This window comes from Streptomyces sp. NPDC085460 (assembly GCF_044541975.1).
In the GTDB taxonomy this organism is placed as follows: domain Bacteria; phylum Actinomycetota; class Actinomycetes; order Streptomycetales; family Streptomycetaceae; genus Streptomyces.
The window spans coordinates 391994-505257 of the sequence record NZ_JBITTO010000003.1 but is presented as its reverse complement, the minus strand read 5'-3'; the positions used below and the strand labels follow the sequence as shown (position 1 = coordinate 505257).

The window sequence follows — 113264 nt, the reverse complement described above, 5'->3', positions numbered from 1 at the left end:
TCGGTCTCCCTAGGTAGGCAGGCTCTCCTCCGCTTCCGCCCGGACCGCCGTTCTCCACGGCCGGTCCCGGCCCACCGAGCATCGGGGGATGCACATGAACGTGGCTCCGCACCTGCTGACCGAGGACCGCGCCGAGTACGAGCGCGTCCTCGACGACGCACTGCGCACCGCGCCCGAACGGCCGGAACTCGCCGGAGCGGGCGCGCGGCTGACGGCCGCCCAGCTCCGGGTGATGGCACTGAACGCGACAGCGCTCATCACCGCCGCGGCGGCGAGCGAGTACGAGCACTTCGTCAAGGTGCGCGAGCAGCACCGCGCCGCGTCCAACCGGCCGCGGACCCCCGCCCCCGACGAGTCGCCGGGCGCCGTCGCGGTCCTCACGACCCTGGTCCCGGTCCTCGCCGGAACGGCCGCCGTGATCTTCCTCCTGGTCGGCGCGGTGGTCCATCTGGTCGCCCCGACAGCCGCCCTCGGCGCCACCCTGCTCACCGCGGGCCTGGTCTTCGGCACCCTCGCCGCCGCCGGCCTCCTCTGCGCGGGCGCCGGGCTCCTGCTCACCGCGCTCCGCAACAGCCCCGCCGAGGCACACGCCCCCGACGACGAACTCACCCGGGCCCGCGCCGCCTGGCGCCACGCCCTTCTGGAACGGGGCGTCGTCCCCTTCCTCCGGGCCGCCCTCACCGCTCCCGTACCGACCCCAGCGCCCACACCGGCACCAGCTCCCACTCCAGCCCCAGCGCCAACACCGGCACCGGCACCGGCACCGGCCACCGCCCCCGATCCGCCTCCCCCGGCCCCGTGACGCGGACCGGCCCGCGGTCCCCCCGTGGACCGCGGGCCGGGGATCAGGACGGACGAGCAGGCGGCTACTCGGCCAGGGGCAGGTAGACGCGGTTGCCGGCGGCGGCGAACTCGGCGGACTTCTCCGCCATGCCGGCCTCGATCTCCTCCTGGGTACCGCCGTGCTCACGGCGGATGTCCTGCGAGATCTTCATCGAGCAGAACTTCGGGCCGCACATCGAGCAGAAGTGGGCCGTCTTCGCGGGCTCCGCCGGCAGCGTCTCGTCGTGGAACTCCCGGGCGGTGTCCGGGTCGAGGGCCAGGTTGAACTGGTCCTCCCAGCGGAACTCGAAACGCGCGTCGGACAGCGCGTCGTCCCACTCCTGGGCGCCCGGGTGGCCCTTGGCCAGGTCCGCCGCGTGCGCCGCGATCTTGTACGTGATGACGCCGGTCTTCACGTCGTCGCGGTTCGGCAGGCCCAGGTGCTCCTTGGGCGTGACGTAGCAGAGCATCGCCGTGCCCCACCAGGCGATCATCGCGGCGCCGATGCCGGAGGTGATGTGGTCGTACGCGGGCGCGACGTCCGTGGTCAGCGGGCCGAGCGTGTAGAACGGCGCCTCCTCGCAGATCTCCTGCTGGAGGTCGATGTTCTCCTTGATCTTGTGCATCGGGACGTGGCCCGGGCCCTCGATCATCGTCTGCACGTTGTGCCGCTTGGCGATCGTGTTGAGCTCGCCGAGCGTCTTCAGCTCCGCGAACTGCGCCGCGTCGTTGGCGTCCGCGATCGAGCCGGGGCGCAGGCCGTCGCCGAGCGAGTAGGTGACGTCGTACGCCGCCAGGATCTCGCAGAGCTCCTCGAAGTTCGTGTAGAGGAAGTTCTCCTTGTGGTGCGCGAGGCACCAGGCGGCCATGATCGAACCGCCGCGCGAGACGATGCCGGTCTTGCGGCGCGCGGTGAGCGGCACGTACGGCAGGAGCACGCCGGCGTGCACGGTCATGTAGTCCACGCCCTGCTCGGCCTGCTCGATGACCGTGTCCTTATAGATCTCCCAGGTCAGGTCCTCGGCCCTGCCGTCGACCTTCTCCAGCGCCTGGTAGAGCGGCACGGTGCCGATCGGCACGGGGGAGTTGCGCAGCACCCACTCGCGGGTGGTGTGGATGTTGCGTCCGGTGGACAGGTCCATGACCGTGTCGGCGCCCCAGCGGGTCGCCCAGGTCATCTTCTCCACCTCCTCCTCGATGGAGGAGGTGACGGCGGAGTTGCCGATGTTGGCGTTGACCTTCACCAGGAACCGCTTGCCGATGATCATCGGCTCGATCTCCGGGTGGTTGACGTTGGCCGGCAGCACCGCGCGGCCCGCCGCGATCTCCTCGCGGACGACCTCGGGGGAGACGTTCTCCCGGATCGCCACGTACTCCATCTCCGGGGTGATCTCGCCCCGGCGGGCGTACGCGAGCTGGGTCACGGCCTGCCCGGAGCGGCCCCGGCGGGGCAGCCGCGGACGGCCGGGGAACACCGCGTCGAGGTTCTTCAGCCCGCCGCCGCGCGGCGAGGTGTGCTTGATGCCGTCGTCCTCGGGGCGGACCGGGCGGCCCGCGTACTCCTCGGTGTCGCCGCGCGCGATGATCCAGTTCTCGCGCAGCGGCAGGAGGCCCCGGCGGACGTCGGTGTCGACGGCGGGGTCGGTGTACGGGCCGGACGTGTCGTACAGCGTCACGTCCTTGCCGTTGGTGAGGTGGACCTGGCGGACCGGCACCCGGATGTCGGGGCGCGAGCCCTCGACGTACCCCTTGTGCCAGCCGGGCGTGCGCTCGCCGTTCGAGTCGTTCTGCTCGTTCTGGTCGGAGGCAGGCGTGCGTGCGTCCTGAATGGTCATGAGACCGAATCTCCCTACGCCGGCATTACCCGGTAACAGGTTCGGCGGTCGGCGCAGCCTCCTCCCGTACGCGTCCGCGTACGGTGATCAGCGCCCTCTCAGCCCGGTGCTCCGAGCTCCCGCGTGTGCAAAGGTGCCACCACGCTAGCGCCCTCCCGGGCGTGCTGAACAGTGGGCCCCCTCCGTTCTTGCGATGATCGGTCGGTGACTTCCTCGCAGCAGACCCCCGATCCGCACGGCCACGACCGCGGCCACGACCACGGGAACGAGCACGGAAGCGGCACCGGCCCAGGCGGTGTTCCGGGCGGTGGCCCAGGCGGTGGGCCAGTGGGTGGTCCGGCCGGAGGCTCCGGCTCCGGCCACGGCTCCAACCCTGGCAACGGGCACGGGCACGGCTCCGGCCACGGCTCCGGCCATGGGCACGGCCACGGCCACGGCCACGGCCACGGCCACAGTCACGGGCCCGCCGCGCCCGTCTCCCGCCATCTGCGCAGGGTCATCGCGGCCGTCCTCATCCCCTTCGCCACCGCCGTGGCCGTCGGTCTGGTGGTGCTCTGGCCCGGCGGCACGCCGGCGCACGAGCGGACCGGGGTCGGCTTCGACCGGCAGACCGAGCAGGGCAGGGTCGTCGCGGTCGAGCAGGTGGACTGCAAGGACGTGAACGCGGCGCAGGTGCCGCCCACCGGCGACACGACCACCCCGCAGGGCCGCGAGGCGGTCAACGGGCAACAGGGTCAGTGCGAGAAGGCGACGATCGAGGTCACCAGCGGCACGGACAAGGGGCGGCAGTTCACCGAGATCGTGCAGCCGGACGCTCCGCGCCAACTCGACGAGGGCCAGGGCGTGGTGGTCGCCTACGCCCCCGACGCCCCGAAGGACCTGCAGTACTCGGTGACGGACGTGAACCGGAAGGTGCCGATGGCGGTCCTCGCCGGCATCTTCGCCCTCGCGGTCGTGCTCGTCGGCCGGCTGCGGGGCGTGATGGCGCTGATCGCGCTCGCGGTGAGCTTCCTGGTGCTCACGCTCTTCATCCTGCCCGCGATCCTGGAGGGGTCGAACCCGCTGATCGTGGCGGTGGTCGGATCGAGCGCGATCATGCTGCTCGCGCTCTATCTGTGCCACGGCCTGTCGGCCCGCACCTCGGTCGCCGTCCTGGGCACGCTGATCTCGCTGCTGCTGATCGGACTGCTCGGGTCCTTCTTCATCGGCTGGGCCTCGCTCAGCGGCAACACCGACGACTACACCGGGCTCATCCACGGCCTCTACCCGGAGATCGACATGTCCGGCCTGCTCCTGGCCGGTGTGATCATCGGTTCGCTCGGTGTGCTGGACGACGTGACCGTCACCCAGACCTCGGCGGTCTGGGAACTGCACCAGGCCGACCCGGGGATGGGACCGCGCGCGCTCTACCGGGCCGGCATCCGGATCGGACGCGACCACATCGCCTCGGTGGTCAACACCCTGGTCCTGGCCTACGCCGGTGCCGCGCTGCCGCTGCTCCTGCTCTTCACCATCGCGCAGAGCAGCATGGGGACGGTGGCCAACAGCGAGCTGGTGGCGGAGGAGATCGTCCGGACCCTCGTCGGATCGATCGGTCTGGTCGCCTCGGTGCCGGTCACGACGGCGCTCGCCGCGCTGGTGGTGTCGGCCGACCGCCCGGCGGAGGAGGCCGGCGGCCGGACGCCGGGCCGCGGCGGACGGCGGCGCCGCGCGAAGTGACGCGCGCGCGGCGGCCGTACGGGCCCGCGCCTCGTCGACAGCCGTACGGATCGGGGTACCGGTGCCAGGCGTACGGATCGGAGCGTCGGTGCCGGCCGTACGGATGGGGGGACCGGTCTCAGGCGTGCGGAACGGAGCGCCGGTCTCATGCGCACGGGTCGGAGCGTCGGTCTCAGGCGTACGCGACGGGCGCCGGTGTCAGGCGTGCACGACCGACGGGCGCCGGTGTCAGGCGTACGGAACGGGCGCGCCCGTGCCGGCCGTACGCGACGGGCGCCGGTCAGGCCGGGCCCGCGCTCTCCTCGGCGAGGATCCGGCCGAGCGCGGCCTCCAGGCTGTCCTCGAAGTCGCCCAGCGTCTGCTCCTGACCGAGCGGGACGAGCTTGTCCGTGCGGTCGAGGAAGGCGACGAGCGGCGGGGCGCTGGCGCGGAACAGCGCGCGGTCACCGCCCACCTGGAGCCTGATGGAGACGTCCGACAGACCCTCGGGGTCGGTCGGGGCGATGTGGACGTCGCCGTCGCCGCTCGGGCGGTTGATCCCGTCGAGCAGCAGCTCCCTGCCGAACGCCCAGGTCACAGGAGCGTCCCCGGGAAGGTGGAAGGTCATCCGCACCGCGTAGGGATCCCGGGTCTCGTATCGCAGTTCGACCGGGATCTTGAAGGAGAGCTCCTCCGAGACGAGGAAGCTCATCAGGACCTCGGCCTGAACCGACTCTCGCATCATGTACCCCGCAGTAGATGGAGCAGTTGTGTAAACACAGCTGCTGAAAGCTGTGACCGAAACGGCCAGGAATGATCCCCCGTGGCCCTCTTGACGCAATCGTGCTGTACGCGCTAGCGGATCACAAGGAGTGATTTTTCAGATACTGATAGAGAAGGCGAGCGAACTGAAGAGGCTTCCGATCTCCGTGCGTAGCCGCTCGACTGCTGGGAGCAACCGTTCTGCCTGGTGAAGCGGTAGCGAAATGGCCAGAGTGGCCGCCGTGGAGCCCGCAGTGATGGGGATGGCCGCGCAGACCGTGCCCAGCGCATATTCCTGATGCTCCACCAGGGGCTCCATTCGCCCCAAACCGCCCAAACGCTCCAAAAGTATCCGCTGATTACGCACCGTGTACGGAGTGATCGCTTCCACCGGATGGCGATCGAGGTGGTCTTGACGAGTTTTCAGATCGAGTTGACTGAGCAGACATTGACCGATGGCGTGCGCGTGACCGGTCTCCCGGAAGTCGGCCCATTCCTCGACCGCGGGGGAGTTCGGGGTATCCGCGACGGAGACGAGTTCGATCTCGCCCTCGCGATAGAGGGCGAAGTAGACCGGCACACCGATCTCGTCCCGCCAGTGGGCAAGGGAGTCCTCGATCTTGGTGCGACGATTCTGCACAGCCCCGCCGCCGGCCAGACGGGCGGCTGCCTCGCCCAGATAGAACGCACCCTTGTCGCGGAGCAGATAGCCCTCGTGCGTCAGGGTGCGGAGAAGGTGGTACGTCGTGGGCAGCGGCAGGCCCGTCTCCCGGGCGAGCTGCTTGGCGGGGGCACCGTCCGCGTGGGAGGCCACGGCCTCCAGAAGTCTCAGCGCCCGCTGCACCGAGCCGATCAGCGTCGGCCCAGTTGTCTGCGTAGCCATGGCCAAAGGTCACCCCCAGGCGTGACAACGGATGCACTGCACCCGCTCGCGGGGGCCGCCCCCGCGCACCCGCCGGGCCTGGGACACCGATGGGGTCCGTTGGGCCGGACCCCTCAGGGACGAGCGGGAAACCGCTGGTCTGCCGGAGATCTACGCCCGTAGTCCCCGACTCGGCGGAGATCTGCCACTCTAGTGGCTCGTCCTCGCCCCCCACCCTGTTTCCACCAGCGCGTTCCCCCTGCCGGGCTAACGCCCGGCAGTCACCGAATACCGATGAGTAGCTTGTGCTACCAGTCGCGGTCCGTCTTCGACGAGGATCCGAACTTCCGCACGGCGTAGATGAGTCCGGCCACGAGCGCGACGAACAGCAGCACCTTGAACAGCAGACCGATCACGAAGGTGAGGACGCTGGTGATGAATCCGCCGAAGACAAGCAGGACCAGGGCGGGTATCGCGATCCACTTCACCCACCACGGCAGTCCCGCGAGAATCTCCTGTACGGCCATGGTTCTCTCCCTCGCTCTCGACATCCCACCCGGAACCCTCCGTCCCGGACACCTCAAGGCTAGGCGGACACCCCGCGCCGCAGGGCCCTCCGGGGCCCCGGCTCTCCCCTGATCCGCCCCCTAGGGGGACCCGGGGTCCCGGCCCCGAGAACCCGCGCCTCGCCCCCGTCACACGGAGCGCGCCTCCCGCGCCCTCACGCCTCGGGCGGCGAGAACACCACCAGGACGCGCAGGTCCTCGCTGATGTGGTGGAAGCGGTGCGGCACCCCGGCCGGCACATAGACCACGCTGCCCCGCGCCACCTGGGTCGTCTCGTCCCCGACCGTGATCGCCGCCCGGCCGGACACCACGAAGTACACCTCGTCCTGCCCGTGCGGCGACTGCGGGTCCAGTTCGCCCGCGTCGAGCGCGTACAGACCCACCGACATGTTCCGTTCGCGCAGGAACTGGAGGTACGCCCCCTGGTTGGCGACGCGCTCCGCCTCCAGATCGTCCAGCCGGAATGCCTTCACTGCCGTTCGCCCCTGCCCTTGGCCCGATCGTCTCTGCCACGATCAGACACATGAAGAATTTCGTAGTCAAGACGCTCGCCAACGCGGGCGCCCTGGCGGTCGCCATCTGGCTTCTCCAGGACATCACCCTGACCGGTGAGAGCACGGGCAAGAAGGTCGTCACCCTGTTGCTCGTCGCCCTCGTCTTCGGCCTCGTCAACTTCCTGGTCAAGCCGATCGTGAAGCTGCTGACGCTGCCCCTTTTCATTCTGACCCTCGGCCTGATCACCCTGGTGGTCAACGCTCTGATGCTGCTCCTCACCTCGTGGCTGGCCGACCAGTTCGACCTCAGTTTCCACGTGGAGGGCTTCTGGACCGCCGTCCTCGGCGGCCTGATCATCTCCGTCGTCTCGTGGGCGCTCAACGTGGTGCTCCCCGACGGGGACTGAGTGGCCGCCATGACCTACCGCGTCTGCTTCGTCTGCACCGGCAACATCTGCCGCTCCCCGATGGCCGAGCACGTCTTCCGCGCGCGCGTGGAGGAGGCCGGCCTCGGCGGTGCGGTCGAGGTGGACAGCGCGGGCACCGGCGGCTGGCACGAGGGCGACGGGGCGGACCCGCGTACCGTCGCGGTCCTGGAGGAGCACGGCTACACCTCCGCCCACACCGCCCGGCAGTTCCGCGCCTCCTGGTTCCCGGCCCTCGACCTGGTGATCGCGCTCGACGAGGGCCACCTCCGGGAGCTCCGCCGCCTCGCCCGCACCCCCGAGGAGGCGGCGAAGGTCCGGCTGCTCCGCTCGTACGACCCCGCCGCCGGGGACGCGCTCGACGTCCCCGACCCGTACTACGGCGGGCGGGAGGGCTTCGAGGAGTGCCTGGAGATGACCGAGGCCGCGAGCGAGGGACTCCTCGCCGAGGTCCGGGCCGGCCTCGGGGAGATCCACGGGAGCAGCGGCCAGGGACGGCCCCGGGAGAGCCCGGGGAGGACCGAGGCCGACCCCTGGGACAGTCCGGGGAGGACCGAGGCCGACCCCTGGGACAGTCCGGGGAGGACCGAGGGCGACCCCCGGGACAGTCCGGGCAGGGCCGAGGGGGACACTGCGGGGGAGACTTCGGGGGACGAGATCGAGGAAAGGACCCGGTGAACCCGTGAGCCCCCAGGAACAGCACCACCGCGGCGAGGGCCCCGGCGACGGGACCCTCGCCGTGCGGGCCGGACTGCCCGAGCCCGTCAAGCACGAGCCGACCCTGCCGGGACCGGTGTTCGCCGCCCACTTCCACCTCCCGGGCGAGCCCACCGGCCCGTACACCTACGGCCGCGACGAGAATCCGACCTGGACCCACCTGGAACAGGCCGTCAGCACCCTGGAGGCGCCCGGCGAGTCCGGCGTCGAGACCGTGGTCTTCGCCTCCGGCATGGCCGCCATCTCCGCCGTGCTGCTCTCGCAGCTCTCCACGGGCGACGCCGTCGTCCTGCCGGCCGACGGCTACCAGGCCCTGCCGCTCCTCCACGAGCAGCTGCGCGCGTACGGGATCGAGGTACGCACCGCCCCCACCGGCGGCGACGCTCAGCTCGACGTCCTCGACGGCGCCAAGCTGCTGTGGATCGAGACCCCGTCCAACCCGGGGCTCGACGTCTGCGACATCCGCCGGCTGGTGGCCGCGGCGCACGCCGGCGGCGCGCTCGTCGCCGTCGACAACACCCTCGCCACCCCGCTGGGCCAGCGGCCGCTGGAGCTCGGCGCCGACTTCTCGGTGGCCAGCGACACCAAGGGCATGACCGGCCACGGCGACGTCCTGCTCGGCCACGTCAGCTGCCGCGACCCCCGGCGGGCCGCGGAGGTGCGGCGCTGGCGCAAGATCGTCGGCGCCATCCCGGGCCCCATGGAGGCATGGCTCGCCCACCGCTCCCTGGCCACGCTCCAGCTGCGGATCGACCGCCAGTGCGCCACCGCCCTGGAACTCGCGCGGGTCCTGGCCGACCACCCCGACGTGACCGGGCTGCGCCACCCCGGGCTCCCCGACGACCCCTCGCACACGGTCGCGGCGCGGCAGATGCGCCGCTTCGGCTCGGTGATCTCCTTCGAGCTCGCCGACCGCGCCCGAGCCGAACGCTTCCTGGACGAGCTGCGGCTGGTCGACGACGCCACCAGCTTCGGCGGGGTGCGCTCCTCGGCGGAGCGGCGCGGGCGCTGGGGCGGGGACGCCGTCGCGGAGGGCTTCATCCGCTTCTCGGTCGGCGCCGAGGACCCGGAGGACCTGGTCGCCGACGTGCTGCGGGCGCTCGACGCGGCGCGGAAGGCGGGCTGAAGGCCGGCGGAAAGCGGACCGGAGGCGAGCTGGAGGCGAGCTGGAGGCGAGCTGGAGGCGAGCTGGAGGCGGGCCGGAGGCGGGGGGAAGGGCTCGGGCCGGGGGCGCTCCGAGCCTCCCCCCTCGTGGCTCGGAACGCCCCTGGTCCTCACGCGGAACCCGCCCGGACAAGGCTAGTTGACTGTGCGTCAGTGTCCAATCACGGTAGCGACAGCGGCCTATCGGCATATTTATAGTTGGACGATCCTGCGATGACGGGCGACCGGCCGGGGAGGGGCGCACATGGACCTGGCCCTGCTGCGCACGTTCGTCACGGTGCACCGGGCCGGTTCCTTCACCCGCGCCGCCGCGCTCCTCGGCCTCTCCCAGCCCGCCGTCACCAGCCAGATCCGCACCCTGGAGCGACAGCTCGGCCGGCCCCTGTTCCTGCGGCAGGCCCGCGGCGTGACCCCGACCACCATCGGCGACGAACTGGCCCACCGCGCCGCCCCGCACCTGGACGCGCTCGTCGAGATCGCCGAGACCGGGCTCGACGTGGAACGCGGGGTCCGTACGCTCCACGTCGCCGGTCCCCCGGAGTTCACCTCCCTGCGCGCCCTGCCCGCGCTCGCCCCGCTCGCCGCCCAGGGCCTCGCCCTGCGCGCCTCCTTCGCCGCCGGTACGGAGGAGCTGCTCGACGGACTCGCGGCCGGCCACCACGACCTCGCCCTCGCCACCGCACGACCGCGCGGCGGGCTGCTCACCGCCACCCCCCTCTGCGACGAGGAACTCGTCCTGGTCGCCGCCCCGCGCTGGGCCTCCCGGCTCTCCCCCGAGGTGCTGCTCGCCACCGGAGCGGTCGTCCTGGAGCAGCTCCCGATGGTCGAGGTGCACGAATCGCTGCCCTTCGCCGCCCGCTACTGGGCCGCCGTGTTCGAATCCGCGCCCGCCGCGGCGGCCACCGTCATCGCCCCCGACCTGCGGGCCGTCCGGGAGGCCGCGGCGGCCGGAGCCGGGCTCGCGGTGCTGCCCCGCTACCTCTGCGAGGAGGCGCTGGAGCGGGGGCGGCTCGTGGCGCTGCTCGACCCTCCCGTGCCGCCGCTGCGGACGTACTTCCTGGTGGCCAGGACCGGCACCCTCTCACTGACCCACATCGCGCGGGCGCACGAGGAACTGGTGCGGGCCGCGGGGGAGTGGTGAGTTTCAGCCCGGCGGGAACGGGCCATTTTCTTCCCATGACCGAACGGCCCGTGGTCAAGCGCACCGCACGCGCCATCCTGCTCGACGGAACCGACCTCATCCTCATCAAGCGCACCAAACCGGGGATGGATCCGTACTGGCTCACGCCCGGTGGCGGCGTCGAGCCCTCCGACTCCACCGTCGTCGAGGCCCTCCACCGCGAGGTGCACGAGGAACTCGGCGCCAAGATCGTCGATGTGGTCCCCTGTTTCGTCGACACCGTCGAGCACATCGTCGACGGCGGGGTCTCCGGCGTGAAGGTCCAGCACTTCTTCGTCTGCCGGCTGGAGTCGATGGACCTCCGGCTGCGGCACGGCCCCGAGGTCGACGAACCCGTCGGCGAGTACGAGGTCGTCCGGGTGCCGTTCAGCCGGGTCGGAATCGCCGCAGTCCACCTGGTGCCGCTCTCACTGCGCCACTACCTCGACGGGAACATCGAGGGCGTCCGCGCCATGCACGCCCCCGACCTGGGCTGAACCGGCCCCCACCGAGGCGAGCTCCGCCAGGAAGTCGTGGCGGATCCGCTCGGAGGGGACCCCCGAGCCCCGCAGTACGTCGATGCCCTCGCGGACCATGCCGAGGGGGCCCGAGAGGTAGGCGTCCCGCTCGTTCCAGGGGCCCGCCTCCCGGACCGCCTCCGGCAGCGGGCACTGGGCCTCGGTGACGGGGTGGACGGCCAGCCAGGGGAAGGTCTTCTGGAGCCGCAGCAGGGTGTCCATGTCGTAGAGGTCGTGGCCCCTGCGCGCCCCGTAGAACACGTCGACCGGCCGCCGGTCGCCGTGCTCGGCGACGTCCTCCACCAGCGCCTTGATCGGCGCGATGCCGGTGCCGCCGCCGAGGCAGAGCAGTCCGGTGTCGGTGGCGTGGTCGACCGTCATGGAACCGGCCGGCGGACCCAGCCGGAGCACGTCCCCCGGCCGTGCCCGGTGGACAAGGGCCTGGGAGACCCAGCCGGCCGGGACGGACTTGACGTGCAGGGTGAGCAGCCCGTCGGGGCGGGGCGCGGAGGCGAAGGAGTAGTGCCGCCACACGCGCGGCCACCAGGGCGTCTCCAGCGTCGTGTACTGCCCGGCGAGGAACGGGTAGGGCGCGTCCGGCCGCAGGGTGATCACCGCGATGTCGGGGGTCCGCAGATCGTGCGAGACCACCTCGGCCTGCCACCAGGCCGGGGCCTTCACCTCGTCCTCGGAGGCGGCGTCGATCATGATCTGCGAGATCGCCGTGTACGCCCGGACCCAGGCCGCTTCGGTCTCCGCGTCCCAGGTCCGCTCCGCGTACCGGACGAGCGCGCCGATCAGCGCCTCCCCGACCGCCGGGTAGTGGGCCGCCTCGACCCCGTACTTGCGGTGTCCCCGGCCGAGATGGCCCAGGTAGTCGCCGAGGAAGTCACTGTCGTCCATCCGCTCGGCGACCGTGAGCAGGGCCTTGAGCAGGCGGTCCCGCTGCGTGTCCATCGCGGCCGGGAAGAGCTCGCGCAGGGCCGGGTTGCCGATGAAGAGCAGCGCGTAGAAGTACGACGTCACCTTGTCGGCGACCGGGGCGATCTCCTCCAGGGTGCGGCGGACGAGCACCGCATCGGGCGAGGGCTCCGTTATTCGGGCTCCCGTCCCGGCGGTCGTGCTGGTCGGACCATCCATCATGTGCCTCGCCTCACGCAGCCGGCTTCCGTGCTCGCAGCATGGCGGCGGCCGGCAGCGCTCCGGGCGGAAAGCGGCGTTCTCGGGCCAAAGGGCCGGGTTGCGGACTAGGCTCCACTCTTTCGGCGCGCTCCGAAACCCCGGAGGGTCCGGCGAAACCCGGAGGGTCCGCCGGAGGCGCGGAGCGTTTCACGTGAAACATCACCTGAAAACCCCTGGACGGAAGATCACCCCGTCGGAGAGCCTGGCCGTCATGCCGATCTCCCCCACAGACCTCGCACAGCTCCCCGTCCGGCGTCTCGGCCCCACCGACCTCCTGGCCTGCGCCGACCTCTCCGAGAACCGCGGCTGGCTCCGCGAGGAACACAAGTGGGGCCTGCTGCTCACCGCGGGTACGGGGTACGGCATCGACGACCCCGACGGCGACGGCCTGCTCGCCTGCTGCGTGGTCACCTCCTACGGCCCCGAGCTCGCGGCCATCGGCATGGTGCTCGTCGCCGAGCGCTACGCCCGCAAGGGCGTCGGGCGCCGGCTGATGCGGTACGTCCTGGCGGAGGCCGGGGAGACCCCGCTGACGCTCTACGCCACGGCGAACGGGCAACCGCTCTACGAGGGGCTCGGCTTCACGGAGATCGGGCGCGCCGAGATGCTGAAGGGCCGCTTCTCGGCCGCCGCGTCCGCCCCGCGCATCCCGGTCCGCCCGGCCACCGCCGACGACCTCCAGGAGATCCTCCGGCTGGACCAGGAGATCTTCGGTCTGGACCGCACTCCGCTCATCACCCGCCTGCCGGCCTTCGCCGATCATCTGCGGGTCGCCGTCGAGGACGGCGCGATCACCGGCTTCGCCGCGGCCTGGCCCAACATGGACACCCATGTCGTCGGCCCGCTGATCGCCCGCGACACCGCCACCGCCCAGGCGCTGGTGGCCTCCCTGGCCGCCGCCACGGACCGCCCGCTGCGGACGGACGTCGACCTCCGGCACACCGGACTTCTGACCTGGCTCAAGGAGAACGGGCTGGCCCCGGTCATCACCAACGCGATGATGGTCCGCTCCGCCCCCGACCTCCCCGGTGACGCCGACCGCCGCTTCGCCCCTCTCACCGTCGCCGCGGGCTGACACCACCCCCATCCGAAATACTTGCAGACGCGCACTATTGCGGCACATCGACTACCCTGGACCGCGAGCAGCCCACCATCGGCGAGGAACAGGGACGAGGAGAGAACATGACCGCGACGGACCCTGCCCTCACCGCGCTCGCACAGCGCTGGTGCGCCCTCTCCCTGCTGCACGGCCGCATCGAGTCCCACATCGAACGCGCCCTGGAGTCGGGGCACGGTCTGAGCGCCCGCGAGTACTCGCTCCTCGACGTTCTCAGCCGCCAGCACGACGGCCCCGGCGGGCACCTCCAGATGAAGCAGGTCGCCGACGCCGTCGTGCTCAGCCAGAGCGCCACCACCCGGCTGGTCACCCGCCTTGAGGACCGGGGCCTGCTCACCCGCTACCTCTGCGCGACGGACCGGCGCGGCATCTACACCGACGTGACCGAGGCCGGCCGACAGCTCCTCGCCGAGGCCCGCCCCACCAACGACCGGGCCCTGCGCGAGGCGCTGGACGAGGCCGCGAAGAACCCGGAGCTGGCCCCGCTGGTCCGGGTCCTCGAAGGCGACCCCGTCACCGTCTGACCCACCGGCCCGCCGAGCCCCCGGCCGGGAGCCGTACGCTGCGGGCATGAGCGATCTTGAGATCCGTCCCGCCACCGCGGAGGACGTGCCCGCGATCGTCGCGATGCTCGCCGACGACCCCCTCGGCGCCCAGCGGGAGTCCCCGGACGACCCGGCGCCGTACCTCACCGCCTTCGCCCGGCTCGCGGACGACCCGAACCAGCACCTCGTCGTCGCCGCACGCGCCGGGAAGGTCGTGGGCACCCTTCAGCTGACGGTCGTCCCCGGGCTGTCCCGGCGCGGCGCCACCCGCTCGATCATCGAGGGGGTGCGCATCCACTCCGAGGAGCGCGGCAGCGGTCTGGGGACCCTGCTCATCGAGTGGGCCGTCGAGGAGTCCCGGCGCCTGGAGTGTGTACTGGTCCAGCTGACCTCCGACGCCACCCGCACCGACGCCCACCGCTTCTACGAGCGCCTCGGTTTCGAGGCGAGCCACGTGGGGTTCAAGCGGGCCCTCTGACGCCCTCCCTTTGCCGGCGAGCCTTGTACGCGAGCGCCCGTGTTTCACGTGAAACACGGGCGCTCGGTCAGCCGGAACGGGTCACCGCCCGGTCAGAGCCCCCGCCAGCCCTTCTCGTCCACCCCGCCCGGGACCGCGTCCCCGGGCTCGTACGGCTCCCGCGTGAAGACGAAGGAACCCAGGTCGAGATGGCTGACGCCGCCGTCGGGGCCGCGTACCACCCGGAGCGTCTCCCCGGCGTAGTACCCGTCCAGACCGATCCAGCCACCGTCGGGAAGCGCGCGGAACCTGGCGCTGCGGCCGGCACCCCGCAGGGGTTCCAGCACCACCCCGCGCTCCGCGCCGAGCCGCAGGCAGAACGAGTACGTCCCCCAGTACCAGGGGCCGGTGAGCGCCAGGAGCTCCTGGTCCACCTCGGACGCGGGCAGCGGGCGCCACGGCTCGGGAAGCCGCGGCTCGGCCTCCGCCACGATCCGTACGAGCTCGGCGGCGACGACCCCGGGCTGGGGGCCGCTCGTCGCGTTCGCGAGGGCCACACCGACCAGGCCCTCAGAGACGTCCACCCAGAGACCGGCGACGAAGCCGGGCAGCGAGCCGCCGTGGCCGATGAGCGTGCCGCTCTCCCCGTGGGCGAGCTGAAGCCCGAGGCCGTACCCCATCTGCACGTCACCGGCGGCCGGCGGCGCGGCGGGAACCCTCATCTCGGCGACGGTCGCCGCTCCCAGCACGCGGTCGTCGCCCTCCGCGAGGAAGACGCCGAACCGGCAGAGGTCCGCGGCGGTCGACCACAGCTGCCCGGCCGGGGCCATCACGCCCAGGTCCTCGGAGGGCTCGGGCAGCATCACATCGGCCCAGGGGTGCACCGCCCAGCCCCCGGCGTGCGGGGCGACGGGCTCCCCCGTCGTCCGGCGCATGCCGAGCGGCTCCAGGATCTCCGTGCGCAGCGCCTCCTCCCAGGAGACCCCGCGCACCGCCTCGACCAGGGAGCCGAGCAGGGTGTAGCCGGGGTTGGAGTAGTGGAAGCTCCGGCCCGTCGGGTGGAGCGCGGGCGTCTCCCCCAGGACGTCGGAGAGCTCGGGGCGCGTGGTTCCCGGCGTCCGCTCCCACCAGGGCGACGGCGTCTCCGCGGCGAGCCCCGCGGTGTGTCCGAGGAGCTGAGCCACGGTCACCTCGCCCACCCCCGTGCCGGGCAGGTGCTTCTCCAGGGGGTCGTCGAGACCGATCAGCCCTTCGTCGCGCAGCCGCAGGACGAGGACGGCGGTGAAGACCTTGGTGATCGATCCGATCCGGTACTGCGTGTCGGCGTCCGGGGCATGCCCGTCGACACAGGTACGGGAACCGCTCCAGACCATCGCTCCTCCGCGCGCGACGGCGCCCACGAAGGAAGGCGCGCGGCCCTCGCTCTGGGCGCGGGCCACGCGGTGCAGCAGGGAACGCTCGGTGGTGGGCAGCAGGGCTTCGAAGGCTGAGGTCATGCGACCGATCATGCCCCGCCGCACCACCCCGGCACGATCAGGTTTGTGCCATGTCCACGAAGCGCGAGTAGTGGCCCTGGAAGGCGACGGTGATCGTGGCCGTCGGACCGTTACGGTGCTTGCCGACGATGATGTCGGCCTCGCCGGCGCGCGGGGACTCCTTCTCGTACGCGTCCTCGCGGTGGAGCAGGATGACCATGTCGGCGTCCTGCTCGATGGAGCCGGACTCACGCAGGTCGGAGACCATCGGCTTCTTGTCGGTGCGCTGCTCGGGGCCACGGTTCAGCTGGGAGAGCGCGATCACCGGGAGTTCCAGCTCCTTGGCGAGGAGCTTCAGGTTTCGCGACATGTCGGAGACCTCCTGCTGACGGCTCTCCTGCCGCTTGGAGCCGCCGGACTGCATCAGCTGGAGGTAGTCGATGATGACGAGCTTGAGGCCGTTGCGCTGCTTGAGCCGGCGGCACTTGGCGCGGATCTCCATCATCGACAGGTTCGGGGAGTCGTCGATGTAGAGCGGGGCCTGGGAGACGTCCGGCATGCGGCGGGCGAGCCGGGTCCAGTCCTCGTCGGTCATGGTGCCGGAGCGCATGTGGTGCAGGGCGACCCGGGCCTCGGCCGACAGCAGGCGCATCGCGATCTCGTTGCGGCCCATTTCGAGCGAGAAGATGACGCTGGGCAGGTTGTGCTTGATCGACGCGGCCCGGGCGAAGTCCAGGGCGAGCGTCGACTTACCCATGGCGGGACGGGCCGCGATGATGATCATCTGACCGGGGTGGAGTCCGTTGGTGAGCGAGTCGAGATCGCTGAAGCCGGTGGGCACACCGGTCATCTCGCCGCTGCGGGAGCCGATCGCCTCGATCTCGTCGAGCGCGCCCTCCATGATGTCGCCGAGCGGCAGGTAGTCCTCGGTGGTCCGCTGCTCGGTGACCTTGTAGATCTCGGCCTGGGCGGAGTTCACGATCTCGTCGACGTCTCCGTCGGCCGCGTATCCCATCTGCGTGATCTTGGTGCCGGCCTCGACGAGCCGCCGCAGCACGGCCCGCTCGTGCACGATCTCCGCGTAGTACGAGGCGTTCGCCGCCGTCGGCACCGACTGGACCAGGGTGTGCAGGTACGAGGCGCCGCCGACGCGGTTGATCTCGCCGCGCTTGGTGAGCTCGGCGCCGACCGTGATGGGGTCGGCGGGCTCGCCCTTGGCGTACAGGTCGAGGATCGCGCCGAAGACCGTCTCGTGCGCGGGCTTGTAGAAGTCGTGGCCCTTGATGATCTCCACGACGTCGGCGATGGCGTCCTTGGAGAGCAGCATGCCGCCGAGCACGGACTGCTCGGCGTCGAGGTCCTGAGGGGGGACCCGCTCGAAACCGGAGAGTCCGCCGTCCCAGGGCCCGTCGCTGCCGCGCTCGTGCTGCTCGTCGCGGCCCCGGCCGCGCCCGCGACCCTCGCCACGGCCTTCGCCGCGCCCATCTCCGCGGCCTTCGCCCCGGGTGCGGACGGGCAGCCGGTCACTCGGTCCGCCGTCTGCCCAGGGGTCGTCCATGGGCTCGGGAACGCTCACCAGCCACCTCTTCCCGTCCGCTCCGCGGACCTCGCCGTGCCACTCCTTCTTACGCCACGGCCTTGATCAAAGAGTGGCTTTGCGTCCGCTTCTGGCGCGTCGGGCGCCGGTCCACGGTAGGCCCGCGCGGGGCATCAGCCAATCTGGTTATCCACAGGCTCTGTGGGTGAAGGCCCCAATGCTGTGGATAAGCTGCCGGATCCTGTGCACGGACCGGGGGACAGCCATGTGGACAAACTCATAGCCCCCACCCCGTCACCCCTCTGACCTGCACCTTTTCCATCCACGGGCTGTGGGGGAGAAAAACTTTTCACCCTGGACCACGATCAGAACAAACAGCCCACACCCGAAGCCCCGATCCCCTCAAGAGTAAGGATCACAAGTCCATTGCATCTGTTACCTGTGGACGATTAGATTGACCCCATGACCCAGGCCCCCACGAGCTCCAAGGCCGCACTGCGCCGGCACGACCGCGAGATCCTCTCACTCGCCCTGCCGGCCTTCGGCGCACTCGTCGCCGAACCGCTCTTCCTGATGGTGGACAGCGCCATCGTGGGACACCTCGGCACCCCCCAGCTCGCGGGCCTCGCCATCGCCGGCGCCCTGCTCTCCACCGCCGTCAGCATCTTCGTCTTCCTCGCCTACGCCACTACGGCCGCCGTCGCCCGACGCGTCGGCGCCGGCGATCTGCCCGCGGCCCTCCGGCAGGGCATCGACGGCATCTGGCTCGCCCTCCTCCTCGGCCTCGCCGTCGTCGCCGTCACCCTCCCCACGGCCCCGTGGCTGGTCCAGGTCTTCGGCGCCTCCGACACAGCCGCCCCCTACGCGACCACCTACCTGAGGGTCTCGATCCTGGGCATCCCCGCGATGCTCATCGTCCTGGCGGCCACCGGTGTCCTGCGCGGCCTCCAGGACACCCGGACCCCGCTCTACGTGGCCATCGGCGGCTTCGCGGTCAACGGCGCCCTCAACATCGGACTGGTCTACGGCGCCGGACTCGGCATCGCGGGCTCCGCCTGGGGCACTGTCATCGCCCAGTGCGGCATGGCCGCCGCGTACCTCGTCGTGGTCGTCCGGGGCGCACGGCGCCACGGCGCCTCGCTCCGGCCCGACGCCGGCGGCATCCGGGCCTCCGCCCAGGCCGGCGTACCGCTCCTGGTCCGTACGCTCTCCCTGCGCGCCGTCCTGATGATCGCCACCGCCGTCGCCGCCCGCCTGGGCGACACCGACGTCGCGGCCCACCAGATCATCCTCTCCCTGTGGAGCCTGATGGCCTTCGCCCTGGACGCCATCGCCATCGCCGGCCAAGCGATCATCGGCCGCTACCTCGGCGCCGACGACGCCGACGGCGCTCGCCAGGTCTGCCGCCGGATGGTCCAGTGGGGCGTGGTCTCCGGCGTGGTCCTCGGCCTGCTGCTCGTCCTGGCCCGCCCGCTCTTCATCCCGCTCTTCACCGGTGACCCCGCCGTGCAGTCCACGCTGCTCCCGGCTCTGCTCGTCGTGGCGCTCTCCCAGCCGATTTCCGGGGTCGTCTTCGTCCTCGACGGCGTCCTCATGGGCGCGGGTGACGGCCCCTACCTCGCCTGGGCCATGCTGATCACACTGGCGGTGTTCGCCCCCGTCGCACTGCTGGTACCGGTGTTCGGCGGTGGGCTGACCGCGCTCTGGTGGGCCATGACGCTGATGATGACGGTCCGGATGGGCACGCTCTGGTTCCGGATGCGCTCCGGCCGCTGGATCGTCACCGGGGCCACCCGCTGACCAAGGCCGTCGTTTCACGTGAAACATCGCAAACGACCGCAATCGCATGTTTCACGTGAAACAGCGGAAGGGCCGCGCTCCGTGAGGAGTGCGGCCCTTCCTTCTGCGCCGGAGCGCAGAACTGCTGGGAGCAGCGTTACGCGGCAACGACCTCGATGCCGAGCTTCGCGGCGACCTCGGGGTGCAGACGCACGAGCACCTGGTGCGAGCCCAGGGTCTTGATCGGCGAACCGAGCTCGACGCGACGCTTGTCGACCTCGGGGCCACCGGCGGACTTGATCGCCGAAGCGACGTCGGCCGGGGTCACGGAGCCGAAGAGACGGCCGGCGTCGCCGGAGCGAACGGCCAGGCGCACCTTCGTGCCCTCGAGCTTGGCCTTGACCTCGTTGGCCTGCTCGATGGTCGCGATCTCGTGGATCTTGCGGGCGCGGCGGATCTGCGCCACGTCCTTCTCGCCACCCTTGGTCCAGCGGATCGCGAAACCACGCGGGACCAGGTAGTTGCGAGCGTAGCCGTCCTTGACCTCGACGACGTCGCCGGCCGCACCGAGGCCGGAGACTTCCTGGGTGAGGATGATCTTCATTTTTCGGTCACCCTTCCCTTATCGCGCGGTGGACGTGTAGGGCAGCAGCGCCATCTCACGGCTGTTCTTGACGGCCGTGGCGACGTCACGCTGGTGCTGCGTGCAGTTGCCGGTCACGCGGCGGGCACGGATCTTGCCGCGGTCGGAAATGAACTTCCGCAGCATGTTCGTGTCCTTGTAGTCCACGTACGCGGTCTTGTCCTTGCAGAACGCGCAGACCTTCTTCTTAGGCTTGCGCACAGGCGGCTTCGCCATGGTGTTTCTCCTGTGTGATCAAGAAGTGTGGGGTACGAGCTGCCCCCGGGGGCCGCTTCCGGACGGACCGGAAGGAGGTCCCTAGAAGGGGGGCTCGTCCGAGTAGCCGCCGCCGGAGTTGCCACCCCAGCCGCCACCGCCGCCGCCGCCGGCCTGCTGGCCGCCGCCGGAGGAGGAGCCACCAGTGGCCCACGGGTCGTCGGCGGGAGCACCGCCGCCGCCCTGCTGGCCGCCGCCGGAGTTGCCACCCCAGCCGCCGCCACCCTGCTGGCCACCGCCGCCGCCGAATCCGCCGCCGCCACCCTGACCACCGCGGCCGGTGGTCTTGGTGACCTTGGCCGTGGCATTGCGCAGGCTGGGGCCGACTTCCTCGACGTCCAGCTCGAAGACCGTGCGCTTGACGCCCTGGTTGTCCTCGTAGGACCGCTGCTTCAGCCGGCCCTGCACGACGACGCGCATGCCGCGCTGAAGGGACTCGGCGACGTTCTCCGCCGCCTGACGCCAGACCGAGCAGGTCAGGAACAGGCTCTCGCCGTCCTTCCACTCGTTGGTCTGACGGTCGAAGGTGCGGGGAGTGGACGCGACGCGGAACTTCGCGACCGCCGCACCGGACGGGGTGAAGCGCAGCTCGGGGTCGTCGACGAGATTGCCGACGACCGTGATGACGGTCTCGCCTGCCATGGGTGAACCTCTCGGCGGGATTGCTTCTGGCTGCTTGCTGCTACTCGGACCCGATTACCTCTGAGCGAAAGCTCAGTGGGTCTCGGGACGGAGGACCTTGGTCCGGAGGACCGACTCGTTCAGGTTCATCTGGCGGTCGAGCTCCTTGACGACCGCAGGCTCGGCCTGCAGGTCGATGACCGAGTAGATGCCCTCGGGCTTCTTCTTGATCTCGTAGGCGAGACGACGACGGCCCCAGGTGTCGACCTTCTCGACCTTTCCGTTGCCCTCACGGACGACGGAGAGGAAGTTCTCGATCAGCGGGGAGACAGCGCGCTCCTCGAGATCGGGGTCGAGGATGACCATCACCTCGTAGTGACGCATGTGGAACCCACCTCCTTTGGACTCAGCGGCCACGGTCGTTCCGTGGCAGGAGGGTCGTGATGCGTGATGCGACGGCGTCCCAGCTGGGAGTACCAGGGCAGACACCGGCGCAGACCGTACAGAGTACCTGCACATCGCCTTGCGGTTGAAATCCGGCGGGGAGGGGACGCAATCTGTACACATCGGACGTCGGCGGCGCTAAGATGCGCCGCCCTCCGCACGGCACGCCAGGAGGTGCCCCATGGCACAGGCAATGCGACCCGACCCCGGCCACTCCCTCTTCGCCACGGACGGCAAGCCGCACCCGCTCGTGGACACGCTGCTCGCCGTCACCCTGGTGCTGGGCATCCTGTCCTTCGTCACGGCGCAGTTCCACAACCTGCACCTGCTGAGCTCGTGGTCGGGCCTGATCGGCATCCTGACCGGGGCCTACGGGCAGTTCATCTCCGTCACCACCCGCGAGCGCTTCTTCCTGATCATCGGTCTCGGCGCCTCGGCCGTGGGTTTCTTCCTCGGCATGGCGCACGGAGGACTGTTCGGCGGCGTGATCAGCTGACCTGACGACCGACGCCGAGCACGTCAGGGCCACCGCGGCCCTCCGGGGCGCTCCTCGGTCGCAGTAGGCTTCGGCGCGAGAGCCGGAGCCCCTGACCGATGGGGACACACCTGCCGAGGAGCGCCCCGCATGAGCCTGACCCTGAGGACCATCAGCCGAGAGCAGCATCTGGCGTACATCCAGACCCTGCCCGGCGCGAGCCACTGCCAGGTCCCGGCGTGGGCGGACGTGAAGACCGAGTGGCGCTCGGAGAACCTCGGCTGGTTCGACAAGAACGGCGAGCTCGTCGGCGTCGGCCTGGTGCTCTACCGGCAGCTGCCCAAGCTCAAGCGCTACCTGGCCTACCTCCCCGAGGGCCCGGTCATCAACTGGCACGCCCCCAACCTCGACGAGTGGCTCCAGCCGATGCTGGCCCACCTCAAGCAGCAGGGCGCCTTCTCCGTGAAGATGGGCCCGCCGGTCGTCATCCGCCGCTGGGACGCGGCCGCGATCAAGTCCGGCATCCAGGACCCGGACGTCAAGCGCCTCAAGGACGTCCAGGCCACGGTCGTCGAGCCGCGCGCCTTCGAGGTCGCCGACCGGCTGCGCCGGATGGGCTGGCAGCAGGCCGAGGACGGCGGCGCCGGCTTCGGCGACGTGCAGCCCCGCTACGTCTTCCAGGTCCCGCTGGCCAACCGCTCCCTGGACGACGTCCTCAAGGGCTTCAACCAGCTGTGGCGCCGCAACATCAAGAAGGCCGAGAAGGCCGGCGTCGAGGTCGTCCAGGGCGGCTACGAGGACCTCGCCGAGTGGCAGCGCCTGTACGAGATCACCGCGGTCCGCGACAAGTTCCGGCCGCGCCCGCTCTCGTACTTCCAGCGCATGTGGAACGTCCTCAACAGCGAGGACCCCAACCGGATGCGCCTCTACTTCGCCCGCCACAACGGCGTGAACCTCTCCGCGGCGACGATGCTCGTCGTCGGCGGGCACGTCTGGTACTCGTACGGCGCCTCCGACAACATCGGCCGCGAGGTCCGCCCGTCCAACGCCATGCAGTGGCGGATGCTCCGCGACGCGTACGCGATGGGCGCGACCGTCTACGACCTGCGCGGCATCTCCGACTCGCTCGACGAGACCGACCACCTCTTCGGCCTGATCCAGTTCAAGGTCGGCACGGGCGGCGAGGCCGTGGAGTACGTCGGCGAATGGGACTTCCCGCTGAACAAGCTCCTGCACAAGGCGCTCGACATCTACATGTCGCGCCGCTGACGCTCCCCGCGGGGCTTGCGTACCCTCGTAGTTCCGCGGGTTTCGTACACATCTCCGACACCCCACCGCAGCCATCAGAAAGGTTCCGGGCCGGCCATGGCGCTCTCCCTCTACGTCGACACCGCTCGCTGGCGGGCGCACCAGAAGACCGTGATCGACCAGTTCCCCGGTCTGATCCCGGTCTGCAAGGGCAACGGCTACGGCTTCGGCCACGAGCGGCTCGCCGAGGAGGCGGCCCGGTTCGGAGCCGACATGCTCGCGGTGGGGACCACGTACGAAGCCGCGAAGATCAAGGACTGGTTCGGCGGTGACCTGCTGGTCCTGACGCCGTTCCGGCGCGGCGAGGAGCCGGTGCCGCTGCCCGACCGGGTGATCCGCTCCGTCTCCTCCGTGGACGGCGTGCACGCCCTGGTCGGCGCGCGTGTCGTCATCGAGGTCATGAGCTCCATGAAGCGGCACGGCGTCCGCGAGGAGGAACTCGCGCTGCTCGCCTCCGCGATCGAGGACGTGCGTCTGGAGGGCTTCGCCCTGCACCTGCCGCTCGACCGCCCGGACGGCACGGACGCCGTCGAGGAGGTCATCTCCTGGATGGACCGGCTGCGGGCCGCCCGGCTGCCGCTGCACACCATGTTCGTGAGCCATCTGCGGGCCGAGGAGCAGGCCCGGCTCCAGCAGCAGTTCCCGCAGACCCGCTTCCGCGCCCGGATCGGCACCCGGCTCTGGCTGGGCGACCACGAGGCCACCGAGTACCGCGGTTCGGTCCTCGACGTCACCCGGGTCGCCAAGGGCGACCGCTTCGGCTACCGCCAGCAGAAGGCCGCCTCGGACGGCTGGCTGGTCGTCGTCGCCGGCGGCACCTCGCACGGCGTGGGCCTGGAGGCCCCGAAGGCGATGCACGGCGTGATGCCGCGCGCCAAGGGCGTGGCCCGGGCCGGTCTGGCCACGGTGAACCGCAATCTGTCGCCGTTCGTGTGGGCGGGCAAGCAGCGCTGGTTCGCCGAGCCGCCGCACATGCAGGTCTCGATCCTCTTCGTGCCGGCCGACGCGCAGGAGCCTCAGGTCGGCGACGAGCTGACCGCGCACCTGCGCCACACCACGACGCAGTACGACCGGATCGTCGAGCGCTGAGGCGACGGGCCGGCCGTACGGTCACACGCCGTACGGCCGCGCGCCGCGGTCACCCCCGGGAGCCCTGGGCCCCGGGGGTTCCCCATGTCACCAGCATCTCCTGAGCGCCGGTCTCCGGCGTCGGGGCCGCGTGCCGGGCCGGATGCGCCGCCCTGCCCGCGACGAAGACGTCCGGGGTGCCGTCCAGGACGCCGCCCGAGGGGTCGTCCGAGCCGTCGCGCCGGACCGGGTCTTTCTCGGGCGCCAGAACGTCCCGCACGACCATGACGCAGAGGTACAGCGTGCCCAGCAGGTGCAGGACGACCACGAAGTGGTAGCCGTCGAGAGGCAGCCCCTGCTTGCTGCCGCTGCCGGTGAACGCGAGGTACATCCAGATCCCGAGGAAGTACAGCACCTCGCAGGACTGCCAGATCAGGAAGTCACGCCAGCGTGGCCGGGCGAGGGCGGCGAGCGGCACCAGCCACAGCACGTACTGCGGTGAATAGACCTTGTTCGTGAGGACGAACGCGGCGACCATCAGGAACGCCAGCTGGGCGAGCCGGGGCCGGCGCGGCGCGGCGAAGGCCAGCCAGGCGAGGCCGCCGGCGGCGAGCACCAGGAGCAGCAGCGCGTACAGGTTGGCCCGGTCGGGCGGAATGGCCGTGCCGCCGCGCTGGCTGACGAGCAGCCAGATGGAGCCGAAGTCCACGTTCCGGTCACGGCTGAAGAGGTAGAACTGCTTCCAGCCGTCGGACGCGAGGAGCATCACCGGCAGGTTCACCACGAGCCAGGACCCCACCGCCCCGAGCAGCGCGGCGCCGAAGGCGCGCAACCGCCCCGCCCGTACGCAGAGCAGCAGCAGGGGCCACAGGAGGAGCACCGGGTAGAACTTGGCGGCGACGGCGAGACCGAGCAGGATGCCGGCCGCGAGCGGCCGGGAGCGGGACCACATGAGGATCGAGGCGGCGGTGAGGGCCACGGCCAGCAGATCCCAGTTGATCGTGGCGGTGAGGGCCACGGAGGGCGCCAGGGCGACCAGCAGGCCGTCCCAGGGGCGGTGCCGGTGCGTCCGGGCCACACAGACGGCGAGGACGGCCGCGCAGACCATCAGCAGGCCGGCGTTGACCAGCCAGTACGCCTGCTCCTGGCCCTGGAGCTCGCCGCCGGGCGTCAGCCAGGACGCGACCTCCATGAAGAGCCCGGTCAGGACGGGGTACTCCAGGAACGGTATGTCGCCGGGGAGCCGGTCGAAGTACGGGATCAGGCCCTCGGCGAAGCCGCGCCCGGCGAACAGGTGCGGGATGTCCGAGTAGCAGGCGTGGGTGTACTGGGAGGTGGTGCCCCGGAACCAGGCCCAGTTGTAGCAGGGCAGTTTCTGCACCATGCCGAGGGCGAACATGCCGATGGCCACCAGGGCGATCACGCGCACCGGAGTGAACTGCCCGCCCGCGGGGCCGCTGCCCGGCAGGGAGTGACGCCCGTAGCGGCCGCCGATGAGTTCGCTGCCCGCGGCGGCCACCTCGTCGCGCCGGGTGGGGGCGACGGTCGGGGGCTTCTCCCCGTGCGCTCCGTCCGGCGCCGCGGGCCCGTCCAGGGGGCCGCTCGTCTTCTTCAGGCTCGGCATGGGTGACATCCTGCCGTACGCCCCTGGGAATCCGGCCCCACGACCGGTACGGGAAACGCGGGAACGGCGGCGGGCCCCCTTGTTTCACGTGAAACGCGAGGGCCACGGCCCGTCGGGGCCCGCATGTTTCACGTGAAACGGCCGAGGGCCGCCGCGGTCCGCTTCGCACGTGCTGTACGAAGCGGGCCGTGGCGGCCCTCGCCGCGCCGGTGTACCGCCCTCGGGTCGGGACACCGGCCACCTCAGTCGAAGATGCTTCCGCCTCCGGTGGTTTCCTCGGTGGGCTCTCCGCCGGTGTCGCCGCCGTTGCCGCCGCCGCCGCTGTTGTTGCCGCCGCCGTTGTTACCGCCGTTGGAGTCGCCGCCGCTGTCGGAGCCTCCCGGGCCGGTCGTCGTACCCGACGGTGTCGGAGCCGTGGTGCCGGTCGGTGTCGGTTCGGTCGTCCCGCCGGTGCCGCCGCCGTTGTTGTTGCCGCCGCCCGAGTCCTCGCAGTTCCAGCTGTCCCAGATGCTGCAGGTGGTCTTGCCGGGCGTGGGCTTCGTGGTGGTCGGACGGCCCGTGTCGGTGGGCGTCGGCGGGGGAGTCGTCGTCGGAGCGGTGGTGGCCGTCTCGGTCGGCGTCGCCGTCTCGGTCGGGGTCGGGGTCGGGGTCGGCTTGGGCGTGGCGCCACCGCCGTATACCGCCTGGGCGTCCGCCAGCTTCTCCGGCTCCGGGAACTCCTCGACGGGCAGGTCCGCGACGGCGTCCGTCATGTAGTCGTTCCAGATCTGGGACGGGAAGGACGAGCCGTGGATCGAGTCCTGGCCACCCGTGCCGTACATCTCCAGGAACTCGCGGCCCTTCTTCGACTCGTCGTCGTCGAAGCGGAACATGTCGATCGCCGTCGAGAGCTGCGGGGTGTAGCCGACGAACCAGGCCGACTTGTTCTTGTCGGTGGTACCGGTCTTGCCAGCCACGTGACGCCCCGGGATGGCGGCGTTCTTGCCGGTGCCGCCCTTGTCCTCGACCACGCTGCGGAGCACGTCGGTGATGTTGGAGGAGATGGCCGAGGAGAACGCCTGCTTCGGGGCCGCCTCGTGCTGGTAGATGACCTGGCCCTGCTTGAGCACCTTGGTCACGGAGTACGGCTCGTTGCGCTCGCCCTGGTTGGCGAAGGTGGCGTAGGAGCCGGCCATGCGGATCGCGCTGGGGCTGGAGATGCCGAGCGAGAAGGACGGGACCTCGCCCTTCACCAGGGAGTCGGGCCGCAGACCGGCGGAGATGGCCATGTCACGCACCTTGTCGATGCCGACGTCCATGCCGAGCTGCACGAAGGGGGAGTTGGCGGAGACGACCATGGCCTTGCGCAGGCTGATGTTGCCGTAGCTGGTGTCACCCTCGTTGTTCTGCTTCCACTCCTCTCCTTCCTCGTTGTGCCAGATCTCACCCCTGTAGTCGCGGACCTTGAGGTCGTCCTTGCCGTTGTAGCGGCTCTTGTCGGGGTCGACCAGGGTGCGCGTGGAGGCGTCCTGCTCCGCGCCTCCCTCCGGGTCACGCACGCCGTCCTTCATGGCGGCGGCGAGGACGAAGGGCTTGAACGTCGAGCCCACCTGGGCGCCGGTCTCGTCGGCGTTGTTGGTGTAGTGCTTGGTCGCGTCCTGACCGCCGTACAGCGCGACGATCTTCCCGGTCTTGACGTCGACGGAGGCACCGCCGAACTCGACGTGGGTGTCGTCCTCCGGACGCTTCTTCTCGTCGATGTACTCGTCGTAGATCTTCTTGACCGAGTCCTCCATCGCCTTCACCTTCTTCTTGTCGAAGGTGGTGTGGATCTCGTATCCGCCCAGATCCAGGGCCTCGGCGCTGATGTCGTACTTGCTGCGGAAGTTGGCCTTCGCGGTGGCGACCAGGTAACCGATCTGGCCGCTCAGCTGGGCGTCCTGCTTCGGCTTCTGGATCTTCGGAAGGGTCGTGTACTTCGCCCGCTCCTCGGCCGGAATCTTCCCGTCCTTGACCATCTCGTCGAGGATCCAGCTCCAGCGCTCGGTGAGACGCGCCAGGTTGTTCGCGGGGGTGGCGTTGGGGTCGACCTCGGGGTAGCCGGCGGGGTCGAAGTACGTGGCGCCCTTGAGGACGGAGGCGAGCACCGCCGACTCGCTGGCGTTGAGGTGCTTGGCGTCCTTGTTGAAGTACGCCCGGGACGCGGCCTGGATGCCGTAGGCACCGCGGCCGTAGTACGCGGTGTTGAGGTAGCCCACCAGGATGTCGGGCTTCTCGACCTCGTTGCCGACCTTGATGGAGATGAAGAGTTCCTTCATCTTCCGGGAGAGGGTCTGCGACTGGTCGGCGAGCAGACCGTTCTTCACGTACTGCTGGGTGATGGTCGAGCCGCCTTGGGTCTCCCCGCCCTTCGCCATGTTCCACACGGCGCGGCCGATGCCCATCGGGTCGACGCCCCAGTCCGTGCGGAACGTCTTGTTCTCGGCCGAGATCACGGCTTCCTGCATGACCTTCGGAATCTGGTCGATGCCGACGATCTGGCGGTTCTGCCCGGCGCCGGTGGCGACCATGCGGCTGCCGTCGGCCCAGTAGTAGATGTTGTTCTGCGAAGTGGCGGTCGCGTCCACCTTGGGGATGACGACCTGCGAGTACGCGAAGACCGCGCCGCCCATGAGGAGCGCGCAGAAGAACAGGAACGTACCCGTCACGAGCCTCCAGGACGGCATCCAGCGACGCCAGCCGTCCTTGTCGTGGCGCGGGTAGTCGATCAGCCGCTTCTTGCCCGGCGGACGGCCACCGGGACCGCCGCCCCGTCCGCCACCGCCACCGCCGCCACCACGACGGCCACCGCCGCCACCAGGGCCGTTTGGTCCACCGGGACCGGGCGCGGGCGCGCGTCGGCGACCGCCCCGCTGTGCGGCGCGCCGGGCCTCCGCGCGGCCGCCGTACGGCCGCGCTTCCTCCCCGTGGGAGGACGACGAGGCCCCCCCGTACGCGCCGGACGCCCCGTAGGGGGCCGGCGATCCGTACGGGGGCGTCCCCGTACCGGTGTCATGGGCCGGGGCCGACCTGCGGCCCGTCGGCTGCTGGGCGGCGCGTCGTGCCGCCGCACGGCCGCCCGTCGGCGGCTCCTGCGACGGCATCCTGCGACGATGCTCGCTCATCGAACGACTACTCCTCGGGCAGGCGTGTACGCCTGGAAGCGGCAGTTGAGTTCCGGTCCCCCCGAAATGCGCACGACCGGAGCCCATGGAAGGCCCCTTTCGTATCGCAGCCGGTCACCCGCTGCACTGACGCCCCAGCGCTGCGCCTGGTTCCCGGTGGTGTGCATGCCGCACAGACTACGCACGGCCAAAACCCCTCTTGCGCCGGAGTTCACCCCAAATCAGGCAAGTCGCACGCTGTGAATTGACGATGTGACGCCGGTCACGGCACCCCTACTTGTCGGACCTCTCGGGCCGTTCTATCGTCATGATGTATCGAGTCGATACATCAGCACGGCATAAAGGTTTCCGAGAGCGGACCGCGGGACGGAGGAGGCGACGAATGAGCAGACGCTCGGGCATCCTCGAATTCGCCGTTCTCGGCCTGCTGCGCGAGGCCCCCATGCACGGCTACGAGCTGCGCAAGCGCCTCAACACCTCGCTCGGCATCTTCCGGGCGTTCAGCTACGGCACGCTCTACCCGTGCCTCAAGACGCTGGTCGCCAACGGCTGGTTGATCGAGGAGCCGGGCAGCGCCCCCGAGGAGGCCCTCGCCTCGTCACTCGCAGGGCGCCGGGCCAAGATCGTCTACCGGTTGACGCCGGAAGGTAAGGAGCACTTCGAGGAGCTCCTCTCCCACACCGGCCCCGACGCCTGGGAGGACGAGCACTTCGCCGCCCGCTTCGCGTTCTTCGGCCAGACCGAGCGCGAGGTGCGGATGCGCGTCCTCGAAGGCCGCCGCAGCCGGCTGGAGGAGCGCCTGGAGAAGATGCGCGCCTCCCTCGCCCGGACGCGCGAGCGCCTCGACGACTACACGCTTGAGCTCCAGCGCCACGGAATGGAGTCCGTGGAGCGCGAAGTGCGCTGGCTGAACGAGCTCATCGAGAGCGAACGGGCGGGGCGCGACCAGCGCCCCGGCCCCGACGCTCCGCACGACAACGATTCTGGAGAGACGGGCGGCCTGCCCCGGCACGGGGGCAGTACCCGGCCGGATCCGTCCGATGACACCACCAAGTGAAACCCTGCGCCAGCAGGGCTTCCACGATCACACAGGGAGCAACCGGAATGGGTTCGGTTCGCGTAGCCATCGTCGGCGTGGGCAACTGCGCCGCGTCGCTGGTGCAGGGCGTCGAGTACTACAAGGACGCCGACCCGGCGACCAAGGTGCCCGGCCTGATGCACGTCCAGTTCGGCGACTACCACGTCGGTGACGTCGACTTCGTCGCCGCCTTCGACGTCGACGCGAAGAAGGTCGGCCTCGACCTCTCCGACGCCATCGGCGCCAGCGAGAACAACACCATCAAGATCTGCGACGTCCCGAACACGGGCGTCACGGTCCAGCGCGGCCACACGCTCGACGGTCTCGGCAAGTACTACCGCCAGACCATCGAGGAGTCCGCCGAGGAGCCGGTCGACGTCGTCCAGATCCTCAAGGACCGCCAGGTCGACGTCCTCGTCTGCTACCTGCCCGTCGGTTCCGAGGACGCGGCGAAGTTCTACGCCCAGTGCGCCATCGACGCCAAGGTCGCCTTCGTCAACGCCCTCCCGGTCTTCATCGCCGGCACCAAGGAGTGGGCGGACAAGTTCACCGAGGCCGGTGTCCCGATCGTCGGCGACGACATCAAGTCGCAGGTCGGCGCGACCATCACGCACCGCGTGATGGCCAAGCTGTTCGAGGACCGCGGTGTCCGTCTTGAGCGCACCATGCAGCTCAACGTCGGCGGCAACATGGACTTCAAGAACATGCTGGAGCGCGACCGCCTGGAGTCCAAGAAGATCTCCAAGACGCAGGCCGTCACCTCGCAGATCCCGGACCGCGAGCTGGGCGAGAAGAACGTCCACATCGGCCCGTCGGACTACGTGGCCTGGCTGGACGACCGCAAGTGGGCGTACGTGCGCCTCGAAGGCCGCGCCTTCGGCGACGTCCCGCTCAACCTGGAGTACAAGCTCGAGGTCTGGGACTCCCCGAACTCGGCCGGCGTCATCATCGACGCCCTGCGTGCCGCGAAGATCGCCAAGGACCGCGGCATCGGCGGCCCGATCCTCTCCGCGTCCTCGTACTTCATGAAGTCCCCGCCGGTGCAGTACTTCGACGACGAGGCCCTGGCCAACGTCGAGAAGTTCATCAAGGGCGAGGTCGAGCGCTGACCCTTCGAGGTCCGATGCGTTTCACCTGACGAGGGTCCCCGCGGCACTGCCCGGGGACCCTCGCCGTATGTGAGTCTTGCTGCCATGTCCGTCGTACGTGATCTGCGCGTACTGCTGCGCCTGCGCGACTTCCGCCGCCTGCTCGCCGTCCGGCTGCTCTCCCAGTGCGCCGACGGCGTCTACCAGGTGGCCCTGGCCACGTACGTCGTCTTCTCCCCCGAGAAACAGGCGTCCGCCGCCGCCATCGCCTCCGCCATGGCCGTCCTCCTGCTCCCGTACTCCCTCGTCGGCCCCTTCGCGGGAGTCCTCCTCGACCGCTGGCCGCGCCGCCAGGTCTTCCTCTACGGGAACCTCCTCCGCGCCCTGCTCGCCGCCGGCACCGCCGTACTGATCCTCGCCTCCGTCCCGGACTGGATCTTCTACGCCTCGGCGCTCTCCGTCACGGCCGTCAACCGCTTCGTCCTCGCGGGACTCTCCGCCGCGCTGCCCCGGGTGGTCGACGAGGAACGGCTCGTCGTGGCCAACTCGCTCTCCCCCACCGCCGGCACCCTCGCCGCCACCGTCGGCGGCGGACTCGCCTTCGGCATCCGGCTTCTCGCCGACGAGTCCGACGCGGCCGTGGTCGCCTTCGGCGCCGTCCTCTACCTCTGCGCCGCGCTCGCCTCGCTGCGGATCCCCCGCGCGCTGCTCGGCCCCGACCCGGACCAGGTGCCGCCCCGGCTCGCCACGGCGCTCGTCAGCACGGCCCGGGGCCTCGCCGCCGGGCTCCGCCATCTCTCCGAACGCCGCCCGGCCGCCCGCGCGCTCACCACCGTCGGGCTGATGCGCTTCTGCTACGGCGCGCTGCTCGTGACCGTCCTCATGCTCAGCCGGTACGCCTGGAGCACCACCGAGTCCGAGGGGCTGGGTCTGCTGGGCATCGCCGTCGCCGCCTCCGGCGCCGGCTTCTTCGCCGCCGCGGTCCTCTCGCCCTGGGCGGTGGGACGGTTCGGGCCCTTCGGCTGGATGACCCTGTGCGCGGGCGCCGCCGCCGTCCTCGTACCGGCGCTCGCGCTGCCCTTCGCGCCCGCGCCCTTCCTCGTCGCCGCCTTCGTCCTGGGGCTCATCACCCAGGGAGCGAAGATCGCGACCGACACCGTGGTGCAGACGAGCGTGGACGACGCCTTCCGGGGGCGGGTCTTCTCCCTCTACGACGTGCTCTTCAACGTCGCCTTCGTGGCCGCGGCCGGGGTCGCCGCCCTGATGCTGCCGCCGGACGGGCGCTCCCCGCTGCTGATCGGACTGGTGGCGGCCGGCTACGCGGCCATCGCGCTGCTGCTGCGCGGGGAACGCGCCCGGAGGTGATGTTTCACGTGAAACACCGGCGGAGCCGTCACGGCGCTCCCGTCCCGGTGTTTCACGTGAAACACGGGCGCGTCAGTCGCGCGCGGCCCACCACTCCTTGAGCGCGGCCACGGCCTGCTCGTACTCCATCGGACCGTTCTCCAGGCGCAGCTCCAGCAGGAACTTGTACGCCTGCCCGACGGCGGGCCCCGGCTTGATCTCCAGGATCTGCTGGATCTGGTTGCCGTCGAGGTCGGGACGGATCGAGTCCAGCTCCTCCTGCTCCTGGAGCTGGGCGATGCGGTCCTCCAGGCCGTCGTAGGCGCGGGAGAGCGCGGACGCCTTGCGCTTGTTGCGCGTGGTGCAGTCCGAGCGGGTCAGCTTGTGGAGACGGGAGAGGAGCGGGCCGCCGTCGCGGACGTAGCGGCGTACGGCCGAGTCGGTCCATTCGCCCGTCCCGTAGCCGTGGAAGCGCAGGTGCAGCTCCACGAGCCGCGAGACGTCCTTGACCAGCTCGTTGGAGTACTTCAGCGCGGTCATGCGCTTCTTGGTCATCTTGGCGCCGACCACCTCGTGGTGGTGGAAGGAGACCCGGCCGTCCTTCTCGAAGCGGCGGGTACGCGGCTTGCCGATGTCGTGGAGGAGCGCGGCGAGGCGCAGCACCAGGTCCGGGCCGTCCTCCTCCAGGTCGATCGCCTGGTCCAGCACGGTCAGGGAGTGCTCGTACACGTCCTTGTGCCGGTGGTGCTCGTCGCTCTCCAGCCGCAGCGCGGGCAGCTCGGGGAGGACGTGCGCGGCGAGACCGGTGTCGACGAGCAGGCCGAGGCCCTTCCGCGGGTGGGCGGCGAGCAGCAGCTTGTTCAGCTCGTCCCGGACGCGCTCGGCGGAGACGATCTCGATCCGGTCCGCCATCTCCGTCATCGCCGTGACGACCTCGGGGGCGACCTCGAAGTCGAGCTGGGCGGCGAAGCGGGCCGCCCGCATCATGCGCAGGGGGTCGTCCGAGAAGGACTCCTCGGGCGTGCCGGGGGTGCGCAGCACGCGGGCCGCGAGATCCTCCAGGCCGCCGTACGGGTCGACGAACTCCTTCTCGGGGAGCGCCACGGCCATCGCGTTGACGGTGAAGTCACGCCGGACGAGGTCCTCGTCGATGGAGTCGCCGTAGGAGACCTCGGGCTTGCGGGAGGTGCGGTCGTACGCCTCGGAGCGGTACGTCGTGACCTCGATCTGGTAGCCGTCCTTCTGCGAGCCGACCGTCCCGAAGGCGATCCCGACCTCCCAGACGGCGTCGGCCCAGGGGCGGACGATCTTCAGGACGTCCTCGGGGCGGGCGTCCGTGGTGAAGTCCAGATCGTTGCCGAGCCGGCCGAGGAGGGCGTCCCGTACCGAGCCGCCGACCAGGGCGAGGCGGAATCCGGCCTCCTGGAAACGGCGTGCGAGGTCGTCGGCGACAGGGGACACGCGCAGCAGTTCGCTGACGGCGCGGCGCTGTACCTGGCTCAGTTCGGTCGAGGTGTCTTCGTTGGCGTTCGGCACAACAGAAAAGGGTACGTGCACCGCTCCGCCCCGACGCCCCCGTTTTCCCGGCGGCCCCTCCGCTCCGGGCCCGGCGCACCTGTGGGCTTCCTGTGAAAACGGGCCTCTCCGGCGTCATCGGCTGGAGGAGTCCCCGGCACTCGGTCCCGCTGTGCCTCGTTACCATGCCTGGACACAGCAACCGGGCACCACTGGCATCACGGGCACCACCGACAACGACGAGGACGGGCGAACGCGTGGCTGAGGCGGCAGCTTTCCAGGGAACCGGTCCCTCACCTGCCCGCCGATGGCTGCGGCGCACCCTCACCATCGCCGTCGGAGCGCCCCTCCTCGCCGGGCTCCTCCAGACCCCCCCGGCGTCGGCCCAGCCCGCCGAGGAGGGCCCGGTCTCCCGGACCGTCGATGTGTCCATCGACACGCTCGCCCCGAGCGCCCCGGTCGAGGGGGACACCGTCACCGTCACCGGGACGCTGACCAACCGCGGCAAGCGGGCCATCACGGACGCCACGGTCAACCTGCGGGTCGGCCCGCGGATGGACAGCCGCAGCGAGATCGACCAGGTCGCCCGCAGGAAGGGCTTCCGCTCCGACAGCGATCCGCGGCCGCTGGACGCCGTCCCCGAGATCGACATCCCCCGGCTCGACGTCGGTGTCACCCGCGACTTCCGGATCTCCGTGCCGGTCGCCAAGCTGGACCTCGACGAGGAGGGCGGCGTCTACCAGCTGGGCGTCTCCCTCACCGGGCAGACCTCGGACCGGCAGTACGACCGCGTCCTCGGCATCGAGCGGACCTTCCTTCCCTACCAGCCCGAGCCGACCGACAAGCGCACCCAGCTCACGTACCTCTGGCCGCTGATGTCCTCGGCCCACATCTCGGCCGACACCGCCTCGGACGACCAGCAGACCCCCGTCTTCCAGGACGACGAACTGGCCGAGGAGCTCCGTCCCGGCGGTCGGCTCGACGAGCTGGTCACCCTGGGCCAGGGCCTCCCGGTCACCTGGGTGATCGACCCGGACCTGCTGGCCTCCGTCGACGCCATGGCCAACGGCTACCGCGTCAAGGACGGCACCGGGCACACCGCGGGCACCGAGGCGAACCGGAAGCTGGCGGAGCGCTGGCTCGGCATGCTGGAGAAGGCGGTCCAGGGCCGCAAGGTCGTCGCGCTGCCCTTCGCCGACCCCGACCTCGCCTCCCTCGCCCACCACGGCAAGGCCGTCCCCGGCTCGCTGCAGCACCTCCAGTCGGCGACGCAGCTGGCCGAGTCGACCGTCGAGACGATCCTCCACGTCCAGCCGGCCACCGACTTCGCCTGGCCCGTCGAAGGCGCCGTCGACCCCTCGATCATGGCGGTCTCGACCTCGGCGGGCGCCCGCAAGGTGATCGCCCGCAGCGACAGCATCCAGGACGACGACCTCCCCTACACGCCGACCGCGGCCCGCCCCCTCGGCGGCGGGACCACGGCGGTGGTGAGCGACGCCGAGCTGTCGACCGCCTTCCAGGGCGACATGGTCCGGGCCGAGACCTCGACGCTGGCCGTCCAGGAGTTCCTGGCCCAGACGCTCGCGATCACCCTGGAGCAGCCGCAGGACCAGCGCAGCGTCGTGGTCGCCCCGCAGCGCCGCCCGAGCGTGGCCCAGGCCCAGGCGATGGCCGCCGCCGTGCGCGGCCTCGGCGCCAAGCGCTGGACCCAGCCGCTCGACCTGGTCGCCGCGGCCGCCGTCAAGCCCGATCCGGACGCCTCCACGACGGTTCCGCGCGCCTCGCAGTACCCGAAGAAGCTCCGCGACAGCGAGCTGCCGGTGCAGGCGTTCCGGGACATGAAGACCACGCGCGACGAGCTGGACGACTTCAAGGTCATCCTCACGGACGCCACCCGGGTCGTCCCCCCGGTCGGCAACGCGATCAACCGCGAGATGTCCACCTCCTGGCGCGGCCGGGCGGGCGAGGCGGCGATCTACCGGGTCGACGTCGAGGACGTCCTCCAGAGGCTCACCAAGGGCGTCCTGCTCGTCGACAAGTCCGACCTCACCCTCTCCGGCCGCAGCGCCACCATCCCCGTCACGGTGCAGAACAAGCTGCTCCAGGACGTGGAGGGGCTGGTCCTGCGGCTGACCTCCAGCAACGGCACCCGTCTGAAGGTCGACGGCGAGACCTCGGCCGAGCTGCCCATCACGGTCCGCGCCGGGCACAGCCAGTCGGTGAAGTTCCCCGCCTCGGCCAACGCCAACGGCCAGGTCTCGATGACCGCGCAGCTCTACACCGTCGACGGCACGCCCTACGGCTCGCCGATGACCTTCTCCGTCAAGGTCTCCGAGATGACCCCGACGGTGATGCTGGTCATCGCCGGCGGTGTGCTGCTCCTCGTCCTCGCAGGCGTCCGGATGTACAGCCAGCGCAAGCGCCTGGCGGCCCGCGCCGCGGAAGCCGAGGCCGAAGCCGAGGCCGACACGGAGCCGGAAGCGGTGACGGAGGCGGAGGCGGAGGCTGCGCCGGACACGGAGGCCGGTCCCTCGGACGACCGGCCCTCCGACGACCCGCACGACGGCGACCGGTCCGCCGCCGACTCGGCGGCCGGAACCGAGCACCCGAGTGACCCGGACACGGACACCGGCCCCGAAAGCGCCGACCCGTCGGGCCCGAGTGAGAAAGTGGACCGTTGAGCGATGTCGTGGCCGGTCGGCCGGGGACGATGAGGTGGGGTATCCATGAACGCGCCGTACGACGCTGACCGCGGCCAGGGTGCGGGCGGCGCCGCGCCGTCCGGCGGTACGCCCCCGGCACCCGCCGCGCGTGACGGGCAGCCCGCCCCGCCGGAGGGCCAGGGGCCCCAGCAGTCCGCCTACCCGCCGCAGGACCCGTACGGGCAGGCTCCCTACGGCCAGAGCCCGCACGGGCAGGGTCCCCAGGCGCCGGCCCCCCACGGTCAGGTCGCGTACGGCCAGAGCCCGTACGCCGCCCCGCAGCCGACCCCGTACGCCACCCCGCCGCACGACCCGGCCGCCCACCCCGAGAACCCGTACGCCCAGGACCCCTACGTCCAGGACGCCTACGCCCACGACCCCTACCGGGCGCAGGACCTGGCCGCGCAGGACCCGGTGGGCGAGGCGCTCTACGACCGCGCCGCCCACCCGCCGCCCCCGCCGGGCACGTACCAGGAACCGCAGCCGCTCTACCAGCAGCCGGCGGCGTCCCAGCACGCCCCCGACCCCCGGGTCTGGGCCCACACGCCGGCGCCCGAGCCCGACGGCCCCTCCCGCCACCTCCCGTACGGCGACGACGCCCGCACGGTCCAATTCACCGGCGTCGACGACCTGGTGACCCGGGCGAGCGAGGAGGAGCGGCCCGAGCAGGACGCGTTCGCCCACCTGTACCGGGACCAGCAGGGCCAGGGCCAGGTGCCCGCCCCGGCCGCCGAGCCCGACCCGCTGCCCGCCCCCGCGCCGAAGAAGACCGGCCGCGCCTCCGGGCTGCTGAAGTCGAGCGCCGTGATGGCCGCCGGCACGCTGGTCTCCCGGCTCACCGGCTTCGTACGCTCCCTGGTCATCACCGGCGCCCTCGGCGCCGCGCTGCTCGGCGACACGTTCACCGTCGCGTACACCCTGCCGACGATGATCTACATCCTGACCGTCGGCGGCGGCCTCAACTCGGTGTTCGTGCCGCAGCTCGTCCGCTCGATGAAGGACGACGAGGACGGCGGCGAGGCGTACGCCAACCGTCTGCTCACCCTCGTCATGGTGGCGCTCGGCCTGATCGTCGTGGCCGCCGTCTTCGCCGCGCCGGTACTGATCCGGCTGATGTCGAACACCATCGCCGACGACGCCGCCGCCAACAGCGTCGCGGTGACCTTCGCCCGCTACTGCCTGCCCACGATCTTCTTCATGGGCGTGCACGTGGTGATGGGCCAGATCCTCAACGCCCGCGGCAAGTTCGGCGCGATGATGTGGACCCCGGTCCTCAACAACATCGTCATGATCATCACCTTCGGCCTGTTCATCTGGGTCTACGGCACCTCCGCCGAGTCCCACATGGGCGTGCAGACCATCCCCGACGAGGGCATCCGCCTCCTCGGCATCGGCACCCTGCTCGGCCTCGTCGTCCAGGCTCTCGCGATGATCCCGTACCTGCGCGAGGCGGGCTTCCGCTTCCGGCCCCGCTTCGACTGGAAGGGCCACGGCCTCGGCAAGACCGTCAAGCTCGCGAAGTGGACCGTCCTCTTCGTCCTCGCCAACCAGGCGGGCGTCCTGGTCGTCACCCAGCTCGCCACCGCGGCCGGCGAGGAATCGGGCAGGAACGGCGCCGGCTTCCTCGCGTACTCCAACGCGCAGCTGATCTGGGGCATGCCGCAGGCCATCATCACGGTCTCCGTCATGGCCGCCCTGCTGCCCCGGATCTCCCGCGCCGCCAGCGACGACGACCCCGGCGCCGTCCGCGACGACATCTCCCAGGGCCTGCGGAACTCCGCCGTCGCCATCGTCCCCGTCGCCTTCGCCTTCCTGGCCCTAGGCGTGCCGATGTGCACCCTGCTGTACGCCTCCAGCGGCGTCGAGGCCGCCCAGGGCATGGGCTTCATCCTGATGGCGTTCGGCCTCGGCCTGATCCCGTACTCCGTCCAGTACGTCGTCCTCCGCGGCTTCTACGCCTACGAGGACACCCGGACGCCCTTCTACAACACGGTCATCGTCGCCGCCGTCAACGCTGCGGCCTCCGCGCTCTGCTACGTCGTGCTGCCCGCCCAGTGGGCCGTGGTCGGCATGGCCGCCTCCTACGGCCTCGCCTACGCGGTCGGCGTCGGCATCGCCTGGCGCCGGCTCCGCAAGCGCCTCGGCGGCGACCTGGACGGCACCCACGTCCTGCGCACCTACGCCCGCCTCTGCATGGCCTCGCTGCCCGCCGCGGTGCTGGCCGGCGCGGTCGGCTTCGGCCTGCTGAAGCTGCTCGGCGAGGGCGCCCTCGGTTCGCTGGTCGCCCTCGTCGTCGGCGGCGCGGTGCTCCTCGGGGTCTTCTTCGTCGCCGCGCGCCGCATGCGGATCACCGAACTGAACACCCTGGTCGGCATGGTGCGCGGCCGTCTGGGACGCTGATCCCGTCCTCCAGGACAACCATCGGGGGGAACCGTGTGTCGTGCATAGCGTCCGACTGTGGGCACAATTGGCTTGGCTGTTGGATGTGGCGCAACGGATGGGGAGGCAGGAACGACGGTGGCGGAACGTAGCACGGCTGCCGTCGACGTGGCCGACAACAGCGGTGACGACCCGCTGACCGCGCAGGCGGACACGGCCGCGACCGACGGGGTGGCGGAAGAGCGGAAGACGGCGGAGGAGCCCAGCGGGGCCCCCGAGCAGAAGGCGGACGAACGGAAGAACGGCGAACAGCCCTCGCTCACAGCACCCGAACTGCACAGCGGTCACAAACTGGCCCGGCGCTACCGGCTGGAGGAGTGCGTCACCCGTCTGGACGGCTTCAGCAGCTGGCGTGCCGTCGACGAGAAGCTGCGGCGGGCCGTCGGCGTGCACCTGCTGCCGGCCGACCATCCACGCGCCCGCTCCGTCCTGGCCGCCGCCCGTTCGGCGGCCCTCCTCGGCGACCCCCGGTTCGTCCAGGTCCTCGACGCCGTCGAGGAGAACGACCTGGTCTACGTCGTCCACGAGTGGCTCCCCGACACCACCGAGCTGACCGCGCTCCTCGCGGACGGCCCGCTCCAGGCCCACGACGCCTACCAGCTCGTCACCCAGGTCTCCCAGGCCATGGCCGCCGCGCACCGCGAGGGCCTGGCGCACCTGCGGCTCACCCCGAGCGCCATCCTGCGCAGCTCCACCGGTCAGTACCGCATCCGCGGTCTCGCCGTGAACGCCGCCCTGCGCGGCATCACCGCCGAGCGCCCGCAGCGCGCCGACACGGAGGCCGTCGGCGCGCTCCTGTACGCGTCGCTCACCCAGCGCTGGCCGTACGAGAACGACGCCTACGGTCTCTCCGGGCTGCCCAAGGGCGTCGGCCTGATCCCACCGGACCAGGTCCGCGCCGGCGTCCACCGGGGCCTCTCCGAGATCGCCATGCGCGCCCTGGCCAACGACGGGGCCACCGCCTCCCGGCAGGAGCCGCCGTGCACCACGCCGGACGAGCTCGCCAAGGCCGTCGCGGCGATGCCCCGCGTCAAGCCGCCGGAGCCGGAGTTCCCGGCCCCCGCCGAGTACCAGCGCACCACGTACCAGCAGGGGACGTACGGGCGCCCCCAGCCGCGCCCGATGGCCACCCAGCCGCTCCCGGTCCCGCCGGCGCCGCTGGAGAGCCGCACGGGCAAGGCGCTGAAGTGGGCCGTGGGCGCGCTGCTGATCGCCGCCCTGGGCCTCGGCAGCTGGCAGATCGCGGACCGGCTCCTGCCGCGCGACAACCCGACGACCAACAATCCGGCCCCGGCGCCGCAGGCCGAGGAGAAGCCCGAACCGCCGAAGCCGCTGACCATCGCGTCGGCCGATGACTTCGACCCGCCCCCCGGGGGCAACGGCGAGGAGTACCCCGAGGCCGTGGCGAACGCCTACGACGGCGACCCGAGCACGTTCTGGCACACCAAGAACTACTGGGGTGCGGGCTTCGCCAACCTGAAGAGCGGCGTCGGGATCGTCCTGGATCTGGGGTCGGCCCAGAAGGTCCGCGAGGTCGACCTCACGTTCGTCGGACACACCGCCGTGGAGATCCGCACGGCGCCCGAGGACGCTTCCTCGGCGCCGTCCACGGCGGAGGGGTTCACCACCCAGGCGTCCAAGGCCGGCACCGACGTGAAGGTGGAGCTGCCCAAACCGGTCACGACCCGCTACGTTCTGGTCTGGCTGACGGAGCTCCCCCTCGTCGAGGGCAAGTACCGGGGCCAGCTGAGCGAAGTCAAGGTCATGGGCTGACGACGACAGGGGAGGGGGCTCACCGTTGGACCGTCCGATAGACGCCGCAGACGACCGGGAACTCCTGGCCCGTCATGTCGCCGGGGACCCGGACGCCTTCGGTGAGCTCGTACGGCGCCACCGCGACCGCCTGTGGGCGGTGGCGCTCCGCACCCTGGGGGACCGCGAGGAGGCCGCGGACGCCGTCCAGGACGCCCTCCTCTCGGCCTTCCGGGCCGCCCACACCTTCCGAGGCCAGTCGGCCGTCACGACCTGGCTCCACCGCATCACGGTGAACGCCTGCCTGGACCGCGTCCGGAAGGCCGCCAGCCGCAGAACCTCGCCCGTGGACGACACCGACCGCTTCGAGCAGCTCCTCGAACCGCACGAGTCCGCGGAGGCACCCGCCGAGCGTCAGGACCTCCACCGGCAGCTGCTCGTCGCGCTCGCCACCCTCGCCCCGGACCAGCGCGCCGCACTCGTCCTCGTCGACATGCAGGGATACCCGGTCGCCGAGGCGGCCGACATCCTCGGGGTGCCCACCGGCACCGTGAAAAGCCGGTGCGCACGCGGCCGGGCCCGGCTGCTGCCGATGCTCACTCATCTGCGCGTCGACACCGTGGGTAACGAGGCTTCCGAAGGGGGAAGGAACCGGACGCCGGGGGCATCCGTCCCACCGGTGTCGGAGCCGAGGGAAACCGGACCGACTGATCCAGCTGCTGTGAAGGGCGGAGGTGGGCGCGCGTGACCACGACCGACAAGGCCGACACAGCACAGCACCCGGACGTCTCGGAGATCTCCGACCTGATGGAGGGGCTGCTCTCCCCGAGCCGTTCCGCGACGATCCGTGAGCACCTGGACGGCTGCGTCCTCTGTGCCGATGTCCGGAGTTCCCTGGAGGAGATCCGCGGGCTCCTGGGCACCCTTCCGGGCCCGCCGCGCATGCCCGCCGACATCGCCGGACGGATCGACGCGGCCCTCGCCGCGGAGGCACTGCTCGACGCCACGGCCCCGGACACGGCCCGGCCTGTTTCACGTGAAACCACGGCCGCCTCGGACAGCGATGTTTCACGTGAAACATCGCGGCCGGCCTCCGGCGCCCCGCCCGTCGACGGCCGCGGGGCGGGCTCCGATCGCCCGCCCGGCCGCCCCCAGGCGACCACCGGTCCCGGACGGGGCCGGACCCGCCGCCGCGGGCGCATCGCCGCCCTCACCGGCCTCGCCGGCACCCTCGTCGCCGCGTTCTGCGCGTTCGGCCTCTACGCGCTCACGCAGAACGGCTCACCGGAGCCGCACGCGGCCAAGGCCGACACCGCCGCGAGCGCACCGATGGGGGCCTTCTCCGGGGAACCGGTGGAGGAACGGGTCCGGAGTCTGCTCGCGGGCGACCTCACCACCCGGACCCCGAAGGGCGTGCAGCCCGAATCACTCTCGGCCGAGGAGGCGGAGAGCGGGAACCTCGGCACGGCCCAGCGGAACAGCGCCGCCGCTCTCCCCGCGTGCGTCTCCGCCGGCACCGGCCGTCAGGACGCCGTCCTCGCCTCCGAGCGCGGGCAGTACGAGGGCGTCTCCGCGTATCTCCTCGTCCTCCCCGACCAGGCCGACAGCGGCCGCGTCCAGGTGTACGTCGTCTCTTCCTCCTGTACCGGCGACACCCCGGCGCAACTGCTCCAGACCGCCTCCTACCCGAGGCCCTGAACGCTCCGCCGACCCCGGCCGTCTCACCCCGCGTCTCATCCTCCGTCTCACGCACGCGCCGCGCGGCGCTCTCGGGAATGCTCGCCCCTTAGGATCCGTTGGGTGGGGTGAGAGTGACCGAGACACCGCCCCCGTAGGCAGTAGGCAGTCCGCAGAGACGAGGAAGAAACCCGTGAGCGACGTCCGTAACGTGATCATCATCGGCTCGGGGCCCGCGGGTTACACCGCCGCGCTCTACACGGCCCGAGCGTCGCTGAACCCGCTGGTCTTCGAGGGCGCGGTGACCGCCGGTGGCGCCCTGATGAACACCACCGAGGTCGAGAACTTCCCCGGTTTCCGTGACGGCATCATGGGCCCGGACCTCATGGACAACATGCGGGCGCAGGCGGAGCGCTTCGGCGCCGAGCTCGTGCCGGACGACGTCGTCGCCGTGGACCTCACCGGCGAGATCAAGACCGTCACCGACACCGCCGGCACCGTGCACCGCGCCAAGGCCGTCATCGTCACCACCGGCTCGCAGCACCGCAAGCTCGGTCTGCCGAACGAGGACACTCTCTCCGGTCGCGGTGTCTCCTGGTGCGCCACCTGCGACGGCTTCTTCTTCAAGGACCAGGACATCGCCGTCGTCGGTGGCGGCGACACCGCGATGGAGGAGGCGACCTTCCTCTCCCGCTTCGCCAAGTCGGTCACGATCGTCCACCGCCGTGACACCCTGCGCGCCTCCAAGGCGATGCAGGAGCGGGCCTTCGCCGACCCGAAGATCAAGTTCGCCTGGGACAGCGAGGTGGCCGAGATCCACGGCGACCAGAAGCTCTCCGGTCTGACCCTGCGCAACACCAAGACCGGCGAGACCAGCGAGCTGCCGGTGACCGGTCTCTTCATCGCCGTGGGCCACGACCCGCGTACCGAGCTCTTCAAGGGCCAGCTGGACCTCGACGAGGAGGGCTACCTCAAGGTCGCCGCCCCGTCGACCCGCACCAACCTGACGGGTGTCTTCGGCGCCGGTGACGTCGTCGACCACACCTACCGGCAGGCCATCACGGCCGCCGGTACCGGCTGCTCCGCCGCGCTGGACGCCGAGCGCTTCCTCGCCGCCCTCACCGACAGCGAGAAGCTGGCCGAGACCCCCGCGGTCTGACCCGAACTCTCCCCACCCCACACCCCGCGAAGTTAAGGAGGCCGCCGTGGCCGGCGCCCTGAAGAACGTGACCGACGACTCCTTCGAGAAGGACGTCCTCAAGAGCGACAAGCCCGTCCTGGTGGACTTCTGGGCTGCCTGGTGCGGCCCGTGCCGTCAGATCGCCCCGTCGCTGGAGGCCATCGCCAACGAGCACGGCGAGCAGATCGAGGTCGTGAAGCTCAACATCGACGAGAACCCGGCCACCGCTGCCAAGTACGGCGTCATGTCCATCCCGACGCTCAACGTGTACCAGGGCGGCGAGGTCGTGAAGACCATCGTCGGCGCCAAGCCGAAGGCGGCCATCGTCCGCGACCTGGAGCCCTTCCTCGGGGAGAAGTGACCCCGCGTTGTTTCACGTGAAACGGCCCGTCCCCGCAGTGCGGGGACGGGCCGTTTCCGTCGGCGGTCACCAGGGGCACGGTCACAGAGGGCGCAGAGCCGGTTCCTTCTGCACCGCGCCGAGCAACCGGTCCAGCGCCATCTCGACGTCCTCCTTCCAGGAGAGCGTCGTCCGCAGCTCCAGGCGGAGCCGGGGAAAGGCGTGGTGCGGGCGCACGGTCTTGAAGCCGACCGCGAGCAGGTGATCGGCCGGCAGGACACAGGCAGGTTCCTTCCAGCGCGCGTCACCGAACGCCTCGATCGCCTTGAAGCCCCGCCGCAACACGTCCTTGGCCACCGTCTGCACCATCACCCGGCCGAGACCCTGCCCCTGGTACTCCGGCATGATCCACGCCGTCATCAACTGGACGGCGTCGGCCGCCACGGGGCTCGTGGGGAACGCCGTCGACCGCGGCACATAGGCCGGGGGAGCGTAGAGCACATAGCCGACCGGCACCTCGTCCACGTAGACGACCCGGCCGCAGGACCCCCACTCCAGCAGGACGGCGGAGATCCACGCCTCCTTCTCCTGCTCCGCGCGGGCCGCCTTCACCGCCGCGTCCCCGCTCACCGGATCGAGCTCCCAGAAGACACAGGAGCGACAGCGCTTGGGCAGGTGCGGAAGATTGTCCAGCGTGAGCGGTACGAGCCGACGCCCCACGGCTGCCCCTCGCTTCCCTGGCCCTCGGACGGCCACCGAGCACGGATACGCCTCTCGGAATCGTATCCATCGCGATGTGAGGGCGACACCGCGCGAAGACGAAGGGCGGGGAGCGCCCCGGTGATCTCCGGAACGCTCCCCGCCCTGTCTCGCCTGGGGGAGGGAGGGAACTACTCCCCGTCCTCCTCCCCCTCGTTCTCCGCCTTCAGCATCTGCTGGAGGACCTTGTCCTCGCCGGGGGCGAGCGTCGTGAGGATCCGGTCGAGGTCCTCCACGGAGGCGAACTCGACGACGATCTTGCCCTTCTGCTGCCCCAGGTCGACCTTCACCCGGGTCTCGAAACGGTCCGAGAGACGCGAGGCAAGGTCGGAGAAGACGGGCGAGACCCGGGCCCCGGCCCTGGGCTTCTTCGTCTTCACCGCCGCGGGCTCGTCGAAGCCCATGAGCCGCACGATCTCCTCGACCGTGCGGACCGAGAGGCCCTCGGAGACGATCCGCTGCGCCAGCTGGTCCTGCGCCTCCGGGTCCTCCACACCGAGCAGGGCGCGGGCGTGGCCGGCGGAGAGCACCCCCGCCGCGACCCGACGCTGGACGGCGGGGGAGAGCCGCAGGAGACGGAGGGTGTTGGAGACCTGCGAGCGGGAGCGCCCGATCCGGTCCGCGAGCTGGTCGTGGGTGCAGCTGAAGTCGGAGAGCAGCTGCTCGTAGGCCGCGGCCTCCTCCAGCGGGTTGAGCTGGGCCCGGTGGAGGTTCTCCAGGAGCGCGTCCAGGAGCATCTTCTCGTCGTCGGTGGCCCGGACGATCGCGGGGATGGTCTGCAGACCCGCGACGTCGGAGGCGCGCCAGCGCCGCTCACCCATGATCAGTTCATAGCGCCCGTCCGCGATCTCGCGGACGACCACGGGCTGGAGAAGACCGACCTCCTGGATGGAGGTGACCAGCTCGGCGAGGGCGTCCTCGTCGAACACCTTCCGCGGCTGCTGCTGGTTGGGGGTGATGTCACCGATCGGGATCTCGGTGAAGTACGCCCCGGCGACCAGGGCCGGCTCGGGCGCCACCGGCTCGGGCGCGGTCTCGGGCTGCGGGGCTCCCTGGGGGAACAGGCGTGCCGCGCCGCTCCCGGGGAGCGTGGAGACGGCGCCGGTCTCCGGCGCCTGCTGGTCCTGGGGGGCACCGGCGAACAGCGCGCCGAGCCCCCGCGGTCCCAGTCCCCTACGTCGGTCGCTCACTGAAGTTCCTCCGCCATGCTGTGCTGGTTGTTCTGCTGCCCCACGCGGCCGTGCTGGTGGGGCTCGTAGTGGATGGCCGCGCCCCGGAAGGCGATCTCGCGCGCCGCTTCGATGTACGACAGGGCTCCGCTGGAGCCGGGATCGTAGGTGATCACGGTCTGGCCGTAGCTGGGTGCCTCGGAGATGCGGACGGACCGGGGGATGCTGGTCCGGAGCACCTCCTTCCCAAAGTGGCTGCGGACCTCCTCGGCGACCTGCGAGGCGAGCCGGGTCCGGCCGTCGTACATGGTCAGCAGGATGGTCGACACATGAAGCGTCGGGTTGAGGTGCCCGCGGACCAGGTCGACGTTCTTCAAGAGCTGTCCCAGGCCCTCCAGCGCGTAGTACTCGCACTGGATCGGGATGAGTACCTCGGCACCCGCCACCAGGGCGTTCACCGAGAGCAGGCCCAGGGACGGCGGGCAGTCGATCAGGACGTAGTCCAGCGGCTGCTCGTACGCCTGGATCGCCCGCTGGAGCCGGCTCTCCCGCGCCACCATCGACACCAGCTCGATCTCCGCGCCGGCCAGGTCGATCGTGGCCGGGGCGCAGAAGAGGCCCTCGACGTCCAGGACCGGCTGGACCACCTCGGAGAGGGGCCGGCTGTCGACGAGGACGTCGTAGATCGAGGGGACGTCGGCGTGGTGGTCGATGCCCAGCGCCGTGGAGGCGTTGCCCTGAGGATCCAGGTCGACGACGAGGACCCGGGCGCCGTGCAGCGCCAGGGAGGCGGCCAGGTTGACGGTCGTGGTCGTCTTGCCCACGCCGCCCTTCTGGTTGGCCACCACCATGATGCGGGTCTGCTCGGGACGGGGCAGTCCCTCCCCGGCACGCCCCAGGGCCTCTACGGCCAGCTGGGCGGCACGGCCAATGGGGGTGTCGTCCATCGGGGGCAGTGTTTCACGTGAAACATCCTCCCCCGCCGATTCGGTTCGGGGACCGGGGACCGGATCGGTCATCGGTCCCGCGATGTTGGCGTCGGACCGCAAGGATTCACTCTCCTCGGCATCAAGCTCGCGATGGGAAGAGCCTGCCATGCCTGCGGGGTCCTGAACCAGCGAGGTCGGTGGATCTGTGGGTGAATCCACCTCTGTGGAAAACTCCGTAACCCTCGCGGGTGGCTTCACACGGGGTCTGCGGTCCCGGGGGGTGGCAGCCGCGCGCCCGCGGCTGATGATCCCCTGGAGCAGTGAGCGACGTTTCACGTGAAACACGATGCCCCTGCGGCCTTGCCGGGACCGTTCGACACTCCGTAAAAGCGGACGAATGCGGCGCTCAGCGGCGCCGGCGGGTCTTGCTCGTCCGGGCGGCCTTGGCCCGCTTGGCCGCGAAGCGCACTCCGCCGGGGCTCTCACCGACCTCGACCCGCACCACCGTGGACATCGGATCGACGATCCCCTCGCCCACGTGGAGCACCGAGGTCTCCACAACGCCCAGCTTGGAGAGCGCGGCACGTGCCCCGTCGAGCTCCTCCTGCGCGGTGTCGCCCTTCAGCAGCAGCATCTCGCCGTAGGGACGGAGCAGCGGCACACCCCAGCCGGCCAGCCGGTCGAGGGGCGCCACCGCACGCGCGGTCACGACGTGGACCGGCGGGACCTTGCCGAGCATCTCCTCGGCTCGGCCCCGTACGACGGTCACGTGGTCGAGGCCGAGCAGCTCCACGACCTCGAGGAGGAAGTTGGTGCGGCGCAGCAGCGGCTCCAGGAGCGTGATCTTCAGATCGGGTCGCACCAGGGCCAGCGGGATGCCGGGCAGTCCGGCACCGGAGCCGACATCGCAGACCGTCACACCCTCGGGGACGACCTCGGAGAGGACGGCGCAGTTCAGCAGGTGGCGCTCCCACAGGCGCGGGACCTCGCGGGGGCCGATGAGCCCACGCTTCACACCGGCGTCCGCGAGCAGCTCCGCGTACCGCACGGCCTCGGGGAAGTACTCGCCGAAGACCTTCCGTGCCTGCTCGGGCGCCTCGGGGAGCTCCGCTGCCTCCGTCACGGGGACCGTCCTTCCGTACCGCACGCATCCGTGCGAGCGCACTGTGGTGGCTGAGTGGCTGAACTATCAGGCTGACAAAGATCGGCCCCGCCTGCGAACAGACGGGGCCGACGCGATGAACGAGGTCAGGCAGGGAGGACGACGACGAAGCGCTGCGGCTCCTCGCCCTCGGACTCGCTGCGCAGACCGGCGGCGGCGACCGCGTCGTGCACGACCTTGCGCTCGAACGGGGTCATCGGGTCGAGCTTGACCGGCTGGCCGGTGGACTTGACCTCGTCCGCGGCCTTGGCGCCGAGCTGGGCCAGCTCCGTGCGCTTCTGCGCGCGGAACCCGGCGATGTCGAGCATCAGCCGGCTGCGGTCACCGGTCTCCCGGTGCACCGCGAGGCGGGTCAGCTCCTGGAGCGCCTCCAGCACCTCGCCGTCGCGGCCCACCAGCTTCTGCAGGTCGCGGCCGCCGGAGTCGCTGATGATCGAGACCGCGGCCCGGTCCGCCTCGACGTCCATGTCGATGTCGCCGTCGAGGTCGGCGATGTCGAGCAGGCCCTCAAGGTAGTCGGCCGCGATCTCACCCTCCTGCTCCAGGCGGGTCAGGGTGTCGCCACCCTCGGCGGCGGAGGTGGTGCCTTCCGTCACGGATGGACTCCTTCTAGCTACGTGGACGCTTCTACTTCTTGGACGACGGGTGCTTGGGCCGCTGCTGGCCCTTGCGCTGGCGGGAGCCGCCGGAGCTTGCGCGGCTGCGGCCGCCACCCTGCGCGCCGCCCTTGGCGGGCGTCTCGGGCTTCTTCTCCAGCGAGGTCTTCGGCTTGGCGTCCTGGGCGTCCTCGCCCGCGGACTCCTCCGCCGTCTCCTCGACGGTCTCGTCGCCCTTGGCCTGCTGGGCGGTGGCCTGGCGCTGGGCCTTGGTCTGGCGCTTGGGCTGCTGTCGCTTGGGGGCGGCGATGCCCTCGGCCTCGGCGATGGCGGCGTCGCTCTTCACCACGGTGCCGTCGGCCTGGGCGGCGAGGCCGGCCTTGGCGAGGGCACCGATGAAGCGGCGCTCGTTCTCGTTGCGGTCGGAGCCCTTGGCGACGATCGCCTTGACGACTGCCTTGTGGCGGCGGCTGCGGATCTCACCGTGGGCCGTGGCGCTCTTCAGCAGACGCTGGAGGTAGGAGTCCTGCGCCTTGCTGCCCGGGGTCGGGTTCTGGTTGATCACGTACATCTGCTGGCCCATGGTCCACACGTTGGTGGTCAGCCAGTAGACGAGGACACCGACGGGGAAGTTGATGCCCATGACGGCGAAGATCACCGGGAAGATGTACATGAGCATCTTCTGCTGCTGCATGTACGGGGTCTTCACCGAGAGGTCGACGTTCTTCATCATCAGCTGGCGCTGGGTGAAGAACTGCGAGGCCGACATCAGGACGATCATCACCGCGGTGACGATGCGGACGTCGAGCAGCGTGGCCCCGAGGGCCTCGACCTTCTCCGGGCTGTCCATGAACTTCGCGGCGATCGGCGCACCGAAGATCTTCGCCTCGCGGGCGCTGTCGACCAGCGTCTGGTTCATCGCGCCGATCGGCTTGCCCGACGCGATGTTGGACAGCACGTGGTACAGGGCGAAGAAGAACGGCGACTGGGCGAGGATGGGAAGGCACGAGGAGAGCGGGTTGGTGCCCGTCTCCTTGTACAGCTTCATCATCTCTTCGGACTGACGCTGCTTGTCGCTCTTGTAGCGCTCCTGGATCGCCTTCATCTTCGGCTGGAGCGCCTGCATGTTCCGCGTGGCCTTGATCTGCTTCACGAAGAGCGGGATCAGGCAGATGCGGATCAGCACCACCAGGGACACGATCGACAGACCCCAGGCCCAGCCCGTGTCAGGGCCGAAGATCGCCCCGAACACCTTGTGGAACTGGACGATGATCCATGAAACGGGTGTGGTGATGAAGGCGAACAGACTGGCAATCGTGTCCACTAATCAGGCTCCTTGAGCATTGGGCGAGGTCTCTGCGACCGGGCTCGTCTCGGCGGAGATCCCGCCCTTGTCGCCGCGCAGCGCGTTCCTGAGCATCTCGTGCCAGCGCGGACGCTTCCGCGGGGGGACATGGTCCACTCCGCCGGGCGACCACGGGTTGCACCGCAGGATGCGCCAGGCGGTCAGGGCAGTGCCCTTGATCGCGCCATGCCGGTCTATGGCCGTGAATCCGTAGTGGGAACACGACGGGTAGTACCGGCAGACGTCGCCCAGAAGCGGGCTGATCGTCCACTGGTACAGCTTGATGAGGGCGAGAAGCGGGTACTTCATCGCTTGCCCCCTCCCAGCAGCCGCTCCAGCGCGGCGTCCAGGTCTCGGGCCAGGTGGGCGTGGTCGGCGTCACCGGCTCCGGGCAACGCCCGTACGACCACCAGGCTACCGGGGGGCAGCGCGGAGAGCCGGTCGCGGACGAGGTGGCGCAGACGACGCTTCACCTGGGTGCGGACGACCGCACCGCCCACGGCCTTGCTCACGACGAAACCCGCACGCGTCGGGGGAGCGCTCTCCCCAGGCGCGTGCGGGTCCGTGGCACCGCTACGTAGGTGGACGACGAGGAGTGGGCGACCGGCCCGGCGTCCTCGACGTACCGCGGTTGCGAAGTCCTCGCGCCGCCTCAGCCGATTCTCGGTAGGCAGCACGTCATGACCTGTTTAGGTGGATCAGGCGGACAGGCTCGCGCGACCCTTGGCGCGGCGGTTCGCCAGGATGGCGCGGCCGGCACGGGTACGCATGCGCAGGCGGAAGCCGTGGGTCTTCGCGCGACGACGGTTGTTCGGCTGGAAGGTGCGCTTGCTCACTCGGGGGCTCCAGAAATGATTCGGGTGGTGGCGGGACATCGCCTGGCTGTCACCGTGCGCCCACGAGTAGCTCGCATACGCTCGAGTGCACCGCTACGCGATCACGGAAAGTGATCTTTGCCCATCGGAGGCAGGCGGCAGCAGCCATCGACAACTCGACCTGGTTACGGTACGCGCGGTTACGCCATCCGGTCAAACCGACCCGTCGACGGGGCCCTTTGTGCACAGGCTGTGGACAACAACTTGAACCACGTCAGGCGCCACGACTACCGTGGCTGGACTCGACTATCTCTTCCGTTCTGTTCTTATCGTCCCGAGAACCACACATTGGTGGGACCTGCGAGAAAGCGTGCCCTGTGGCTGACGTACCTGCCGATCTTGCCGCAGTGTGGCCACGCGTGCTCGACCAGCTGCTCGGAGAAGGACAGCAGGGCATCGAGCCCAAGGACAAACAGTGGATCGAGCGCTGCCAGCCGCTCGCGCTGGTCGCGGACACGGCGCTGCTCGCCGTCCCCAACGAGTGGGGCAAGCGGGTCCTGGAGGGCCGCCTCGCCCCGCTGATCAGCGAGACCCTCAGCCGCGAGTGCGGCCGCCCGATCCGGATCGCGATCACCGTCGACGACTCCGTCGGCGAGCAGCCCCCCGTGCCCTCCCCCGGCCGGCCGCCGCAGCCCCGCTACGACGAGCGCCCGCAGCCGGAGCCGTACGAGAAGTACGAGGGGTACGGCCACCGCCCGCTGCCCGACGACGGGCTGCCCACCGCGCGCCCGGCCTACCCGGACTACCAGCAGCCGCCGCGCCCCGAGCCGGGCGCGTGGCCGCGGTCCCAGGAGGACCTCTCCTGGCAGCAGCCGAGGCTCGGCGGGTTCCCCGAGCGCGCCCCGTACACCGGCCCGGCCACTCCGGAGCAGTCCGGGCGGCCGCGGTACGACGAGCCCTCGCGCGGCTACGAGCAGCCGCAGCGGCCCGAGCGCGCCGAGCTGCCCGAGCCTCCGGGCGCCGGTCCGCGTCCCGGCCCGGGACCCGGCGGCCAGGGCGTGGGTCCGGGCATCGGCCAGGGCTCCCTGGGCGGCGGGGGTACGGGCGCCGGCTCCGGCGGGCCCGGCGAGCCGCACGCGCGCCTGAACCCGAAGTACCTCTTCGACACCTTCGTCATCGGCTCCTCGAACCGGTTCGCCCACGCGGCCGCGGTCGCGGTGGCCGAGGCGCCGGCGAAGGCGTACAACCCGCTCTTCATCTACGGCGAGTCCGGTCTCGGCAAGACGCACCTGCTGCACGCCATCGGGCACTACGCGCGGAGCCTCTACCCCGGCACGCGCGTGCGGTACGTGAGCTCGGAGGAGTTCACCAACGAGTTCATCAACTCGATCCGCGACGGCAAGGGCGACGCCTTCCGCAAGCGCTACCGCGACGTGGACATCCTGCTCGTCGACGACATCCAGTTCCTCGCGAGCAAGGAGTCGACGCAGGAGGAGTTCTTCCACACCTTCAACACGCTCCACAACGCGAACAAGCAGATCGTGCTCTCCTCGGACCGGCCGCCCAAGCAGCTGGTGACCCTGGAGGACCGCCTGCGGAACCGTTTCGAGTGGGGCCTCACCACCGACGTGCAGCCGCCGGAGCTGGAGACGCGCATCGCGATCCTCCGCAAGAAGGCGGTGCAGGAGCAGCTGAACGCCCCGCCGGAGGTACTGGAGTTCATCGCCTCACGGATCTCGCGGAACATCCGTGAGCTGGAGGGCGCGCTGATCCGGGTGACGGCCTTCGCGAGTCTCAACCGGCAGCCGGTGGACCTGGGCCTGACCGAGATCGTCCTCAAGGACCTGATCCCGGGCGGCGAGGACTCCTCACCGGAGATCACGGCGCCGGCCATCATGGCGGCCACGGCCGACTACTTCGGGCTGACGGTGGAGGACCTCTGCGGTTCCTCGCGCAGCCGGGTGCTGGTGACGGCCCGGCAGATCGCCATGTACCTGTGCCGGGAGCTGACGGACCTGTCCCTGCCGAAGATCGGCGCGCAGTTCGGCGGGCGGGACCACACGACGGTGATGCACGCGGACCGGAAAATCCGGGCCCTGATGGCGGAGCGGCGCTCCATCTACAACCAGGTCACGGAGCTGACCAACCGCATCAAGAACGGCTGACCCGCCTCCGTACGGGGGCCGCTGCACGGCCCCCGTGCGGCCGCCGTACGACCTCTGTACGGCCTTCCAGGGCGCTTCGGGACACCTTCCCGGGGCGCCCTTCGGCGTTCCCTGACGGCTGTCGGGAGGCGTGGGAGCGGCTGTGGGAGCAGCTGTCGGGAAGGGGGCTGAGCGGCTGCCGGGGGCCGTGGGAGCGGCCGGCGCGGTGGCGTGCGGGCGCCACGACGGGGCCACGACGGGGCCATGACCCGGACGGCGGTGTTCGATTACTCCGTTCCGGTGGCGGGTTCTCCACAGATTGGGGGATGATCTCCCGTCCACAGGGTGGGGACTACCGAGTTATCCGGATTGTGTCCACAGGCTGGGCTGGTGACAGACCATCACCCCAGCTCAGAGGGGTGTGGATTTGTTGGCAAACGATCTCCACAGGCTGTGGATGAATCTTTCGTCCACAGGGGGTCCGGAGAGTTGTCCACCGGCAACCCACAGGGGCGGGCCGGTTGCCCACAGGTTCTCCACACCGCTGTCCACTGTTCGGCAACACAACACCTCGAATCACCGGCCGGAGTGAAAGGCGTCACACCAAGGGAGACGTTTGGGCTGTGGGGAACCTGGGGAAAGCTGGGGACAGCGCTGGGGAGAACTACCCCTCGCCTGTGTATCGGGTGTGCAGAACTTTCGTATGTCCACAGAGAGCGGTGGTTATCCACTGGCTCCACCCACAGGGGCAGTGGACAAAAAACTGGGTCTGACCTGGGCGGACGACGTTATCCACGGTTTCCACAGGCCCTACTACTACTGCCACTCATAGTTAGCCCGGGAATCGCTTTGAAGCGGGGCCTGTGCACAACTCGGCGCCGGAGCCCCGACCCGCCCTCGTCGCGACTTGACCCCGAGCCGCACCGAGTGTCGGCGGCGTACGTCAGACTGGATCCCGCAGTCGACGTAGAGCCAGCAACAAGCAGGAGGCGGTTCCGGTGAAGATCCGGGTGGAGCGCGATGTACTCGCGGAGGCGGTGGCGTGGGTGGCCCGCAGCCTTCCGGCCCGTCCGCCGGCGCCCGTCCTCGCGGGCCTTCTGCTGAAGGCCGAGGACGGCGCGCTGAGCTTCTCCAGCTTCGACTACGAGGTCTCCGCCCGCGTCTCCGTCGAGGCGGAGGTCGAGGAGGACGGCACCGTCCTCGTCTCCGGCCGCCTCCTTGCCGACATCTGCCGCGCCCTCCCCAACCGTCCGGTGGAGATCTCCACAGACGGTGTACGGGCGACCGTGGTCTGCGGCTCCTCCCGCTTCACCCTCCACACCCTCCCTGTGGAGGAGTACCCGGCGCTGCCGGAGATGCCCACCGCGACCGGCACCGTCCCCGGCGAGGTCTTCGCCGCGGCCGCCGCGCAGGTGGCCATCGCCGCCGGCCGTGACGACACGCTGCCCGTCCTCACCGGTGTGCGCATCGAGATCGAGGGCGACACCGTCACCCTGGCCTCCACCGACCGCTACCGCTTCGCCGTCCGCGAGTTCCTGTGGAAGCCCGAGGCCCCGGACGCCTCCGCGGTCGCCCTGGTGCCCGCGAAGACCCTCCTGGACACCGCGAAGGCGCTCACCAGCGGCGACACCGTCACCCTGGCGCTCTCCGGCTCCGGCAAGGGCGAGGGCCTCATCGGCTTCGAGGGCGCGGGCCGCCGCACCACCACCCGGCTCCTGGAGGGCGACCTCCCGAAGTACCGCACGCTGTTCCCCACCGAGTTCAACTCGGTCGCGGTGATCGAGACCGCCCCCTTCGTGGAGGCCGTGAAGCGCGTGGCCCTGGTCGCCGAGCGCAACACGCCGGTCCGGCTCAGCTTCGAGCAGGGCGTGCTCATCCTGGAGGCCGGTTCCAGCGACGACGCACAGGCTGTGGAGCGGGTCGACGCACAGCTGGACGGCGACGACATCTCGATCGCCTTCAACCCGACCTTCCTGCTGGACGGCCTGAGCGCGATCGACTCCCCCGTCGCCCAGCTCTCCTTCACGACCTCCACCAAGCCCGCCCTGCTGAGCGGCCGCCCGGCCGTGGACGCGGAGGCGGACGACGCCTACAAGTACCTGATCATGCCGGTGCGGCTGAGCGGCTGACGCTCCCCGCCGGGGGTCCGGGGGTCGCCCCCCGGGTGGCGCGGTATGCCGGTGCGGCTGAGCGGCTGACGTCCCGCTCTGCCGAGCGGCTGACGCGTTTTCTCCGGGGCCGGAGGGGTTCGACTGAGCGGCTGACCCCACAGGTGTGCGGCCGGGTCCGGGCGTAGGCTCGGACCCGGGTAGGAACCGCACACGACGCTTAAGGAACACTCTGATGGAGCTCGGTCTCGTCGGTCTCGGCAAGATGGGCGGCAACATGCGCGAGCGCATCCGCCGCGCAGGCCACACCGTCATCGGATACGACCGCAACCCGGACCTCGCCGATGTCCACAGCCTCGAAGAGCTTGTGGGCAAGCTCAAGGGTCCGCGCGTCGTGTGGGTCATGGTCCCCGCCGGTGCGGCGACCCAGTCCACCGTCGACGAGCTGGCGGAGCTGCTCTCCCCCGGCGACATCGTCGTGGACGGCGGGAACTCCCGCTGGACCGACGACGAGAAGCACGCCGAGGAGCTCGCCGCCAAGGGCATCGGCTTCGTCGACTGCGGCGTCTCCGGCGGCGTCTGGGGCCTGGAGAACGGCTACGCGCTGATGTACGGCGGCTCCGCCGAGAACGTGGCGAAGGTCCAGCCGATCTTCGACGCGCTCAAGCCCGAGGGCCCCCACGGCGCCGTCCACGCCGGCAAGGTCGGCGCGGGCCACTTCGCGAAGATGGTCCACAACGGCATCGAGTACGCGATGATGCAGGCGTACGCCGAGGGCTGGGAGCTGCTGGAGAAGGTCGACTCCGTGGAGAACGTCCGCGAGATCTTCCGCTCCTGGCAGGAGGGCACGGTCATCCGTTCCTGGCTGCTCGACCTCGCGGTCAACGCCCTCGACGAGGACGAGCACCTGGACCAGCTGCGCGGCTACGCGTCGGACTCCGGCGAGGGCCGGTGGACCGTCGAGGCCGCCATCGACAACGCCGTACCGCTCCCGGCGATCACCGCGTCGCTGTTCGCGCGGTTCGCGTCCCGTCAGGACGACTCGCCGCAGATGAAGATGATCGCCGCGCTGCGCAACCAGTTCGGCGGCCACGCGGTCGAGAAGAAGTAGCAATCCACAGGCTGTGCACCACCCGGTGCACAGCGACCGGGGGAAGGCCGGCGCCCACCATGCACGTCACGCATCTCTCGCTGGCCGACTTCCGCTCGTACGCCCGGGCCGAGGTACCCCTCGACCCGGGCGTCACCGCGTTCGTGGGGGCGAACGGCCAGGGCAAGACCAATCTCGTCGAGGCCGTCGGCTACCTCGCCACCCTCGGCAGCCACCGCGTCGCCTCCGACGCCCCGCTGGTGCGGATGGGCGCCGAGCGGGCCGTCATCCGGGCCGCCGTCACCCAGGGCGAGCGCTCCCAGCTGGTCGAGCTCGAACTCAACCCCGGCCGCGCCAACCGCGCCCGCATCAACAGGTCCTCGCAGGTCAGACCCCGTGACGTGCTCGGCATCGTGCGGACCGTGCTCTTCGCGCCCGAGGACCTGTCGCTGATCAAGGGCGACCCGGGCGAGCGCCGGCGCTTCCTCGACGAACTCATCACGGCGCGCGCGCCGCGCATGGCGGGCGTGCGCTCCGACTACGAGCGCGTGCTCAAGCAGCGCAACACCCTGCTGAAGTCCGCCGCCATGGCCCGCCGCCACGGCGGCCGGGGCATGGACCTGTCCACGCTCGACGTCTGGGACCAGCACCTGGCCCGGGCCGGCGCCGAGCTGCTCGCCCAGCGGCTCGACCTCGTCCACACCCTGCAGCCGCTCGCGGACAAGGCGTACGAACAGCTCGCGCCCGGTGGCGGACCGGTCCTCCTGGAGTACCGGCCCTCCGCCCCCGGCACCGGACACAGCCGCGAGGAGCTGTACGAACAGCTGATCGCCGCCCTCGCCGAGGTCCGCAAGCAGGAGGTCGAGCGCGGCGTCACCCTCGTCGGGCCCCACCGCGACGAGCTGCTGCTGCGCCTCGGCGACCTGCCGGCCAAGGGGTACGCGAGTCACGGCGAGTCCTGGTCGTACGCGCTGGCGCTCCGCCTCGCCTCCTACGACCTGCTGCGCTCCGAGGGCAACGAGCCGGTCCTGGTCCTCGACGACGTCTTCGCCGAGCTGGACGCGCGCCGGCGCGAGCGGCTGGCGGAGCTGGTGGCCCACGGCGAGCAGGTCCTCGTGACCGCCGCGGTCGACGACGACGTGCCGGGCGTCCTGGCCGGGACGCGGTACGCGGTGACCGGAGGGACGGTGGAGCGCGTATGAGCGACGCCGGAGAAACTTCCCCACAGCCTGTGGACAAGCCCGCGGCCCCGGAGCCCACGGGTGTGGACCTCGCCCGGGTCGCGCTGCGCGCGGCCAAGGAGCAGGCACGCGCGCGTGGAGCGGCCGCGCAGCAGCAGAAGCAGGCCCGGCGCGGGGGCGGCCTGCGCTCCGGCGCGCGCGCCGACGGGCGCGACCCGATGGCGCTCGGCGCCGCGATCAACCGGCTCCTCGCCGAGCGCGGCTGGGAGACGCCGGCGGCCGTCGGCGGGGTGATGGGCCGCTGGCCGCAGATCGTCGGCGAGGACCTGGCCAAGCACTGCGTACCGGTGAAGTACGAGGAGGAGCCGGACGCGCGCGTGCTGACCGTGCAGTGCGACTCCACGGCGTGGGCGACGCAGCTGCGGCTCCTCGCGCCGACGCTGGTCGCGCGGCTCAACGAGGACCTCGGGCACGGGACGGTGCGGCTGATCAAGGTGCTGGGGCCTGGCGGCCAGCGACGGTACGGGCCGCTGCGGGCGCCGGGGTCCGTCGGACCTGGGGATACGTACGGCTGAGCCGGTCCGGTGCGGGTTCTCCGGGGTGCGGGTCCGAGCAGTCGGGCGCCGTGCGCGGGGCGTTGTGCCCGCATGATCCGCCCCCGCGGAACGCCCGCCCGCAACGAGGCGGAACGCATGCCCACCGCCTGGACCACAACCCGTCACCGCCCGAAGCGCTAGGTGGCCGTCAGGGGCCCCTGGAGCCCCTGTCCGGATATGGGGAGTCGTCTCGGGGGCGCCGAGGGCGGCACATGCGCATTCAGGTACCCGCAAACCCCCATGACTGTCGGCGGTACCGGTAGACTGGAAGACAATCCCGCCTTACTGCGGAACTGTCGAACGACGCAGCCGGCTCCCCTATGCCCGGAGCACGGCCTGTGCTGTGCCAGAAAGGGCGCTTCGTGGCCGATTCCGGCAACCCCAACGAGAACAACCAGTACACCGCCAGCAACATCCAGGTCCTCGAGGGCCTGGATGCGGTGCGCAAGCGCCCCGGTATGTACATCGGCTCGACCGGTGAGCGCGGCCTGCACCACATGGTGCAGGAGGTCGTCGACAACTCGGTCGACGAGGCCCTGGCCGGCCACGCGGACACCATCGACGTGACGATCCTGGCCGACGGCGGCGTCCGCGTCGTCGACAACGGCCGCGGCATCCCCGTCGGCATCGTCGAGTCCGAGGGCAAGCCGGCCGTCGAGGTCGTGCTGACGGTCCTCCACGCGGGCGGCAAGTTCGGCGGCGGCGGCTACGCGGTCTCCGGCGGTCTGCACGGCGTCGGCGTCTCCGTCGTCAACGCCCTCTCCACCAAGGTCTCGGTGGAGATCAAGACCGACGGCCACCGCTGGACCCAGGACTACAAGATGGGCGCCCCGACCGCGCCCCTGGCGCAGCACGAGGCGACCGACGAGACCGGCACCACGGTCACGTTCTGGTCCGACCCGGACATCTTCGAGACGGTTGAGTACTCCTTCGAGACGCTCTCCCGCCGCTTCCAGGAGATGGCCTTCCTCAACAAGGGCCTGACGATCACGCTCACCGACGAGCGCGAGTCCGCCAAGGCCACGGTCGGCGCCGACGACCCCGACGCCGAGGCGGCCGCCGAGCCGGCCGCCCGCACGGTGAAGTACCACTACGAGGGCGGCATCGTCGACTTCGTGCGGTACCTCAACTCGCGCAAGGGCGACCTGATCAACCCGACCATCATCGACATCGAGGCCGAGGACAAGGAGCGCCTGCTCTCCGCCGAGATCGCGATGCAGTGGAACTCGTCGTACAGCGAGGGCGTGTACTCCTTCGCCAACACGATCCACACCCACGAGGGCGGTACCCACGAGGAGGGCTTCCGCGCCGCGCTGACGACGCTCGTCAACAAGTACGCGCGCGAGAAGAAGCTGCTCCGCGAGAAGGACGAGAACCTCACCGGCGACGACATCCGCGAGGGTCTGACCGCGATCATCTCGATCAAGATCGGCGAGCCGCAGTTCGAGGGCCAGACCAAGACCAAGCTCGGCAACACCGAGGCGAAGACCTTCGTCCAGAAGGTCGTCCACGAGCACCTGACGGACTGGTTCGACCGGAACCCGAACGAGGCCGCGGACATCATCCGCAAGGGCATCCAGGCCGCCACCGCGCGCGTGGCCGCCCGCAAGGCCCGCGACCTCACCCGCCGCAAGGGCCTCCTGGAGTCGGCCTCCCTCCCGGGCAAGCTCTCCGACTGCCAGTCGAACGACCCCACCAAGTGCGAGATCTTCATCGTCGAGGGTGACTCCGCCGGCGGCTCCGCCAAGTCCGGCCGGAACCCGATGTACCAGGCCATCCTGCCGATCCGCGGCAAGATCCTGAACGTCGAGAAGGCCCGTATCGACAAGATCCTCCAGAACACCGAGGTCCAGGCGCTGATCTCCGCCTTCGGCACCGGGGTCCACGAGGACTTCGACATCGAGAAGCTCCGCTATCACAAGATCATCCTGATGGCGGACGCCGACGTCGACGGCCAGCACATCAACACCCTGCTGCTGACCTTCCTCTTCCGCTTCATGCGGCCGCTGATCGAGCACGGGCACGTGTACCTCTCCCGCCCGCCGCTCTACAAGATCAAGTGGGGCCGGGACGACTTCGAGTACGCCTACTCGGACCGCGAGCGTGACGCGCTGGTCGAGCTGGGCAAGCAGAACGGCAAGCGGATCAAGGAAGACTCGATCCAGCGCTTCAAGGGTCTCGGCGAGATGAACGCCGAGGAGCTGCGCGTCACCACCATGGACGTCGAGCACCGCGTGCTCGGCCAGGTCACCCTGGACGACGCCGCCCAGGCCGACGACCTGTTCTCGGTGCTGATGGGCGAGGACGTCGAGGCACGCCGCTCCTTCATCCAGCGCAACGCCAAGGACGTTCGCTTCCTCGACATCTGAGTCGGTCTCAGCTGACCGTACGAAAGGACTGACGACCAGCAATGGCCGACGAGAACCCCCCCGTGACCACCGAAGAAGAAGAGCCGGTGCTGCGCATCGAGCCCGTCGGGCTCGAGACCGAGATGCAGCGCTCGTACCTCGACTACGCGATGTCCGTCATCGTGTCCCGCGCGCTGCCCGACGTCCGCGACGGCCTCAAGCCCGTCCACCGCCGCGTGCTGTACGCGATGTACGACGGCGGCTACCGGCCCGAGAAGGGCTTCTACAAGTGCGCCCGCGTCGTCGGCGACGTCATGGGTACGTACCACCCGCACGGCGACTCCTCCATCTACGACGCGCTCGTCCGCCTGGCCCAGCCGTGGTCGATGCGGATGCCGCTCGTCGACTCCAACGGCAACTTCGGCTCCCCGGGCAACGACCCGGCCGCCGCCATGCGCTACACCGAGTGCAAGATGGCGCCGCTGTCGATGGAGATGGTCCGCGACATCGACGAGGAGACCGTCGACTTCACGGACAACTACGACGGCCGCAACCAGGAGCCGACGGTCCTCCCGGCCCGTTTCCCGAACCTCCTGGTCAACGGCTCCGCCGGCATCGCGGTCGGCATGGCGACCAACATCCCGCCGCACAACCTCCGCGAGGTCGCCGAGGGTGCCCAGTGGTACCTGGCCCACCCCGAGGCCGGCCACGAGGAGCTTCTCGACGCGCTCATCGAGCGCATCAAGGGCCCCGACTTCCCGACCGGCGCGCTCGTCGTCGGCCGCAAGGGCATCGAGGAGGCGTACCGGACCGGCCGCGGCTCCATCACCATGCGCGCGGTCGTCGAGGTCGAGGAGATCCAGAACCGCCAGTGCCTGGTGGTCACGGAGCTGCCGTACCAGACCAACCCGGACAACCTCGCCCAGAAGATCGCCGACCTGGTGAAGGACGGCAAGATCGGCGGCATCGCCGACGTCCGCGACGAGACCTCGTCCCGGACCGGCCAGCGCCTGGTGATCGTCCTCAAGCGGGACGCCGTCGCCAAGGTCGTCCTGAACAACCTGTACAAGCACACCGACCTCCAGACGAACTTCGGCGCCAACATGCTGGCGCTCGTCGACGGCGTGCCGCGCACCCTCTCCCTGGACGCGTTCATCCGCCACTGGGTGACGCACCAGATCGAGGTCATCGTCCGCCGGACGAAGTTCCGGCTGCGCAAGGCCGAGGAGCGCGCCCACATCCTGCGCGGCCTCCTCAAGGCGCTCGACGCGATCGACGAGGTCATCGCCCTCATCCGCCGCAGCGACACGGTCGAGGTGGCCCGCGAGGGCCTCATGGGGCTCCTCCAGATCGACGAGATCCAGGCCAACGCGATCCTGGAGATGCAGCTCCGCCGGCTCGCCGCCCTGGAGCGCCAGAAGATCATCGCCGAGCACGACGAGCTCCAGGCGAAGATCAACGAGTACAACGCGATCCTCGCCTCGCCGGAGAAGCAGCGGACCATCGTCAGCGAGGAACTGGCCGCGCTCGTCGACAAGTTCGGCGACGACCGCCGCTCCAAGCTGGTTCCCTTCGACGGCGACATGTCCATCGAGGACCTCATCGCCGAGGAGGACATCGTCGTCACCATCACGCGTGGCGGCTATGTGAAGCGGACCAAGACCGAGGACTACCGCTCGCAGAAGCGCGGCGGCAAGGGCGTGCGCGGGACGAAGCTGAAGCAGGACGACATCGTCGACCACTTCTTCGTCTCCACCACCCACCACTGGCTGCTCTTCTTCACCAACAAGGGCCGGGTCTACCGCGCCAAGGCGTACGAGCTGCCCGACGCCGGCCGGGACGCGCGCGGCCAGCACGTGGCCAACCTGCTGGCCTTCCAGCCGGACGAGCAGATCGCCCAGATCCTGGCGATCCGCGACTACGAGGCCGCCCCGTACCTGGTCCTCGCCACCCGCTCCGGCCTGGTGAAGAAGACCGCGCTGAAGGACTACGACTCCCCGCGCTCCGGCGGCGTCATCGCCATCAACCTCCGGGAGACCGAGGGCGGCGGCGACGACGAGCTGATCGGCGCCGAGCTGGCCTCCGCCGAGGACGACCTGCTGCTGATCTCCAAGAAGGCGCAGTCGATCCGGTTCACCGCGACGGACGACGCGCTGCGTCCGATGGGACGCGCCACTTCGGGTGTCAAGGGCATGAGTTTCCGCGAGGGAGACGAACTGCTCTCGATGAATGTCGTCCGGCCCGGTACGTTCGTCTTCACCGCGACCGACGGCGGGTACGCAAAGCGCACCCCCGTCGACGAGTACCGCGTCCAGGGCCGCGGCGGCCTCGGCATCAAGGCCGCCAAGATCGTGGAGGACCGCGGCTCGCTCGTGGGCGCGCTGGTGGTCGAGGAGACCGACGAGATCCTCGCCATCACGCTGTCCGGCGGTGTGATTCGTACGCGAGTCAACGAAGTCAGGGAGACCGGCCGTGACACCATGGGCGTCCAGCTGATCAACCTGGGCAAGCGCGATGCCGTCGTCGGCATCGCACGGAACGCCGAGGCCGGCAGCGAGGACGAAGAGGTCGACGACGCCGAGGGTGCCATCGAGGCATCCGAGGCCGAGGCATCGGTCGAGGGCACGGAGCCTGCGGCCGGGGATCACGAGGAGTAGAGCGTGAGTGGAGCCACGGGCGCCGGATCGGCGGCCGCCGGAGCTTCTGCAGGTGCTGGAGCGCACGGCGCCCGTGGCTCGGCCACGGACTCCCAGGGGGTTGCGGTGACGGACACTCGGGGGCAGCAGCCCCCCTACCAGGGCTACAACGGGGCACTGCCGGGCGAGCGCCCGGCGGCGCAGCCCGCGGGCGCCTACCACCCGCCGAGGGCCTACGACGGCCCGCAGGGCGGCGGCCACACCCAGGGCGGCCAGTCGGCCTCCGCGGTGCGCCGGCCCCGGACGGGCGCGCGGACGACCCCGCGCACGCGCAAGGCACGGCTGCGGGTGGCCAAGGCCGACCCGTGGTCGGTCATGAAGGTGAGCTTCCTGCTCTCCATCGCGCTGGGCATCTGCACGGTCGTCGCGGCGGCCGTGCTGTGGATGGTCATGGACGCCATGGGCGTCTTCTCGACGGTCGGCGGGACGATCAGCGAGGCGACGGGCTCGAACGAGTCCAACGGCTTCGACCTGCAGTCCTTCCTGTCGCTGCCGCGGGTGCTGATGTTCACCTCGGTCATCGCGGTGATCGACGTGGTCCTCATGACGGCCCTCGCGACCCTCGGCGCGTTCATCTACAACCTGTCCGCCGGCTTCGTCGGCGGCGTCGAGCTGACGCTGGCCGAGGACGAGTAGTCCGCGTGGGGGCCGGTCCCGCGCATCGATCAGGGCCTCCGGCCCGGGCGATTTTGGGACTGGCCCCGACGTGCGCTAATGTTCAGGAGTCAGCGCGCGGGACACACACCGCAAAGCGCGGCGGGGCTATAGCTCAGTTGGTTAGAGCGCATCCCTGATAAGGATGAGGCCACAGGTTCAAATCCTGTTAGCCCCACAGAAGTGATCGACCCGGACGGTTCCTCCGTCCGGGTCGATCTCGTTGTGTGAGGTTTGGCGCTCGCACAGGTCACCGATCGGTATCGGTCGATGTGTAGAGTGGGCGTCAGAAGTCTCCTACGTCAACGAAAGACGAGGTCGCGCGGTGAAGAAGCTGCTCCTGGTCGCACTGGCCGCCATCGGCGGGCTCCTCGTGTACCGCCAGATCCAGGCGGATCGCGCCGAGCAGGACCTGTGGACGGAGGCCACCGACTCGGTGCCGTCCGGCTCCGGTGTCTGAGACCCCTCCATCCGAAACCGAGATCCCGGCCGCGCTGTGCGCGGCCGGGATCTCGGCGTTCCGGCCCCCGCGCGGCACGCGCTGTTCCCCGGTCGTGACAGAAAGTCCTTGAGTTCACCGAAGTGAACGACTAGCTTGCTCCGGCAAAGTTCGCCTGCCCGCCCGCCCGGTGCGGACACCGGGGGCCCGAGCGGGGCAGGATGGTCCGGCACGACGGCCCCGGGGCGGGACGCGGCGACAGGACTCGACGAGGAGAAGCGCGTGAGCACGCAGGCGGGGGACACGGCCGGGGGCGGGACCGGACGCCGGGCGAGGGCCGCGGCCGGGCCGCGGAAGGCCGTGGCGCTGCTCACGGCCGCCGCCGCGCTGGGCACGCTCGCCGCGCTGCCCGCCCACGCCGCCGACGGCACCGCGATCCCCCCGTACGCCTTCGACCCCGCCGGACAGCGGATCCAGGGCGCCGCCTCCAGCGCCGACGCGGACCCGCTGGAGCCCGGCAGGACCTACCGGGACACCCTCAAGAAGGACGGCAAGGTCTACTACCGGATCGACCTGGACACCACGAAGAACTCGTACGTCTCCGCCGTCGCCGTCCCCAAGCCGGGCGCCAAGGCCGCGTACGGCGACGGCTTCCGGATCGCGATCCAGGACGGCTCCGGCATCGACTGCGGGTACCAGGAGGTCAACTTCGCGGCCGGCGACCACGCCCGGCCGCTGACCGGCTACGCGCGCCGGATCGTCCACCCGGACGAATCCGGCTGCCAGGACGCCGGTACGTACTACGTCATCGTCGAGCGCGAGTCGGACGCCGCCTCCGACCCGGACGACTGGGAGCTGGAGCTCCAGCACGTCAACGAGCCGCTGCTGAGCAAGATCGGGCCGGACAAGCTGCCCGAGTCGTGGCCCTCGGGGACGCCCGCGCCGCCCGCCGGCGGGCCGAAGGAGCGGCAGGGCGGGGCCGGCTTCCACACCGCCGTCTCGCTCCAGGAGGGCGAGTGGCGGGCCGACGTGCGACCCGGCCAGACGCTCTTCTGGCGGGTGCCCGTCGACTGGGGCCAGCAGATCTTCGCCACCGCCGAGCTGGGCAGCAGCTCCGCCAACGACGAGCTGGTCGGCAACGCGCTCGCGCTCGGCCTCGACAACCCCGCGCGCGGCTTCGTCGACCTCCAGACCGAGAGCTACGACGGCAAGCCGTCCACCGCCGTCCTCTCCCCGAAGCGGCCGGTGGCCCACGCGAACCGCTCCTCGTACGAGACCGCCACGAACGGCATGCGGTTCGCCGGCTGGTACTACCTCACCGCCACGCTCAGCCCGGAGATCGCCCAGGAGTACGGCGACGAACCGCTGCCGCTGATCCTGCGGGTCAGGATCACGGGCGAGCGGAAGCAGGGCCCCGGGTACGCGGGCGACCCCGGCGTCTTCCAGGTGACCGCCGACGACCGGCAGGCCGCGGCGAACGGCGCCACGGGGGCGGAGGCGGCGGCCGGCGACGGCACGATGGTCGCCCTGGCCGCCGGGGGCCTCGGCCTCGGCACCGTCCTGCTCGTCGGCCTCGGCGCCTGGACCCTGCTGGCACGCCGCAGGGCGGCCTGAGGACCGGGCGCGGGGCCTGAGGGACCGGGCCCGGGCCTGAGGGACCGGGCCTGAGGGACCGGGCCTGAGGGACCGGGCCTGAGGGACCGGGCCTGAGGGACCGGGCCTGAGGGACCGGGCCTGAGGGACCGGGCGCCCCTCAGATCTGGGTCAGCGCCCAGAAGCCGACCGCGAGCGACACCAGCGCGAGCAGCAGCACCGGGACCGCCACCTTCGGGGGCGGTCCCGGACGACGTCCGGGGAGCGCCACCGGGGCCGTGGAATCGTGCGGAGCGGGAACCTGAACGGGCTGAGCGGTGTATGGATTCGTAGGGGCGTAGGGATGCGCCGCCTGCGGGTGCGCCGATGTCTGTGGGTGCGCTGACGCCTGTGGGTGCGCCGACACCTGCGGATGGGTCGGCGTCAGCGGGTGCGGCGGCGTCTGCGGAGCCGAGGGGTCGAAGGGGGGTACGGGATGGGAGACCGGCGGGGGCAGGTGGAAGCTGCCCGTCTCCGAAGCGCCCGGAGCGGGCTGGTACGGAGGGGCGGCCGGGACCGGCTGCGGGGCGTCCTGGACCGGGCGCGGGGCGTCCTGAGGTGGGCGCGGGGCGTCCTGGACCGGGCGGGCGGCCGGGCCCTCGGGGCCGAAACCGGGCGGCAGCGGACCGAGTTGGTCGAAGATCTCGACCGGCGCCTCGCCGCCCTCCGGCTCGGGCAGCATCTCCACGGCGGCGGTCAGCGCCTTCCGCACGCCCGTGGCCGTCCGGAAGCGGGCCTGCGGGTCCGGCTGGAGCAGCCCCGCCAGGACCTGCCACAGCGGCTCCGGGACGGTCGCGGGCGCCGGCGGGGTGCCGTGGGTCATGAAGTGCTCGACGAGGGCCTGCGAGTCCGGCCGCGTGCCGTGCAGCAGATAGAGCGCCACCAGCCCGACGGCGTACAGGTCCGCGGTGAAGTCTGGCTCGGCGCCCAGGAGTTGCTCGGGAGCGAAGTAACCGGGCGTGCCCACCACGAAGTTGGTCTCGGTGAGCCGGGGCTCGCCCTTGCGCATCGAGATGCCGAAGTCCGAGAGCCGCAGGTGCGGACGGCCCGTACCGGTGGCCTCCATCAGGATGTTGGCCGGCTTGATGTCCCGGTGGACGACCCCCTCCGCGTGCACCGTCGCCAGACCCGACAACAGCTGGTCGAGGAGGGTGCAGACATAGCGGGGCGGCAGCGGCCCGTAGTCGCCGATGACGTGGGCGAGCGAGCCGCCCGCGACCAGGTCCATCGTGAAGAGGACCTGGTCGTCGTCGGCGGCCCAGCTGGCCGGGGCGAGGACGTGCGGGTGGTCGATCCGCAGCGCCTGTTCCCGGACGAAGCGGAGCAGCGTGTGGGCGTCGCTCTGCTGGAGCACCTTGGCCGCCACATAGCGGCGCCGGCGGTGGTCCCAGGCGCGCCAGACCGCGCCGGCCCCGCCCCGCCCGATCGGATCGATCAGCTCGTACCTGCCGGCGAAGATCTCACCCATCGCGCCGCGCCGCTCCCCGTACGTCGTCAGTCGTCAGTCGTCTGTCTTCAGTCGTCTGTCTTCAGTCGTGCTTCAGTCCGTCTTCGGCCCGTGCGTGCCGCGTCAGTTCTGGTGCGACTCGTAGTGGGCGACCGCGTCGGCGGTGCGCCCGGCGCCGTACACCCGGAGGAACTCTGCCAGCTCCGGGTGGTGCGGGGCGAGGGAGTCGGCGGCGTCGATGATGTCGCCCGCGGCGGCCACGGAGCGCAGCAGGGACTGGATCTCGCGGACCACGCGGCGCACGGTCGGGGCGCCGGATCCGTTGGTGGCCTGGCCGCTCGCGGCGGTCAGGACCGAGCCCCCCTGCGACTTCTTGATCTCGTCCATGCGGTCGGTGGCCTCGGCGGCGCTGACGCTGCCGTCGGCGACCTGCACGGCCAGCTCCTGGAGCGCCTGGACCCGCTGGACCACGGCCGGGTTGCCGATCTTGGCGCGCTGGCCGCTCATGAGCTGGGAGAGCATGGGCGCGGAGAGCCCGAGCACCGCGGCCAGCCTGGCCTGGTTGAGCCCGAGATCGTCGATCAGCCGACGGAAGAGCGCCCCCAGCGGCTCCCCGTACCAACTGCGCTGAAGCTCTCTGGCTCTTGCCGTGGCTTCCTGCTGCGCTGCGTCCATCACTTCTCCCCATCCCTGCGGTTCGCCACTGCGAACCTCGGTCAGCATCTTACGGAGCGTGGTCGTTCACCGGGAGTCCCCACCTTTTGCCCGGCACGGGGGGAGAACCGGTACGCTGTCCTCGTTCCGGGGCCTTAGCTCAGTTGGTAGAGCGCTGTCTTTGCATGGCAGATGTCAGGGGTTCGACTCCCCTAGGCTCCACGGAAAGACGCCCCTTGAACTGCGGAACCCGGTTCAGGGGGCGTTTTCGTGCCGTCCTCCCCGGCCGGCGGGGCGGCCGACGGCCCGACCGCCGCGAGGAAGAGGGAACGTCGTGCCGATCCGTGACGAGACGCGCCGTCCGGCGCCGGCGGACGGTCCTCGGCCGGAGCGCGGCCGGTTCTCGCGGTTCTGGACCGCGCAGACCGCGTCGCAGCTCGGCCAGCGCTTCGGGCTGGTGGCCCTGCCCGTGGTCGCGATCGAGACGCTCGGCGCCGGGGCGACGGAGGTCGGGTATCTGACGGCCGCGCTCACCGCGTGCTACCTGCTGATCGGCCTGCCGGCCGGCGCGTGGGTCGATCGACGGCGCAAGCGGACCACGATGATCGCGGCGGCCGTCGTCCGGGCCGCCGTGCTGGCCGTCGTCCCCGTGCTGTGGGCCTTCGACCGGCTCTCGCTCGGGTGGCTCTACGCGGTCGCGCTGGTCGTCGGCGTCGCCTCGGTCTTCTTCGACGTCGCGTACCAGTCGTACGTGCCGTTCGTCGTCCCCGACGAGGACATCGAGCGGGCGAACGCCCGGCTGGAGTCGTCGGCGCAGATCGCGGCGGCCGGAGGTCCGGCCGCGGCGGGGCTCCTCCTCAAGGTGGTGAGCGCGCCCGTCGTGATCGCCGTCGACGCGCTGGCGTACGTGGTGTGCGCCGGGTTCCTGGTGACGGTCGACGACTCCGAGCCGGTCCGCGGCGAGAAGGCGGCGGGGGGCGAGAAGGCGGCGGGGGGCTCCCGGCTGGCGCGGGAGGTCCTCGACGGGGTCCGGTTCGTCCTGGGCGACCCGGTGCTGCGGCGGCTGTGCGTCTCGGTGGGCGTGTCGAACTTCTTCGCCACCCTCACCATGACGCTGACGCCCCTGCTCGTCCTGAGGACGCTGGGGCTGGGATCCACGGTCATGGGGGTCGTGCTCGGCGTCGGCACCCTCGGCGGGCTGCTGGCCTCGCTCACCCTCCCGAAGGTCCGCGCCCGGTTCGCCGCGGGCCGGGTCATGGCGATCGGCCTCCTGTCGGCGGGTGCCTCCATGGTGGCCTTCCCCGTGGCCGGATCCCTGGACGGGTCGGCCTCCGCCCTTCCGGTCGGCCTGCTCGTCCTCGGCCAGTTCGGCATGACCTGGGGCGCGGTGACCTTCAACATCGCGCAGGTGAGCGTGCGGCAGCGGGTCTGTCCCAGGAACATGCTGGCCCGGATGACCGCGACGATCCGTTTCGTGGTGTGGGGGAGCATGCCCGTGGCGGCGATCCTCGCCGGCCGGCTCGGCTCGCGCGTCGGCGTCGTGGCCTGCCTGTGGATCGGTGTGGTGGGCGCGTTCCTGACGGCGCTTCCCGTCGTCGGGATGGACCGGCTGATCCGTTCCCGTTCCGGGACGGCGGCGCCCGGTCACGGTGACGGTGCCTGACACCCGCTCCCGGTGACGGTGCCTGAGGCGCGGCGAGCGGGGCCGCCGCCGCGCCGGGCGCCGGGTGTCAGGTCGTGCGGGCCGCCCCCGGGCGCGGGAGCGGGCCCCCGGGCGCGGTGAGGACGCGGGCCAGGTCGAGGGTGCTGAGGACGACCATCACGATGCCCAGCGGCACGTGGTACGCGGGCAGGTGCGCGACGCCGAGGGCGACCTGGACCGAGGCGAGGACGAGGAGCCCGGAGGCGTACAGGACCGGTCTGGGGCTGCCGCCGCCCGGCCGCCAGGCGACGATCGCGGCCACCACGTACAGCATCGACGCGCCGTACATCACCCGGGAGCCGATGTCGTGGAGCTGCGCGCCCAGCGGGGAGACGAGCAGGGCGCCGGCCGTGCCCGCCTGGAAGAAGAGCGCGAGGGTCTGGGTGGCGACCGCCGCCCTGACGGTCCGGTGGAGGGCCGTGCCGGGCCGTGCGGCCGTGGTGTCCCGTCGGGGCTGGGGCATCTCGGGGTCCTTTCCGGTGCGGGTGGGGTTCAGCGGAGGGTGAGGGAGGTTTCGGCCACGACGTGGGTGAGCTTCTCGGGGTTGCGGACGTAGTACAGGCCGCTGATGAGGCCGTTCTCGACCCGCACCGCCATGACCCCGTCCAGCTCGCCGTCGATGCGGACGGCGAGCGCCGGGGCGCCGTTGACGACGGTCGGCTCGGTGGTGACGGTGACGTTCGCCTTGAGGGAGCCGCCGAGGTAGAAGCGGGTCACCTTGTCGGCGCCGACGACCGGGCGCAGCGCGGCCCGCTTGATCCCGCCGCCGTCGCTGACGAGGACGACGTCGGGGGCGAGCAGGGCGAGGAAGTCCTGCGGGTCGCGCGTCTCCAGCGCCCGCCGGAAGGAGTCCACGACCGCCCGCGCCTCGCGCGCGGAGACCGTGGTGCGGGGGCGGCGGGCGTCGACGTGCTTGCGGGCCCGGTGCGCGATCTGCCGGACCGCGGCCGGCGTCTTGTCGACGGCCGCCGCGATCTCGTCGTACCCCACCTCGAAGACCTCGCGCAGGACGAAGACGGCCCGTTCGGTCGGGGTGAGGGTCTCCAGGACCAGCATCATCGCCATCGACACGGACTCGGTGAGCTCGACGTCCTCGGCGACGTCCGGCGTGGTGAGCAGCGGCTCGGGCAGCCACTGGCCGACGTACGCCTCCCGGCGGCGCCGCACGGTGCGGAGCCGGTTGAGCGCCTGCCGGGTGGTGATCCGTACGAGGTACGCCCGCTGGTCGCGAACCTGCGCCAGGTCGACGCCGGTCCAGCGGAGCCAGGTCTCCTGGAGCACGTCCTCGGCGTCGGCCGCCGAGCCGAGCATCTCGTAGGCGACCGTGAAGAGCAGGTCGCGGTGGGCGACGAAGGTGTCGGTGGCGGGGTCGGTGGCGGCCGGGTCCGTGGCGGGGGCCGTGGCGGCCGGGTCAGTGGCTGGGGCCTCGGCGGCTGGGTACGTGGCTGGGTCCGTGGCGGCCGGGTGCGTGGCGGGGCCGGTGGTCGGTTCCGTCGCTGGGTTCGCCGGCCGGTCCGTGTCGTGCGTGCTGGGCATGCTGTGTCTTCTCCCCGTGGTCGGTGTGACCGTCGTCGGTCAGGCCGTGTGCGTCGCGGGGGTGTCCGCCGGGCGGCCCGCGCGCTCCCGCAGCCGCTGCGACCGGTGCCCGCCGTCCTTGGGCCAGGAGTGCGCGCCCGGCTTGCGGGCTTCCGTGGCCAGGTGCTTGACGCTCAGCGTGCAGGCGAGTTCCTTGAGCTGCGCCCCCGCCCGTCCCCCGACGTAGATTCCCATCGCGCGGTCGTCCTTGTGCGCGATCTGGAAGATCGCCGTACGGCGCCCGAAGCTGAGGCACATCGCGTTGAACGCCATGTCCACGGGCTCGGGGCGGCGGCCCTCGATCCGCGCGAGCACGGTGTCGGCGGCGTGCGCGCCGAGGCAGCCGGCGACGTAGGCGCTCATCCGGAACGGCAGGTCCGAGGGGGCCGCGCAGTCGCCGGCCGCGACGATCCGCTCGTCGTCGACGCTGGTGAGGGTCTCGTCGGTGAGCAGGCGCCCGGTGCCGTCGGTGGCCAGCCCGCTGCGCGCGGCCAGGTCGGGGACGCCGAAGCCGGCGGTCCAGACAGCGAGCCCGCCGGTCACCGTGCGCCCGTCGGCGAGCCGGACGGCCTCCGCCGTCACCTCGGTGACCTTCGTACCGGGCCCGTCGAGCACGGTGACCCCGAGGGCGGCGAACCTGCGTGCGGCCGAGCGGCGCGCCCTGGGGTGCAGGTACGGGCCGAGGACGCCGCCGCAGACCAGCGTCACCGGGTGCCCGCCCTCGGCGAGTTCGGCGGCGGTCTCGATGCCGGTCGGGCCGGCGCCGACGACGGTGACCGGGACGCCGGCGGGCAGCGCCGCGACGGCGCTCCGCAGCCGCTCGGCCGACTCCAGCTCGGCGACGTGGTGGGCGTGTTCGGCGACACCGGGGACCGCGGGCGCGGCGACGGTGCTGCCGACCGCGTAGATCAGGTGGTCGTAGCCGACCGTGGCGCCCGACTCCAGGGTCACCACGCGCGCGTGGGCGTCGATCCGGGCCACGGAGTCGACGGTCAGCCGGACGCGCTCCGCCAGGACCTCCTCGTACCGGACGCGCGCGGGGTGGCTGCCGCCGACCAGCTGGTGGAGGCGGAGACGGGGGACGAACGACCGACGGGGGTTGATCACCGTCACGGTCACGTCCTCGCGCCGGGTGAGTCGGTTGGCCGCCATCACACCGGCGTACCCGCCGCCGATCACGACCACTTCGGTGTTCCCGCCCATGGCTTCTCCTCCGTCTTCAGGCGTCGACCTGCTCGACCTGCTCGACCTCAAGACACCGAGGGGTCGTCGCCTGTGACGTGGATGTGACGGGGATCACTGTGGAGGCCCGGAAAGGGCGGGACTGGTCCGGACGGGTGGTGTTCATCGGAAGAACTGCGCGGCAACGGCGTCGCTCCGCCGGAAACGGGGGCCCGTACAGATCATGAGGAAGGTATGTAAAGCGCGCAACCCGAAATGAACCATCCGGGAAGCGGGCCCACCTCCGTACGAACCCGAAAGTGAGGGGCCATGGCCACCGCCAAGGTCAAGCAGTTCTGGACCGCCTTCATCTCCGTCCTCTTCGCCCTGCTCGCCTCCGTCGGCCTCGCGGCCCCCGCCGTCGCCCAGGGCCAGGCGCCCGTGACCCAGCCCGAGGAGCCGGCCGCCCCCGCCGCCCCGGCCGCCGACCGGCGTACCGCGACGGTCGTGGCACCGAGGCAGGCGGAGCCGTGGGCACCGGTCCGGCAGGGCTCGCTGCCGCCCACCATCAAGCAGCGGATCGGCGCCGAGGCGCACAACTCCTCGCCCGCCGTCCGCCAGCTGCGGGCCGCCGCGCCGCTCGCGAGCGACCCGGCCGCGCTGTCGGAGCTGGCGCTCGCGACGGCCGCCTAGGGTGCGGGGAGCGCACGGCACCCCCCTCGGCACTTCCTTCCCGGCACCCAGCCCGTCCGGCCCGAAGCGACGCACGCACGGAACGGACGGACCAGAGGGAACAGCCGGTCCAGACGGACCAGCCGGACCAGACGGAACAACCAGTCCAGCCGGACCAGACGGAACAGCGGGAACAGTGGGAACAGTGAGAACGGCTTCAGGTCAGCGGCGCTCGTCGGGCTCCGTGGACTCGGTCTCCGTCTCCTCCTCGATCCCCGCCACGGTCCCGGTCTCGATCTCCACATCGCTCCCGGACTCCGTGACCACGCTCGTACCGGCCTCGGCCTCCGCGCCCGTGTAGACCTCCGACGCGGACGGCATGCCGGAACCCTCGTCCACATCCGTGGGAGCCGGCGGTTCAACCAGCCAGTCGGGGTTGGCCTGCCTGTCCCACCACTTCCACGCGACGAACGCGCCACCGACCAGCACGCCGAGCACGGCGAGCCCCTTGACGAGACGCCCGGCCCTGGCCCGGCGCTCCTGCTTCCTCACGATCTTCCGGACGTCGTCCGGCGTCACCTGACCGCGCAGCGCGGCCCAGGCGGCAGTGGAACGCGACCCGGCCTCCTCGAAGACGGGACCGGTCGCGGCGACCGCGTGCTCGACACGCGGAACGGTGTAGTCGGCCACCTGATGGGCGACCGAGCGGGTCCGAGCCGCAGCGCGATGCGCGGCGTCGTCGACCCGCGGCGGCACGTGCGGCGCCACGTACGCGGCGTACTGCACACGCGCCTGCGCGCGTGCCTGCCGAGCGGCGCTCGACACCTTGGGCGCGAGCCGCACCCGCGCCTCGTGCGCATAGTGCGCGGCCTGGTCCTTGGCCGTGCCGGCGTACGGCGCCACCACGTCCGCGGCGTGCAGGACGCTTTCCTTCGCCGAATCCGTAGCGGCGCGCACGCTGTCCATGCGAGTCACGGGTTCCTCCTCCTCGGTGGCGGGCGGTATCGGTTTTTCACCTTTCCATCCTTTTCGGCATCATGCCTGCCGGAGCGGGGTCCGGCATGCGGGGCGGGCATCCGGGGCATGGGGGCGGGGCGTGCGGGGCATGAGCCGGAGGCGGACGGGCCGTCGCGGGCATGCGGGCCGACCGCCGCGGGCATGCGAGGATCGACTCGCCAGAGCCGTGGGAGCGTGAGGCGATCCCCTCCGCGGCGTGACGCACGACCAGGGAGGGAAGGCGGACCGTGGCCATGCCGTACGCGATCCTCAAGACCAGCGCGGGCGACATCGAGGTGCGCCTGCTGCCGTTCCACGCGCCCAAGACGGTGCGGAACTTCGTCGAGCTCGCCTCGGGCGAGCGCGAGTGGACCCATCCGGGCACCGGCCAGGTCTCCACCGACCCCCTCTATGACGGCACGGTCTTCCACCGGGTCATCGGCGACTTCATGATCCAGGGCGGCGACCCGCTGGGGACGGGCACCGGCGGCCCCGGGTACGAGTTCGCCGACGAGTTCCACCCGGAGCTGTGGTTCGACCGGCCGTACCTGCTGGCCATGGCCAACGCGGGGCCGGGCACCAACGGCTCCCAGTTCTTCATCACGGTCGGCCCCGCGACCTGGCTGAACCGCAAGCACACGATCTTCGGCGAGGTCGTGGACGCGAAGAGCCGGGCCGTCGTGGACGCCGTCGCGGCGGTCCCGACCGACCCGCAGACCCAGCGGCCGCTGACGGACGTCGTGGTCGAGTCCGTGGTGATCGAGCAGCGCTGACCGGGAAGGACGGGACCCCGCCCATGGACACGCAGCCCGGACTGCGGCCCTGCTACCGCCATCCGGACACCGAGACGGGCATCAGCTGCACCCGCTGCGAGAAGCCCATCTGTCCGGCGTGCATGATCTCAGCCTCGGTCGGCTTCCAGTGCCCGGACTGCGTCCGAGGCGGCTCCGGCACCGGCCACGCGGCCGACGCCAACCAGCCGCGGACGCTCGCCGGCGGCCGGGTCAGGAAGGACGACCGGCTGGTCACCAAGATCCTGATCGGGATCTGCGCGCTGGTGTACGTGCTGGTGCTGGCCCTCGGCGACCGGTTCGTCGACGAGCTCGTGCTGATCGGGTACGCGTACAACCCGCTGCTCGGCGAGGTCGTCGGGGTCGCGGACGGCGAGTGGTACCGCCTGATCACCTCCACGGTCCTCCACCAGGAGCCGTGGCACATCCTCTTCAACCTGCTCGGTCTCTGGGTGATCGGCGGGATCGTCGAGCCCGAGCTGGGCCGGGCCCGGTACGCGCTGCTGTGCCTGCTCTCGGGGCTGTCCGGCTCCGTGCTCGCCTATGTCGTCGCCGCCCCCAACCAGCCCTCGCTGGGCGCCTCCGGGATCGTCTACGGCCTGATCGGCGCGTGGGTGGTGCTGGCACGTCGGCGCCGCCACGACATGCGGCCGGTGGCGCTCTTCGTGGCGCTGTCGCTGCTGATGACGTTCACCCGTCCGGGGATCTCCTGGGAGGCGCACGTGGGTGGACTCGTGGCCGGTGCCCTCGTGACGCTCGTGCTCGTACGGGCTCCCCGGGCCCGCCGGGACCTGATCCAGTACGGCGCCTGTGGAGTCCTGCTGCTGATCGACGTGGGCATCGTGACCGCACGGACACTCGCGCTCACCTGAGCGGGGAAGGCTGTGGACGAGCTGGGGACACGAGCTTTCCCCAGAGTTATCCACAGTGCGTGGCGAGTTCTCCCCACCCCGGTGGGTGTGACGGAGCCCCCTACCTCTGACCTGGGATTTCTCCCGGGAGGTAGGGGGCTTCGCGCTGCTCGGAGACGCCTCTCGCGGTCATACCGGCGTCAACGCGGTGCGAGTTATCCACAGATCTTCGTAAGTTATCCAGGGCTGTGCACAACGCTGTGGATAAACTCTGGGGTGAGCTTGACGGCAGACGGGCGGACCCGCTAAGCGCGTCGCTGATCAGCTCACTTCCACTGCGTGGAGACACCGAACCCGGCGGCGATGAAGCCGAAGCCGACCACGATGTTCCAGTTCCGGATGGACTCGATCGGAAGCGAACCGTCGGTGACATAGAAGACCACGATCCACACCAGACCGATGGCGAACAGGGCCAGCATCACCGGAGCGACCCAGCTGCGGTTCGTCAGCTTGATGTTGGCGGCCTGCTTCGCCGGCGGCGGCGTGTAATCGGCCTTCTTGCGGATCCGTGACTTCGGCACGAGGGACTCTCCTGTCGATGCGCTGCGTGACCGCGCAGGGAACTGTGGCTGTCGCCGGGATGTGACGTAGCAGGTCGGCTGCATCCCCCGGGCGTCCGTTAGCGTAGTGGTTCCGCGGCGCAGAAGGGGATCAGGGTACGTTGAGCAATTCCGCCGGCACTCCGCGCGACCCCCTCGCCGGACAGGGCCGCACCAGCGGGTGGCGCCCCGTCCGGCTGCTCACCCTTGCCGTCTTCGCCCTCGCCGGACTGCTCTTCGTCACCAGCTTCAACACCGCCAAGGGCACCAACATCCGCACGGACGCCTCCCTCCTGAGGCTCTCCGACCTCATCGAGGAACGCAGCCACAAGAACGCCGGCCTCGACGAGTCCACCGCCGCCCTGCGCGGCGAGGTCGACTCCCTCGCCGCCCGCGACGACGGCTCGACGGCCGAGGAGGACCGGCGCCTGAAGGAGCTGGAGACCGCCGCCGGCACCACCGAGGTCTCCGGCCCCGGCCTCACCGTCACCCTCGACGACGCCCCGCCCGGCGCCCAGGCCGCCCCCGGCTACCCCGAACCGCAGGCCAACGACCTGGTCATCCACCAGCAGGACCTCCAGGCCGTCGTCAACGCCCTCTGGGAGGGCGGCGCCAAAGGCATCCGCGTCATGGACCAGCGGCTCATCTCCACCAGCGCGGTCCGCTGCGTCGGCAACACCCTCATCCTCCAGGGCCGCGTCTACTCGCCCCCGTACAAGATCACCGCGGTCGGCGACCGGGGCAGGCTCGACAAGGCCCTCGCGGACTCCCCGGCGCTCCAGAACTACCAGCTGTACGTGAAGGCGTACGGGCTCGGCTGGAAGGTCGACGACCACAAGGGCGTCACCCTCCCCGGGTACACCGGCGCGGTCGACCTCCACCACGCCAAGCCCGCCGCGTAGGCCCGCCCGGGAACGGTTGTCCACAGGTGGTCGTCCGCGGACGGTCGTCCACAGGCTTCGGACAGCTTCCCCACGACGGCCCCCGCGCCCCGTACTCTGGTGCCCGTAACGAAGGGAAGGGGCGGCGAAGTCATGTACGGCTGGATCTGGCGGCATCTGCCGGGGAACGCGTTCGTGCGGGCGCTGATCTCCGTCGCACTGGTCCTCGGGATCGTCTACATCCTCTTCCAGTACGTGTTCCCCTGGGCGGAGCCTCTGCTTCCGTTCAACGATGTGACGGTGGACGGCCAGTGAGCGCGCGAATTCTCGTCGTCGACAACTACGACAGCTTCGTCTTCAACCTCGTGCAGTACCTCTACCAGCTCGGTGCCGAGTGCGAGGTGCTCCGCAACGACGAGGTGGAGCTGAGCCACGCCCAGGACGGCTTCGACGGCGTGCTGCTGTCTCCCGGGCCCGGCGCCCCCGAGCAGGCCGGCGTCTGCATCGACATGGTGCGGCACTGCGCCGACACCGGGGTGCCCGTCTTCGGCGTCTGCCTCGGCATGCAGTCCATGGCCGTCGCGTACGGCGGCGTCGTCGACCGCGCGCCCGAGCTGCTGCACGGCAAGACCTCGCCCGTCGTCCACGAGGGCAAGGGCGTCTTCGCCGGCCTTCCCTCGCCGTTCACGGCCACCCGCTACCACTCGCTCGCCGCCGAGCCCGCCGTGCTTCCGGCCGAGCTCGAAGTGACCGCGCGGACCGAGGACGGCATCATCATGGGCCTCCGCCACCGCGATCTGCCCGTCGAGGGCGTCCAGTTCCACCCGGAGTCGGTCCTCACCGAGCACGGCCACCTGATGCTCGCCAACTGGCTGGTGCAGTGCGGAGACGAGGGAGCGGTCGGCCGGTCGGCGGGGCTCGCGCCGGTGGTGGGCAAGGCCGTCGCGTGACCACGGGCTCGCCGTGGTTCCGGGACGGGGGGCAGCCCGGCGCCGAGCCGATACCCGAGGGCCACGGCACCCGTCCGTACGAGCCGCAGGCCCCGTACGAGCCGGGGTACGAGAGCGGGTACGAGCAGCAGCAGCCGTACGGCTACGAGCAGCAGGGCCCGTACCCGTATCCGTACCAGCCGCAGCAGCAGCCGCACCAGCCCCAGCAGCCGCACCAGCCCCAGCCGCACGAGCCGCAGCCGCACCAGCCCCACGAGCACCAGCCGCGCCAGCCGCAGTCCCGGCCCGAACCGTCGTACGAGCCCGCGTACGAGCCCATACGTGAGCCGTACGAGGCCGCGGAGACGCGGGAGCTGTCCCAGGTCGCCCCGGTCGCCGAAGAGGCTCAGCGGCCCGTGGAGCCCCTTCCCGGGCCCGGCCGGGCCGAGCGGCGCAAGGCCGCCGCCAAGCAGGGCCGCGGGAAGAGCCGCAAGGGCCCCGCTCCGGCCGCCGGCGGCACCCCCGCCCCCGACCGCCCGCTGTCCCGGGTCGAGGCGCGCCGCGCCGCCCGGGAGGCCAAGGCGGCGAAGGACAGCGTCGGCGTGGTCGTCGGCGAACTGTTCATCACCCTCGGCGTCGTCATGCTCCTCTTCGTCGCCTACCAGCTGTGGTGGACCAACGTCCTCGCCGGCCAGGAGGTCGACCAGGCCAAGGAGCGGATCACGGACACCTGGGCGAAGGGCGAGAGCAAGCCCGACGTCTTCGCCCCCGGCGAGGGCTTCGCCATCATGCACATCCCCAAGCTGGACGTCGTCGTCCCCGTCGCCGAGGGCATCGACAAGGCCAAGGTCCTCGACAAGGGCATGGCGGGCCACTACGGCGAGGGCAAGCTCAAGACCGCCATGCCCTCCGACAAGCAGGGCAACTTCGCCGTCGCCGGCCACCGCAACACCCACGGCGAGCCGTTCCGCTACATCAACCGCCTCAAGCCCGGCGACCCCATCGTGGTCGAGACCCAGGACGCCTACTACACCTACGAGATGGCGAGCATCCTGCCGCAGACCCCGCCGTCCAACATCGCCGTCATCGACCCGATCCCCAAGGGCTCCGGCTTCACCGAGCCCGGCCGGTACATCACGCTGACCACCTGCACGCCCGAGTTCACCAGCACCTACCGCATGATCGTCTGGGGAAAGCTGGTCGAGGAACGGCCGCGCAGCAAGGGAAAGCCGACCGCACTCGTAGGCTGAGAGCCCACACCTCCAGAAGGGACGAGGGCCGACCCAGTGTCACGTGCGCGCAACCGGATCGCCGGGCTCATCAGCGTCTTCGGCGAACTCCTCATCACAGCCGGCCTCGTGCTCGGACTCTTCGTCGCCTACTCGCTGTGGTGGACGAACGTCCTCGCCGACCGCGCCGCCGACAAGGAAGGCGCCCAGGTCCGCGGCGAGTGGGCCGACCAGGGCCCCGGCGCCCTCGACACCAAGGGCGGAGTCGGCTTCCTCCACGTGCCCGCCTTCGGCGGCGACGAGATCCTCGTGAAGCGGGGCACCGAGAGCTCCATCCTCAACAACGGCGTCGCCGGCTACTACACCGAGCCCGTGAAGTCGGCCCTCCCGCAGGACAAGGAGGGCAACTTCACGCTCGCCGCCCACCGGGACGGGCACGGCGCCAAGTTCCACAACATCCACAAGTTGAAGAACGGCGATCCGATCGTCTTCGAGTCCAAGGACACCTGGTACGTCTACAAGGTCTACAAGACCCTCCCGGAGACCACGAAGTTCAACGTGGACGTCCTCCAGCAGGTCCCCGAGGAGTCCGGCAAGAGCGAGCCCGGCCGGTACATCACCCTCACGACCTGCACCCCCATGTACACCTCGGACTACCGCTACATCGTCTGGGGCGAACTGGCCCGCACCGAGAGGGTCGACGCCGACCGCACCCCGCCGGCCGAACTCCGCTGACCCACCCGGCCGGACAGCACAAGGGGAGAGCCCCGGAGCCTTCACAGGCTCCGGGGCTCTCCCCGTTCCGCGCGGGCGACCGCGCCACCGGGCGGGGCTAGTCGAACCAGCCGCCGATGTTGTTGGCGTCGCCGTTGTTGCCGTTGTTGTCGCCGCCGTTGTTGTCCCCGCCGTTGTTGTCGCCACCGCCGGGCTGCTGGCCGCCGCCACCGGCGCTGTCGCCGCCGGTGGCGGCGCCCGGGTCCACGGTGAGCAGCGTGACCGTGTCACCCTGCTTGACCGGGGAACCCGCGACCGGGACCGACTGGGCGATACGGGCGTCGTCCTTGTCGACACCGGCCACGACCACGGTCACACCCTGGCTCTGGAGGTAGTCCCGAACTTCCTTGAGGGTCTTGCCGACCGCGTCCGCGGGGACCGTGATCTGCGGCGTCGCGGGGCCCTTGGAGACCTTCAGGGTGATCTCGACGTCCAGCGGCTGGTTGCTCGGGCCGCCCGGGGACTGCTCCAGGACCGTGCCCTTGGGCTGGTCGCTGTCGACCTCCTCCTGCTTCACGTTGGTGAAATGGAGGCCGTTCAACTGCTGGAGCGCCAGGTTGATGTCGCGGTTCCGGACGTCCGGCAGCTGCGTCAGCTTCTGCTTGGCGACGGTGAGGGTCACCTCGGAGTTCTTCTCGGCCTTGGTGCCGTTCTGCGGGTTCTGCCGCAGGACGGTGCCCGGGTCCTCCTCGGACTCCTCCTCGTCCACCTTGACCTTGAAGCCCTTGCCCTCCAGGGTCTCCTTCGCCCGCTGGAGCGACTGCTCCTGGACATCGGGGACCTCCACGAGCGGCGCGCCCTCGGAGACCCACACCTGGATGGTGGCGCCGACGTCCATCTTGGTGACGTTGTCGGCGGCCGGGTTCTGGCGGCAGATCGCGCCCGTGGGCTGCTCGCAGCGCTCGGTGCCCGCCTCCTGGACCTGCACCTGCGCGTTGGTGACGGACCGCTGCGCCTCGTCCATCTTCTGGCCGACGAGCTGCGGCACCACCGTCTGCTGCGGGGTGTCGGTGGTGTCCATGAGGTACCGGGCGATGAAGATCGCGCCGACCAGCACCAGGACACCGCAGAGCGCCAGCAGGATCGTCGAGGCGTTCGACTTCTTCTGGGCGCCGCGGCGGCGGTCCGGACGGTCGTCGTAACCGTCGTACCCGCCGTAGCCCCCGCCGTCCGGCGGGACAGGCGGCATCATCGAGGTCTGGCCGACCGGGTCGGCCTGGCGCAGCGCGGTCGTCGGCTGGTCCTCCGGCGGGTAGCCGTAGCCGTTGTACGCCGGGGCGCCCGCCATGCCCATCGCGGCGGCGGCCGCGACCGGCTGCCCGTCGAGGCACGCCTCGATGTCCGCGCGCATCTCGTCGGCGGACTGGTAGCGGTAGTCGGGGTCCTTGACCAGCGCCTTGAGGACGATGGCGTCCATCTCGGGCGTGATCTCGGCGTCGAAGTTGCTCGGCGCCTGGGGCTCTTCCCGGACGTGCTGGTAGGCGACGGCCACGGGGGAGTCGCCGATGAACGGCGGCCGGACGGTGAGCAGCTCGTAGAGCAGGCAGCCCGTGGAGTACAGGTCGGAGCGGGCGTCGACCTGCTCGCCCTTGGCCTGCTCCGGGGAGAGGTACTGGGCGGTGCCGATGACCGCCGCGGTCTGCGTCATGGTCATGCCCGCGTCGCCCATGGCGCGCGCGATGCCGAAGTCCATGACCTTGACCTGGCCGGTGCGGGTCAGCATCACGTTCGCGGGCTTGATGTCGCGGTGGACGATGCCGGCGCGGTGCGAGTACTCCAGGGCCTGGAGGATGCCGACGGTCATCTCCAGGGTGCGCTCGGGCAGCAGCTTGCGGCCGGAGTGCAGCAGCTCACGGAGGGTCGAGCCGTCCACGTACTCCATCACGATGTACGGGATGGAGACCCCGTCGACGTAGTCCTCGCCGGTGTCGTACACAGCGACGATCGCCGGGTGGTTCAGGGAGGCGGCGGACTGTGCCTCACGGCGGAACCGGGCCTGGAAGGACGGGTCACGGGCCAGGTCGGCCCGCAGCGTCTTCACGGCGACGGTGCGGCCGAGCCGGGTGTCCTGGGCGAGGTACACCTCGGCCATGCCACCGCGGCCGAGCACCGAGCCCAGCTCGTACCGGCCGCCGAGGCGACGCGGCTCTTCCATAGCTAATCCAGCCCTCTCCGTCTGTCCCGACCGCACCCATGGGTGGTCCGGCGGTGTGTGCTGTTCGCGCATACGCTACCGGCCCCGAGAGGCGGTACCGCCCGCGTGGGGCAGCTGATACCTGACCGGTACCTGGCTGGCACCGGCCCTTTGCAAGATCAGCCGCGACTCTTCAGAACCGCCTTCATGACCGCCTTGGCGATCGGTGCGGCGAGACCGCCACCGCTGATGTCCTCACGGCCGACGCCCTCGGCGTCCTCGACGATCACGGCGACGGCGACCGGGGAACCCTGGTCGGTCTTGGCGTACGAGATGAACCAGGCGTACGGGCGCTTGGCGTTCTTCTCGCCGTGCTGCGCGGTACCGGTCTTGCCGCCGACCTTCACGCCGTCCATGTTCAGGTCGGCCTTGCCGCCGGTGCCCTTGGCGACGACGTTCTCCATCATCGCCTGGAGCTTCTGCGCGTTCTCCGGGGAGACCGGCTGGCTCATCTCCTCCGGCTCGTTCTGCTTGATGACGTCCAGGTTCGGCGCGCGCAGCTGGTTGATCATGTACGGCTTCATCAGCTTGCCGTCGTTCGCGATCGCGGCCGTGACCATCGCCATCTGGAGCGGGGTGGTCGCGGTGTTGAACTGGCCGATGGAGGAGAGGGCGTTGCCGCCGCGGTCGGCCTTCTTGTCGTAGACGGAGGCGGCGGAGCGGACGGGGGTGAACTGCTCGGCGTTGAAGCCGAACTTCTCCGCCATCTCGTTCATCTTCTCGACGCCGACGTCGTCACCGAGCTTGGCGAAGACCGAGTTGCAGGAGACCCGCAGCGCCTCGTTGAGGCTGGCGTTGGCGCAGCCCCCCGAGTGGTTCTTCATCGGCACGGTGGAGAGCGGGATCTTCCAGCCCTCGGGGGTGTCGGTCGCCGCGTCGATGTCGGAGACCTTGCCGTTCTCCAGCGCGGCGGCGGCGGTCACGACCTTGAAGACGGAGCCGGGGGGGTAGATCTCGCGGATCGCGCGGTTCAGCATCGGCTTGGCCTTGGACGTGTCCAGCGCCACCCATGCCTTCTCGTCGTTGCTGCCGGCGATGCTCGACGGGTCGTACGAGGGGGTCGAGGCGAGCGCCAGGATCTTGCCGGTCGACGGCTCGATCGCCACCACGGCGCCGGTGTTCTTCCCGAGTCCCTCAAAGGCGGCCTTCTGAGCGGCGCCGTTGAGGGTGGTGACGACGTCGCCGCCCTTCTTCTTCTCGCCGGTGAACATGGCCAGCGTGCGGTCGAAGAAGAGCCGGTCGTCGTTGCCGGTGAGGATGCCGTCCTCGATCTTCTCGAGCTGGTTGGCGTCGTACACCTGCGAGGCGAAGCCGGTGACCGGAGCCCACATGGGGCCGTTCACATAGGTGCGCTTGTACTTGTAGTAGGTGCCGCCCGAGTCCACGGAACCGGTGATCGGCTTGCCGTCGACGATGATGTTGCCGCGCTCGGTGGCGTACCGCTCGATCTGGACGCGCTTGTTCTTCGGGTGCGCGTTCAGCTCGTCGGCGCGGACGAACTGGAGCCAGTTGTCGCGCAGGAGCAGGGCGAGGACGAGCAGGCCGCAGAAGATCGCGACCCGCCGCAGCGGCTTGTTCACGGACGGACCACCTGGGTCATCTCGACATCGGGGTTCGGGGCGGGCGCGGGCGCCGGACGGCGCGCGGTGTCGCTGATCCGGATCAGAATGCCGATCAGGGCCCAGTTGGCGATCACGGACGAACCGCCGTACGCGAGGAACGGCATCGTCATGCCGGTGAGCGGGATGAGGCCCATCACACCGCCGGCGACGACGAAGATCTGCAGCGCGAAGGCGCCGGAGAGGCCCATCGCGAGCAGCTTGCCAAAGGGGTCGCGGGCGGCGAGCGAGGTGCGGATACCGCGCTCGATGATCAGGCCGTACAGCAGCAGGAAGACCATGACGCCGGCCAGGCCGAGCTCCTCGCCGACGGTGGCGAAGATGAAGTCGGAGTTGGCGGCGAAGCCGATGAGGTCGGAGTTGCCCTGGCCGAGGCCGGTGCCGAGGATGCCGCCGGACCCGAAGGACATCAGCACCTGGGTCATCTGGTCACAGGCGGCGACCTTCTCCGCGCAGCTGAACGGGTCGGCCCACGCGTCGACACGTGCCTGCACGTGGCTGGCGAAGGACGCCACGCCGACGGCACCCGCGACGGACATCAGCAGACCCATGACGATCCAGCTGGTCCGCTCGGTGGCCACGTACAGCATGATCACGAACATGCCGAAGAACAGCAGCGAGGTACCGAGGTCGTTCTCGAAGATCAGGATGAGGAGGCTGACCGCCCAGATCGTCAGGATCGGGCCGAGGTCGCGGCCTCGGGGCAGGTAGAGCCCCATGAAACGGCGGCTGGCCAGGGCCAGGGCGTCCCTCTTCACCATCAGGTAGCCGGAGAAGAAGACCGCGAGCACGATCTTCGCGAACTCTCCGGGCTGGATGGAGAAGCCCGCGACGTTGATCCAGATCTTGGCGCCGTAGACGGCGGATCCGAGGCCGGGCACCAGCGGCAGCAGCAGGAGGACGAGCGCCGCCATCATCGAGATGTACGTGTAGCGCTGGAGGACCCGGTGGTCCTTCAGCAGCAGCAGAACGGCCACGAGCATCGCGATGCCGATCGCCGAGTACATCATCTGGCTGGGCGCGTCCGGGCTGAAGCTGTTGTACCTCCGCATCGAGGTCTCGATCAGCCGCGGCGACTGGTCCAGACGCCAGATCAGCACCAGGCCCATGCCGTTGAGCAGGGTCGCCAGCGGGAGCAGCAGCGGGTCCGCGTACGGCGCCCATTTGCGTACGACGAGGTGGGCCACGGTCGCGAGGAGCGCGAGTCCGAGCCCGTACCCGAGCATGCCCGACGGGACCTCGCCGTCGATGGCCAGGCCCACGTTGAGGTACGCGAACACCGGGATGACGACGGCGAACGCGAGCAGCGCCAGCTCGGTGTTGCGGCGGCTCGGCGCCTCGATCGCGCCGATGGTGGTCGTGTTGGTGACAACGCTCATGGTGGTGACAGGCCCCCTACGGGTGCTTACTGCTTGCCGCAGTTCGAGGCCAGCTTCTGCTCCTCCGGAGTGAGGGTGGGACCCGGGTTCGGAGCGGCTGCGGTGGGCTTGGATTCGGGCTTGGCGTCGGCGCTCTCGCCGTCGGCCGGCTTCTCGGCCGCCTCGGCGGCGGCCTTCTCCTTGTCGGCCTTCTCCTTGGCCACGCGGCGCTCCTCGGTCTTCTTGCAGGCCGACGCCTGCACCGCGAGCTCGGAGATCTTCGTCTGGGCCTTGGCGAGGCTGCCGCCCGCGATGGTGTCCTCGACCTGCTTCCGCTGGTAGGCGGGGAGGTACTTGAGTTCGATCTCGGGGTGGTCCTTCTCGACCTCCGAGAGCTTCACCCAGGCGAGGTCCTGGCTGATGCCGCGGTACAGCGCCACGTGCTCGGCGTTGGAGCCCACGAAGTACTGGGTCTGGGTCCAGCGCCAGCCGCCGTACGCGCCGCCGGCGAGGACGCCGAGGGCGAGGACGAGGATCACCGTGCGCCCGATCCACCGGCGCCGCTTCCGCGGCTTCACGAAGTCGTCGTCGGCGTACGAGTCGAAGGCGCCGTGCGGCGGGACGGCGCCGTAGCCGTGGTCGTCGCCGCTGCCGGGCGGGCCGAAGCCGCCGGCCGGGGGCTGGTGGTGCGCGGGGCGGCCGAGCCCGGAGGCACGGCCGGCCGGGGTCTGCATCGCGCCGCCGTCGTTCAGCTGCTGCTGGTTCTCGGCGACCGCGCCGACGACCACGGGCGTGTCGCTGAGGTGGCCGGCGAGGGTGTCGCCGCCGTCGACGTCGAGGACGTCGGCGACGATCACCGTGATGTTGTCGGGGCCGCCGCCGCGCAGCGCGAGCTGGATCAGCTCCTGCACGGTCTCCTGCGGGCCCTGGTAGCTGGCGAGGGTGTCCTCCAGGGTCTGGTGGGACACCACGCCGGAGAGGCCGTCGGAGCAGATCAGGTACCGGTCGCCGGCGCGGACCTCGCGGATGGAGAGGTCGGGCTCGACGTGGTCGCCGCTGCCGAGCGCGCGCATGAGGAGCGAGCGCTGCGGGTGCGTGGTCGCCTCCTCCTCCGTGATCCGGCCCTCGTCGACGAGCCGCTGCACCCAGGTGTGGTCCTGGGTGATCTGGGTGAGGACGCCGTCGCGCAGCAGGTACGCGCGGGAGTCGCCGACGTGCACCAGGCCGAGCCGCTGCCCGGTCCACAGCAGGGCGGTGAGCGTGGTGCCCATGCCCTCCAGCTGCGGGTCCTCCTCGACCATCATCCGGAGCTGGTCGTTGGCGCGCTGCACCGCCGTACCGAGCGACGTGAGGATGTCGGAGCCGGGGATGTCGTCGTCGAGCGTGACGAGGGTCGAGATCACCTCGGAGGAGGCGACCTCGCCGGCGGCCTGGCCGCCCATGCCGTCGGCGATCGCGAGGAGACGGGGACCGGCGTAGCCGGAGTCCTCGTTCCCCTCGCGGATCATGCCCTTGTGCGAGCCCGCGGCGAATCGCAGGGAGAGACTCATGCCCACCTGCCCTGTCGCCGCTGCATCGGGGTACAGCCGGTCTCGACCCACACTGCCCACCCTCCGGTCGCTCCGGTCAGCTCGCTCATTGTCGTACTACTTCCGCAGCTCGATGACGGTCTTGCCGATGCGGATCGGCGCCCCCAGCGGAATCGGCGTTGCGGTGGTGAGGCGGGTCCGGTCGAGGTACGTCCCGTTCGTGGACCCGAGGTCCTCGACGATCCACTGGCCGTCCCGGTCGGGGTAGATCCGGGCGTGCCGGCTGGACGCGTAGTCGTCGTCCAGCACGATCGTCGAGTCGTGCGCCCGGCCCAGTGTGATCGTCTGCCCCTGCAGGGCGACGGTCGTGCCGGTGAGGGTGCCCTCGGACACGACCAGCTTGGTCGGGGCGCCGCGGCGCGACCGGCCGCCGCCGGCCGCCGGCTGCGGCTGCTGGGCGCGCTGCTGCGGAGGTGCCGCCTGGCGGCCGCCCTGCTGGGGGCGCGCCTCCTGGCGGCGGGAACCGCGCTGGGTCACCCGCGTACCGAACAGGTCGCTACGGATGACCTGCACGGCCACGATGACGAACAGCCACAGAACGGCCAGGAAACCCAACCGCATGACCGTCAGGGTCAGCTCTGACATTGCCCCCGCTTCACCCTTCGGCTTGCCGGTAAACGATGGTGGTGCTGCCCACGACGATCCGCGAGCCGTCGCGGAGCGTAGCGCGGGTGGTGTGCTGCCCGTCCACCACGATGCCGTTGGTGGATCCGAGATCCTGGATCGTCGAGGGCGTTCCGGTCCGGATCTCGCAGTGCCGGCGGGACACGCCGGGATCGTCGATCCTCACGTCCGCGTCGGTGCTGCGGCCGAGGACCAGGGTCGGGCGGGAGATCTGGTGGCGGTTGCCGTTGATCTCGATCCAGCGGCGCACCTGGGTGCCGCCGGCGGCCGGAGGACGGCCGCCCGCGCCCGGCCGCTGCCCGCCGCCGGGCGGCGGGGAGGACGGCATCGGCGGAGCGCCGGCCGGGGGACCCTGCGGGTACCCGTAGCCGCCGCCCTGGCCCTGCGGCTGGTGCTGCTGCTGGTGGGGCTGGTGACCGGCGTGCGGCTGCGGCTGGGACGTGCTCGACGCGAGCGTACGGCTGCGCACCCGGTAGAGACCGGTGTCGAGGTCGTCGGCCTTCTCCAGGTGGACCTTGATCGGTCCCATGAAGGTGTACCGCTGCTGCTTGGCGTAGTCCCGGACCAGGCCGGCGAGCTCGTCGCCCAGCTGGCCCGAGTAGGGGCTCAGACGCTCGTAGTCGGGCGTGCTGAGCTCCACGATGAAGTCGTTGGGGACGACGGTCCGCTCGCGGTTCCAGATCTGCGCGTTGTTGTCGCACTCGCGCTGGAGCGCGCCGGCGATCTCGACGGGCTGGACCTCGGACTTGAACACCTTGGCGAAGGTGCCGTTGACCAGACCTTCGAGACGCTGCTCGAAACGCTTCAGGACTCCCATGGGGCACCTCCTCCGTCGTTGCCGTCCTGGTACTGCTTACTGATCGTATCCACGCGTCGGGAAATCGGCTGGTTCCCCTTCTCTGCCCTGTGGACGAGTGTCACCTCTCACAGGCCCTCCCCCCAGGGATCGTAGAGGGGGCCTGTGGACAGTGTCCCGCACCCGGCTGCCCGACAGGAGGGGCGGAGTACGGGAGTGAGCGCGTCGGACGGCGCGGCCGGCGCCGCAACCTCCCGCTTCTCCCCTGTCTCTCCCATCTCTCCCCTCTCTCCCCTGTGTCCCTTCTCTCCTTCTTCTCCTTACTTCTCCCTGGCGTCTCCGGCGGGGGCTCCGCGGTGACATCCGGGGGCGGGTGTGCGGCGCGGGCGCGCGAAGGGTCGGACGTCCTGCCGCGTCCTCCCGAGTCCTCCCACGTCCTCCGTGCTCCCCCTCGCCTCCCCTCGCTCCCTCCCTCCGCTCCCTCCCCCTCTCCCTTCCTCTCCTCTGTTCTGCCCGCGAGGGGCCGAAACAACGGATGTGAATCCACCGTCTGCGACGTGCTAATCTTCAGATGTCGCCAGGCGCTCCCACCGAAAGGTGAGAGACCGGGAGACCACCCAATGCGCGGGTGGCGGAATAGGCAGACGCGCTGGATTCAGGTTCCAGTGCCCGAAAGGGCGTGGGGGTTCAACTCCCCCCTCGCGCACCAGACGGAAGCCCCGTAGGTCTCAGACCTACGGGGCTTCCGCGTTGTCCGGCGTCCTCTCACCTTTCGTCGTTGTGGGTCGCGACGAAAGAGGGACGCCCCGGGGTCCCGGCGCTGCCTAGGGTGCGAGCGTGGAAGCGACGAGTGGGGGAACGACGCCGTGGGCGGGCGCCGGACGCGGGGCGGGAGCCAGGCTGGCCGCCGCGTGGAGGTGGCTCGTGCCCGCCGGGGAATGGTCGCCGCGGAGGACGGTCGGCGAGGTGGCGCTCACCGCCGTCGTCGCACTGCTCGCCGCGGGGACCGAAGAACTGCTCGGCGGCGAAGGGTGGCAGCTCGCCGCGGTCGCCGCCGGGTCGGCCGTACTGTCGCTGCTGCGCCGCAGATTCCCCGCCACCGTGCTCGTCGTCACCGCCGCGCTCAGCCCCGTCGTCCCCGGCCTCGGTCCGCTGCTGCTCGTCCTCGGCTGGTCGGCGGGCGGTCACATCCTCGGCGTCGGACGGGCCCTGCACGCGTTCATCGCCGCCTACGTCCTCAACGTCGCCGCCACCCTGATCGTCGCCTGGGACCAGAGCCGGATGCTCACCCTCGCCTTCATGGCGACCCTGTACTACCTGGGCACCACCCTCGCGCCCGGACTCGCCCACCGGTACTGGGCCCAGCGCCGCACCCTCCTGCACGCCCTCCAGGAGCGCAACGTACGGCTGGTGCGCGAGCGCAAGATGATCGGGCGGAACGCCCGGCTGCGCGAACGGCAGCGCATCGCCCAGGACATGCACGACAGCCTCGGCCACCAACTCGCCCTGATCGCCGTGCACACCGGCGCCCTGGAGGTCGACCGCGAGCTGAACGACCGGCAGCGCGAGGTCGTCGGCGTGCTCCGGAACGCGTCCGTGACCGCCATGCACGAACTGCGGGAGGTCGTCGGCATACTCCGGGACGGCACCGAGGCCACCGACCCCGACACCGGACCGGTCGGCGCCGGCGACGAGAGCGGACGGGCGGCCCGCGGGATCGCCGGCATCGAAGGACTCGTCGCCTCCGCGCGCGCCGCAGGGACCCGCGTCGAACTACGGCGGATCGGCGACGAGCGGCCCCTCGAACCGGCCGCCGGGCACGCCGCGTACCGCATGGCGCAGGAAGCGCTCACCAACGCCTACAAGTACGCCCCCGGCGCCGCCATCAGCGTCGAACTGCGCTACGAGCCCGACACGTTCGTCGTCGAGATCTTCAACGAGGAGCCGCTCGACGGCCCCGCGAAGGGCGTCGTCAGCGGCGGCCAGGGTTTGGCCGGCCTAGAGGAGCGGGCCCGGCTCGTCGGCGGCATGTGCCATGCGGGCCCCGCCGACGGCGGAGGTTTCCGGGTCGCCGGAATGCTGCCGTACGGCTCCGCGCCCACCGGAGAATCCGCGTCTTTGGTCGACGCTGCCGACGACTTCCGGCAGCAGTCGACGAAGCCCTTCGGGCGGCAAGGTCGTTCCGTACCGGTCGGAGAGCCCGACTGGACCTTCACGGAACGGGAGTTGGCGATGGCACTGCACGGGGGCAAGACCCGCGGCACCGGAGGATCCGTCGCGCTCGGCTGCGGCATAGCCTTCGCGGCGCTCGTCGTCCTCGTCCTCGCGGCCGGCTTCGGCCTCTACTACTTCGTCGGATCGATCCAGGACGCGATGATCGAGCCCTCGAAGTACGAGTCGATCGAGGTCGGCATGGCCGAGAAGGACGTCCGGGCCATGCTGCCCGACGGCGACTCCTTCGCGAACCTGGCCACCTCGGGCAAGGGCGCGCCGCCCGAGCCGAAGGGCGCCGCCTGCCTCGCCCTGCTCTCCACGGAGACGAGCGACGACTTCGACGTCGACCCCGTTTTCCGGTTCTGCTTCAAGGACGGCAAGCTGATCGAGAAGAAGGCGTACGAGGTGAGGCAGTAGCGTCACGGCCGACCCGTACCGAGGCGTTGGGGGAGGCGTAGTGCTGTCAGGGCAGACGGGACGGTCCGGGCGGACCGTCAGGGTCGTGGTGGCCGACGACGAGCCGCTGATCAGGGCGGGGATCCGGATGATCCTCAACTCCGATCCGGACATCCACGTGGTCGCCGAGGCCGCGAACGGGCGCGAGGCCGTCGACGCGGCCCGCGCGCACGCCGCCGACGTCGTGCTCCTCGACATCCAGATGCCGGTTCTCGACGGCCTCTCCGCCCTCCCCGAGCTGCGCCGGGCCGCGCCCGGCGCCCGGGTGATCGTCCTGACCACCTTCGGCGAGCGGGAGAACGTCCTGCGGGCGCTGGAGCACGGCAGCGCCGGCTTCCTGCTGAAGGACACCGCGCCCGCCGAACTGATCGGCGCCGTCCGGGCCACCGCCGCTGGTGACGCCTACCTCTCGCCCGCCGCGACCCGGCACGTCGTCGAACGGCTCGCCTCCGGCCGTGAGACCGCCCGCGCCGAGGAGGCCCGCGGCCGGATCGCGGCGCTCGGCGAGAAGGAACGGGAGGTCCTGGCCCTCCTCGGCGAGGGCCTCTCCAACGCCGACGCGGGCCGCCGGCTGCACATGAGCGAGGCCACCGTGAAGACGTACGTCAGCAGGATCCTCGCCAAACTCCAGTGCGAGAACCGCGTCCAGGCGGCGCTCCTCGCCCGCGACGCGGGGCTGTAGGGGGCTGGGGCGGGGATGCCATGGGGCTGGGGCGGGGGATGTCGCGGGGCTGAAGCCGGGGCTCTAGCTGGGCTCTGGCGGGGCTGTAGTGGGGGTCAGGGGGCTGTGGGGTCCGCGGGGCCTGCCGCGTTGTAGCGGAGGAGGTAGCCGGCGAAGCGGGCCAGGTCCTCGCCCGACCAGTCCTTCAGACGCTCCTGGTAGGCGGCGAGACGGTTGGCCTGGGCGGTGGCGAGCACCGCGAGACCGGCTTCCGTCGGGTGCAGGACCTGCACCCGGTGGTCCTCCGGCGCGGGCCGGCGCTCCACCATGCCCAGCTTCTCCAGCCCCGCCAGCTGGCGGCTGACCGTCGACTTGTCCAGCAGATAGTGCGCGGCGAGATCCGTGGCGCGGCAGCCACGCCGGTCCGCGATGTGCGCGAGGAGCGTGTACGAGACGAGCGGGATCTCCGGGTGGACCCGGGCCGCGGCGGCGCGCGCCCGGCGCGCGAAGGCCGTCAGTTCCCGCTGGATGACGTCGACGGACGCCTCGCGCGGTGGTTCGCCGCCGGTGGGGGTGGGGTGGCCGGTGACGTCATCCGTGGCGTCGCCGACGGTGCCATCGGTCGGGTGGTCGGTGGTGGACATCGGGGCTCCCTGGGTGAGTTCGCCCCGCACGGGGGTTCGGTTGTATAGTACAACGGTTCTTTGGTTGTAAAAGCCAACAAATGGCTCTCTTTGTCGTTCTCGGAGGTCTGGTGTCCACAGGACCGAACCCCACCGCCGGTGCCCTGCGGCACGTCCTCGGGCATCTCCTCACGCCCCTCCTCATGTGCCTCGGCATGGGCCTCGCCTACCTCGGCGCCTTCCACGCCCCCCAGCCCCATGACCTCCGCGTCGACATCGTCGGCTCCGGGCCCGCCGCCCAGGTCCTCGCCCAGACCCTCCACGACAAGGGCGACGGCGCCCTCGACGTCCGTACCGTCCCCGACCGGGCCACCGCCGCCACCGCCCTCCACCGGCAGGACAGCTTCGGCGCCTACATCCCGGGCGACCACCCCGAGCTCCTCGTCGCCTCCGCCTCCTCCGACACCAGCGCCATGGCCGTCGAGAAGGTCTTCACCCAGGTCGCCGCGGACCAGGACGCTCCCCTCAAGGTCGCCGACCTCGCCCCCACCGCCTCCGGCGACCCCACCGGCCAGGGAGTCTTCTTCCTCCTCGTCGCCGTCAGCATCGGCGCCTACGCCTCCGTCGCCGTCATCGGCGCCGCCGGAGCCGCCCTCCCCATGCGCCTGCGCGCCCTCCTCGCCGCCGGTACCTCCCTCGTCGTCAGCCTCATCGGCACCCTCTTCGCCGGCCCCGTCTTCCACCTCGTCGACCACGGCCTCGCCGGCGTCTGGGCCCTCGCCTGGCTCTACGCCGCGGGCATCCTCCTCATCGGCATCGGCCTCCACACCTACCTCCGCCGCTGGACCACGCTCGGCGTGATGGTCCTCTTCGTCATGCTCAACTTCACGAGCTCCGGGGGCATCTACCGGCCCGAGCTCCAGCCCGGCTTCTTCGGCTCCCTGCACGCCTTCTGGAACGGCGCCGGCCTCGTCGAAGGCATCCGGGGCCACGTCTACTTCGACGGACACGGCCTCGGCGGCAACGTTCTCGTCCTCGCCCTCTGGTTCCTCGCCGGAGCCGTCCTCGTCACCGTGGCCGGCCGCACAGAGGCCAGGCGGAAGGCCCGGGCCGCCGTCGAAGCCGCCCCGGCGGCGAAGACCGGGGCCGAGGAGCGGCGGAAGGAGGAGACGGAGGAGGAGATGGAGGAGGCCGTGGCCGTCTGATCAGGCGGTATGTGGTTGTCCACAGGTCGTTGTCCACAGGGGGAGACGGCCGATCAAGACCGGCTGTACCGTCAGGCCCGGAAGCAGTCGAGGCAGTCGAGGAAGTCGACGCCGTCGACAGGCAGTCGATGTCATCGGGGGAGGTCGTCCCATGGGCGAGATGAAGGCCGTCGTGCCGGGACAGCGTGAAGGAACGGACGGGGAGCGCATCCCGCACGTGCCCGGATTCGCCCGGCGCGGCCCTGCGGAGGACTCCCCCAGGGCCCGCGGCAAGCAGCTGCGCGCCACCGTCCCCCGCTCCTCCCACGCGGAGCTCACCCTCCCCGCCGGACGACCCGACGCCGTCCGCGCCGTCGAGGAGTCCAGCCGGGGCCGCGTCCCCGGACTCACCCCGATCCGCGTCGGCCGGATGGCCGCCAACCCGTTCGCGTTCCTGCGCGGATCCGCCGGCCTCATGGCCCACGACCTCGTGAGCACCCCGGTCACCGGGATCGCCGCGCAGCTCTGCGGCGACGCCCACGCCGCCAACTTCGGCCTCTACGGCGACGCCCGCGGCCGACTCGTGATGGACCTCAACGACTTCGACGAGACCGCCGTCGGCCCCTGGGAATGGGACCTCAAGCGGCTCGCCACCTCCCTCGTCCTCGCAGGCCGCGTGGTCGGCGCGGACGAGGACACCTGCCGGGCCGCAGCCTTCGACACCGTCGGCGCCTACCGGCGCACCATGCGGCTCCTGGCCCGGCTGCCCGCCCTCGACGCCTGGAACGCGATACCCGACGAGGAGCTCGTCTCCCACACCGACGCCCGCGACCTCCTCGGCACCCTGGAGCGCGTCTCCGCCAAGGCCCGCAACAACACCAGCGCCCGGTTCGCCGCCCGCTCCACCGAGACGGTCGCCGAGACCGAAGGCGGTGGCCGCCGCTTCGTCGACGCGCCGCCCGTCCTGCGCCGGGTGCCCGACATCGAGGCCGCAGCCGTCACCGCGGCCCTCGGCGACTACCTGGAGACCGTCTCCGAGGACCGGCGCCCGCTCCTCGCCCGGTACGCCGTCCACGACGTCGCCTTCCGGGTCGTGGGCACCGGCAGCGTCGGCACCCGCTCCTACGTCGTCCTGCTCCTCGACCACCGCGGCGAACCGCTCGTCCTCCAGGTGAAGGAAGCCCGGCCGTCCGTGCTCCTGCCCCACCTGCCCGCCGCCGGGTTCACCGTCCCCGACCCCGGGCACGAGGGCCGCCGCGTCGTCCTCGGACAGAAGCGGATGCAGGTCGTCAGCGACATGCTGCTCGGCTGGACCACCGTCGACGGGCGTCCCTTCCAGGTGCGCCAGTTCCGCAACCGCAAGGGCAGCGTCGACCCCGCCGCGCTCACCGCCGACCAGCTCGACGACTACGGCCGGATGACCGGCGCGCTCCTCGCCCGCGCCCACGCCCACAGTGCCGACCCGCGCCTGATAGCCGGCTACTGCGGAAGGAACGAGGAGTTCGACGAGGCCGTCGCCGCCTTCGCGGTCACCTACGCCGACCGCACCACGGCCGACCACGCCGACCTGCTCACCGCCATCCGCACCGGCCGCATGGCGGCGGAGCTGGGCGTGTGACGGGTACCGGAGGGAGCCCTGGGAGCCCTGCGCGCGGCTGAGGGGCGGGCGGGGCGGACGCGCGACGTGCGGGAGGGGCGGACGGGGGACGTGCGGGTGGGGCACGGGGCACCACAACGTGAAACGGGGGGAGGGGGAGGGGAGGGAGGGGGGAGGGGCCCCCGGTGAGGACCTACGCTTGAGGGATCGGGCCGGAACGAGGACGTGGGCGGGCGTGAACGTGAGCGAGGACCAGGACCAGAGCCAGGACCAGAGCCAGGACCAGAGCCAGGGCCAGGAGCAGGGCCGCGAGCCGCAGCCGCAGCCGCAGTCGGAGGCGGCGGGGCCGCACTCGGAGCCGCAGCCCGAGGCGCAGTCGGGGGCGGAGTCCGGGTCGGAGCCGCCGTCGGGGTCGCAGTCGGAGGCGGAGGCGCGGCCGGAGGCTCGGTTGGAGCGGGCTGTGCGGGTGGCCGAGCAGGCGCTGATCGAGTTCGAGATCGCCGTGGAGACCTTCCGGGTCGAGGTGGAGAACTTCTCGCGGCTGCACCATCAGACGCTGGGGCCGATGTACGCGCGACTGGACGAGCTGGACGCGTCGATCGCGGAGGCGCGGGCCGCGCGGACCGGTGATCCGGAGGATCTGCGGCGGGCGCGGGAGGCGCGGGCCGCGGTGCAGCCGCTGCCGGGGGTCGAGGTGCTCTTCGACGACTGGATCGACTCCGACGGGCTGTCCCCCGAGGCGGCCGCGATGCTGACCGAGCGGCCGGTGCGGCCGCCGCAGCGGGTGCGGCCCAGCGAGGAGGTGCGCAGGCTCTACCGTGAGCTGGCCCGCAAGGCGCACCCGGATCTGGCGCGTGAGGAGGGCGAGCGGAAGCGGCGGGAGGAGTTCATCACCCGGGTGAACGCGGCCTACGCGCGCGGTGACGAGGGGCTGCTCCGGGAGCTCGCCGCCGAGTGGGAGGCGGGTCCGGTGCCGGCCGAGGAGCGGCTGAGCGAGAGCGAGGAGCTGTACGCGCGGCTGGAGTGGCTGGCGCAGCGCAAGGACCTGCTGTCCGCGCTGGCGCGGGAGCTGGAGGAGAGCGCGATCGGGTCGATGCTGCGGCTGGCGCCGGACGATCCCGATCGGCTCCTCGAGGAGATCGCCGAGCAGCTGCGTGGCCAGGTGTCCGAGCGTGAGGCCGAGCTGGCCACGCTGGTGCAGTAGGTTTTCCCAGGTCGAGGCGGTTTCGCCGTACACGAGAGAAGGTCAGTGCCATGAGTTTCGCCCCGCTGCCGTCGGTGCCCGCCGCGTCCGTGCCCGCCGATGCCCTGGTGCTGGACGTGCGGGAGGACGACGAGTGGGCGGCCGGGCGGGTCGAGGGCGCGCTGCACGTGCCGATGAGCGACTTCGTGGCCCGGTTCGCCGAGGTCGGTGAGCAGCTCGCCGAGCACGGGCGTGCCTATGTGATGTGCCGGGTGGGCGGCCGGTCGGCGCAGGTCACGCAGTACCTGGTGCAGCAGGGGTACGACGCGGTGAACGTGGACGGCGGGATGCTGGCCTGGGAGGGCGCCGGGCGGCCTGTGGTCGCGGACAACGGGCCCGGGTTCGTCGCCTGAGCCGTGCCCTCCGCCCGGCCCTTCGCGGCTGGTCAGTCCAGGGGGTGGGTGGCGATGAGGTCGCCCAGGGCCTCTTCGTGGGCGGCGGCGGGGCCGAGGGAGAGTTCGAGGTACTTCGCCCACGCGTGGTAGCGGTGCAGGGGATAGTCGGTGTCGGCGCCGAAGCCGCCGTGCAGGTGCTGGGCGGTCTGGACGACCCGGCGTACGCCTTCCGCGGCCCAGATCTTGGCGACGGCGAGGTCCGCTTCGGCGGGCAGGGCCGTTTCGGCGGCGGTGGAGACGCGCCAGGCGGCCTGCCACAGGGTGGCCTCCATCGCGCGGAGGTCGATGTAGCGGTCGGCGGTCTGGACGGCGACGGCCTGGAAGGTGGCCACGGGGTGGCCGAACTGTTCGCGCTTGCCGGTGTACTGGCTCGTCATGGTCAGGACCTGTTCGCCGAGGCCGAGGGCGAGCGCGCAGGTGCCGGTGGTGAGCAGGGCGCGGAGCGTCGGCCAGGCGTCGTCGGAGTCGAGGACGCGGTCGGCGGGGAGGCGTACGGCGTCGAGGCGTAGCCGGGCGAGGCGTTCGCCGTGGGTGCCGTACTGGGTGTCGAGGGTGAGTCCCGGCTGGTCGCGCGGGAGCAGGGCGAGGACCGTGTGGCCGTCGGCGGTGGCGGCGGGGACGGCGGTCAGGTCGGCGTGGTGCGCCCAGGGGACGTGGTCGGTGGTGCCGTCGAGGATCCAGTGGGTGGAGTCCCGGCGGGCGGTGACGGCCCGTTCGGCGGGTTCGTGGCCGGTGGTGCCGTGGGCGGCGGCGGTGAGGAGCAGCCGGCCGGCGGTGACCTCGGGCAGGAGCGCGGCGGCGGTGGTGGGCGGGGCGTGGTGCTGGAGTACGTGGGTGACGGCGGCGGTCTCCAGGAGGGGGACGCGGGCCAGGACGCGGGCGGACTCGCGCAGGACGAGGCAGAGGGCGACGGGGTCGAGGCCGGTGCCGCCGTGCTCGGGGGCGGTGAGGATCCCGAGGAGGTCGGTGGCGGCGAGGCGCTGCCACAGGGGGCGGTCGAGGTCGTCGGCGACGGCGGTCGGGGTGAGGGCGGGGCTGGGTACGGCGTCGGGTGCGACGTCGGCGAAGACGGTACGGGCCGTCTCCGCGGCGGCCTGCTGTTCCTCGGTGAACGTGAAGTCCATGGCCCTGTCCTTCCGTTGCTGTCCGCTGCCGGTCCTGCGGCCCGCCAGGAGGCGTTTTCTGACGGGCCGTCAAGATAGAACAGGTTCTAGCGGAAGGGAATGGGCTCAGCGGTCGAAGTCCAGCTCCACGTCGGGGGTGGCCGGGTGGGACTGGCAGGCCAGGACGTAGCCGGCGTCGGTCTCCTCGGGTTCGAGGGCGAAGTTGCGGTCCATGCGGACCTCGCCGCCGACGACGAAGGCGCGGCAGGTGCCGCAGACCCCGCCCTTGCAGGCGTACGGGGCGTCGGCGCGGGCGCGGAGGACGGTGTCGAGGAGGCTTTCGCCGCGCTCGACGGGCCAGGTGCCGGAGCGGCCGTGGAGGGTGGCCGTGAGGGTGGCGTGGGCGGGTGTGTCGGCGGTGGGGACGGGCGCGGGGCCCGAGCCGTCGTCGACGTGGAAGATCTCCTGGTGGACGCGGGACCGGTCGACGCCGAGGTCGTGCAGAGCCCGCTCGGCGCCCTGGACGAGGCCGAAGGGGCCGCAGAGGAACCAGCCGTCGATGGCGCCGACGGGGAGGAGCGCGGGCAGGAGGGCGGCGAGCCGTTCCTGGTCGAGGCGTCCGGAGGGGAGTCCGGCCTGCTGCTCCTCGCGGGAGAGGACGGTGACGAGCTGGAACCGGTCGGGGTGGCGGTCCTTCAGGTCGGCGACCTCGTCGAGGAACATCGTGGAGGCGGCGGTGCGGTCGCTGCGGATCAGGCAGAACCGGGCCTCGGGTTCGCGGTCGAGGAGGGTGGCGGCCATGGAGAGCACCGGGGTGATGCCGCTGCCTCCGGCGACTGCGGCGAAGTGGCCGGGGCGCGGGTCGAGGACGAACCGGCCGGTGGGGGCCATGACGTCCACGGTGTGGCCGGGGGTGAGCTCCTTGAGGGCCCAGGTGGAGAAGGCGCCGCCGTCGACGAGGCGGATGCCGACGCGGAGTTCGGGGCGCTCGCCGGCCGGGGCGGCGGGGGAGCAGATCGAGTAGGTGCGGCGGATCTCCTGGCCGGACTCGTCGGTGCGGCGCAGGGCGAGGTGCTGGCCGGGGCGGTGCCGGAAGGTGTCGTGGAGGTCGTCGGGGACCGCGAAGGTGACGGCCACGGAGTCGTCGGTGAGCCGCTCGACCTGGCTCACCGGGAGCGGATGGAACATCTACAGCTCCTTGAAGTGGTCGAAGGGTTCGCGGCAGGCGGTGCAGCGGCGCAGGGCCTTGCAGGCGGTGGAGGAGAACCGGCTGAGGAGTTCGGTGTCGGTGGAGCCGCAGTGCGGGCAGCGGATGGCCAGGGTGAGGGCGACGGGTCCGCCGGCGGGCCCCTGGGGGCGGGGCGGGGCAATGCCGAACTCGCTGAGCTTGCGGCGGCCTTCCTCGGTGATGTCGTCGGTGGTCCAGGCGGGGGCGAGGACGGTGACGACGGTGACCTCGGGTATGCCGTGCTCGTGGAGGGCGTGCTCGATGTCGGTGGACATCGTCTCGACGGCGGGGCAGCCGGTGTACGTGGGGGTGAGGGCGACCTCGACGCGGCCGGGGCCGGTGACGTGGACGCCGCGCAGCACGCCGAGTTCGGCGAGGGTGAGCACCGGCAGCTCGGGGTCGGGGACGGCGCCGGCGATCCGGGCCAGCTCCGTCTCCAGCGGGGTGGCGGTGGTGGTCACCATGTCGCCCCCGGGTGGCTGCGGTGGAGGTGCTGCATCTCGGCGAGCATCCGGCCGAAGGGTTCGGTGTGGAGGCCCTGGCGGCCGGCTCCGGCGCGCCAGGCGCCGGTGCGGGGGCCGGCGGGGACGGTGAGCCCGGCGCGGGTGAGGGTCGTGGTGACCGAGTCCAGCCAGGCCGCTTCGAGGGCGGCGGGGTCGAGGTCCAGGCCGTCGAGGGGCTGGAAGAGTTCGCCGGTGTAGCGCCAGAGGGCCTCGCAGGCCGACCGCATGCGGCGGTGGCTCTCCTCGGTGCCGTCGCCGAGGCGGATCGTCCACTGCTCGGCGTGGTCCTGGTGGTAGGCCACTTCCTTGACGGCCTTGGCGGCGAGGCCGGCCAGCGGGGTGGAGCCGGTGGCCAGGGCCGCGTAGAGGAGCCGCTGGTAGGTGGAGAAGTACAGCTGGCGGGCGATGGTGTGGGCGAAGTCGCCGTTGGGCTGCTCGACCAGCTGGACGTTGCGGAAGTCGCGCTCCTCGCGGAGGAAGGCGAGTTCGTCCTCGTCGCCGGCGAGGGAGAGCAGGACGCGGGCCTGGCCGAGGAGGTCGAGCGCGATGTTGGCGAGGGCGACCTCCTCCTCCAGTTCGGGGGCGTTGCCCGCCCACTCCCCCAGGCGCTGGGCGAGGACGAGGGCGTCGTCGCCGAGGGCGAGGGCCGCGGCGGTGACGGCCGGGTCCGTGACGGTCGTGGCGGTGACGGCCGTGGTGGTGACGGCCGTCGTGGTGGCGGCCGTGGTGGTGGGCGTGTCGGTGGCGGTCACAGGTGCTTCACCCCCTCCGGGATCTCGTAGAAGGTCGGGTGCCGGTAGGGCTTGTCGGCGGCCGGCTCGAAGAAGGGGTCCTTCTCGTCCGGGGAGGAGGCGGTGATGGCGGCGGAGGGCACGACCCAGAGGGAGACGCCCTCCATCCGGCGGGTGTAGAGGTCCCGGGCGTTGCGCAGGGCCATCTCCGCGTCGGGGGCGTGGAGGCTGCCGGCGTGGGTGTGGGAGAGCCCTCGGCGGGAGCGCACGAACACCTCCCACAGGGGCCAAGTGTCGCTGCTCATGCCTGTGCCTCCCCGTGCTGTCCGGTGTGCTTGCGCGCGTAGGCCGCGGCGGCCTCTCTGACCCAGGCGCCGTCCTCGTGGGCCTGGCGGCGCCTGGTGATCCGCTGGTCGTTGCAGGGGCCGTTGCCCTTCAGCACGTCCCAGAACTCGGCCCAGTCGATGGGGCCGAAGTCGTAGTGCCCGCGCTCCTCGTTCCACTTCAGGTCGGGGTCGGGGAGGGTGAGGCCGAGGGCCTCCGCCTGCGGGGCGGCGATGTCGACGAAGCGCTGGCGCAGCTCGTCGTTGGTGTGGCGCTTGATCTTCCAGGCCATCGCCTGCGCGGTGTGGGTCGACTCGTCGTCGGGCGGGCCGAACATCATCAGGGACGGCCACCACCAGCGGTCCACCGCGTCCTGGGCCATGGCGTGCTGGACCTCGGTGCCGCGGGAGAGGGCGAGCAGGGCCTCGTACCCCTGCCGCTGGTGGAAGGACTCCTCCTTGCAGACGCGGACCATGGCCCGGGCGTACGGGCCGTAGGAGCAGCGGCAGAGGGGGACCTGGTTGGTGATGGCGGCGCCGTCGACGAGCCAGCCGATGGCGCCGACGTCGGCCCAGGTGAGGGTGGGGTAGTTGAAGATCGAGGAGTACTTCTGGCGGCCGGTGTGGAGCTTGTCGAGGAGCTCGTCGCGGCTGACGCCGAGGGTCTCGGCGGCGCTGTAGAGGTACAGGCCGTGGCCGGCCTCGTCCTGGACCTTGGCCATGAGGATGGCCTTGCGGCGCAGCGAGGGCGCGCGGGTGATCCAGTTGGCCTCGGGCTGCATGCCGATGATCTCGGAGTGGGCGTGCTGCGCGATCTGGCGGACGAGGGAGGCGCGGTACGCCTCCGGCATCCAGTCGCGCGGCTCGATGCGCTCGTCGGCGGCGACCGCGGCGTCGAACACCGCCTCGCGGGCGGCTCGCGCCGCCGCGTCCGCGGCATCCGTGCCGGGCGCTTCCGCGGTCACTGCCGTCCCTGCCGTCCCTGCGGTCATCGGACCCCCTACCGACCGATCGTTCGGTTGAATGACTTCAATGGTGGGTCGGCGGCCCGTATGGTGTCAACCCTGTGGATAACCGCCTGCTCCGTCCGGGGCGCAGACGAGCGGGTCACCGGTGGGACGGGATCGGGTGGGGAAGCCCGGGATCGGGGTGGGATGAGCGCGCACATCGACGGCAGCGGGGAGCGGCGGCCGGCCGGGGGGATCCTGGCGCTGTCCATGCCCTACCAGGTGGTGGCCGCGGTGGCGCTCGCCGCCATGGCCGTCTTCGCCGGCCTGCATCTCGCGATGGTCTTCCTGCACGTGGCGCCGTCGAACACGGTCACCAAGCAGCACGGGCAGGCCGTCGACGACTGGATCTACCCCGAGTTCGAGCAGAACTGGAAGCTCTTCGCGCCCAATCCGCTCCAGCAGAACGTCTCCGTCGAGGTCCGCGCCGAGGTCACCGACGCCTCCGGCGCCCGGCGGACCACCGACTGGATCGACCTCACCGCGCAGGACGTCGAGTCCATCCGGGGCAACGTCTTCCCCAGCCACACCGACCAGAACCTGCTGCGCCGGGCGATCGACTGGTACGGCAACGCCCACGACGACGAGGGCCGCCCCAAGGGCATGCGCGGCCGGCTCTCGGAGGCGTACATGCGCCGTATCGTGCTGCCCCGGATCGAGGGTCCGCAGGCCCGCGCGGACGTCGGCGGGACCGTGGAGCGGATCCAGCTCCGCCGGATCGTCCGGCCGGTCGCGGCCCCGCACTGGAGCAACGAGAAGCGCTCCACCGACCCGTCCACCACCGTCATGCCGTGGTGGGAGATCACCGACGCCGACCGCAGCCGTACGGAGACGAGCCGATGACCGCCCCCCGCCCCGCACCGGCCGCGGCGCCGGCCCGCGTGCCCGCCGACCGCAGGCTGGCCCGGGCGGCGCAGACCGTCACCTCGCGCGCGCTGGGCCCGTACCAGACCGCGATCGTCCGCATCGGCTTCGCGCTGACCTGGCTCTTCTTCCTGCTGCGGGAGTTCCCGCACCGGCACGAGATGTACGGCCCCGACGGCCCCTGGTCGTTCGATCTCGCGCGCCGGCTGATCGCCGACAACCGGGCCTTCACCGTCCTGATGTGGTCCGACGGGCGGCTGTGGTTCGAGGTGGTCTACGGGCTCGCCGTGGTGGCCGCCGTGCTGCTGCTGGTCGGCTGGCACACCCGGGCCGTCTCGGTCGTCTTCATGGTCGGCGCGCTGTCCCTGCAGAACCGGTCCGTCTTCCTCGGTGACGGCGGCGACAACGTGGTGCACCTCGTCTCGATCTACCTCACGCTGATCCGCTGCGGCCAGGTGTGGTCCCTGGACGCCCGGCGGGCCGCCCGCGGGGCCGCCGCGGGCGGGAAGGCCGCCGGGCGGTCGGAGCTCGCGGGGCCGGTCCTCTGGATCGTCCTCGGCGGGTTCCTGGTCGCCGCGACCTGGTTCAGCCCGGTCACCGGCGAATGGTGGATGTACGTGCTGCTGTGGGTGCTCTGGCTCGGCCAGGGCCTGTGGTGGCTGGTGGAGCAGTACGCGCCCGGTGAGCCCCGCGTCCTCCTGGACGTCCTCGCGAACCTCGCCCACAACGCGACGCTCGTGGTCCTCATGGCCGAGGTCTGTCTGATCTACGCCACCGCCGGCTGGTACAAGATCCAGGGTTCGCGCTGGCAGGACGGCACGGCCCTCTTCTACCCGCTGCACCTGAACTACTTCACGCCCTGGCCGGGGCTGTCCGAGCTGCTCGCCTCCAGCGGGATCATGGTGATGCTGCTCAGCTACGGCACCGTGATCGTGCAGGTCGCCTTCCCGTTCACGCTCTTCAACCGCAAGGTGAAGAACGTCCTGCTCGTCGCGATGATGCTGGAGCACGCCGGCATCGCGGTCCTGCTCGGCCTGCCGGCCTTCTCGATGGCGATGATCGCCGCCGACGCCGTCTTCCTGCCCACCGTCTTCCTGGTGTGGCTCGGGGCGCGGGTGAGCCGCGGCAGGGACCGTCTGCTGCGGCGGAGGCCCGCCGCCCCGGAGCTGCCCCCGCAGCGGCCCGCCGGCGAGCCCGCGGAGGGGCAGCCGCGCGGGGAGACCGGAGGGGGATCAGGCGGGGAATCCGGCGGGGAGGCCGCTCCCCGTACCCTCGTCGGGTGAGCACCACCGAAGAACACCCCGCGCCGGACGGGGCCGAGCCGCTCCAGTACGACGACGGCTACGGCCCCGAGATCGGCGTCGGACCGCACCCCGGGCCGTGGCCCGAGGACCCGCGCTACGACCGCGAGCTGCTGGCCGGGGGAGACCGGCGCAATGTCGTGGACGCGTACCGCTACTGGACCCGGGAGGCGATCGTCGCCGACCTGGACACCCGCCGGCACGACTTCCACGTGGCCGTGGAGAACTGGGGCCACGACTTCAACATCGGTTCGGTGGTGCGGACCGCCAACGCCTTCCTGGCCAAGGAGGTGCACATCGTGGGGCGGCGCCGCTGGAACCGGCGCGGCGCCATGGTCACCGACCGCTACCAGCACGTGCGGCACCACCCCGACACCGAGGCGCTCACCGCCTGGGCGGCGGCCGAGGACCTGCCGATCATCGGCATCGACAACCTGCCGGGCTCGGTGCCGCTGGAGCGGACCGTCCTGCCCCGCCGCTGCGTGCTGCTCTTCGGGCAGGAGGGGCCCGGGCTGACCGAGGAGGCCCGCCGCCATGTGCGGACGGTCTGCTCGATCGCCCAGTTCGGCTCCACCCGGTCGATCAACGCCGGGGCGGCCGCCGCGATCGCCATGCACGCGTGGGTGCAGCGCTACGCGGAGATCGACGCCCCGTAGGACCGGCGGGGGCCCGGAAGCCCCCGCCGGGGCGGTGTCACGCCTGGCGGCGCACCTCGACCACACGGAACCGGTTGGAGACGAAGGCGCCGTCGCACAGCGCGGCGTTCGCCGCCGGGTTGCCGCCCGAGCCGTGGAAGTCGGAGAACGCGGCCGTCTGGTTCACGTACACCCCACCCGTCAGGTTGAGCGAGAGCTGCGCCGACTCGTCCAGGCAGATCTCCTCGACGGCCCGCTCGGTGTCGGCGGACGTCGTGTACGCGCCGACCGTCATCGCGCCCTTGTCGCGGATGGTGCGCCGCAGCAGCTCCAGGCCGTCGGCGGTGGAGTCCACCGAGACGGCGAAGGAGACCGGGCCGAAGCACTCGGAGAGGTACGCGGCCTCCGCGTCCGGCTTGGAGCCGTCCAGCTTCACCATGACCGGGGTGCGGACGACCGCGCCCGGGAACTCCGGGTTGGCGACCTCGCGGGAGGCCAGGGCCACCTCGCCGAGCCCCGCCGCCGCCTCCAGGCGGGCCTTCACGTCCGGGTTGACCAGGGCGCCGAGCAGCGCGTTGGCCCGGGCGTCGTCGCCCAGGAGGCCGCCGACCGCGCCCGCCAGGTCGGCCACGACCTCGTCGTAGGACCTGGCGCCCTGGTCGGTGGAGATGCCGTCGCGGGGGATCAGCAGGTTCTGCGGGGTGGTGCACATCTGGCCGCTGTACAGGGACAGCGAGAACGCCAGGTTGGACAGCATCCCCTTGTAGTCGTCGGTGGAGTCGATCAGCACGGTGTTGACGCCGGCCTTCTCCGTGTAGACCTGCGCCTGGCGGGCGTTGGCCTCCAGCCAGTCGCCGAACTCGGTGGAGCCGGTGTAGTCGATGATCCGGATCTCCGGGCGGACCGCCAGGGTCTTGGCGATGCCCTCGCCCGGGCGCTCGGTGGCCAGCGCCACCAGGTTCGGGTCGAAGCCGGACTCGGCGAGGACCTCGCGGGCGACCTTCACGGTCAGCGCCAGCGGGAGGACCGCGCGCGGGTGGGGCTTCACCAGGACCGCGTTGCCCGTCGCGAGGGAGGCGAAGAGGCCCGGGTAGCCGTTCCACGTCGGGAAGGTGTTGCAGCCGATGACCAGGGCGACACCGCGGCCGACCGGGGTGAACTCCTTGCTCAGCTCCAGCGGGTCCCGCTTGCCCTGCGGCTTGGACCAGGCGGCCCGGCCGGCCGGGGTCCGGGTCTGCTCCTCGTACGCGTACGCCACCGCCTCCAGACCGCGGTCCTGCGCGTGCGGGCCGCCGGCCTGGAACGCCATCATGAACGCCTGGCCGCTGGTGTGCATGACGGCGTGCGCGAACTCGTGCGTGCGGGCCGAGATCCGGGCCAGGATCTCCAGGCAGACCAGGGCGCGCGTCTCGGGCCCGGCGTCCCGCCAGGCGGGGAGGCCGGCGCGCATCGCGGGCAGCAGCACGTCGATGTCCGCGTGCGGGTACTCGACGCCCAGCTCGGGGCCGTACGGAGAGACCTCGCCGCCGGTCCAGCCGTCGGTGCCCGGCTGATCGAGGTCGAAGCGGGTGTTCAGCACCGCCTGGTGGGCGGCGAGGCCGGCGGCGGCGTCGAGCGAGCCGTCAGCCCCGTACGCCTTCGGGTGCTCCGGGTACGGCGACCAGTAGGCGCGACTGCGGATGGTGGCGAGGGCCTGATCGAGCGTGGGCCGGTGCTTCGTGGCCAGAACGTCGGTGGTCGGCTGGGCGGTGGCCATGGGTGGACCAACTCCTCGTCGAGCTGGGCAGGGAGACGCGTACGGAGTTAGAGTAACCGAACGATCGGTCGGGACAAGGGGGTCTCCCGATCCTGTGGAAAACCCGGGGTCCGTCGGCCGAGAACCCACGGTCCGCCGACCGGAAACCCCGGGGTCCGTCGACCCTGTGGAAACCCATCGGGGAGGATCACACCTATGAGCGCCGCCGACACGAGCGCCGCCGCGCAGGCCAACGGGACCGTCAGGGGGAGCGCCACCATGGACGACGCAAGCGCCGCGGGCGAGGGGATCGAGCGGGACCGGACGGTCGCCGTCGTCGGCACCGGCACCATGGGCCAGGGGATCGCGCAGGTGGCGCTGGTCGCCGGCCATCCCGTACGGCTCTACGACAGCGCCCCCGGCCGGGCCGCCGAGGCCGTCGCCGCGATCGGCGCCCGGCTGGACCGGCTCGTCGAGAAGGGCCGGCTGGACGCCGCCGCCCGCGACGACGCCGCCGGGCGGCTGCACGCGGCAGGCGACCTCGCCGAGCTGGCCGACGCGGCCCTCGTCGTCGAGGCGATCGTCGAGGACCTGGCGGTCAAGCAGCGGCTCTTCGCCGACTTGGAGAAGACCGTCGCGGACGACGCCCTCCTCGCCACGAACACCTCCTCCCTCTCCGTCACCGCCATCGCCGGAGGGCTGCGGCTGCCCGGCCGCTTCGTCGGCCTGCACTTCTTCAACCCGGCGCCGCTGCTCCCCCTCGTCGAGGTCGTCCGGGGCTTCGCCACCGACGAGACCGCCGCCACGCGCGCGTACGAGACGGTTCTGGGCTGGGGCAAGACGCCGGTGCGCTGCGCCGACACCCCCGGCTTCATCGTCAACCGGATCGCCCGCCCCTTCTACGCCGAGGCGTTCAGGGTGTTCGAGGAGCGCGGCGCCGACCCGGCGACCATCGACGCGGCGCTGCGCGAGTGCGGCGGCTTCCGGATGGGCCCGTTCGAGCTCACCGACCTGATCGGCCAGGACGTCAACGAGGCCGTGACCCGGTCCGTGTGGGAGTCCTTCTTCATGGACCCGAAGTTCACGCCGTCGCTGGCGCAGCGGCGGCTGGTGGAGTCGGGGCGACTGGGCCGCAAGACGGGGCACGGCTGGTTCCCGTACGCGGAGGGCGCCGAGCGGCCCGAGCCGCACACCGCGCCGCCCGCGAAGGCGCCGGAGCGGATCACCGTGCGCGGTGACCTCGGGCCGGCCGCGGAGCTTGTGGGGCTCTTCGAGGAGGCGGGGATCGCCGTCCGCCGCAAGCGGGGCGACGGCTTCATCGAGCTGCCGAGCGGCATGAGGCTCTGCCTCGTGGACGGCGAGAGCTCCTTCGAGTTCCACCAGGAGGAGATCGCCTACTTCGATCTCGCCCTGGATTACGCGGCGGCGACCCGGATCGTCCTGTCGGTCCGGGAAGGCACCGCCCCCGACGCCGTCGCCGAGGCCGTGGGCCTCTTCCAGGCGACCGGCAAGCGGGTCTCCGTCATCGGCGACGTGCCCGGCATGATCGTCGGCCGGACCGTCGCGATGCTGGCGGAGCTCGCGGCCGACGCCGTCGACCGGGGCGTCGCCACGGCCGAGGACATCGACACGGCGATGCGGCTCGGGGTGAACTACCCCGCAGGACCGCTGGAGTGGGCGGGGAAGATCGGGTACCGGCGCGTGTGCGCCCTGCTGAGGGGCCTGCACGAGCGGTACCCGACGGGCCGGTACGCGCCGGGCGTCGGCCTCGTGCGCCGCGCATACACCGAGGAAGCGGAGGAGGACCGATGACGACGGCCCGACGTGACACGTACACCCCCGAGACGCTGCTCTCGGTCGCGGTGACGGTCTTCAACGAGCGCGGTTACGACGGCACGTCCATGGAGCACCTGTCCAAGGCGGCCGGGATCTCCAAGTCCTCGATCTACCACCACGTGGCGGGCAAGGAGGAACTGCTGCGGCGGGCGGTCAGCCGGGCCCTCGACGGGCTCTTCGCGATCCTCGACGAGCCGGGCGCGGTGCGCGGCCGGGCGGTGGAGCGGGTCGAGTACGTGACCCGGCGGACGGTCGAGGTGCTGATAGCCGAGCTGCCGTACGTGACGCTGCTGCTGCGGGTGCGGGGCAACACCGCGACCGAGCGGTGGGCGATGGAGCGGCGCCGGGAGTTCGACCACCGGGTGGCCGAGCTGCTCGGGGCGGCCGCGGCCGAGGGCGATCTGCGGTCCGACGTGGACATCCGGCTCGCGACCCGGCTCCTCTTCGGCATGATCAACTCGCTGGTGGAGTGGTACCGGCCGCACCCGGACCAGGCGGAGCGCGACCAGCTCGCCGAGACCGTCGCCCACCTGGCCTTCGACGGGCTGCGGAAGGCCGGCTGAGGACGCCTGGAGGGCTTTGACGGGGCCGCGGAGGCCCGTAGCGGTTCAGGAGGGCCCCCAGGGGGGTCAGGAGGGCCCGGGAAGCGTCCCAGCGGCCCCGGAAGGCGTACGGGCCCCGGAAGCGTGACGCGGCCTGGAAGGCACGTGGAGAGGGCCCCGGAGACCGTCCGGGGCCCTCTCGCACGTGCGCGGCGCCTTACGGCCTCGGGTCGGCGTTCATGTCCATCTCGTCGAAGACGAGCAGGGTGCGGGTGGAGAGCACCTCCGGGATCGCCTGGAGGCGGGTGAGGACCAGTTCCCGCAGGGTGCGGTTGTCCGGGGTGTGGACCAGCAGCAGGACGTCGAAGTCTCCGCTGACCAGCGCGATGTGCGCGGCCCCGGGGAGCGCCTTGAGCTGTTCGCGGACCGTGCGCCAGGAGTTCTGGACGATCTTGAGCGTGATGTAGGCGGAGGCGCCGTGGCCGGCCCGCTCGTGGTTGACCCGGGCGCTGAAGCCGCGGATCACGCCGTCGTCGATGAGCCGGTTGATCCGGGCGTACGCGTTGGCCCGGGAGACGTGCACCCGCTCGGCCACGGACCGCACCGAGGCGCGGCCGTCCGTCTGGAGCAGCCGCAGGATGTCCCGGTCTATCGCGTCCAGCGGGCGGGCCGGGACGGCGTGCGCCGGCGTGTCCGGGGGAGCGCTCAGCACTTCGCCCGCGACGTCCGCCGCCGCCTCGTCCGGGGCTCCGCCCCGAGCGACGGCCATTTGTTCATCCGCCATGTCCCCCCGCCTCTCTCCGGTGGACGACCTGTCTCTATCCCAGGCTGTGGAGAACCGTTTGTCCACAGGCTGAAGGTGCCTGTAGCCAAAATGCCTCCACGACCGAACAATCGGTAGGTGAGGCGCGCCACACCCGCGCCACCCGCCTTCGGGTGTTATGCCCGCTCCCACGAGGAGGTGGACTCGTTGCAACAGCGCAGTTCGACAGTCCAGGAGCCGCTCGCCGAGACGGCCTACCGGCCCACGCCGCCGCCCGCCTGGCGGCCGCGGACCGACCCCGCCCCGCTGCTGCCCGACGCCGAGCCGCTGCGCGTGCTCGGCACGGACGCGGTGGCCGACGCCGACCCCGCGCTGCTGCGCCGGCTCTACGCGGAGCTGGTCCGCGGCCGCCGGTACAACGCCCAGGCGACCGCCCTGACCAAGCAGGGCCGGCTCGCCGTCTACCCCTCCACCACCGGCCAGGAGGCGTGCGAGATCGCCGCCGCCCTCGCCCTGGAGGAGCGGGACTGGCTCTTCCCGTCGTACCGGGACACCCTCGCGGCCGTCGCCCGCGGCCTCGACCCCGTACAGGCGCTGACCCTGCTGCGCGGCGACTGGCACACCGGCTACGACCCGCGCGAGTACCGCGTGGCGCCGCTGTGCACCCCGCTCGCCACCCAGCTGCCGCACGCCGTGGGCCTCGCCCACGCGGCCCGGCTGAAGGGCGACGACGTGGTCGCGCTCGCCATGGTCGGCGACGGCGGCACCAGCGAGGGCGACTTCCACGAGGCGCTGAACTTCGCCGCCGTCTGGCAGGCGCCGGTCGTCTTCTTCGTGCAGAACAACGGCTTCGCGATCTCCGTGCCGCTCGCCAAGCAGACCGCCGCCCCCTCCCTCGCCCACAAGGCCGTCGGGTACGGCATGCCGGGCCGCCTGGTGGACGGCAACGACGCGGTCGCGGTGCACCAGGTCCTCACCGAGGCCGTGGCCCGCGCGCGGCGCGGCGGCGGCCCGACCCTGGTCGAGGCGATCACCTACCGGATCGACGCCCACACCAACGCCGACGACGCCACCCGCTACCGCGCGGACGGCGAGGTCGAGACCTGGCGGGCGCACGACCCGGTGCTCCTGCTCGAACGGGAGCTGACCGCGCGCGGCCTGCTCGACGAGGAGGGCCGCCGGGCCGCGGCCGAGGCCGCGGAGACCATGGCGGCGGAGCTGCGCGAGCGGATGAACGCCGACCCGGTGCTCGACCCGATGGACCTCTTCACCCACGTCTACGCCGAGCAGACCGCGCAGCTGCGCGAGCAGGCGGAGCAGCTGCGGGCCGAACTCGAAGCGGAGGGCGAGAGCCGATGACGACGGCGACGACCGGCGCGGCGGCCGCCAAGGCGGCGGGCCGGCCCAAGCCGGCCACCATGGCGCAGGCGCTCCAGCGCGCCATGCGCGACGCGATGGCCGAGGACCCGACGGTCCACGTCATGGGCGAGGACGTCGGCACCCTCGGCGGGGTCTTCCGGGTCACCGACGGGCTCGCCAAGGAGTTCGGCGAGGACCGCTGCACGGACACGCCGCTGGCCGAGGCGGGCATCCTCGGCACCGCCGTCGGCATGGCCATGTACGGCCTGCGGCCCGTGGTGGAGATGCAGTTCGACGCGTTCGCCTACCCGGCGTTCGAGCAGCTCGTCTCGCACGTGGCGAAGATGCGGAACCGGACGCGCGGCGCGATGCCGATGCCGATGGTCATCCGCGTGCCGTACGGCGGCGGGATCGGCGGCGTCGAGCACCACAGCGACTCCTCCGAGATCTACTACATGGCCACCCCCGGCCTGCACGTGGTCACCCCGGCGACCGTCGAGGACGCCTACGGGCTGCTGCGGGCGGCCATCGCCTCCGACGACCCGGTCGTCTTCCTGGAGCCCAAGCGGCTCTACTGGTCGAAGTCCGACTGGTCGCCCGAGGCACCCGCGCGCGTGGAGCCCATCGGGAAGGCCGTCGTCCGCCGGTCCGGCACCAGCGCCACCCTGATCACCTACGGTCCCTCGCTGCCCGTCTGTCTGGAGGCCGCCGAGGCCGCCACCGCAGAGGGCTGGGACCTGGAGGTCGTGGACCTCCGCTCGCTCGTGCCCTTCGACGACGAGACCGTCGCCGCGTCGGTGCGGCGCACCGGCCGCGCGGTCGTGGTCCACGAGTCCGGCGGTTTCGCTGGACCCGGCGCCGAGATCGCCGCCCGGGTCACCGAGCGCTGCTTCCACCACCTGGAGGCTCCGGTGCTGCGGGTCGCGGGCTTCGACCTCCCCTACCCGCCGCCGATGCTGGAGCGGCACCACCTGCCGGGCGTCGACCGGGTCCTGGACGCGGTCGCGCGGCTCCAGTGGGAGGCGGGAAACTGATGGCACAGGTCCTGGAGTTCAAGCTTCCCGACCTCGGTGAGGGACTCACCGAGGCCGAGATCGTCCGCTGGCTGGTGAACGTCGGCGACGTCGTCGCGATCGACCAGCCGGTCGTCGAGGTCGAGACCGCCAAGGCGATGGTCGAGGTGCCGTGCCCGTACGGCGGCGTGGTCACCGCCCGTTTCGGCGAGGAGGGCACCGAACTCCCGGTCGGCGCGCCGCTCCTGACGGTCGCCGTCGGCGCCTCCGCCGACGGCGGGACGCCCGCCGCGCCCGCCCCCGGGGCGGAGCCCACACCGGCCGGGCCGTCCGCCTCGCCCGCTTCGTCCGCGGACTCCGCGGTGTCGTCGGAGTACTCGGGCAATGTCCTCGTCGGCTACGGCACCGCGGGCCCGGCGGCCCGCCGGCGCCGGATCCGGCCCCAGTCCCCGGCCGTCGCGAACCCCACGCCGAACGCGACGGCCGGCCCCGCGCCTACGGCCACCGCCCCGGCGGTGAAGGCGGGCACGCCCGCCCCGGTGGCCGCCGCGCCCGCCCCGGTGGCCGCCGCGCCCGCTCCGGTGGCCGCCGCGGTCGCCACCGCCGCGCCCGGGGGGCCTCTCCCGGTCATCTCGCCGCTCGTGCGGAAGCTGGCCCGCGACCGGGGCCTCGACCTGCGCGAGGTGCGCGGCTCCGGCCCCGAGGGCCTGATCCTGCGCGCCGACGTCGAACGGGCCCTCACCGCGCGCGAGACGCCCGTCGCGGCGCCCGTCGGAGCGGCTGTCGCGATGCCCGTCGGGACGGCCGCCCCCGCCGTGAGCGCCGCCCCGGCCGGGGAACGGATCCCGCTGCGCGGACTGCGGGGAGCCGTCGCCGACAAGCTCTCCCGCAGCCGTACCGAGATCCCCGACGCGACCTGCTGGGTGGACGCCGACGCCACCGAACTCATGGCCGCGCGGGCAGCGATGAACGCGGCCGGGGGACCGAAGATCTCGCTCCTCGCGCTCCTCGCGCGGATCTGCGCCCACGCCCTGGCCCGCTTCCCCGAGCTGAACTCCACCGTGGACACGGCGGCCCGCGAGATCGTCCGGCTGCCCCAGGTGCACCTCGGCTTCGCCGCCCAGACCCCGCGCGGACTCGTCGTCCCCGTGGTCAGGGACGCCGGGACCCGGACCGCCGAGTCGTTCACCGAGGAGTTCGCCCGGCTCACCGAGTCGGCCCGGCAGGGCACCCTCACCCCGGCCGACCTCACCGGCGGCACCTTCACCCTCAACAACTACGGGGTGTTCGGGGTGGACGGCTCCACGCCGATCGTGAACCACCCCGAGGCGGCGATGCTCGGCGTCGGCCGGATCATCCCCAAGCCCTGGGTACACCAGGGCGAACTGGCCGTCCGTCAGGTGGTGCAGCTCTCGCTCACCTTCGACCACCGGGTCTGCGACGGCGGCACGGCCGGCGGCTTCCTGAGGTACGTCGCGGACTGCGTCGAGCAGCCCGCGGTACTGCTCCGCACGGTCTGAGCACATCCGGAGCGGTGCGCCCCCGGCCGGCCCGGCCCGTCTCATCAGGGGACCGGCCGGGCGCCGTCGGACGGCGGCGGACCATACTGCTGGGGTGACCACCGCATTCGACGCCGTCGTGCTCGCCGGAGGCGCCGCGCGGCGCCTCGGCGGTGTGGACAAACCAGGGGTACGGGTCGGCGGCCGGGCCCTGCTGGACCGGGTGCTCGCCGCCTGCGCCGGAGCCGGCCGGACCGTGGTCGTCGGCGACCCGCGCCCGACCGTCCGGCCCGTCCGGTGGACCCGCGAGCAGCCGGCCGGCACGGGCCCGGTCGCCGCGCTGGACGCCGGGGCCGGGGCCCTCCGCCCGGGAGCCCCCGGATCCGCGGGGCCGGGCGTCGACGGGACCGATGCAGAAACCAGAGCCTCATCCGGAGCCGGAGCCGGAACCTCAGCCGGGGCCGGACCCGCAGCCGGAGGCCCCGCCGGCGCCCGTGCCGGGGCCGGTGCCGCCCGTGCCGGGGCCGGGGCCGGT

103 protein-coding genes, 3 tRNA genes, 1 pseudogene and 1 riboswitch (1 of these 108 cut by a window edge) are annotated in these 113264 nt (G+C 71.4%); of the genes and pseudogenes, 61 read left to right on the top strand and 46 right to left on the bottom strand.

Annotated features, from left to right (window positions below; translation table 11 throughout):
• Positions 1-94 precede the first annotated feature (94 nt).
• On the top strand, positions 95-802 hold the full coding sequence (locus ACIGHB_RS10180) for a hypothetical protein (protein ID WP_399911646.1): 708 nt from the start codon (positions 95-97) through the stop codon (positions 800-802).
• 64 nt (positions 803-866) lie between these two features.
• On the opposite strand, the gene thiC is transcribed toward ACIGHB_RS10180, so the two are convergent.
• On the bottom strand, positions 867-2657 hold the full coding sequence (gene thiC / locus ACIGHB_RS10175) for a phosphomethylpyrimidine synthase ThiC (RefSeq protein WP_388874815.1): 1791 nt from the start codon (positions 2655-2657) through the stop codon (positions 867-869).
• Positions 2652-2790: riboswitch (TPP riboswitch) on the bottom strand. Its footprint overlaps the gene before it by 6 nt.
• Before the next feature lie 194 nt (positions 2791-2984).
• On the opposite strand from thiC, the gene ACIGHB_RS10170 reads away from it, so the two are divergent.
• A complete protein-coding gene (locus ACIGHB_RS10170) occupies positions 2985-4376 on the top strand; it encodes a YibE/F family protein (RefSeq protein ID WP_399911291.1) in 1392 nt (463 codons plus the stop codon).
• A 280-nt stretch (positions 4377-4656) separates the two neighbouring features.
• Here the strand turns inward: ACIGHB_RS10170 and ACIGHB_RS10165 are convergent, their stop codons facing one another.
• The 4 genes from ACIGHB_RS10165 to ACIGHB_RS10150 all read right to left on the bottom strand — a co-directional run bounded on the left by ACIGHB_RS10165 (position 4657) and on the right by ACIGHB_RS10150 (position 7018).
• Positions 4657-5097: an SsgA family sporulation/cell division regulator gene (locus ACIGHB_RS10165; protein WP_030493805.1), complete on the bottom strand. Its 441-nt coding sequence runs from the start codon at positions 5095-5097 to the stop codon at positions 4657-4659.
• 138 nt (positions 5098-5235) lie between these two features.
• Entirely contained in the window at positions 5236-6000 is a 765-nt protein-coding gene (locus tag ACIGHB_RS10160) for a helix-turn-helix domain-containing protein (RefSeq protein ID WP_360307797.1), read from the bottom strand.
• 287 nt (positions 6001-6287) lie between these two features.
• On the bottom strand, positions 6288-6506 hold the full coding sequence (locus ACIGHB_RS10155) for a DUF5326 family protein (RefSeq protein WP_360307799.1): 219 nt from the start codon (positions 6504-6506) through the stop codon (positions 6288-6290).
• A gap of 194 nt (positions 6507-6700) precedes the next feature.
• Positions 6701-7018 (bottom strand): cupin domain-containing protein, encoded by a 318-nt coding sequence (locus ACIGHB_RS10150; RefSeq protein ID WP_319011562.1) that lies wholly within the window; start codon positions 7016-7018, stop codon positions 6701-6703.
• A gap of 50 nt (positions 7019-7068) precedes the next feature.
• On the opposite strand from ACIGHB_RS10150, the gene ACIGHB_RS10145 reads away from it, so the two are divergent.
• The 5 genes and pseudogenes from ACIGHB_RS10145 to ACIGHB_RS10125 all read left to right on the top strand — a co-directional run bounded on the left by ACIGHB_RS10145 (position 7069) and on the right by ACIGHB_RS10125 (position 11001).
• Complete coding sequence (locus ACIGHB_RS10145; protein WP_030493801.1) at positions 7069-7446, top strand: phage holin family protein; 378 nt, start codon at positions 7069-7071, stop codon at positions 7444-7446.
• Positions 7447-7455: 9 nt separating this feature from the next.
• Positions 7456-7920 (top strand): annotated as a pseudogene (locus tag ACIGHB_RS10140) (low molecular weight protein-tyrosine-phosphatase); the annotation flags it as partial.
• A gap of 226 nt (positions 7921-8146) precedes the next feature.
• Positions 8147-9307: a cystathionine gamma-lyase gene (locus tag ACIGHB_RS10135; RefSeq protein ID WP_399911286.1), complete on the top strand. Its 1161-nt coding sequence runs from the start codon at positions 8147-8149 to the stop codon at positions 9305-9307.
• Positions 9308-9589: 282 nt separating this feature from the next.
• Positions 9590-10486 carry a LysR family transcriptional regulator gene (locus ACIGHB_RS10130; protein ID WP_360307805.1) on the top strand — a complete coding sequence of 299 codons (897 nt, stop codon included), beginning with the start codon at positions 9590-9592 and terminating at the stop codon, positions 10484-10486.
• A gap of 35 nt (positions 10487-10521) precedes the next feature.
• The gene (locus ACIGHB_RS10125) at positions 10522-11001 is read left to right on the top strand and encodes an NUDIX hydrolase (protein WP_360307808.1); all 480 of its coding nucleotides are present in this window, start codon (positions 10522-10524) and stop codon (positions 10999-11001) included.
• Here ACIGHB_RS10125 and ACIGHB_RS10120 read toward each other — a convergent pair.
• Positions 10933-12165: a globin domain-containing protein gene (locus tag ACIGHB_RS10120; protein WP_399911283.1), complete on the bottom strand. Its 1233-nt coding sequence runs from the start codon at positions 12163-12165 to the stop codon at positions 10933-10935. The two genes, ACIGHB_RS10125 and ACIGHB_RS10120, sit on opposite strands and share 69 nt — an antisense overlap.
• 250 nt (positions 12166-12415) lie before the next feature.
• Between ACIGHB_RS10120 and ACIGHB_RS10115 the strand changes: the two genes are divergently transcribed.
• The 3 genes from ACIGHB_RS10115 to ACIGHB_RS10105 all read left to right on the top strand — a co-directional run bounded on the left by ACIGHB_RS10115 (position 12416) and on the right by ACIGHB_RS10105 (position 14344).
• Positions 12416-13279 (top strand): GNAT family N-acetyltransferase, encoded by an 864-nt coding sequence (locus ACIGHB_RS10115; protein ID WP_399911280.1) that lies wholly within the window; start codon positions 12416-12418, stop codon positions 13277-13279.
• A 107-nt stretch (positions 13280-13386) separates the two neighbouring features.
• Entirely contained in the window at positions 13387-13845 is a 459-nt protein-coding gene (locus ACIGHB_RS10110) for a MarR family transcriptional regulator (RefSeq protein WP_360307814.1), read from the top strand.
• 46 nt (positions 13846-13891) lie between these two features.
• Positions 13892-14344, top strand: coding sequence for a GNAT family N-acetyltransferase (locus tag ACIGHB_RS10105; RefSeq protein ID WP_360307817.1), 453 nt, complete (start codon positions 13892-13894; stop codon positions 14342-14344).
• 92 nt (positions 14345-14436) lie between these two features.
• Here ACIGHB_RS10105 and ACIGHB_RS10100 read toward each other — a convergent pair whose 3' ends face one another.
• Together ACIGHB_RS10100 and dnaB are read right to left on the bottom strand one after the other, a co-directional pair.
• A complete protein-coding gene (locus ACIGHB_RS10100; protein WP_399911276.1) occupies positions 14437-15819 on the bottom strand; it encodes a serine hydrolase domain-containing protein in 1383 nt (460 codons plus the stop codon).
• A gap of 37 nt (positions 15820-15856) precedes the next feature.
• The gene (gene dnaB / locus ACIGHB_RS10095; protein WP_360308087.1) at positions 15857-17356 is read right to left on the bottom strand and encodes a replicative DNA helicase; all 1500 of its coding nucleotides are present in this window, start codon (positions 17354-17356) and stop codon (positions 15857-15859) included.
• A gap of 441 nt (positions 17357-17797) precedes the next feature.
• Between dnaB and ACIGHB_RS10090 the strand changes: the two genes are divergently transcribed.
• Entirely contained in the window at positions 17798-19135 is a 1338-nt protein-coding gene (locus ACIGHB_RS10090) for an MATE family efflux transporter (RefSeq protein WP_399911273.1), read from the top strand.
• A 136-nt stretch (positions 19136-19271) separates the two neighbouring features.
• On the opposite strand, the gene rplI is transcribed toward ACIGHB_RS10090, so the two are convergent.
• From rplI to rpsF, 4 genes are all read right to left on the bottom strand, one after another.
• Positions 19272-19718, bottom strand: coding sequence for a 50S ribosomal protein L9 (gene rplI / locus ACIGHB_RS10085; protein ID WP_319011552.1), 447 nt, complete (start codon positions 19716-19718; stop codon positions 19272-19274).
• Positions 19719-19736: 18 nt separating this feature from the next.
• A complete protein-coding gene (gene rpsR, locus ACIGHB_RS10080; RefSeq protein ID WP_005315025.1) occupies positions 19737-19973 on the bottom strand; it encodes a 30S ribosomal protein S18 in 237 nt (78 codons plus the stop codon).
• An 81-nt stretch (positions 19974-20054) separates the two neighbouring features.
• On the bottom strand, positions 20055-20654 hold the full coding sequence (locus ACIGHB_RS10075) for a single-stranded DNA-binding protein (protein ID WP_399911269.1): 600 nt from the start codon (positions 20652-20654) through the stop codon (positions 20055-20057).
• A gap of 72 nt (positions 20655-20726) precedes the next feature.
• The gene (gene rpsF / locus ACIGHB_RS10070; protein WP_004950685.1) at positions 20727-21017 is read right to left on the bottom strand and encodes a 30S ribosomal protein S6; all 291 of its coding nucleotides are present in this window, start codon (positions 21015-21017) and stop codon (positions 20727-20729) included.
• A gap of 241 nt (positions 21018-21258) precedes the next feature.
• Here rpsF and ACIGHB_RS10065 point away from each other — a divergent pair, with 241 nt between their 5' ends.
• The 3 genes from ACIGHB_RS10065 to ACIGHB_RS10055 all read left to right on the top strand — a co-directional run bounded on the left by ACIGHB_RS10065 (position 21259) and on the right by ACIGHB_RS10055 (position 23949).
• The gene (locus ACIGHB_RS10065) at positions 21259-21573 is read left to right on the top strand and encodes a hypothetical protein (RefSeq protein WP_360307831.1); all 315 of its coding nucleotides are present in this window, start codon (positions 21259-21261) and stop codon (positions 21571-21573) included.
• Positions 21574-21702: 129 nt separating this feature from the next.
• Positions 21703-22821 (top strand): peptidoglycan bridge formation glycyltransferase FemA/FemB family protein, encoded by a 1119-nt coding sequence (locus ACIGHB_RS10060; RefSeq protein WP_360307834.1) that lies wholly within the window; start codon positions 21703-21705, stop codon positions 22819-22821.
• A 96-nt stretch (positions 22822-22917) separates the two neighbouring features.
• Positions 22918-23949, top strand: a complete 1032-nt coding sequence (locus ACIGHB_RS10055; RefSeq protein WP_360307837.1) for an alanine racemase — start codon at positions 22918-22920, stop codon at positions 23947-23949.
• Positions 23950-23998: 49 nt separating this feature from the next.
• On the opposite strand, the gene ACIGHB_RS10050 is transcribed toward ACIGHB_RS10055, so the two are convergent.
• Positions 23999-25561, bottom strand: coding sequence for a glycosyltransferase 87 family protein (locus ACIGHB_RS10050; protein ID WP_360307840.1), 1563 nt, complete (start codon positions 25559-25561; stop codon positions 23999-24001).
• Positions 25562-25794: 233 nt separating this feature from the next.
• A complete protein-coding gene (locus tag ACIGHB_RS10045) occupies positions 25795-28695 on the bottom strand; it encodes a transglycosylase domain-containing protein (RefSeq protein ID WP_399911263.1) in 2901 nt (966 codons plus the stop codon).
• A 382-nt stretch (positions 28696-29077) separates the two neighbouring features.
• Between ACIGHB_RS10045 and ACIGHB_RS10040 the strand changes: the two genes are divergently transcribed.
• From ACIGHB_RS10040 to ACIGHB_RS10030, 3 genes are all read left to right on the top strand, one after another.
• Entirely contained in the window at positions 29078-29752 is a 675-nt protein-coding gene (locus ACIGHB_RS10040; RefSeq protein ID WP_360307846.1) for a helix-turn-helix transcriptional regulator, read from the top strand.
• A gap of 47 nt (positions 29753-29799) precedes the next feature.
• The gene (locus ACIGHB_RS10035) at positions 29800-30882 is read left to right on the top strand and encodes an inositol-3-phosphate synthase (RefSeq protein ID WP_360307849.1); all 1083 of its coding nucleotides are present in this window, start codon (positions 29800-29802) and stop codon (positions 30880-30882) included.
• A gap of 84 nt (positions 30883-30966) precedes the next feature.
• The gene (locus ACIGHB_RS10030) at positions 30967-32226 is read left to right on the top strand and encodes an MFS transporter (RefSeq protein ID WP_399911259.1); all 1260 of its coding nucleotides are present in this window, start codon (positions 30967-30969) and stop codon (positions 32224-32226) included.
• 72 nt (positions 32227-32298) lie between these two features.
• Here ACIGHB_RS10030 and ACIGHB_RS10025 read toward each other — a convergent pair whose 3' ends face one another.
• Positions 32299-33741: a CCA tRNA nucleotidyltransferase gene (locus tag ACIGHB_RS10025; RefSeq protein WP_399911256.1), complete on the bottom strand. Its 1443-nt coding sequence runs from the start codon at positions 33739-33741 to the stop codon at positions 32299-32301.
• A gap of 236 nt (positions 33742-33977) precedes the next feature.
• Here ACIGHB_RS10025 and ACIGHB_RS10020 point away from each other — a divergent pair, with 236 nt between their 5' ends.
• From ACIGHB_RS10020 to trxA, 7 genes are all read left to right on the top strand, one after another.
• On the top strand, positions 33978-36401 hold the full coding sequence (locus ACIGHB_RS10020; RefSeq protein ID WP_399911253.1) for a DUF6049 family protein: 2424 nt from the start codon (positions 33978-33980) through the stop codon (positions 36399-36401).
• 45 nt (positions 36402-36446) lie between these two features.
• A complete protein-coding gene (gene murJ, locus ACIGHB_RS10015) occupies positions 36447-38822 on the top strand; it encodes a murein biosynthesis integral membrane protein MurJ (protein WP_399911250.1) in 2376 nt (791 codons plus the stop codon).
• Positions 38823-38939: 117 nt separating this feature from the next.
• Positions 38940-40634: a protein kinase family protein gene (locus ACIGHB_RS10010; RefSeq protein WP_399911247.1), complete on the top strand. Its 1695-nt coding sequence runs from the start codon at positions 38940-38942 to the stop codon at positions 40632-40634.
• A 25-nt stretch (positions 40635-40659) separates the two neighbouring features.
• Complete coding sequence (gene sigM / locus ACIGHB_RS10005; RefSeq protein ID WP_399911244.1) at positions 40660-41361, top strand: RNA polymerase sigma factor SigM; 702 nt, start codon at positions 40660-40662, stop codon at positions 41359-41361.
• Entirely contained in the window at positions 41358-42311 is a 954-nt protein-coding gene (locus ACIGHB_RS10000; protein WP_399911241.1) for a hypothetical protein, read from the top strand. Before sigM ends, ACIGHB_RS10000 begins: the two co-directional genes overlap by 4 nt.
• A gap of 172 nt (positions 42312-42483) precedes the next feature.
• Entirely contained in the window at positions 42484-43449 is a 966-nt protein-coding gene (trxB, locus tag ACIGHB_RS09995) for a thioredoxin-disulfide reductase (RefSeq protein WP_360307873.1), read from the top strand.
• Positions 43450-43495: 46 nt separating this feature from the next.
• Positions 43496-43831 carry a thioredoxin gene (gene trxA / locus ACIGHB_RS09990; RefSeq protein WP_360307876.1) on the top strand — a complete coding sequence of 112 codons (336 nt, stop codon included), beginning with the start codon at positions 43496-43498 and terminating at the stop codon, positions 43829-43831.
• Between the two features lie 81 nt (positions 43832-43912).
• On the opposite strand, the gene ACIGHB_RS09985 is transcribed toward trxA, so the two are convergent.
• The 9 genes from ACIGHB_RS09985 to rpmH all read right to left on the bottom strand — a co-directional run bounded on the left by ACIGHB_RS09985 (position 43913) and on the right by rpmH (position 50606).
• Entirely contained in the window at positions 43913-44530 is a 618-nt protein-coding gene (locus tag ACIGHB_RS09985; RefSeq protein ID WP_399911236.1) for a GNAT family N-acetyltransferase, read from the bottom strand.
• Positions 44531-44700: 170 nt separating this feature from the next.
• Complete coding sequence (locus tag ACIGHB_RS09980) at positions 44701-45759, bottom strand: ParB/RepB/Spo0J family partition protein (RefSeq protein ID WP_399911233.1); 1059 nt, start codon at positions 45757-45759, stop codon at positions 44701-44703.
• Positions 45756-46835: an AAA family ATPase gene (locus ACIGHB_RS09975; protein WP_360307885.1), complete on the bottom strand. Its 1080-nt coding sequence runs from the start codon at positions 46833-46835 to the stop codon at positions 45756-45758. Before ACIGHB_RS09975 ends, ACIGHB_RS09980 begins: the two co-directional genes overlap by 4 nt.
• Before the next feature lie 238 nt (positions 46836-47073).
• A complete protein-coding gene (rsmG, locus tag ACIGHB_RS09970) occupies positions 47074-47790 on the bottom strand; it encodes a 16S rRNA (guanine(527)-N(7))-methyltransferase RsmG (protein ID WP_360307888.1) in 717 nt (238 codons plus the stop codon).
• A 125-nt stretch (positions 47791-47915) separates the two neighbouring features.
• On the bottom strand, positions 47916-48425 hold the full coding sequence (locus ACIGHB_RS09965; protein WP_360307891.1) for a R3H domain-containing nucleic acid-binding protein: 510 nt from the start codon (positions 48423-48425) through the stop codon (positions 47916-47918).
• A gap of 31 nt (positions 48426-48456) precedes the next feature.
• Positions 48457-49749, bottom strand: coding sequence for a membrane protein insertase YidC (yidC, locus tag ACIGHB_RS09960; RefSeq protein ID WP_399911230.1), 1293 nt, complete (start codon positions 49747-49749; stop codon positions 48457-48459).
• Between the two features lie 3 nt (positions 49750-49752).
• Complete coding sequence (gene yidD, locus ACIGHB_RS09955) at positions 49753-50079, bottom strand: membrane protein insertion efficiency factor YidD (protein ID WP_360307897.1); 327 nt, start codon at positions 50077-50079, stop codon at positions 49753-49755.
• Complete coding sequence (gene rnpA, locus ACIGHB_RS09950) at positions 50076-50447, bottom strand: ribonuclease P protein component (protein ID WP_360307900.1); 372 nt, start codon at positions 50445-50447, stop codon at positions 50076-50078. The genes yidD and rnpA overlap by 4 nt, the downstream gene beginning before the upstream one ends.
• A gap of 21 nt (positions 50448-50468) precedes the next feature.
• Positions 50469-50606 (bottom strand): 50S ribosomal protein L34, encoded by a 138-nt coding sequence (rpmH, locus tag ACIGHB_RS09945; protein ID WP_015659252.1) that lies wholly within the window; start codon positions 50604-50606, stop codon positions 50469-50471.
• A gap of 356 nt (positions 50607-50962) precedes the next feature.
• Here rpmH and dnaA point away from each other — a divergent pair, with 356 nt between their 5' ends.
• From dnaA to ACIGHB_RS09890, 11 genes are all read left to right on the top strand, one after another.
• Entirely contained in the window at positions 50963-52750 is a 1788-nt protein-coding gene (gene dnaA / locus ACIGHB_RS09940; RefSeq protein WP_399911226.1) for a chromosomal replication initiator protein DnaA, read from the top strand.
• 977 nt (positions 52751-53727) lie between these two features.
• Positions 53728-54858 carry a DNA polymerase III subunit beta gene (gene dnaN / locus ACIGHB_RS09935; RefSeq protein WP_360307906.1) on the top strand — a complete coding sequence of 377 codons (1131 nt, stop codon included), beginning with the start codon at positions 53728-53730 and terminating at the stop codon, positions 54856-54858.
• A 214-nt stretch (positions 54859-55072) separates the two neighbouring features.
• Positions 55073-55948, top strand: coding sequence for a phosphogluconate dehydrogenase (NAD(+)-dependent, decarboxylating) (gnd, locus tag ACIGHB_RS09930; RefSeq protein ID WP_360307909.1), 876 nt, complete (start codon positions 55073-55075; stop codon positions 55946-55948).
• Positions 55949-56007: 59 nt separating this feature from the next.
• The gene (gene recF / locus ACIGHB_RS09925) at positions 56008-57129 is read left to right on the top strand and encodes a DNA replication/repair protein RecF (RefSeq protein WP_360307912.1); all 1122 of its coding nucleotides are present in this window, start codon (positions 56008-56010) and stop codon (positions 57127-57129) included.
• A complete protein-coding gene (locus ACIGHB_RS09920) occupies positions 57126-57683 on the top strand; it encodes a DciA family protein (protein ID WP_360307915.1) in 558 nt (185 codons plus the stop codon). Before recF ends, ACIGHB_RS09920 begins: the two co-directional genes overlap by 4 nt.
• A 359-nt stretch (positions 57684-58042) precedes the next feature.
• Positions 58043-60073 (top strand): DNA topoisomerase (ATP-hydrolyzing) subunit B, encoded by a 2031-nt coding sequence (gene gyrB, locus ACIGHB_RS09915; protein ID WP_360307918.1) that lies wholly within the window; start codon positions 58043-58045, stop codon positions 60071-60073.
• 41 nt (positions 60074-60114) lie between these two features.
• Positions 60115-62709 (top strand): DNA gyrase subunit A, encoded by a 2595-nt coding sequence (gene gyrA, locus ACIGHB_RS09910; RefSeq protein WP_360307921.1) that lies wholly within the window; start codon positions 60115-60117, stop codon positions 62707-62709.
• Positions 62710-62814: 105 nt separating this feature from the next.
• Positions 62815-63384 (top strand): DUF3566 domain-containing protein, encoded by a 570-nt coding sequence (locus ACIGHB_RS09905; protein ID WP_360307924.1) that lies wholly within the window; start codon positions 62815-62817, stop codon positions 63382-63384.
• 122 nt (positions 63385-63506) lie between these two features.
• Positions 63507-63580, top strand: a tRNA-Ile gene (locus tag ACIGHB_RS09900).
• Positions 63581-63727: 147 nt separating this feature from the next.
• Positions 63728-63862, top strand: a complete 135-nt coding sequence (locus ACIGHB_RS09895) for a DLW-39 family protein (RefSeq protein ID WP_208809277.1) — start codon at positions 63728-63730, stop codon at positions 63860-63862.
• A gap of 261 nt (positions 63863-64123) precedes the next feature.
• Positions 64124-65455, top strand: coding sequence for a hypothetical protein (locus ACIGHB_RS09890; protein ID WP_399911220.1), 1332 nt, complete (start codon positions 64124-64126; stop codon positions 65453-65455).
• Positions 65456-65594: 139 nt separating this feature from the next.
• Here ACIGHB_RS09890 and ACIGHB_RS09885 read toward each other — a convergent pair whose 3' ends face one another.
• Complete coding sequence (locus ACIGHB_RS09885) at positions 65595-66941, bottom strand: serine/threonine-protein kinase (RefSeq protein WP_399911217.1); 1347 nt, start codon at positions 66939-66941, stop codon at positions 65595-65597.
• Between the two features lie 102 nt (positions 66942-67043).
• On the bottom strand, positions 67044-67595 hold the full coding sequence (locus ACIGHB_RS09880; protein ID WP_360307933.1) for a DNA-binding protein: 552 nt from the start codon (positions 67593-67595) through the stop codon (positions 67044-67046).
• Between the two features lie 128 nt (positions 67596-67723).
• Between ACIGHB_RS09880 and ACIGHB_RS09875 the strand changes: the two genes are divergently transcribed.
• Positions 67724-67796, top strand: a tRNA-Ala gene (locus tag ACIGHB_RS09875).
• Between the two features lie 112 nt (positions 67797-67908).
• Positions 67909-69237 (top strand): MFS transporter, encoded by a 1329-nt coding sequence (locus tag ACIGHB_RS09870; RefSeq protein WP_399911214.1) that lies wholly within the window; start codon positions 67909-67911, stop codon positions 69235-69237.
• Between the two features lie 67 nt (positions 69238-69304).
• On the opposite strand, the gene ACIGHB_RS09865 is transcribed toward ACIGHB_RS09870, so the two are convergent.
• Genes ACIGHB_RS09865 through ACIGHB_RS09855 form a run of 3 tightly spaced genes read right to left on the bottom strand, consistent with a single transcriptional unit; the run spans position 69305 to position 72054 of the window.
• Positions 69305-69739, bottom strand: coding sequence for a hypothetical protein (locus tag ACIGHB_RS09865; protein WP_399911211.1), 435 nt, complete (start codon positions 69737-69739; stop codon positions 69305-69307).
• A 29-nt stretch (positions 69740-69768) separates the two neighbouring features.
• Entirely contained in the window at positions 69769-70812 is a 1044-nt protein-coding gene (locus ACIGHB_RS09860) for an RNA polymerase sigma-70 factor (protein ID WP_399911208.1), read from the bottom strand.
• A 39-nt stretch (positions 70813-70851) separates the two neighbouring features.
• Complete coding sequence (locus ACIGHB_RS09855; protein WP_399911205.1) at positions 70852-72054, bottom strand: NAD(P)/FAD-dependent oxidoreductase; 1203 nt, start codon at positions 72052-72054, stop codon at positions 70852-70854.
• 288 nt (positions 72055-72342) lie between these two features.
• On the opposite strand from ACIGHB_RS09855, the gene ACIGHB_RS09850 reads away from it, so the two are divergent.
• Positions 72343-72705, top strand: a complete 363-nt coding sequence (locus ACIGHB_RS09850; RefSeq protein ID WP_360307948.1) for a DUF6344 domain-containing protein — start codon at positions 72343-72345, stop codon at positions 72703-72705.
• 201 nt (positions 72706-72906) lie between these two features.
• On the opposite strand, the gene ACIGHB_RS09845 is transcribed toward ACIGHB_RS09850, so the two are convergent.
• Complete coding sequence (locus tag ACIGHB_RS09845) at positions 72907-73659, bottom strand: DUF5324 family protein (RefSeq protein ID WP_360307951.1); 753 nt, start codon at positions 73657-73659, stop codon at positions 72907-72909.
• Between the two features lie 275 nt (positions 73660-73934).
• On the opposite strand from ACIGHB_RS09845, the gene ACIGHB_RS09840 reads away from it, so the two are divergent.
• Positions 73935-74453 carry a peptidylprolyl isomerase gene (locus ACIGHB_RS09840; protein WP_360308090.1) on the top strand — a complete coding sequence of 173 codons (519 nt, stop codon included), beginning with the start codon at positions 73935-73937 and terminating at the stop codon, positions 74451-74453.
• Between the two features lie 23 nt (positions 74454-74476).
• Positions 74477-75343, top strand: a complete 867-nt coding sequence (locus ACIGHB_RS09835) for a rhomboid family intramembrane serine protease (protein WP_360307954.1) — start codon at positions 74477-74479, stop codon at positions 75341-75343.
• A gap of 305 nt (positions 75344-75648) precedes the next feature.
• Here ACIGHB_RS09835 and crgA read toward each other — a convergent pair whose 3' ends face one another.
• Entirely contained in the window at positions 75649-75903 is a 255-nt protein-coding gene (gene crgA, locus ACIGHB_RS09830) for a cell division protein CrgA (protein WP_030493743.1), read from the bottom strand.
• Between the two features lie 140 nt (positions 75904-76043).
• Between crgA and ACIGHB_RS09825 the strand changes: the two genes are divergently transcribed.
• From ACIGHB_RS09825 to ACIGHB_RS09805, 5 genes are all read left to right on the top strand, one after another.
• On the top strand, positions 76044-76823 hold the full coding sequence (locus ACIGHB_RS09825) for a DUF881 domain-containing protein (protein ID WP_399911201.1): 780 nt from the start codon (positions 76044-76046) through the stop codon (positions 76821-76823).
• A 132-nt stretch (positions 76824-76955) separates the two neighbouring features.
• On the top strand, positions 76956-77117 hold the full coding sequence (locus tag ACIGHB_RS09820; RefSeq protein ID WP_360307960.1) for a hypothetical protein: 162 nt from the start codon (positions 76956-76958) through the stop codon (positions 77115-77117).
• Positions 77114-77752, top strand: coding sequence for an aminodeoxychorismate/anthranilate synthase component II (locus ACIGHB_RS09815; RefSeq protein ID WP_360307963.1), 639 nt, complete (start codon positions 77114-77116; stop codon positions 77750-77752). The genes ACIGHB_RS09820 and ACIGHB_RS09815 overlap by 4 nt, the downstream gene beginning before the upstream one ends.
• Positions 77749-78981: a class E sortase gene (locus ACIGHB_RS09810; protein WP_399911198.1), complete on the top strand. Its 1233-nt coding sequence runs from the start codon at positions 77749-77751 to the stop codon at positions 78979-78981. Before ACIGHB_RS09815 ends, ACIGHB_RS09810 begins: the two co-directional genes overlap by 4 nt.
• A gap of 36 nt (positions 78982-79017) precedes the next feature.
• The gene (locus ACIGHB_RS09805) at positions 79018-79695 is read left to right on the top strand and encodes a class E sortase (RefSeq protein ID WP_360307969.1); all 678 of its coding nucleotides are present in this window, start codon (positions 79018-79020) and stop codon (positions 79693-79695) included.
• A 97-nt stretch (positions 79696-79792) separates the two neighbouring features.
• Here ACIGHB_RS09805 and pknB read toward each other — a convergent pair whose 3' ends face one another.
• From pknB to ACIGHB_RS09775, 6 genes are all read right to left on the bottom strand, one after another.
• Positions 79793-81889 (bottom strand): Stk1 family PASTA domain-containing Ser/Thr kinase, encoded by a 2097-nt coding sequence (gene pknB / locus ACIGHB_RS09800; RefSeq protein ID WP_399911195.1) that lies wholly within the window; start codon positions 81887-81889, stop codon positions 79793-79795.
• 158 nt (positions 81890-82047) lie between these two features.
• The gene (locus ACIGHB_RS09795; RefSeq protein WP_399911192.1) at positions 82048-83508 is read right to left on the bottom strand and encodes a peptidoglycan D,D-transpeptidase FtsI family protein; all 1461 of its coding nucleotides are present in this window, start codon (positions 83506-83508) and stop codon (positions 82048-82050) included.
• On the bottom strand, positions 83505-84926 hold the full coding sequence (locus ACIGHB_RS09790) for an FtsW/RodA/SpoVE family cell cycle protein (RefSeq protein WP_399911190.1): 1422 nt from the start codon (positions 84924-84926) through the stop codon (positions 83505-83507). Before ACIGHB_RS09790 ends, ACIGHB_RS09795 begins: the two co-directional genes overlap by 4 nt.
• Before the next feature lie 26 nt (positions 84927-84952).
• Positions 84953-86455, bottom strand: a complete 1503-nt coding sequence (locus tag ACIGHB_RS09785; RefSeq protein WP_360307981.1) for a Stp1/IreP family PP2C-type Ser/Thr phosphatase — start codon at positions 86453-86455, stop codon at positions 84953-84955.
• Between the two features lie 96 nt (positions 86456-86551).
• Entirely contained in the window at positions 86552-87079 is a 528-nt protein-coding gene (locus ACIGHB_RS09780; protein WP_360307984.1) for an FHA domain-containing protein, read from the bottom strand.
• 10 nt (positions 87080-87089) lie between these two features.
• Entirely contained in the window at positions 87090-87935 is an 846-nt protein-coding gene (locus ACIGHB_RS09775) for an FhaA domain-containing protein (RefSeq protein WP_399911185.1), read from the bottom strand.
• Positions 87936-88536: 601 nt separating this feature from the next.
• On the opposite strand from ACIGHB_RS09775, the gene ACIGHB_RS09770 reads away from it, so the two are divergent.
• From ACIGHB_RS09770 to ACIGHB_RS09760, 3 genes are all read left to right on the top strand, one after another.
• A tRNA-Leu gene (locus ACIGHB_RS09770) sits at positions 88537-88623 on the top strand.
• 215 nt (positions 88624-88838) lie between these two features.
• Positions 88839-90545 (top strand): sensor histidine kinase, encoded by a 1707-nt coding sequence (locus ACIGHB_RS09765; protein ID WP_399911182.1) that lies wholly within the window; start codon positions 88839-88841, stop codon positions 90543-90545.
• Positions 90546-90630: 85 nt separating this feature from the next.
• Positions 90631-91266: a response regulator transcription factor gene (locus tag ACIGHB_RS09760; RefSeq protein ID WP_360307993.1), complete on the top strand. Its 636-nt coding sequence runs from the start codon at positions 90631-90633 to the stop codon at positions 91264-91266.
• A 95-nt stretch (positions 91267-91361) separates the two neighbouring features.
• Here ACIGHB_RS09760 and ACIGHB_RS09755 read toward each other — a convergent pair whose 3' ends face one another.
• Positions 91362-91889, bottom strand: a complete 528-nt coding sequence (locus tag ACIGHB_RS09755; protein ID WP_399911179.1) for a MarR family winged helix-turn-helix transcriptional regulator — start codon at positions 91887-91889, stop codon at positions 91362-91364.
• A gap of 110 nt (positions 91890-91999) precedes the next feature.
• Between ACIGHB_RS09755 and ACIGHB_RS09750 the strand changes: the two genes are divergently transcribed.
• The 4 genes from ACIGHB_RS09750 to ACIGHB_RS09735 all read left to right on the top strand — a co-directional run bounded on the left by ACIGHB_RS09750 (position 92000) and on the right by ACIGHB_RS09735 (position 96245).
• Complete coding sequence (locus ACIGHB_RS09750; protein ID WP_399911177.1) at positions 92000-93073, top strand: hypothetical protein; 1074 nt, start codon at positions 92000-92002, stop codon at positions 93071-93073.
• 151 nt (positions 93074-93224) lie between these two features.
• Positions 93225-94670, top strand: a complete 1446-nt coding sequence (locus ACIGHB_RS09745; RefSeq protein ID WP_399911174.1) for a DUF2252 domain-containing protein — start codon at positions 93225-93227, stop codon at positions 94668-94670.
• Between the two features lie 427 nt (positions 94671-95097).
• Positions 95098-95853, top strand: a complete 756-nt coding sequence (locus tag ACIGHB_RS09740) for a hypothetical protein (protein ID WP_399911642.1) — start codon at positions 95098-95100, stop codon at positions 95851-95853.
• A gap of 50 nt (positions 95854-95903) precedes the next feature.
• Positions 95904-96245, top strand: coding sequence for a rhodanese-like domain-containing protein (locus ACIGHB_RS09735; RefSeq protein WP_399911171.1), 342 nt, complete (start codon positions 95904-95906; stop codon positions 96243-96245).
• A 32-nt stretch (positions 96246-96277) separates the two neighbouring features.
• Here the strand turns inward: ACIGHB_RS09735 and ACIGHB_RS09730 are convergent, their stop codons facing one another.
• From ACIGHB_RS09730 to paaA, 6 genes are all read right to left on the bottom strand, one after another.
• On the bottom strand, positions 96278-97411 hold the full coding sequence (locus tag ACIGHB_RS09730; RefSeq protein WP_399911168.1) for an acyl-CoA dehydrogenase family protein: 1134 nt from the start codon (positions 97409-97411) through the stop codon (positions 96278-96280).
• A 105-nt stretch (positions 97412-97516) separates the two neighbouring features.
• Positions 97517-98578, bottom strand: coding sequence for a 2Fe-2S iron-sulfur cluster-binding protein (locus ACIGHB_RS09725; RefSeq protein ID WP_399911166.1), 1062 nt, complete (start codon positions 98576-98578; stop codon positions 97517-97519).
• Positions 98579-99082 (bottom strand): 1,2-phenylacetyl-CoA epoxidase subunit PaaD, encoded by a 504-nt coding sequence (gene paaD / locus ACIGHB_RS09720; protein WP_360308013.1) that lies wholly within the window; start codon positions 99080-99082, stop codon positions 98579-98581.
• A complete protein-coding gene (paaC, locus tag ACIGHB_RS09715) occupies positions 99076-99873 on the bottom strand; it encodes a 1,2-phenylacetyl-CoA epoxidase subunit PaaC (protein WP_399911161.1) in 798 nt (265 codons plus the stop codon). The genes paaD and paaC overlap by 7 nt, the downstream gene beginning before the upstream one ends.
• The gene (paaB, locus tag ACIGHB_RS09710) at positions 99870-100157 is read right to left on the bottom strand and encodes a 1,2-phenylacetyl-CoA epoxidase subunit PaaB (RefSeq protein ID WP_030493720.1); all 288 of its coding nucleotides are present in this window, start codon (positions 100155-100157) and stop codon (positions 99870-99872) included. The genes paaC and paaB overlap by 4 nt, the downstream gene beginning before the upstream one ends.
• Complete coding sequence (gene paaA, locus ACIGHB_RS09705; protein ID WP_399911158.1) at positions 100154-101167, bottom strand: 1,2-phenylacetyl-CoA epoxidase subunit PaaA; 1014 nt, start codon at positions 101165-101167, stop codon at positions 100154-100156. Before paaA ends, paaB begins: the two co-directional genes overlap by 4 nt.
• A gap of 162 nt (positions 101168-101329) precedes the next feature.
• Here paaA and ACIGHB_RS09700 point away from each other — a divergent pair, with 162 nt between their 5' ends.
• Genes ACIGHB_RS09700 through ACIGHB_RS09690 form a run of 3 tightly spaced genes read left to right on the top strand, consistent with a single transcriptional unit; the run spans position 101330 to position 104003 of the window.
• Positions 101330-102025: a DUF5819 family protein gene (locus ACIGHB_RS09700; protein WP_360308022.1), complete on the top strand. Its 696-nt coding sequence runs from the start codon at positions 101330-101332 to the stop codon at positions 102023-102025.
• Entirely contained in the window at positions 102022-103329 is a 1308-nt protein-coding gene (locus ACIGHB_RS09695; RefSeq protein WP_399911154.1) for an HTTM domain-containing protein, read from the top strand. Before ACIGHB_RS09700 ends, ACIGHB_RS09695 begins: the two co-directional genes overlap by 4 nt.
• Complete coding sequence (locus ACIGHB_RS09690; protein ID WP_360308028.1) at positions 103326-104003, top strand: TrmH family RNA methyltransferase; 678 nt, start codon at positions 103326-103328, stop codon at positions 104001-104003. Before ACIGHB_RS09695 ends, ACIGHB_RS09690 begins: the two co-directional genes overlap by 4 nt.
• A gap of 37 nt (positions 104004-104040) precedes the next feature.
• Here the strand turns inward: ACIGHB_RS09690 and paaN are convergent, their stop codons facing one another.
• On the bottom strand, positions 104041-105738 hold the full coding sequence (paaN, locus tag ACIGHB_RS09685) for a phenylacetic acid degradation protein PaaN (protein ID WP_399911151.1): 1698 nt from the start codon (positions 105736-105738) through the stop codon (positions 104041-104043).
• Positions 105739-105996: 258 nt separating this feature from the next.
• On the opposite strand from paaN, the gene ACIGHB_RS09680 reads away from it, so the two are divergent.
• Both ACIGHB_RS09680 and ACIGHB_RS09675 read left to right on the top strand, forming a co-directional pair.
• Positions 105997-107529, top strand: a complete 1533-nt coding sequence (locus ACIGHB_RS09680) for a 3-hydroxyacyl-CoA dehydrogenase (protein ID WP_399911640.1) — start codon at positions 105997-105999, stop codon at positions 107527-107529.
• Positions 107526-108116 carry a TetR/AcrR family transcriptional regulator gene (locus tag ACIGHB_RS09675; RefSeq protein ID WP_360308034.1) on the top strand — a complete coding sequence of 197 codons (591 nt, stop codon included), beginning with the start codon at positions 107526-107528 and terminating at the stop codon, positions 108114-108116. The genes ACIGHB_RS09680 and ACIGHB_RS09675 overlap by 4 nt, the downstream gene beginning before the upstream one ends.
• Before the next feature lie 196 nt (positions 108117-108312).
• Here ACIGHB_RS09675 and ACIGHB_RS09670 read toward each other — a convergent pair whose 3' ends face one another.
• Positions 108313-108879 carry an Lrp/AsnC family transcriptional regulator gene (locus ACIGHB_RS09670; protein ID WP_360308037.1) on the bottom strand — a complete coding sequence of 189 codons (567 nt, stop codon included), beginning with the start codon at positions 108877-108879 and terminating at the stop codon, positions 108313-108315.
• 186 nt (positions 108880-109065) lie between these two features.
• On the opposite strand from ACIGHB_RS09670, the gene pdhA reads away from it, so the two are divergent.
• The 4 genes from pdhA to ACIGHB_RS09650 form a co-directional block, all read left to right on the top strand.
• Positions 109066-110217: a pyruvate dehydrogenase (acetyl-transferring) E1 component subunit alpha gene (pdhA, locus tag ACIGHB_RS09665; protein WP_399911147.1), complete on the top strand. Its 1152-nt coding sequence runs from the start codon at positions 109066-109068 to the stop codon at positions 110215-110217.
• Positions 110214-111251, top strand: a complete 1038-nt coding sequence (locus ACIGHB_RS09660) for an alpha-ketoacid dehydrogenase subunit beta (RefSeq protein WP_360308040.1) — start codon at positions 110214-110216, stop codon at positions 111249-111251. Before pdhA ends, ACIGHB_RS09660 begins: the two co-directional genes overlap by 4 nt.
• Complete coding sequence (locus ACIGHB_RS09655) at positions 111251-112750, top strand: dihydrolipoamide acetyltransferase family protein (protein ID WP_399911142.1); 1500 nt, start codon at positions 111251-111253, stop codon at positions 112748-112750. The genes ACIGHB_RS09660 and ACIGHB_RS09655 overlap by 1 nt, the downstream gene beginning before the upstream one ends.
• Before the next feature lie 94 nt (positions 112751-112844).
• Positions 112845-113264: the 5' portion of a DUF6457 domain-containing protein gene (locus tag ACIGHB_RS09650; protein ID WP_399911140.1), read on the top strand. Its footprint extends 636 nt past the window's final position; the window shows 420 of its 1056 coding nt (coding positions 1-420); it begins with the start codon at positions 112845-112847; its stop codon lies beyond the right edge, outside the window.

What these genes read in the sequence shown, in the direction of transcription:
- ACIGHB_RS10180 (WP_399911646.1), top strand. Translation starts at nt 95, where the DNA reads ATGAACGTGGCTCCGCACCTGCTGACCGAGGACCGCGCCGAGTACGAG.
- thiC (WP_388874815.1), bottom strand. Translation starts at nt 2,657, where the DNA reads ATGACCATTCAGGACGCACGCACGCCTGCCTCCGACCAGAACGAGCAG.
- ACIGHB_RS10165 (WP_030493805.1), bottom strand. Translation starts at nt 5,097, where the DNA reads ATGCGAGAGTCGGTTCAGGCCGAGGTCCTGATGAGCTTCCTCGTCTCG.
- ACIGHB_RS10160 (WP_360307797.1), bottom strand. Translation starts at nt 6,000, where the DNA reads ATGGCTACGCAGACAACTGGGCCGACGCTGATCGGCTCGGTGCAGCGG.
- ACIGHB_RS10155 (WP_360307799.1), bottom strand. Translation starts at nt 6,506, where the DNA reads ATGGCCGTACAGGAGATTCTCGCGGGACTGCCGTGGTGGGTGAAGTGG.
- ACIGHB_RS10145 (WP_030493801.1), top strand. Translation starts at nt 7,069, where the DNA reads ATGAAGAATTTCGTAGTCAAGACGCTCGCCAACGCGGGCGCCCTGGCG.
- ACIGHB_RS10130 (WP_360307805.1), top strand. Translation starts at nt 9,590, where the DNA reads ATGGACCTGGCCCTGCTGCGCACGTTCGTCACGGTGCACCGGGCCGGT.
- ACIGHB_RS10125 (WP_360307808.1), top strand. Translation starts at nt 10,522, where the DNA reads ATGACCGAACGGCCCGTGGTCAAGCGCACCGCACGCGCCATCCTGCTC.
- ACIGHB_RS10120 (WP_399911283.1), bottom strand. Translation starts at nt 12,165, where the DNA reads ATGATGGATGGTCCGACCAGCACGACCGCCGGGACGGGAGCCCGAATA.
- ACIGHB_RS10115 (WP_399911280.1), top strand. Translation starts at nt 12,416, where the DNA reads ATGCCGATCTCCCCCACAGACCTCGCACAGCTCCCCGTCCGGCGTCTC.
- ACIGHB_RS10110 (WP_360307814.1), top strand. Translation starts at nt 13,387, where the DNA reads ATGACCGCGACGGACCCTGCCCTCACCGCGCTCGCACAGCGCTGGTGC.
- ACIGHB_RS10105 (WP_360307817.1), top strand. Translation starts at nt 13,892, where the DNA reads ATGAGCGATCTTGAGATCCGTCCCGCCACCGCGGAGGACGTGCCCGCG.
- ACIGHB_RS10100 (WP_399911276.1), bottom strand. Translation starts at nt 15,819, where the DNA reads ATGACCTCAGCCTTCGAAGCCCTGCTGCCCACCACCGAGCGTTCCCTG.
- dnaB (WP_360308087.1), bottom strand. Translation starts at nt 17,356, where the DNA reads ATGGACGACCCCTGGGCAGACGGCGGACCGAGTGACCGGCTGCCCGTC.
- ACIGHB_RS10090 (WP_399911273.1), top strand. Translation starts at nt 17,798, where the DNA reads ATGACCCAGGCCCCCACGAGCTCCAAGGCCGCACTGCGCCGGCACGAC.
- rplI (WP_319011552.1), bottom strand. Translation starts at nt 19,718, where the DNA reads ATGAAGATCATCCTCACCCAGGAAGTCTCCGGCCTCGGTGCGGCCGGC.
- rpsR (WP_005315025.1), bottom strand. Translation starts at nt 19,973, where the DNA reads ATGGCGAAGCCGCCTGTGCGCAAGCCTAAGAAGAAGGTCTGCGCGTTC.
- ACIGHB_RS10075 (WP_399911269.1), bottom strand. Translation starts at nt 20,654, where the DNA reads ATGGCAGGCGAGACCGTCATCACGGTCGTCGGCAATCTCGTCGACGAC.
- rpsF (WP_004950685.1), bottom strand. Translation starts at nt 21,017, where the DNA reads ATGCGTCACTACGAGGTGATGGTCATCCTCGACCCCGATCTCGAGGAG.
- ACIGHB_RS10065 (WP_360307831.1), top strand. Translation starts at nt 21,259, where the DNA reads ATGGCACAGGCAATGCGACCCGACCCCGGCCACTCCCTCTTCGCCACG.
- ACIGHB_RS10060 (WP_360307834.1), top strand. Translation starts at nt 21,703, where the DNA reads ATGAGCCTGACCCTGAGGACCATCAGCCGAGAGCAGCATCTGGCGTAC.
- ACIGHB_RS10055 (WP_360307837.1), top strand. Translation starts at nt 22,918, where the DNA reads ATGGCGCTCTCCCTCTACGTCGACACCGCTCGCTGGCGGGCGCACCAG.
- ACIGHB_RS10050 (WP_360307840.1), bottom strand. Translation starts at nt 25,561, where the DNA reads ATGTCACCCATGCCGAGCCTGAAGAAGACGAGCGGCCCCCTGGACGGG.
- ACIGHB_RS10045 (WP_399911263.1), bottom strand. Translation starts at nt 28,695, where the DNA reads ATGAGCGAGCATCGTCGCAGGATGCCGTCGCAGGAGCCGCCGACGGGC.
- ACIGHB_RS10040 (WP_360307846.1), top strand. Translation starts at nt 29,078, where the DNA reads ATGAGCAGACGCTCGGGCATCCTCGAATTCGCCGTTCTCGGCCTGCTG.
- ACIGHB_RS10035 (WP_360307849.1), top strand. Translation starts at nt 29,800, where the DNA reads ATGGGTTCGGTTCGCGTAGCCATCGTCGGCGTGGGCAACTGCGCCGCG.
- ACIGHB_RS10030 (WP_399911259.1), top strand. Translation starts at nt 30,967, where the DNA reads ATGTCCGTCGTACGTGATCTGCGCGTACTGCTGCGCCTGCGCGACTTC.
- murJ (WP_399911250.1), top strand. Translation starts at nt 36,447, where the DNA reads ATGAACGCGCCGTACGACGCTGACCGCGGCCAGGGTGCGGGCGGCGCC.
- ACIGHB_RS09975 (WP_360307885.1), bottom strand. Translation starts at nt 46,835, where the DNA reads ATGGCAGGCTCTTCCCATCGCGAGCTTGATGCCGAGGAGAGTGAATCC.
- yidD (WP_360307897.1), bottom strand. Translation starts at nt 50,079, where the DNA reads ATGAAGTACCCGCTTCTCGCCCTCATCAAGCTGTACCAGTGGACGATC.
- gnd (WP_360307909.1), top strand. Translation starts at nt 55,073, where the DNA reads ATGGAGCTCGGTCTCGTCGGTCTCGGCAAGATGGGCGGCAACATGCGC.
- recF (WP_360307912.1), top strand. Translation starts at nt 56,008, where the DNA reads ATGCACGTCACGCATCTCTCGCTGGCCGACTTCCGCTCGTACGCCCGG.
- ACIGHB_RS09920 (WP_360307915.1), top strand. Translation starts at nt 57,126, where the DNA reads ATGAGCGACGCCGGAGAAACTTCCCCACAGCCTGTGGACAAGCCCGCG.
- gyrA (WP_360307921.1), top strand. Translation starts at nt 60,115, where the DNA reads ATGGCCGACGAGAACCCCCCCGTGACCACCGAAGAAGAAGAGCCGGTG.
- ACIGHB_RS09885 (WP_399911217.1), bottom strand. Translation starts at nt 66,941, where the DNA reads ATGGGTGAGATCTTCGCCGGCAGGTACGAGCTGATCGATCCGATCGGG.
- ACIGHB_RS09880 (WP_360307933.1), bottom strand. Translation starts at nt 67,595, where the DNA reads ATGGACGCAGCGCAGCAGGAAGCCACGGCAAGAGCCAGAGAGCTTCAG.
- ACIGHB_RS09865 (WP_399911211.1), bottom strand. Translation starts at nt 69,739, where the DNA reads ATGCCCCAGCCCCGACGGGACACCACGGCCGCACGGCCCGGCACGGCC.
- ACIGHB_RS09860 (WP_399911208.1), bottom strand. Translation starts at nt 70,812, where the DNA reads ATGCCCAGCACGCACGACACGGACCGGCCGGCGAACCCAGCGACGGAA.
- ACIGHB_RS09855 (WP_399911205.1), bottom strand. Translation starts at nt 72,054, where the DNA reads ATGGGCGGGAACACCGAAGTGGTCGTGATCGGCGGCGGGTACGCCGGT.
- ACIGHB_RS09850 (WP_360307948.1), top strand. Translation starts at nt 72,343, where the DNA reads ATGGCCACCGCCAAGGTCAAGCAGTTCTGGACCGCCTTCATCTCCGTC.
- ACIGHB_RS09840 (WP_360308090.1), top strand. Translation starts at nt 73,935, where the DNA reads ATGCCGTACGCGATCCTCAAGACCAGCGCGGGCGACATCGAGGTGCGC.
- ACIGHB_RS09835 (WP_360307954.1), top strand. Translation starts at nt 74,477, where the DNA reads ATGGACACGCAGCCCGGACTGCGGCCCTGCTACCGCCATCCGGACACC.
- ACIGHB_RS09820 (WP_360307960.1), top strand. Translation starts at nt 76,956, where the DNA reads ATGTACGGCTGGATCTGGCGGCATCTGCCGGGGAACGCGTTCGTGCGG.
- pknB (WP_399911195.1), bottom strand. Translation starts at nt 81,889, where the DNA reads ATGGAAGAGCCGCGTCGCCTCGGCGGCCGGTACGAGCTGGGCTCGGTG.
- ACIGHB_RS09790 (WP_399911190.1), bottom strand. Translation starts at nt 84,926, where the DNA reads ATGAGCGTTGTCACCAACACGACCACCATCGGCGCGATCGAGGCGCCG.
- ACIGHB_RS09785 (WP_360307981.1), bottom strand. Translation starts at nt 86,455, where the DNA reads ATGAGTCTCTCCCTGCGATTCGCCGCGGGCTCGCACAAGGGCATGATC.
- ACIGHB_RS09780 (WP_360307984.1), bottom strand. Translation starts at nt 87,079, where the DNA reads ATGTCAGAGCTGACCCTGACGGTCATGCGGTTGGGTTTCCTGGCCGTT.
- ACIGHB_RS09775 (WP_399911185.1), bottom strand. Translation starts at nt 87,935, where the DNA reads ATGGGAGTCCTGAAGCGTTTCGAGCAGCGTCTCGAAGGTCTGGTCAAC.
- ACIGHB_RS09755 (WP_399911179.1), bottom strand. Translation starts at nt 91,889, where the DNA reads ATGTCCACCACCGACCACCCGACCGATGGCACCGTCGGCGACGCCACG.
- ACIGHB_RS09745 (WP_399911174.1), top strand. Translation starts at nt 93,225, where the DNA reads ATGGGCGAGATGAAGGCCGTCGTGCCGGGACAGCGTGAAGGAACGGAC.
- ACIGHB_RS09735 (WP_399911171.1), top strand. Translation starts at nt 95,904, where the DNA reads ATGAGTTTCGCCCCGCTGCCGTCGGTGCCCGCCGCGTCCGTGCCCGCC.
- ACIGHB_RS09730 (WP_399911168.1), bottom strand. Translation starts at nt 97,411, where the DNA reads ATGGACTTCACGTTCACCGAGGAACAGCAGGCCGCCGCGGAGACGGCC.
- ACIGHB_RS09725 (WP_399911166.1), bottom strand. Translation starts at nt 98,578, where the DNA reads ATGTTCCATCCGCTCCCGGTGAGCCAGGTCGAGCGGCTCACCGACGAC.
- paaD (WP_360308013.1), bottom strand. Translation starts at nt 99,082, where the DNA reads ATGGTGACCACCACCGCCACCCCGCTGGAGACGGAGCTGGCCCGGATC.
- paaB (WP_030493720.1), bottom strand. Translation starts at nt 100,157, where the DNA reads ATGAGCAGCGACACTTGGCCCCTGTGGGAGGTGTTCGTGCGCTCCCGC.
- paaA (WP_399911158.1), bottom strand. Translation starts at nt 101,167, where the DNA reads ATGACCGCAGGGACGGCAGGGACGGCAGTGACCGCGGAAGCGCCCGGC.
- ACIGHB_RS09700 (WP_360308022.1), top strand. Translation starts at nt 101,330, where the DNA reads ATGAGCGCGCACATCGACGGCAGCGGGGAGCGGCGGCCGGCCGGGGGG.
- ACIGHB_RS09695 (WP_399911154.1), top strand. Translation starts at nt 102,022, where the DNA reads ATGACCGCCCCCCGCCCCGCACCGGCCGCGGCGCCGGCCCGCGTGCCC.
- paaN (WP_399911151.1), bottom strand. Translation starts at nt 105,738, where the DNA reads ATGGCCACCGCCCAGCCGACCACCGACGTTCTGGCCACGAAGCACCGG.
- ACIGHB_RS09680 (WP_399911640.1), top strand. Translation starts at nt 105,997, where the DNA reads ATGGACGACGCAAGCGCCGCGGGCGAGGGGATCGAGCGGGACCGGACG.
- ACIGHB_RS09675 (WP_360308034.1), top strand. Translation starts at nt 107,526, where the DNA reads ATGACGACGGCCCGACGTGACACGTACACCCCCGAGACGCTGCTCTCG.
- ACIGHB_RS09670 (WP_360308037.1), bottom strand. Translation starts at nt 108,879, where the DNA reads ATGGCGGATGAACAAATGGCCGTCGCTCGGGGCGGAGCCCCGGACGAG.
- ACIGHB_RS09660 (WP_360308040.1), top strand. Translation starts at nt 110,214, where the DNA reads ATGACGACGGCGACGACCGGCGCGGCGGCCGCCAAGGCGGCGGGCCGG.
- ACIGHB_RS09655 (WP_399911142.1), top strand. Translation starts at nt 111,251, where the DNA reads ATGGCACAGGTCCTGGAGTTCAAGCTTCCCGACCTCGGTGAGGGACTC.